Source organism: Thalassobacillus devorans (assembly GCF_011761345.1).
Taxonomy (GTDB): domain Bacteria; phylum Bacillota; class Bacilli; order Bacillales; family Halobacillaceae; genus Thalassobacillus; species Thalassobacillus devorans.
Map to the genome: position 1 here is coordinate 630,428 of NZ_JAASRY010000001.1, position 114,410 is coordinate 744,837.

At 44.9% G+C, this 114,410-nt stretch carries 122 protein-coding genes and 5 riboswitches (2 of these 127 running past the window's edge); of the genes, 88 read left to right on the plus strand and 34 right to left on the minus strand.

What is annotated here, in order from left to right:
- Together FHS45_RS03100 and FHS45_RS03105 are read left to right on the plus strand one after the other, a co-directional pair.
- Positions 1–1,326, plus strand: partial view of a YfhO family protein gene (locus FHS45_RS03100; RefSeq protein WP_229717806.1) — the 3' portion only. Its footprint begins 1,251 nt before the window's first position; the window shows 1,326 of its 2,577 coding nt (coding positions 1,252–2,577); its start codon lies beyond the left edge, outside the window; the stop codon is at positions 1,324–1,326.
- A gap of 68 nt (positions 1,327–1,394) precedes the next feature.
- Positions 1,395–1,498, plus strand: a riboswitch (purine riboswitch).
- 229 nt (positions 1,499–1,727) lie between these two features.
- Positions 1,728–2,564 carry a 5'-methylthioadenosine/S-adenosylhomocysteine nucleosidase gene (locus FHS45_RS03105; protein ID WP_062447839.1) on the plus strand — a complete coding sequence of 279 codons (837 nt, stop codon included), beginning with the start codon at positions 1,728–1,730 and terminating at the stop codon, positions 2,562–2,564.
- Between the two features lie 54 nt (positions 2,565–2,618).
- On the opposite strand, the gene FHS45_RS03110 is transcribed toward FHS45_RS03105, so the two are convergent.
- Positions 2,619–2,867, minus strand: a complete 249-nt coding sequence (locus FHS45_RS03110; RefSeq protein ID WP_062445258.1) for a GlsB/YeaQ/YmgE family stress response membrane protein — start codon at positions 2,865–2,867, stop codon at positions 2,619–2,621.
- Between the two features lie 223 nt (positions 2,868–3,090).
- Here FHS45_RS03110 and FHS45_RS03115 point away from each other — a divergent pair, with 223 nt between their 5' ends.
- The 4 genes from FHS45_RS03115 to FHS45_RS03130 all read left to right on the plus strand — a co-directional run bounded on the left by FHS45_RS03115 (position 3,091) and on the right by FHS45_RS03130 (position 5,409).
- Positions 3,091–3,282 (plus strand): hypothetical protein, encoded by a 192-nt coding sequence (locus FHS45_RS03115; RefSeq protein WP_062445260.1) that lies wholly within the window; start codon positions 3,091–3,093, stop codon positions 3,280–3,282.
- Positions 3,283–3,303: 21 nt separating this feature from the next.
- Positions 3,304–3,630, plus strand: a complete 327-nt coding sequence (locus FHS45_RS03120) for a YnfA family protein (RefSeq protein ID WP_062447843.1) — start codon at positions 3,304–3,306, stop codon at positions 3,628–3,630.
- Between the two features lie 179 nt (positions 3,631–3,809).
- Positions 3,810–4,007 (plus strand): cold-shock protein, encoded by a 198-nt coding sequence (locus FHS45_RS03125; RefSeq protein ID WP_028782438.1) that lies wholly within the window; start codon positions 3,810–3,812, stop codon positions 4,005–4,007.
- A gap of 244 nt (positions 4,008–4,251) precedes the next feature.
- A complete protein-coding gene (locus FHS45_RS03130; protein ID WP_062445263.1) occupies positions 4,252–5,409 on the plus strand; it encodes a LysM peptidoglycan-binding domain-containing protein in 1,158 nt (385 codons plus the stop codon).
- A 294-nt stretch (positions 5,410–5,703) separates the two neighbouring features.
- On the opposite strand, the gene FHS45_RS03135 is transcribed toward FHS45_RS03130, so the two are convergent.
- Together FHS45_RS03135 and FHS45_RS03140 are read right to left on the minus strand one after the other, a co-directional pair.
- Positions 5,704–6,102 carry an ArsI/CadI family heavy metal resistance metalloenzyme gene (locus FHS45_RS03135; RefSeq protein WP_062445265.1) on the minus strand — a complete coding sequence of 133 codons (399 nt, stop codon included), beginning with the start codon at positions 6,100–6,102 and terminating at the stop codon, positions 5,704–5,706.
- Positions 6,103–6,150: 48 nt separating this feature from the next.
- Positions 6,151–6,471 carry an ArsR/SmtB family transcription factor gene (locus tag FHS45_RS03140; RefSeq protein WP_082412029.1) on the minus strand — a complete coding sequence of 107 codons (321 nt, stop codon included), beginning with the start codon at positions 6,469–6,471 and terminating at the stop codon, positions 6,151–6,153.
- Positions 6,472–6,671: 200 nt separating this feature from the next.
- Between FHS45_RS03140 and FHS45_RS03145 the strand changes: the two genes are divergently transcribed.
- Both FHS45_RS03145 and FHS45_RS03150 read left to right on the plus strand, forming a co-directional pair.
- Positions 6,672–7,514 (plus strand): pirin family protein, encoded by an 843-nt coding sequence (locus FHS45_RS03145; RefSeq protein WP_062445268.1) that lies wholly within the window; start codon positions 6,672–6,674, stop codon positions 7,512–7,514.
- 170 nt (positions 7,515–7,684) lie between these two features.
- Positions 7,685–8,899, plus strand: a complete 1,215-nt coding sequence (locus tag FHS45_RS03150) for a cation:proton antiporter (protein ID WP_062445270.1) — start codon at positions 7,685–7,687, stop codon at positions 8,897–8,899.
- A 123-nt stretch (positions 8,900–9,022) separates the two neighbouring features.
- Here the strand turns inward: FHS45_RS03150 and FHS45_RS03155 are convergent, their stop codons facing one another.
- Positions 9,023–9,601: a TetR/AcrR family transcriptional regulator gene (locus FHS45_RS03155; RefSeq protein ID WP_062445273.1), complete on the minus strand. Its 579-nt coding sequence runs from the start codon at positions 9,599–9,601 to the stop codon at positions 9,023–9,025.
- Positions 9,602–9,821: 220 nt separating this feature from the next.
- Between FHS45_RS03155 and FHS45_RS03160 the strand changes: the two genes are divergently transcribed.
- The gene (locus tag FHS45_RS03160) at positions 9,822–10,454 is read left to right on the plus strand and encodes an FMN-dependent NADH-azoreductase (protein WP_062445276.1); all 633 of its coding nucleotides are present in this window, start codon (positions 9,822–9,824) and stop codon (positions 10,452–10,454) included.
- A gap of 33 nt (positions 10,455–10,487) precedes the next feature.
- On the plus strand, positions 10,488–11,210 hold the full coding sequence (locus FHS45_RS03165; RefSeq protein ID WP_062447850.1) for a DsbA family oxidoreductase: 723 nt from the start codon (positions 10,488–10,490) through the stop codon (positions 11,208–11,210).
- A gap of 81 nt (positions 11,211–11,291) precedes the next feature.
- On the opposite strand, the gene FHS45_RS03170 is transcribed toward FHS45_RS03165, so the two are convergent.
- Positions 11,292–12,161: a DMT family transporter gene (locus FHS45_RS03170; RefSeq protein WP_062445278.1), complete on the minus strand. Its 870-nt coding sequence runs from the start codon at positions 12,159–12,161 to the stop codon at positions 11,292–11,294.
- 287 nt (positions 12,162–12,448) lie between these two features.
- Here FHS45_RS03170 and FHS45_RS03175 point away from each other — a divergent pair, with 287 nt between their 5' ends.
- The 5 genes from FHS45_RS03175 (at position 12,449) to FHS45_RS03195 (ending at position 17,760) form a co-directional block, all read left to right on the plus strand.
- Positions 12,449–14,008 carry a spore germination protein gene (locus FHS45_RS03175; RefSeq protein WP_062445279.1) on the plus strand — a complete coding sequence of 520 codons (1,560 nt, stop codon included), beginning with the start codon at positions 12,449–12,451 and terminating at the stop codon, positions 14,006–14,008.
- Between the two features lie 24 nt (positions 14,009–14,032).
- A complete protein-coding gene (locus FHS45_RS03180) occupies positions 14,033–15,241 on the plus strand; it encodes a Ger(x)C family spore germination protein (RefSeq protein ID WP_062445282.1) in 1,209 nt (402 codons plus the stop codon).
- Complete coding sequence (locus FHS45_RS03185; RefSeq protein WP_062445284.1) at positions 15,238–15,459, plus strand: hypothetical protein; 222 nt, start codon at positions 15,238–15,240, stop codon at positions 15,457–15,459. Before FHS45_RS03180 ends, FHS45_RS03185 begins: the two co-directional genes overlap by 4 nt.
- A gap of 18 nt (positions 15,460–15,477) precedes the next feature.
- On the plus strand, positions 15,478–16,566 hold the full coding sequence (locus FHS45_RS03190; protein ID WP_062445286.1) for a GerAB/ArcD/ProY family transporter: 1,089 nt from the start codon (positions 15,478–15,480) through the stop codon (positions 16,564–16,566).
- A gap of 342 nt (positions 16,567–16,908) precedes the next feature.
- A complete protein-coding gene (locus tag FHS45_RS03195; RefSeq protein WP_062445288.1) occupies positions 16,909–17,760 on the plus strand; it encodes a VOC family protein in 852 nt (283 codons plus the stop codon).
- 329 nt (positions 17,761–18,089) lie between these two features.
- On the opposite strand, the gene FHS45_RS03200 is transcribed toward FHS45_RS03195, so the two are convergent.
- The 6 genes from FHS45_RS03200 to FHS45_RS03225 all read right to left on the minus strand — a co-directional run bounded on the left by FHS45_RS03200 (position 18,090) and on the right by FHS45_RS03225 (position 23,418).
- The gene (locus tag FHS45_RS03200; RefSeq protein WP_062445290.1) at positions 18,090–19,379 is read right to left on the minus strand and encodes a nucleobase:cation symporter-2 family protein; all 1,290 of its coding nucleotides are present in this window, start codon (positions 19,377–19,379) and stop codon (positions 18,090–18,092) included.
- Complete coding sequence (locus tag FHS45_RS03205) at positions 19,376–19,960, minus strand: xanthine phosphoribosyltransferase (RefSeq protein ID WP_062447854.1); 585 nt, start codon at positions 19,958–19,960, stop codon at positions 19,376–19,378. The genes FHS45_RS03200 and FHS45_RS03205 overlap by 4 nt, the downstream gene beginning before the upstream one ends.
- 116 nt (positions 19,961–20,076) lie before the next feature.
- Positions 20,077–20,178, minus strand: a riboswitch (purine riboswitch).
- A gap of 303 nt (positions 20,179–20,481) precedes the next feature.
- On the minus strand, positions 20,482–21,075 hold the full coding sequence (locus FHS45_RS03210; protein ID WP_062445293.1) for a TetR/AcrR family transcriptional regulator: 594 nt from the start codon (positions 21,073–21,075) through the stop codon (positions 20,482–20,484).
- Positions 21,076–21,433: 358 nt separating this feature from the next.
- Positions 21,434–21,817 (minus strand): DUF2512 family protein, encoded by a 384-nt coding sequence (locus tag FHS45_RS03215; protein WP_062445295.1) that lies wholly within the window; start codon positions 21,815–21,817, stop codon positions 21,434–21,436.
- A gap of 205 nt (positions 21,818–22,022) precedes the next feature.
- Entirely contained in the window at positions 22,023–22,838 is an 816-nt protein-coding gene (locus FHS45_RS03220) for a ZIP family metal transporter (RefSeq protein WP_062445298.1), read from the minus strand.
- A 253-nt stretch (positions 22,839–23,091) separates the two neighbouring features.
- Positions 23,092–23,418 (minus strand): hypothetical protein, encoded by a 327-nt coding sequence (locus tag FHS45_RS03225; RefSeq protein WP_062445300.1) that lies wholly within the window; start codon positions 23,416–23,418, stop codon positions 23,092–23,094.
- A 107-nt stretch (positions 23,419–23,525) separates the two neighbouring features.
- On the opposite strand from FHS45_RS03225, the gene FHS45_RS03230 reads away from it, so the two are divergent.
- The 10 genes from FHS45_RS03230 (at position 23,526) to serC (ending at position 31,772) form a co-directional block, all read left to right on the plus strand.
- Positions 23,526–23,981 (plus strand): GNAT family N-acetyltransferase, encoded by a 456-nt coding sequence (locus FHS45_RS03230; protein ID WP_062445303.1) that lies wholly within the window; start codon positions 23,526–23,528, stop codon positions 23,979–23,981.
- Between the two features lie 92 nt (positions 23,982–24,073).
- Positions 24,074–25,294 (plus strand): hemolysin family protein, encoded by a 1,221-nt coding sequence (locus tag FHS45_RS03235; protein ID WP_062445305.1) that lies wholly within the window; start codon positions 24,074–24,076, stop codon positions 25,292–25,294.
- A 147-nt stretch (positions 25,295–25,441) separates the two neighbouring features.
- Positions 25,442–26,263 (plus strand): helix-turn-helix transcriptional regulator, encoded by an 822-nt coding sequence (locus FHS45_RS03240; protein ID WP_229717808.1) that lies wholly within the window; start codon positions 25,442–25,444, stop codon positions 26,261–26,263.
- A gap of 86 nt (positions 26,264–26,349) precedes the next feature.
- Positions 26,350–26,850: a VOC family protein gene (locus FHS45_RS03245; protein WP_062445307.1), complete on the plus strand. Its 501-nt coding sequence runs from the start codon at positions 26,350–26,352 to the stop codon at positions 26,848–26,850.
- A gap of 12 nt (positions 26,851–26,862) precedes the next feature.
- Positions 26,863–27,384, plus strand: a complete 522-nt coding sequence (locus tag FHS45_RS03250; protein WP_062445309.1) for an SRPBCC family protein — start codon at positions 26,863–26,865, stop codon at positions 27,382–27,384.
- Between the two features lie 124 nt (positions 27,385–27,508).
- Positions 27,509–28,417, plus strand: coding sequence for an aminoglycoside phosphotransferase family protein (locus FHS45_RS03255; RefSeq protein ID WP_062445312.1), 909 nt, complete (start codon positions 27,509–27,511; stop codon positions 28,415–28,417).
- A gap of 1 nt (position 28,418) precedes the next feature.
- A complete protein-coding gene (locus FHS45_RS03260) occupies positions 28,419–28,592 on the plus strand; it encodes a hypothetical protein (protein WP_157620185.1) in 174 nt (57 codons plus the stop codon).
- 16 nt (positions 28,593–28,608) lie between these two features.
- The gene (locus FHS45_RS03265) at positions 28,609–29,073 is read left to right on the plus strand and encodes a hypothetical protein (protein WP_062445315.1); all 465 of its coding nucleotides are present in this window, start codon (positions 28,609–28,611) and stop codon (positions 29,071–29,073) included.
- A 17-nt stretch (positions 29,074–29,090) separates the two neighbouring features.
- The gene (locus FHS45_RS03270; protein WP_082412030.1) at positions 29,091–30,128 is read left to right on the plus strand and encodes a DUF2332 domain-containing protein; all 1,038 of its coding nucleotides are present in this window, start codon (positions 29,091–29,093) and stop codon (positions 30,126–30,128) included.
- A 354-nt stretch (positions 30,129–30,482) separates the two neighbouring features.
- Positions 30,483–30,563: riboswitch (glycine riboswitch) on the plus strand.
- Positions 30,564–30,689: 126 nt separating this feature from the next.
- Positions 30,690–31,772, plus strand: a complete 1,083-nt coding sequence (serC, locus tag FHS45_RS03275; protein WP_062445321.1) for a 3-phosphoserine/phosphohydroxythreonine transaminase — start codon at positions 30,690–30,692, stop codon at positions 31,770–31,772.
- A gap of 40 nt (positions 31,773–31,812) precedes the next feature.
- On the opposite strand, the gene ymzB is transcribed toward serC, so the two are convergent.
- Both ymzB and FHS45_RS03285 read right to left on the minus strand, forming a co-directional pair.
- Positions 31,813–32,175 carry a protein YmzB gene (gene ymzB, locus FHS45_RS03280; RefSeq protein WP_062445323.1) on the minus strand — a complete coding sequence of 121 codons (363 nt, stop codon included), beginning with the start codon at positions 32,173–32,175 and terminating at the stop codon, positions 31,813–31,815.
- A 217-nt stretch (positions 32,176–32,392) separates the two neighbouring features.
- On the minus strand, positions 32,393–32,611 hold the full coding sequence (locus FHS45_RS03285) for a hypothetical protein (protein WP_062445325.1): 219 nt from the start codon (positions 32,609–32,611) through the stop codon (positions 32,393–32,395).
- 226 nt (positions 32,612–32,837) lie between these two features.
- Between FHS45_RS03285 and FHS45_RS03290 the strand changes: the two genes are divergently transcribed.
- Positions 32,838–33,446, plus strand: a complete 609-nt coding sequence (locus tag FHS45_RS03290; RefSeq protein ID WP_229717809.1) for a metallophosphoesterase family protein — start codon at positions 32,838–32,840, stop codon at positions 33,444–33,446.
- 87 nt (positions 33,447–33,533) lie between these two features.
- Here the strand turns inward: FHS45_RS03290 and guaC are convergent, their stop codons facing one another.
- Positions 33,534–34,517: a GMP reductase gene (guaC, locus tag FHS45_RS03295; RefSeq protein WP_062445330.1), complete on the minus strand. Its 984-nt coding sequence runs from the start codon at positions 34,515–34,517 to the stop codon at positions 33,534–33,536.
- Between the two features lie 161 nt (positions 34,518–34,678).
- On the opposite strand from guaC, the gene FHS45_RS03300 reads away from it, so the two are divergent.
- A complete protein-coding gene (locus FHS45_RS03300; protein WP_062445332.1) occupies positions 34,679–35,332 on the plus strand; it encodes a ribonuclease H family protein in 654 nt (217 codons plus the stop codon).
- A gap of 189 nt (positions 35,333–35,521) precedes the next feature.
- Positions 35,522–35,824, plus strand: coding sequence for a hypothetical protein (locus FHS45_RS03305; protein ID WP_166761353.1), 303 nt, complete (start codon positions 35,522–35,524; stop codon positions 35,822–35,824).
- Between the two features lie 70 nt (positions 35,825–35,894).
- Here the strand turns inward: FHS45_RS03305 and FHS45_RS03310 are convergent, their stop codons facing one another.
- Positions 35,895–36,320 (minus strand): VOC family protein, encoded by a 426-nt coding sequence (locus FHS45_RS03310; protein WP_062445338.1) that lies wholly within the window; start codon positions 36,318–36,320, stop codon positions 35,895–35,897.
- Positions 36,321–36,485: 165 nt separating this feature from the next.
- Between FHS45_RS03310 and FHS45_RS20305 the strand changes: the two genes are divergently transcribed.
- The gene (locus FHS45_RS20305; RefSeq protein ID WP_258953976.1) at positions 36,486–36,617 is read left to right on the plus strand and encodes a hypothetical protein; all 132 of its coding nucleotides are present in this window, start codon (positions 36,486–36,488) and stop codon (positions 36,615–36,617) included.
- 6 nt (positions 36,618–36,623) lie between these two features.
- Here FHS45_RS20305 and FHS45_RS03315 read toward each other — a convergent pair whose 3' ends face one another.
- Positions 36,624–38,513: an LTA synthase family protein gene (locus FHS45_RS03315; RefSeq protein WP_062445341.1), complete on the minus strand. Its 1,890-nt coding sequence runs from the start codon at positions 38,511–38,513 to the stop codon at positions 36,624–36,626.
- 278 nt (positions 38,514–38,791) lie between these two features.
- On the opposite strand from FHS45_RS03315, the gene FHS45_RS03320 reads away from it, so the two are divergent.
- The 9 genes from FHS45_RS03320 (at position 38,792) to yidC (ending at position 46,353) form a co-directional block, all read left to right on the plus strand.
- Positions 38,792–39,406, plus strand: a complete 615-nt coding sequence (locus FHS45_RS03320) for a TetR/AcrR family transcriptional regulator (RefSeq protein WP_062445344.1) — start codon at positions 38,792–38,794, stop codon at positions 39,404–39,406.
- 13 nt (positions 39,407–39,419) lie between these two features.
- A complete protein-coding gene (locus FHS45_RS03325) occupies positions 39,420–40,307 on the plus strand; it encodes an ABC transporter ATP-binding protein (protein ID WP_062445347.1) in 888 nt (295 codons plus the stop codon).
- Entirely contained in the window at positions 40,307–41,914 is a 1,608-nt protein-coding gene (locus FHS45_RS03330) for an ABC transporter permease (protein ID WP_062445349.1), read from the plus strand. Before FHS45_RS03325 ends, FHS45_RS03330 begins: the two co-directional genes overlap by 1 nt.
- A gap of 332 nt (positions 41,915–42,246) precedes the next feature.
- Positions 42,247–43,581: an aspartate aminotransferase family protein gene (locus tag FHS45_RS03335; protein WP_229717810.1), complete on the plus strand. Its 1,335-nt coding sequence runs from the start codon at positions 42,247–42,249 to the stop codon at positions 43,579–43,581.
- Positions 43,582–43,680: 99 nt separating this feature from the next.
- Positions 43,681–44,541, plus strand: coding sequence for a MurR/RpiR family transcriptional regulator (locus FHS45_RS03340; protein ID WP_062445352.1), 861 nt, complete (start codon positions 43,681–43,683; stop codon positions 44,539–44,541).
- Positions 44,542–44,557: 16 nt separating this feature from the next.
- Entirely contained in the window at positions 44,558–45,079 is a 522-nt protein-coding gene (locus FHS45_RS03345; RefSeq protein ID WP_062445354.1) for a GrpB family protein, read from the plus strand.
- Positions 45,080–45,290: 211 nt separating this feature from the next.
- Positions 45,291–45,581: a hypothetical protein gene (locus FHS45_RS03350; RefSeq protein WP_062445356.1), complete on the plus strand. Its 291-nt coding sequence runs from the start codon at positions 45,291–45,293 to the stop codon at positions 45,579–45,581.
- A 26-nt stretch (positions 45,582–45,607) separates the two neighbouring features.
- A complete protein-coding gene (locus tag FHS45_RS20425; RefSeq protein WP_308789071.1) occupies positions 45,608–45,904 on the plus strand; it encodes a YidC/Oxa1 family membrane protein insertase in 297 nt (98 codons plus the stop codon).
- Entirely contained in the window at positions 45,901–46,353 is a 453-nt protein-coding gene (yidC, locus tag FHS45_RS20430) for a membrane protein insertase YidC (RefSeq protein ID WP_308789072.1), read from the plus strand. Before FHS45_RS20425 ends, yidC begins: the two co-directional genes overlap by 4 nt.
- 90 nt (positions 46,354–46,443) lie before the next feature.
- On the opposite strand, the gene FHS45_RS03360 is transcribed toward yidC, so the two are convergent.
- On the minus strand, positions 46,444–47,508 hold the full coding sequence (locus FHS45_RS03360) for a DmpA family aminopeptidase (protein WP_062445359.1): 1,065 nt from the start codon (positions 47,506–47,508) through the stop codon (positions 46,444–46,446).
- A 54-nt stretch (positions 47,509–47,562) separates the two neighbouring features.
- Between FHS45_RS03360 and FHS45_RS03365 the strand changes: the two genes are divergently transcribed.
- Positions 47,563–47,856, plus strand: a complete 294-nt coding sequence (locus FHS45_RS03365) for a hypothetical protein (RefSeq protein ID WP_062445361.1) — start codon at positions 47,563–47,565, stop codon at positions 47,854–47,856.
- Positions 47,857–48,057: 201 nt separating this feature from the next.
- The gene (locus FHS45_RS03370) at positions 48,058–49,128 is read left to right on the plus strand and encodes a branched-chain amino acid aminotransferase (RefSeq protein WP_062445363.1); all 1,071 of its coding nucleotides are present in this window, start codon (positions 48,058–48,060) and stop codon (positions 49,126–49,128) included.
- Between the two features lie 66 nt (positions 49,129–49,194).
- On the opposite strand, the gene FHS45_RS03375 is transcribed toward FHS45_RS03370, so the two are convergent.
- Positions 49,195–49,374: a hypothetical protein gene (locus FHS45_RS03375; protein WP_062445365.1), complete on the minus strand. Its 180-nt coding sequence runs from the start codon at positions 49,372–49,374 to the stop codon at positions 49,195–49,197.
- Between the two features lie 366 nt (positions 49,375–49,740).
- On the opposite strand from FHS45_RS03375, the gene FHS45_RS03380 reads away from it, so the two are divergent.
- On the plus strand, positions 49,741–51,702 hold the full coding sequence (locus tag FHS45_RS03380; protein ID WP_062445366.1) for a phospholipase D-like domain-containing protein: 1,962 nt from the start codon (positions 49,741–49,743) through the stop codon (positions 51,700–51,702).
- A 57-nt stretch (positions 51,703–51,759) separates the two neighbouring features.
- Here FHS45_RS03380 and FHS45_RS03385 read toward each other — a convergent pair whose 3' ends face one another.
- Both FHS45_RS03385 and FHS45_RS03390 read right to left on the minus strand, forming a co-directional pair.
- Complete coding sequence (locus FHS45_RS03385; RefSeq protein ID WP_062445368.1) at positions 51,760–53,277, minus strand: acetyl-CoA hydrolase/transferase family protein; 1,518 nt, start codon at positions 53,275–53,277, stop codon at positions 51,760–51,762.
- 127 nt (positions 53,278–53,404) lie between these two features.
- Positions 53,405–54,055, minus strand: a complete 651-nt coding sequence (locus tag FHS45_RS03390; RefSeq protein WP_062445370.1) for a LytTR family DNA-binding domain-containing protein — start codon at positions 54,053–54,055, stop codon at positions 53,405–53,407.
- 307 nt (positions 54,056–54,362) lie between these two features.
- Between FHS45_RS03390 and FHS45_RS03395 the strand changes: the two genes are divergently transcribed.
- The 4 genes from FHS45_RS03395 to FHS45_RS03410 all read left to right on the plus strand — a co-directional run bounded on the left by FHS45_RS03395 (position 54,363) and on the right by FHS45_RS03410 (position 58,519).
- Positions 54,363–54,878, plus strand: coding sequence for a DUF3189 family protein (locus FHS45_RS03395; protein ID WP_062445372.1), 516 nt, complete (start codon positions 54,363–54,365; stop codon positions 54,876–54,878).
- A 215-nt stretch (positions 54,879–55,093) separates the two neighbouring features.
- Positions 55,094–56,584: a potassium/proton antiporter gene (locus tag FHS45_RS03400; protein WP_062445374.1), complete on the plus strand. Its 1,491-nt coding sequence runs from the start codon at positions 55,094–55,096 to the stop codon at positions 56,582–56,584.
- Between the two features lie 66 nt (positions 56,585–56,650).
- On the plus strand, positions 56,651–57,490 hold the full coding sequence (locus FHS45_RS03405) for a deoxyribonuclease IV (RefSeq protein ID WP_062445376.1): 840 nt from the start codon (positions 56,651–56,653) through the stop codon (positions 57,488–57,490).
- 495 nt (positions 57,491–57,985) lie between these two features.
- Positions 57,986–58,519, plus strand: a complete 534-nt coding sequence (locus tag FHS45_RS03410) for a hemerythrin domain-containing protein (protein WP_062445380.1) — start codon at positions 57,986–57,988, stop codon at positions 58,517–58,519.
- Positions 58,520–58,540: 21 nt separating this feature from the next.
- Here FHS45_RS03410 and FHS45_RS03415 read toward each other — a convergent pair whose 3' ends face one another.
- Positions 58,541–59,485: an alpha/beta hydrolase gene (locus FHS45_RS03415; RefSeq protein ID WP_062445382.1), complete on the minus strand. Its 945-nt coding sequence runs from the start codon at positions 59,483–59,485 to the stop codon at positions 58,541–58,543.
- Between the two features lie 253 nt (positions 59,486–59,738).
- Between FHS45_RS03415 and FHS45_RS20435 the strand changes: the two genes are divergently transcribed.
- Positions 59,739–60,554, plus strand: coding sequence for an STAS domain-containing protein (locus tag FHS45_RS20435; protein ID WP_166761354.1), 816 nt, complete (start codon positions 59,739–59,741; stop codon positions 60,552–60,554).
- A 198-nt stretch (positions 60,555–60,752) separates the two neighbouring features.
- Here the strand turns inward: FHS45_RS20435 and mnmH are convergent, their stop codons facing one another.
- The gene (gene mnmH / locus FHS45_RS03425; RefSeq protein WP_062445386.1) at positions 60,753–61,817 is read right to left on the minus strand and encodes a tRNA 2-selenouridine(34) synthase MnmH; all 1,065 of its coding nucleotides are present in this window, start codon (positions 61,815–61,817) and stop codon (positions 60,753–60,755) included.
- 128 nt (positions 61,818–61,945) lie between these two features.
- Here mnmH and FHS45_RS03430 point away from each other — a divergent pair, with 128 nt between their 5' ends.
- Both FHS45_RS03430 and FHS45_RS03435 read left to right on the plus strand, forming a co-directional pair.
- Positions 61,946–63,109, plus strand: coding sequence for a DEAD/DEAH box helicase (locus FHS45_RS03430; RefSeq protein ID WP_062445388.1), 1,164 nt, complete (start codon positions 61,946–61,948; stop codon positions 63,107–63,109).
- Between the two features lie 12 nt (positions 63,110–63,121).
- Positions 63,122–64,438, plus strand: a complete 1,317-nt coding sequence (locus FHS45_RS03435) for a D-serine ammonia-lyase (protein WP_062445390.1) — start codon at positions 63,122–63,124, stop codon at positions 64,436–64,438.
- Between the two features lie 139 nt (positions 64,439–64,577).
- Here the strand turns inward: FHS45_RS03435 and desB are convergent, their stop codons facing one another.
- Positions 64,578–65,636: a Delta(10) desaturase DesB gene (desB, locus tag FHS45_RS03440; protein WP_062445392.1), complete on the minus strand. Its 1,059-nt coding sequence runs from the start codon at positions 65,634–65,636 to the stop codon at positions 64,578–64,580.
- A gap of 292 nt (positions 65,637–65,928) precedes the next feature.
- On the opposite strand from desB, the gene FHS45_RS03445 reads away from it, so the two are divergent.
- The 3 genes from FHS45_RS03445 to FHS45_RS03455 all read left to right on the plus strand — a co-directional run bounded on the left by FHS45_RS03445 (position 65,929) and on the right by FHS45_RS03455 (position 67,916).
- Complete coding sequence (locus FHS45_RS03445) at positions 65,929–66,111, plus strand: hypothetical protein (protein ID WP_062445394.1); 183 nt, start codon at positions 65,929–65,931, stop codon at positions 66,109–66,111.
- 55 nt (positions 66,112–66,166) lie between these two features.
- On the plus strand, positions 66,167–66,568 hold the full coding sequence (locus FHS45_RS03450; protein WP_062447860.1) for a secondary thiamine-phosphate synthase enzyme YjbQ: 402 nt from the start codon (positions 66,167–66,169) through the stop codon (positions 66,566–66,568).
- A 178-nt stretch (positions 66,569–66,746) separates the two neighbouring features.
- Entirely contained in the window at positions 66,747–67,916 is a 1,170-nt protein-coding gene (locus FHS45_RS03455; protein WP_062445396.1) for an MFS transporter, read from the plus strand.
- A 148-nt stretch (positions 67,917–68,064) separates the two neighbouring features.
- Here FHS45_RS03455 and FHS45_RS03460 read toward each other — a convergent pair whose 3' ends face one another.
- Complete coding sequence (locus tag FHS45_RS03460; RefSeq protein WP_062445398.1) at positions 68,065–69,336, minus strand: YeeE/YedE family protein; 1,272 nt, start codon at positions 69,334–69,336, stop codon at positions 68,065–68,067.
- Positions 69,337–69,526: 190 nt separating this feature from the next.
- Here FHS45_RS03460 and FHS45_RS03465 point away from each other — a divergent pair, with 190 nt between their 5' ends.
- Both FHS45_RS03465 and FHS45_RS03470 read left to right on the plus strand, forming a co-directional pair.
- Positions 69,527–70,921, plus strand: coding sequence for a YjiH family protein (locus FHS45_RS03465; protein ID WP_082412031.1), 1,395 nt, complete (start codon positions 69,527–69,529; stop codon positions 70,919–70,921).
- A 146-nt stretch (positions 70,922–71,067) separates the two neighbouring features.
- Positions 71,068–71,322, plus strand: a complete 255-nt coding sequence (locus tag FHS45_RS03470; RefSeq protein ID WP_062445401.1) for a hypothetical protein — start codon at positions 71,068–71,070, stop codon at positions 71,320–71,322.
- A gap of 69 nt (positions 71,323–71,391) precedes the next feature.
- On the opposite strand, the gene FHS45_RS03475 is transcribed toward FHS45_RS03470, so the two are convergent.
- Positions 71,392–71,883, minus strand: coding sequence for a 3D domain-containing protein (locus tag FHS45_RS03475; protein WP_062445403.1), 492 nt, complete (start codon positions 71,881–71,883; stop codon positions 71,392–71,394).
- Between the two features lie 254 nt (positions 71,884–72,137).
- Here FHS45_RS03475 and FHS45_RS03480 point away from each other — a divergent pair, with 254 nt between their 5' ends.
- The 20 genes from FHS45_RS03480 to FHS45_RS03575 all read left to right on the plus strand — a co-directional run bounded on the left by FHS45_RS03480 (position 72,138) and on the right by FHS45_RS03575 (position 96,577).
- Positions 72,138–73,289 (plus strand): dicarboxylate/amino acid:cation symporter, encoded by a 1,152-nt coding sequence (locus FHS45_RS03480; protein WP_062445404.1) that lies wholly within the window; start codon positions 72,138–72,140, stop codon positions 73,287–73,289.
- A gap of 130 nt (positions 73,290–73,419) precedes the next feature.
- Complete coding sequence (locus FHS45_RS03485; RefSeq protein ID WP_220387479.1) at positions 73,420–74,286, plus strand: 5'-3' exonuclease; 867 nt, start codon at positions 73,420–73,422, stop codon at positions 74,284–74,286.
- Between the two features lie 497 nt (positions 74,287–74,783).
- Complete coding sequence (locus tag FHS45_RS03490) at positions 74,784–75,995, plus strand: zinc-ribbon domain-containing protein (protein WP_082412033.1); 1,212 nt, start codon at positions 74,784–74,786, stop codon at positions 75,993–75,995.
- 12 nt (positions 75,996–76,007) lie between these two features.
- Positions 76,008–77,147, plus strand: coding sequence for a S1C family serine protease (locus FHS45_RS03495; protein WP_062445409.1), 1,140 nt, complete (start codon positions 76,008–76,010; stop codon positions 77,145–77,147).
- A gap of 230 nt (positions 77,148–77,377) precedes the next feature.
- Complete coding sequence (locus FHS45_RS03500) at positions 77,378–80,089, plus strand: UPF0182 family membrane protein (protein WP_062447869.1); 2,712 nt, start codon at positions 77,378–77,380, stop codon at positions 80,087–80,089.
- An 83-nt stretch (positions 80,090–80,172) separates the two neighbouring features.
- Positions 80,173–80,361 carry a hypothetical protein gene (locus FHS45_RS03505; protein ID WP_062445411.1) on the plus strand — a complete coding sequence of 63 codons (189 nt, stop codon included), beginning with the start codon at positions 80,173–80,175 and terminating at the stop codon, positions 80,359–80,361.
- Positions 80,362–81,468: 1,107 nt separating this feature from the next.
- On the plus strand, positions 81,469–82,683 hold the full coding sequence (locus tag FHS45_RS03510; protein ID WP_062445413.1) for an EAL domain-containing protein: 1,215 nt from the start codon (positions 81,469–81,471) through the stop codon (positions 82,681–82,683).
- 171 nt (positions 82,684–82,854) lie between these two features.
- Positions 82,855–83,415, plus strand: a complete 561-nt coding sequence (locus FHS45_RS03515) for a GNAT family N-acetyltransferase (RefSeq protein WP_062445415.1) — start codon at positions 82,855–82,857, stop codon at positions 83,413–83,415.
- A 192-nt stretch (positions 83,416–83,607) separates the two neighbouring features.
- Positions 83,608–84,417 (plus strand): zinc transporter ZupT, encoded by an 810-nt coding sequence (gene zupT, locus FHS45_RS03520; protein WP_148350102.1) that lies wholly within the window; start codon positions 83,608–83,610, stop codon positions 84,415–84,417.
- Positions 84,418–84,683: 266 nt separating this feature from the next.
- Positions 84,684–85,613 carry an LCP family glycopolymer transferase gene (locus FHS45_RS03525; protein ID WP_062445417.1) on the plus strand — a complete coding sequence of 310 codons (930 nt, stop codon included), beginning with the start codon at positions 84,684–84,686 and terminating at the stop codon, positions 85,611–85,613.
- A 108-nt stretch (positions 85,614–85,721) separates the two neighbouring features.
- Positions 85,722–86,597, plus strand: a complete 876-nt coding sequence (locus FHS45_RS03530) for an SDR family oxidoreductase (RefSeq protein ID WP_062445419.1) — start codon at positions 85,722–85,724, stop codon at positions 86,595–86,597.
- Positions 86,581–87,336, plus strand: a complete 756-nt coding sequence (locus tag FHS45_RS03535) for an alpha/beta hydrolase (RefSeq protein WP_062447877.1) — start codon at positions 86,581–86,583, stop codon at positions 87,334–87,336. The genes FHS45_RS03530 and FHS45_RS03535 overlap by 17 nt, the downstream gene beginning before the upstream one ends.
- Before the next feature lie 120 nt (positions 87,337–87,456).
- The gene (gene nagA, locus FHS45_RS03540) at positions 87,457–88,641 is read left to right on the plus strand and encodes an N-acetylglucosamine-6-phosphate deacetylase (protein WP_062445420.1); all 1,185 of its coding nucleotides are present in this window, start codon (positions 87,457–87,459) and stop codon (positions 88,639–88,641) included.
- Complete coding sequence (gene nagB, locus FHS45_RS03545) at positions 88,638–89,375, plus strand: glucosamine-6-phosphate deaminase (protein ID WP_062445422.1); 738 nt, start codon at positions 88,638–88,640, stop codon at positions 89,373–89,375. The genes nagA and nagB overlap by 4 nt, the downstream gene beginning before the upstream one ends.
- A 13-nt stretch (positions 89,376–89,388) precedes the next feature.
- On the plus strand, positions 89,389–90,111 hold the full coding sequence (locus FHS45_RS03550) for a GntR family transcriptional regulator (RefSeq protein ID WP_062445424.1): 723 nt from the start codon (positions 89,389–89,391) through the stop codon (positions 90,109–90,111).
- A gap of 60 nt (positions 90,112–90,171) precedes the next feature.
- The gene (locus FHS45_RS03555; RefSeq protein ID WP_062445426.1) at positions 90,172–90,894 is read left to right on the plus strand and encodes a peptidoglycan recognition protein family protein; all 723 of its coding nucleotides are present in this window, start codon (positions 90,172–90,174) and stop codon (positions 90,892–90,894) included.
- A 65-nt stretch (positions 90,895–90,959) separates the two neighbouring features.
- Positions 90,960–91,385 (plus strand): universal stress protein, encoded by a 426-nt coding sequence (locus FHS45_RS03560; RefSeq protein WP_062445428.1) that lies wholly within the window; start codon positions 90,960–90,962, stop codon positions 91,383–91,385.
- A 604-nt stretch (positions 91,386–91,989) separates the two neighbouring features.
- Positions 91,990–93,999, plus strand: coding sequence for a penicillin-binding transpeptidase domain-containing protein (locus FHS45_RS03565; RefSeq protein WP_062445430.1), 2,010 nt, complete (start codon positions 91,990–91,992; stop codon positions 93,997–93,999).
- 69 nt (positions 94,000–94,068) lie between these two features.
- Positions 94,069–94,169, plus strand: a riboswitch (TPP riboswitch).
- Between the two features lie 5 nt (positions 94,170–94,174).
- Positions 94,175–94,870 carry an energy-coupled thiamine transporter ThiT gene (gene thiT / locus FHS45_RS03570; RefSeq protein WP_208416249.1) on the plus strand — a complete coding sequence of 232 codons (696 nt, stop codon included), beginning with the start codon at positions 94,175–94,177 and terminating at the stop codon, positions 94,868–94,870.
- A gap of 225 nt (positions 94,871–95,095) precedes the next feature.
- Positions 95,096–96,577 carry a phospholipase D family protein gene (locus FHS45_RS03575; RefSeq protein WP_062445432.1) on the plus strand — a complete coding sequence of 494 codons (1,482 nt, stop codon included), beginning with the start codon at positions 95,096–95,098 and terminating at the stop codon, positions 96,575–96,577.
- A gap of 102 nt (positions 96,578–96,679) precedes the next feature.
- Here the strand turns inward: FHS45_RS03575 and FHS45_RS03580 are convergent, their stop codons facing one another.
- Complete coding sequence (locus FHS45_RS03580) at positions 96,680–97,012, minus strand: hypothetical protein (protein WP_062445434.1); 333 nt, start codon at positions 97,010–97,012, stop codon at positions 96,680–96,682.
- A 97-nt stretch (positions 97,013–97,109) separates the two neighbouring features.
- Complete coding sequence (locus FHS45_RS03585; protein ID WP_062445436.1) at positions 97,110–97,463, minus strand: YflT domain-containing protein; 354 nt, start codon at positions 97,461–97,463, stop codon at positions 97,110–97,112.
- Between the two features lie 143 nt (positions 97,464–97,606).
- On the opposite strand from FHS45_RS03585, the gene FHS45_RS03590 reads away from it, so the two are divergent.
- From FHS45_RS03590 to FHS45_RS03600, 3 genes are all read left to right on the plus strand, one after another.
- On the plus strand, positions 97,607–97,744 hold the full coding sequence (locus tag FHS45_RS03590) for a DUF2087 domain-containing protein (RefSeq protein WP_148350104.1): 138 nt from the start codon (positions 97,607–97,609) through the stop codon (positions 97,742–97,744).
- A gap of 104 nt (positions 97,745–97,848) precedes the next feature.
- Positions 97,849–100,803, plus strand: a complete 2,955-nt coding sequence (gene fdhF, locus FHS45_RS03595) for a formate dehydrogenase subunit alpha (protein WP_062445438.1) — start codon at positions 97,849–97,851, stop codon at positions 100,801–100,803.
- The gene (locus tag FHS45_RS03600) at positions 100,796–101,260 is read left to right on the plus strand and encodes a helical membrane plugin domain-containing protein (RefSeq protein ID WP_062445441.1); all 465 of its coding nucleotides are present in this window, start codon (positions 100,796–100,798) and stop codon (positions 101,258–101,260) included. Before fdhF ends, FHS45_RS03600 begins: the two co-directional genes overlap by 8 nt.
- Before the next feature lie 37 nt (positions 101,261–101,297).
- Here FHS45_RS03600 and FHS45_RS03605 read toward each other — a convergent pair whose 3' ends face one another.
- The 4 genes from FHS45_RS03605 to FHS45_RS03620 all read right to left on the minus strand — a co-directional run bounded on the left by FHS45_RS03605 (position 101,298) and on the right by FHS45_RS03620 (position 105,237).
- Positions 101,298–101,774: a DUF456 domain-containing protein gene (locus FHS45_RS03605; protein ID WP_062445443.1), complete on the minus strand. Its 477-nt coding sequence runs from the start codon at positions 101,772–101,774 to the stop codon at positions 101,298–101,300.
- 102 nt (positions 101,775–101,876) lie between these two features.
- A complete protein-coding gene (locus FHS45_RS03610; protein ID WP_062445446.1) occupies positions 101,877–103,010 on the minus strand; it encodes a CapA family protein in 1,134 nt (377 codons plus the stop codon).
- 417 nt (positions 103,011–103,427) lie between these two features.
- Positions 103,428–104,429, minus strand: coding sequence for an aldo/keto reductase (locus tag FHS45_RS03615; RefSeq protein WP_062445448.1), 1,002 nt, complete (start codon positions 104,427–104,429; stop codon positions 103,428–103,430).
- A gap of 70 nt (positions 104,430–104,499) precedes the next feature.
- Entirely contained in the window at positions 104,500–105,237 is a 738-nt protein-coding gene (locus tag FHS45_RS03620) for an NAD-dependent protein deacylase (RefSeq protein WP_062445451.1), read from the minus strand.
- A gap of 161 nt (positions 105,238–105,398) precedes the next feature.
- On the opposite strand from FHS45_RS03620, the gene FHS45_RS03625 reads away from it, so the two are divergent.
- Positions 105,399–105,974: a hypothetical protein gene (locus FHS45_RS03625; RefSeq protein WP_062445453.1), complete on the plus strand. Its 576-nt coding sequence runs from the start codon at positions 105,399–105,401 to the stop codon at positions 105,972–105,974.
- Positions 105,975–106,027: 53 nt separating this feature from the next.
- Here FHS45_RS03625 and nfsA read toward each other — a convergent pair whose 3' ends face one another.
- From nfsA to FHS45_RS03640, 3 genes are all read right to left on the minus strand, one after another.
- On the minus strand, positions 106,028–106,765 hold the full coding sequence (gene nfsA, locus FHS45_RS03630; protein WP_062445455.1) for an oxygen-insensitive NADPH nitroreductase: 738 nt from the start codon (positions 106,763–106,765) through the stop codon (positions 106,028–106,030).
- An 18-nt stretch (positions 106,766–106,783) separates the two neighbouring features.
- Positions 106,784–107,509 carry a hypothetical protein gene (locus tag FHS45_RS03635; protein WP_062445457.1) on the minus strand — a complete coding sequence of 242 codons (726 nt, stop codon included), beginning with the start codon at positions 107,507–107,509 and terminating at the stop codon, positions 106,784–106,786.
- A gap of 270 nt (positions 107,510–107,779) precedes the next feature.
- Entirely contained in the window at positions 107,780–107,968 is a 189-nt protein-coding gene (locus FHS45_RS03640) for a hypothetical protein (protein ID WP_062445460.1), read from the minus strand.
- 506 nt (positions 107,969–108,474) lie between these two features.
- Here FHS45_RS03640 and FHS45_RS03645 point away from each other — a divergent pair.
- From FHS45_RS03645 to FHS45_RS03695, 11 genes are all read left to right on the plus strand, one after another.
- Positions 108,475–108,864, plus strand: a complete 390-nt coding sequence (locus tag FHS45_RS03645; RefSeq protein WP_062445462.1) for a DsrE/DsrF/DrsH-like family protein — start codon at positions 108,475–108,477, stop codon at positions 108,862–108,864.
- 28 nt (positions 108,865–108,892) lie between these two features.
- On the plus strand, positions 108,893–109,123 hold the full coding sequence (locus tag FHS45_RS03650; RefSeq protein ID WP_062445465.1) for a glutaredoxin family protein: 231 nt from the start codon (positions 108,893–108,895) through the stop codon (positions 109,121–109,123).
- Between the two features lie 24 nt (positions 109,124–109,147).
- Positions 109,148–109,348 carry a class I SAM-dependent methyltransferase gene (locus FHS45_RS03655; protein WP_341829885.1) on the plus strand — a complete coding sequence of 67 codons (201 nt, stop codon included), beginning with the start codon at positions 109,148–109,150 and terminating at the stop codon, positions 109,346–109,348.
- Positions 109,349–109,540: 192 nt separating this feature from the next.
- On the plus strand, positions 109,541–109,909 hold the full coding sequence (locus FHS45_RS03660) for a rhodanese-like domain-containing protein (protein ID WP_062445467.1): 369 nt from the start codon (positions 109,541–109,543) through the stop codon (positions 109,907–109,909).
- Between the two features lie 18 nt (positions 109,910–109,927).
- Positions 109,928–110,224 (plus strand): rhodanese-like domain-containing protein, encoded by a 297-nt coding sequence (locus tag FHS45_RS03665; protein ID WP_062445469.1) that lies wholly within the window; start codon positions 109,928–109,930, stop codon positions 110,222–110,224.
- 53 nt (positions 110,225–110,277) lie between these two features.
- Positions 110,278–110,829 carry a sulfurtransferase TusA family protein gene (locus FHS45_RS03670; protein ID WP_062445472.1) on the plus strand — a complete coding sequence of 184 codons (552 nt, stop codon included), beginning with the start codon at positions 110,278–110,280 and terminating at the stop codon, positions 110,827–110,829.
- Positions 110,830–110,849: 20 nt separating this feature from the next.
- Positions 110,850–111,977 carry an MBL fold metallo-hydrolase gene (locus FHS45_RS03675; protein ID WP_371872012.1) on the plus strand — a complete coding sequence of 376 codons (1,128 nt, stop codon included), beginning with the start codon at positions 110,850–110,852 and terminating at the stop codon, positions 111,975–111,977.
- 31 nt (positions 111,978–112,008) lie between these two features.
- Positions 112,009–112,245, plus strand: coding sequence for a sulfurtransferase TusA family protein (locus FHS45_RS03680; protein WP_258953993.1), 237 nt, complete (start codon positions 112,009–112,011; stop codon positions 112,243–112,245).
- 92 nt (positions 112,246–112,337) lie between these two features.
- Positions 112,338–113,117 carry a sulfite exporter TauE/SafE family protein gene (locus tag FHS45_RS03685; RefSeq protein WP_062445476.1) on the plus strand — a complete coding sequence of 260 codons (780 nt, stop codon included), beginning with the start codon at positions 112,338–112,340 and terminating at the stop codon, positions 113,115–113,117.
- Positions 113,118–113,178: 61 nt separating this feature from the next.
- Positions 113,179–113,280: riboswitch (TPP riboswitch) on the plus strand.
- A 98-nt stretch (positions 113,281–113,378) separates the two neighbouring features.
- Positions 113,379–113,981: a YkoF family thiamine/hydroxymethylpyrimidine-binding protein gene (locus FHS45_RS03690; protein WP_181949533.1), complete on the plus strand. Its 603-nt coding sequence runs from the start codon at positions 113,379–113,381 to the stop codon at positions 113,979–113,981.
- A protein-coding gene (locus FHS45_RS03695) for an ECF transporter S component (protein ID WP_062445481.1) crosses the window boundary here: on the plus strand, positions 113,974–114,410 show its 5' portion. It continues 148 nt past the right edge of the window; only the first 437 of its 585 coding nucleotides appear in the window; the start codon lies at positions 113,974–113,976; its stop codon lies beyond the right edge, outside the window. The genes FHS45_RS03690 and FHS45_RS03695 overlap by 8 nt, the downstream gene beginning before the upstream one ends.

A 114,410-nucleotide genomic window follows, 5' to 3' on the forward strand; every position in this document is an offset into this window, starting at 1 on the left:
TGGATAGGTAAACGCAGCTGCTTTTACGTGTTATACGGGGCAAGCCTTATTTTTCTGCTCGTTTTTTCTAATGCCATCCAGTACGTCATCTCGGAAATGACCGGTGTGCGAAGTGTATCGCAGGACTTTTTACATAGTGAAAAGTATAACGGGAAAGAACAGCGGGAATTGCTTGCGGAAATCAAGGAGCAGGATAGCGACCCGTTTTACCGGATTGACTGGCGGGTCGGATATTTGAACAATACGCCGATTGTTCAGGATTTCAACGGATTGAGTGTGTATTCCAGCATACTGGACAAGGAACTGTTGTTTTTTTATTTGTATGATTTGCAGGTGGATATGGGGCGGGAGAGTGTCAGCCGTTACTCGACGCTCGGCTCCCGGGCAAACCTGTACAGCCTGTTGCAGGGCAAATACATGATGCGTAAACAAGATGACACAGCAAAAGTTCCTTATGGTTTCGAAAAGGTGGCCACTACCGAAAATTATGTAATGTATGAAAATACCAACCTGCTGCCATTTGTACGTACGACAGACAATATATTTTCTACAGATGCGCTGGCAGAAGCCAATGTCCTGGAAAAAGAGCACGCGATGCTGGAAGGTGTGATTGTGGAGGACGGAAGCTTTTCAGAAAATCCAACAGACGTGCCTAATATTATGGACGACACGAGTATGGAAACGGCTGGAGCAGAATATGAACATGGGTATTTGAAGGTGAAGGAGAAAGAAGGTGGCATTGATCTGATTGTCGAGGACTTCGATGGGGAGGACGGGGATTATTACGTCAGTTTTCATCTTGAAAGTCTCGCCGAGCGGCAAGGGTTTGCGTTGAAGGTCAATGGTTACCGGACGACTCGTAAGCACAACCAGTCCATTTACAAAACTTACATCGATGACCTCGTCATCCGCATTCCAAAAACGGAAAAGATTTCGATACGTGTTCCTGAGGGAGAGTATTTATTGAAGGATCTTGCATTATATGAAGAAGACTACACCGTTTTAGAAAAAGCAAAACGCGATGCAGAAGATAGAGCACAGGTGAAGTGGGAAGGTAATAACCTGTCACTTCATTATGACAATATCGATGGGGACCGATTGATGATGCTGCCGATTCCGTACGAGCGAGGATGGCAGGTCAAGGTGAATGGGGACGTAAAGAAGGTGGAAAAGGTCAATTATGCATTCATCGGATTTCCGATTGAATCAGGACCCAATAAAATTCAATTATCGTATACTCCTCCTTTTTTCAAAGCTTCCATGGCAGTTACTTTTATAAGTATCCTGTTTGCTCTCTTATTAGTTAGGAGAAATACGAACGATTAATGTTAATAAGTTGATTATGTTCGTATTTATCGTTGAAACCATTTTTGTGATTTGTTATAGTGGGACAGTAACGTTATAAAACAATAACTCGTATATGCTCGGTAATATGGTCGGAGTGTTTCTACCAGGTTCCCATTGAAAGAACTGGACTACGAGGTGAAATTTATGAATGTTCGGCTTCCAGAATATTTGTCGGAAATTACATATTTTTCCTTCGTAGACCTAGAAGGTGCTACACCTTCCAGGCCTTTTTATACTTTGATAAAACTTAAAGTATAAGAAAAGACTTTGGCCATAAGGACTTGGTGATAAGCCAAGTTTTTCTAAGCATGCATACGACACCACAAGGAGGAACCAGCTTGAAAACAGCACAGAGAAAAGTCGTTATTTTACTAGCAGTCATGGCCGTAATGGTATTGACAGTCCTTGGGGCATGCAGTGCTTCATCATCAACAGAAGCGTCAAAAGAAAACAAACAGCAGCGTCCTATTCTAATTGAGGGACCGATGCCGATTGAAGCAGAAAACTTCGCCGAACGGCTCGAAGATGTAGAGGTAGAAAAGTCCGGTACTTTTGAATTCTATATCGGAACCGTCAATGACTACCCTGTCATTGTGGCAAAAACAGGGAAGGGAATGGAAAACACAGCAGCAGCTACAGCAGTAGCAATTGAAAAGTACAACCCGGCTGCGATCATCAACCAGGGTACATCGGGTGGACATGATCCGAATTTGAATGTCTATGATATCGTGTTAGGCGAACGGACGACCAACATCGGGTCCATGAAAACAGGCGATCGCGACGAAGGCGAAGGCATCGCGCCAAAAGAATGGATTCCGATGGATCTGATGGCTTCAGAAGGAAGCGCCGGAGAAGATCCGGATGCGGAAAATATCCGCTATTATGAAGCAGACGAAGATCTTCTGGCAGCCGCCAAAGCAGTGAAAGATGTGCATGAAGAAGGTAAAGTCGTCGAAGGGACAATTGGTTCTGCGGATGTCTGGAACAACGAAGTCGACCGGATCAACTGGTTCCACGAAAATTACGGCACCTCCGTAGAAGAAATGGAGGGCGCAGCGGCCGCCCAAATAGCTAAAGGCTACGACGTGCCTTATCTCGGGATCCGCATCCTTTCTAATAATAAAACAAATGACGGGGAATATGATCCGAATACAGCAGAAGCGAATCAGGAATATGTGTATGAAGTAGTGAAACAGTACATTTCTGATCAGAAGTAATAAAAATGCCTGGCTATCTCAGTTGGATAGCCAGGCATTATTTTTAAAAGTAAATTATCGTCTGCGGCCTTTCATGATAACACTGATGATAAATACGAAAATCAGCGCACCAATTAAGGCTGGTATGATCGCCATTCCAGCGAGGCTAGGCCCCCATGACCCTAATAGTGCTCCACCAATCCAGGCACCGATGATACCTGCAATAATATTACCAACAATTCCGAATGGTACGTCACGGCCGAGAATGACACCTGCTAACCAGCCGATCAGTCCACCAACAATTAAATATAGAATAAATCCCATAATCTTTTACCTCCTCAATGAAAACTTTTATATCGTGTCGTATTTGAAATATTACCGGCCTGGCCACTTTTAAAACATCCCTTTATATTTTTAATGATTGGTAAATGATAACAGACAAACACCAACCTATAACCATGCATTACAAAGAAGGAAGAAGATATGATAAATTGATAAATAAGTATTCAGTAGGTTTTTTGAAAGAAATCCCAGAGGGGGAAGTGAAGTGCATAAGAACTTGAGAGTGAGAATCGGATTGATCGGTAACTTGCTGATTTTTTTCTGGGGGATATCCCGGATATTTGCGGAAAACACGATAGCCTTTATTCCGGTGATCCTTGCAGTGGGCGGTTTTATTGGAGTGCTCGGGTCTATCTACAAGCTGAAAAAGCTTGATATAGATAAACGTCAAAGTTAACATAGTCTGGAAGTGATTTTTCTGTTACATGCATTTATTTTATTTATGTTTGCCGGTCTTGCTGAGATCGGTGGTGGTTATTTGATATGGTTATGGTTAAGAGAGGGTAAGTCATTTTATTTAGGAGTCGGCGGAGGGCTTTCACTTGTGTTATATGGTGTTATCGCTACTTTTCAGACTTTCCCTTCGTTCGGTAGAGTGTATGCCGCCTATGGTGGTGTATTCATTATCCTGTCCGTGTTATGGGGGTGGGGAATCGATAAAAAAACACCCGATATATACGACTGGCTCGGGGCCGGAATTTGTTTGATCGGTGTTTCCGTAATGTTGTTCGGGCCGCGTAATTGAAGTACGCTTCCATTATTTTTAACTTATGCTTGACGGGGAGTAATAATCAGCGTATAGTAGGGATTAATTATTCTTGTTCGTTTAAAGAATGCAAGAAAAAGTTTTACGACTTTCCCTTGAATTTCTAGAGCAATAATAGTAATACATTGTGGATTTACATCCACGCAGGAGGTAACAACATGTTACAAGGTAACGTAAAATGGTTCAACGCAGAAAAAGGTTTCGGATTTATTGAAGTAGAAGGTCAAGACGATGTATTCGTTCATTTCTCTGCTATTCAAGGTGAAGGTTTCAAAACACTAGAAGAAAACGAAACAGTTTCTTTCGAAATCGTCGAAGGCAACCGTGGACCACAAGCAGCTAACGTTCAAAAATAAGCGTTATTAGCTTGAAGAGAGACTTCCAACCCGGAAGTCTCTCTTTTTTTGTGTGAAAAGTTGGCTGTCGTCAGAAGAGGTTTACAGCATGTCACTTTTTCTAAGAACAAGGATAGAGCTTATTCGACAAAAACGTAGTATAATAGAAATAAGATACAAACTATTCTGAATAAGGAAGGGGGGGTTCTTGCTGTCAGGCTGGTAGGTGGAATGCACGTAAAAAATTGAATATGAGGTGGAAAAGATGAGCAAGCTGCTGACATCCATTGTGGCTGCAGTCCTGTTTCTTGCTATGTTTCTGTCTTTTATTGCTCAAGGGGAAGCCGCTGCTTCAACGTTTGTGACCAAAGCTAATACTTCGGTTAAATTAGTTGCTTTGACGTTTGATGACGGTTCAGATGGAACGAACATCGACCGGATTTTGCAGGTGCTTTCCGATGAGCGCATTCCATCGACCTTCTTCCTGACTGGTTCAGGAACCACTAACCACCCGGCTGCCATTAAAAGAATCGCCGCAGGTGGCCATGAAGTCGCCAACCATTCGTATTCCCATCCTGATTTTACAAAGCTGACCGCCACCCAGATCAAAACCGAGTTAGACCGCACCGAGGCCATTGTTAAAAGTACAACAGGTAAAACGACAAAACCGCTGTTTCGCGCACCGTTCGGTTCCGTGAATGGTACAGTGCTGGCGGCCGTAGGTGACGCCGGTTATACGCATACGATTCACTGGAACATCGACACGCTGGATTGGAAAGGTCTATCCAAGACGGAAGTTTACCGCAGGGTAGTCGATAACATCCTCCCAGGTTCCATTGTGCTGATGCACACCGGAGCAGGAGCGACAGGAACACCGGAAGCATTGCCGGATATCATTCAAAACCTGAAAGCGAAGGGATATCAATTTGCCACTGTCTCGCAGATTTTGAACTTGCCGGGGATAGCAGGTAAAACGATCCATGTGGTCCGTGCAGGAGACACGCTCTATCGTATCGCCAGGAGTTATGGTGTCACAGTGGACGAGCTTGCTGCTGCAAACAACCTGAGTAATCCTAATTTGATCCGTATCGGTCAATTCATAAAAATCCCAGCCAAAACGATTGGTGGAGGGGATGTCTATACGGTAAAGGCAGGGGACACGCTGTATAGCATAGCGAAAAAATACAATGTCTCTGTCAGCGATATCGTGGCTGCAAACCAGTTAGCCAATGCCAACCTTATCCAAGTCGGCCAAAAGCTGATTATACCAGTCAGCACCGTTTCTTATACCGTGAAAAGTGGGGATACACTGTACAGTATCGCCAGAAATCATGGTACGACTGTTGCAAAAATCGCATCAGCCAACAATATTACGAATACCAGTCTCATATTTCCGGGGCAGCAATTAGTGATTCCTAGATAAACTTTTGGACGACAGTCCGTTTTACGGGCTCTTTAATTGCAGGAAATCTTGGAGCTGTTAAGGTGAAAAAACGGAAGCCTCCGCTTGGGAACTTCCGTTTTTTATTCGCTTAGCAGCAAGTAGCACAGCATACTGGCGCCGATTGCTTTTTCGAAAAGCTTATAAATGGGAACTTCCATCTTTTTTTATGAAGGGCCGCAGAATTCCATGCATGTCGGTTGATATGGTCTAACTTGCGTTTTTTCTCTTCTACTCGTTGACTCACAGAATATAGGTTATACATTGTTTAACCTCCTATTGGCAGCAAGACTGCTCTTTTTTATTGTTTTCTAAATCTTGTTTGGTATAGAAAAATTCCCATTCATTGCCGTCCGGATCCGTTATCCAAAATTTATCCTGCAGGGCATAGCAGCAGGTAGTATTCGTTTCGTCTCTTGTGAAAAACCCGGATTTCTTCAGTCTGTCTTTATGAAAATCGATGTCTTCCTGCTTCTCTACCTGGATGCCGAAGTGGCCAACCTGATTGCCGGATACTTCGGGTTTTACATTCAAGGTAAAGTTCAATTGCAGATTTTCTGGCATGAATTTGGCATAATCATTTTTGACTTTCACCGGTTCCTCTCCGAAAACTTTTGTATAAAACTCAATTGATTTTGCTAAATTGACTACATTCAAGCCGACATGTACGTTCATTTGAAAACCTCCATATATCAATTTTTTTTGATGAATAGCTGAAAAAAATTACTCTCGACGGAATAAGCAGCACAATTCTTCAGACAGCAGGTGATTCATTTCTGAATGATTCAAGGTGTAGTAGCTCCAGGTTCCTCTGGTTTCTTTGGTGATCAGCTCGGCATCCAGCAGGATTTTCAGATGGTAGGATAATTTAGACTGGGGCAGGTTCAATTTTTCAGACAGATCGCAGACACATACTTCGCCTCGGTCGGTTATTTCATGAAGGATATGCAGTCGTTTGTGATCAGCGACTGCTTTGAACTTCTTTTCGTATTTTTGAAAGGTCTTTTCTAATGATACATCTGTGAGCGGGATTTGTTTAAACACATCAGCTCCTCCTTTACATCAACTTTATTTGATTTAATAAAAGTATATGCAAAGGACAGCAAAATGACAACTATTACATCAAATTTTTTTGATGAAAGGCTATAAACGGGAAAAAACTACTATGGCGGATTCCTTTCGTTTTATTTTACGAAAGTTAAAGTAATATAATGGAAGCAGACCAAGCAGGAGGTGCTTAATCAATGGCGAAACAACGAGGGATCGATCGCGTATGGACAGTAGAATACCAGAAGGGGAGCGGTCCGCACAAGCAAGTTGGACAAGTACTGCCGCCTGGCAACTGGGAACAATTCGATCCATTTTTGTTAATGGCGGAAGACTGGTTCCAGCAAGGGACGTTTCCGGACCACCCTCACCGGGGCATGGAGACAATCACGTATGTAATCGAAGGAAAACTGAAGCATGAGGACAACCATGGGGGCTCCGAGGTGTTGGAGCCTGGTGATGCGCAGCTAATGACTGCAGGCAGCGGCATCGTTCATTCGGAAGATCCGCTTCCGGGTGAAACGGTCCATAGCCTGCAATTGTGGCTGAACCTGCCGAGCAGCAAAAAGTCAGCGAAGCCCCGTTATCAGGATTTGAAAGCTGAGAGCGTGCCGGTACGTAAGGAAGAAGGAGCAGAAATTCGCGTCTATTCCGGGTCCTCCGGTGACGTCCAGGCAAAAACGGAAAACCATGTCCCGCTCACCTATGTCGAATTAAATGTGGATGCAGGCGCGAAGATAACGCAGGATCTTCCAGGAAGCTTCAATGGTTTTATCTATATTTTAGAAGGAAACGGTACGTTTGGGAGCGGTGAAACCGAAGGAAAGCAGAACCAGGTGCTCTGGCTCGGGCGCACCTCAAAGGATACAGCCAGTGAAGTGACCATCCAGGCGAATGATAAACTTCGAGCTATTCTCGTTGCCGGGGAACCGATCGGGGAGCCGGTGGTTGCCAGAGGACCGTTCGTCATGAATACGGAAGAAGAAATTTTCCAGGCTTACCGGGATTACCAGGAGGGCAAGTTCAGACCCTCCAAATAATTGGATTTTATAATGGATAGGGCCACTCATCTAATAAACAGCGGATGAGTGGCTTTTTATTTAGCTATGGAATAATTCCTGCTTGTGATACACAAGTTAATGAAGTGCAACAAGGGATTACGGGTATCTTGGCAGATAATCAAACTTTACATTATTAAGGGGCGGAATCTATGCATTTCCATGAAGCTTTCATTGAAATATTAATGCTGCTCGCTATATCCATTTTCGTTATTGGGATTGCCAAACTTATTAAACAGCCTTACTCGATAGCACTCGTATTTGTTGGGTTGGTCTTAGGGCTGACCAAAATCCCATTTTTCGAGGCGGCTGAAAATTTCATTACCCAGTCGAATGTTTTTCATGCCATCATTGTCTCGTTGTTTTTGCCGATATTACTGGCAGACGCCACACTTAAAATCCCGATTAAGCATTTTTTCGAATATAAAGCGGTGTCCTTTTCCATCGCTTTTCTCGGTACCTTTACTACTTTTATCCTTATCGGTGTTTCTACTTATTATCTAATAGGGCTCCCCCTCGTTCTGGCCTTCACATTTGCAGCGCTGATGAGTGCAACCGACCCGATCAGCGTAATTTCCATTTTTAAAACGTTGGGAGTGAGGGAAGAGCTATCGACAGTGATGGAAACGGAATCGTTATTCAATGATGGAATTGCGGTTGTCCTTTTTAATATTTCTACAGTCTATCTCTTAACCTACATAGATATGGGGGTCGCGGGGCTGGGAAGTGGCGTGTTATTGTTTTTGAAGTTTGTGATCGGAGGATCTGTTGTTGGTGCCGTTTTGGGTTTTGTTATCTCCCAGGTTATCCGCTTATTTGATGATTACCCGCTGGAGATTGCAATATCGCTGCTGATGTACTTTGGAAGTTATTTTATCGCAGAACACTTTCACTTCTCAGGAGTCATTGCTGTAGTAATCAGCGGGTTGATTTATGGCAGCTATGGAGCCAGAGTGGGTATGACAGAATCGACTAAAACAAATATCGACTCTTTCATGGATACGATAACGGAAATCGCTAACAGCTTGATTTTCTTAATGGTTGGACTGGAAATCCAGAATATCGATTTCACCGGGATGTGGATGCTGATCATCTGGGCCGTCGTGATTGTCCTCCTTGCCCGAACGGTGTCCCTCTATATGAGTACATCCTTGTCCAGTAAAATACCAGCCAAATGGAAAGTGATTATGAATTGGGGCGGCTTGAAAGGGAGCTTATCCATCGCTCTGGCTTTAAGTTTACCTTCTTCCTTTGAGGGCAGGGACACTGTGTTAATTCTCACGTTCAGTGTGGTCGTATTTTCTTTAATTGTACAGGGACTTACCATCAAGCCATTGATCAGCAAATTAGGTTTAATGGATAAGTGAACTATTTGCCATAAAAAAAATGCCAGACCTCCTGCGTCGACAGGAAGTCTGGCACTTTTTTTAATAGCTCTACTTGCAGAAAGGAAGAGATACACTGCATGGATTTTTCAGGGCGCTTGGTCTTTAAATCGATTCAGCGATTAAGGAGTCTGTTCCTTTCATGATATAAGGCACCACATAATCCACATAGTCTTCTGCAGGAAGTTCGCAGTTTTTCTTCCAATCCTCTGTCGCACCGTAGATAGCCCAGCTCAGCATCACGGCTGCCACTCGTAACGAATGTTCATGCTTATCGGGAAACTGTTTCGATAGAATGGTGAGGAACAACTGCTGCATATCTTCCTTTATAAGAGTTTCAATTCGATCGGTGAAAGCTGCAAAGCTGTCCGGACATCTGGTGGACATCGAAGCGTTGAATTTCGTCACAGTCAGGAACACACTTTTGATTGTCTCTTCATTGATGACTTCGTGATCACCGATTTCCTGACAAACGTTAATCATAAGGTCTTCTTTCAATACTTTATCCAATAAGTCATACTTATCGGTAAAATGGTAGTAAAAAGTTGCCCGGTTGACGGTCGCTTCCTGGGTAATATCTTTAATGGTGATATCTTTGAACTTCTTTTTTTCAGAAAGCGTCATGAAAGCATCCATAATCAGTTTTCGGGTACGAAGAATGCGGGGATCGGTCTTTTCTGCCATGGTATTGCCCCTTTCTACTTTTTAAACAGATATCAAAAAATGTTGTTTATACGATAAAATGTAAAACTTATTGGTTGAGTACCAAAGGATAAGTCTTTATAATGCGATTATACGACATTTGTTGTATAAACAAAAGATGTTTAAAAGTTGGAGTTTCCATCCAGCTATAAAGGATAGTATTTACACTAGCATCTCAGATTATATAGGAGGAATCATAGTTATGAACGTATTAGTAGTAAAAGGTAACAACCGTCCTGACGGTATCACAACAAAAATGTACGAAACATTCATGGAAGAGGTTAAAGACAACAGCGATTTGAACATCACGACGTATGATGTATTCGCAGAAGACATGCCTTATTTCGGGCAGGACCTTTTCAATGCTTTGACAAAAATGGAAGCTGGCGAGCGTTTGAATGACGTTGAACAGCGTCTGCTTGACGCCAAGCAAAAAGCAAAAGATGCCCTGGAAGCAGCCGATGTCATCGTGTTGGCATTCCCGCTATGGAACTTCACGATTCCAGCGAAATTGCACACATTCATCGACTACGTTTCTGAAGCTGGCTTCACATTCAAATATACCGCAGAAGGCATCAAGCCGCTTATGCCTGGCAAGAAAGTCATCCTGTTGAACGCACGCGGCGGTGTTTATTCTACGGAAGAAATGGCTCCGATGGATATGTCTGTCAACTTCATGCGCAACGTATTCGGCGGATTGTATGGCATGGACATCGTGGATGAAGTGATCATCGAAGGCCACAATGCGATGCCTGATAAAGCAGAAGCTATTATCGACGAAGGTATGACAAAAGTAAAAGAAGCAGCTCGCAACCTAGCCTACCAATACGCGTAAGGCTGAAATTTACGGAAAAGTGTGGTGCCAGAAATGAAAATTGAAGTATGGTCTGACTTTGTCTGCCCGTTTTGCTATATCGGCAAACGCCGGCTCGAGCAGGCGTTAGAAAAATTCGAACACAAGGATGACGTGGAAGTCATTTTCAAAAGTTATGAATTGCAGCCTCACATCCAGAGTGATGAGAATGTTTCTGTTTACGAAGTGCTTGCCAGGAAAATGGGTACCACGGTCGAGCAGGCGAAAGCGATGAACGATCAGCTGGTGGAGACCGCAAAGACCGTTGGTTTGGAGTATAATTTTGACGAGGTGAAACAGACCAATACGTTGGAGGCTCACCGGTTGTTTAAATATGCTGAAAAGCAGGGGAAAGGTCTGGAGTTCACAGAACGTCTGATGCGTGCCTACTTCACCGAATCCCTTTTCCTCGGCCGGCCTGATACATTGATTGAACTGGCTGAGGAAGTCGGTCTTGATGGTGAAGAAGCGGAAGAGGTATTGGTAGGCGATGACTTTTTGGAAGATGTCCGAAATGACCAGCGTGAAGCCCAGCAAATCGGAGTTCAGGGAGTACCTTTCTTCGTATTCAATCGTAAATATGCGATTTCTGGCGCCCAGCCACCAGAATTGTTCCAGGAAACCCTGGAAAAAGTGTGGCAGGAAGAAAACGAAACGCCTTCCTTGCAGCAAATTCAGACATCCGCTGATGCGGCATGTACGGATGACAGCTGTGAAGTAACGGATGATAATAACTAATTAAAAACGCCCGATTACGAGAATCTATTCTCATAATCGGGCGTTTTCGTATATAGAAGCTACTTAATGACCAGTACATGATCAGTCGGACTGCTTGACACTGAGTATAGTGACGGTAACGAGGATGAGCACCATTCCTATAAATTGAATGAGTCCCAGATGATCTCCAAGAAGCAACACGCCAAATATGGAAGCTGTCACCGGCTCAACCATGGCGACCATCGAAGCAGTGGTCGGGGCAGTCCGCCGAATTCCAATCACATAGAGTATAAACGAAATTCCAGCTCCTACAAGTCCTAAGAGAATGAACCATCCCAGGTCGCTAGAGGTCAACACACTAGCTGCTTCCCCAGTGTCCGTAAAAAGTAACAGGAGGAGGCAGAAGGAAAAGAAGGCCAAAGTTAAGGTGGTCTGTGGCTTTCCAATAGCAGAAGCGTTTTTAAACCCGAATATAAACAACGCATAGGAAAGGCCAGCACCAAGCCCAGCTGCCGCCCCTGCAAAACTTACGGAAATGGCCTCCGTGTTGTAGGCACCAGTAAGCAGGACAATCCCCATAAGTACACCGAAAATACACGCCCATTTAAACCAAGTTGAACGTTCCATACGTAATAAAAAGGAGATTAACAGGACAAACACAGGTGCTGTGTACATCAAAGTAGCCGCAACAGCAATGCTTGAGGCCTGGATGCCGAGAAAATAAAAAGTGAAATTTCCCGCAACACCAACCCCAGCTAACAGGGACCAGATGTATAAACGAGGAGAGAAAGTCCAATTCTTTCTAAAACGAATGAGAAACCACGCCAGGAAACATATAAATCCAACAGCACCTCGGTAAAAGGAAATTACCATTGGGTCCCAGCCCTTGGTCATTAAAATATCTGCAATTCCCCCGCTAATGCCCCAGCATATAGCGGCTAGCATCACTAAACCTACACCTGCAAATCTCATTGTGCTCCTCCTAAACATAAGTAATCGTACCAATTGTCTCTATTGATCTGGTCTTTATGTAAAATGCAGGACCAAACAAATTTTTTCGACCCTAAATAACATATTTTAAATGACCGTGTAGACGGTAATTCCTTTAATTTCTCATACTTAAACCTAAACCAGCCCGCATGGAACTTTACATTAGGAGATAGAGGTAAAAACAGTGAGGGTTACTATACTGTATAAATTTATGCTATAAAAGCAAGCTAATTAGAAAGTGTTTTATAGATAAAATGGAGCTGACAGGTATGGTTAAGCGACGGCGCAAACAGGTAAGTTCAAAAAAAGAATCTACTCCTGCCACACGAACAGAAAGGAATAATGATGCTCTTTCTGATGATTTAGATAAAAATGCAGATCATATTCGGTCTGTGTACGCAGAGGCTTCTGATTTAATTTTTCGCCGTTTCTACATAGCGGGTAAACAAAAAGCCGTTCTGTTTTATTTAGATGGATTAGTTGATATACAAGAGTTGGATGATTCGGTACTATCTCCTTTGATGGAGGAGTTCACAGCGGAATACAGCGATGTAAAAGAATTACTGGAGAAAAAAATATCGGTTTCAGGAGTTAAAGAATTTACAAATATACAGGATTGTTTAAAAAAGATATCCTCCGGTTTTCCAGTTATTTTGCTGGAAGGACGGAAGTCAGGAATCGCTTTAAACCTTACCAAGTTTGAGAAAAGAGCTATTGACGAACCACCTGCTGAAGCTGTTATCCGTGGTCCCAGGGAAGGTTTTGTAGAAACGCTGGGCATCAACCGAACCATGCTTAGAAGGAAAATTAAGAGTCCCAAATTAAAAATGAAAGAAATGGAGATTGGAAAGTATTCAGTCACACCAGTGATTTTGGCATACATGGATGGAATTGCTGAGGAGGGTTTGATCAAAGAAGCGGAAAACAGGCTGAAGCGAATTGATATTGATGGTGTACTGGACAGTGGAATCATTGAAGAATTGGTTGAAGACAACCCTTATTCTCCATTTCCCCAGATCCTGACAACAGAACGCCCGGATGTAGCAACGTCCCATTTGCTGGAGGGTCGTTTCGTCGTTTTAGTAGATGGTTCACCTTTCGTATTGATAGCTCCTGTTACCATTTATTCTTTTCTCCAGGCATCAGAGGATTACTATAATCGCTTTATCATCAGCACATTGATACGCTGGCTCCGCTATATTTTCTTACTGATTTCATTATTACTGCCATCTATCTATGTAGCCGTGATTACCTTTCATGCAGAAATGGTGCCAACCTCTTTGATGATAGGGATGGCAGCATCCAGGGAAGCTATTCCTTTTCCTGCCTTGATTGAGGCATTATTGATGGAAATCACATTCGAAGCCTTAAGAGAAGCGGGATTAAGACTTCCGAAGCAAGTAGGTTCTGCTGTAAGTATTGTAGGGGCGCTTGTCATTGGGGAAGCGGCTGTCATGGCGGGGATCGTTTCTGCACCTATGGTTATTGTCGTAGCTCTTACAGGGATTGCTTCTTTTACCATCCCTCGATACTCCGGGGCTGCAGCGATCCGCATGCTCCGGTTTCCGATGATTCTCCTGGCGGGCACCCTTGGACTTCTAGGGATTATGCTCGGATTGATTACTATTATCATTCATTTAGCTACCATACGATCTTTTGGAGTGCCCTACCTTAGTCCAATGGCGCCAATGATGGGTAGTGAAACGAAAGATGTCCTGGTACGAGCCCCGTGGTGGAAACTTAATACACGGCCGCACTTGACAGGGAAATACAATAAATATCGCCAGGCACCTGGCCAAAAACCCGGTCCGAAACATGGAGGAGACTAATCAATAAGAGGAGTAGGAAAAGTTATGGCTTACGGTTATCTTCATTTTTCCAGAAAACTTTTACTGATTGTCTTCACGTGGGGAAGTCTTTTGGTGCTTGCAGGCTGCTGGGATCGAGTGGAAATTAATGATTTAGCCATTGTGCTTGCCGCAGGGATCGACAAAACAGAAGATGATCAAATCGAATTGACGGTTCAGCTTGCTATACCAAGTCAGATGGGTGGCGGGCAGCAACAGGGATCAGGTACCGGGGGGCCGGGGAAGGAGCCTACAATTACCAGACAAGCTACCGGTACAACTATCTCTGAAGCTGCTTCGATTTTACAACAAAAACTTCCACGGCGAATTTTTTGGGGCCATAATGAAGTGATAGTATTTGGAAAGGAGCTTGCAGAAGATGGAATACGGGAATATGTAGAGTTCTTTGCCCATCACCCGGAACCAAGGCTTCGTTCTTATATATTTGTAAGCGAAGAAAAGGCATCTGCGCTGCTGGAAGTCATTCCCTATCTGGAACAAAGTTCTTCCCAATTCGCCAGGGAATTAGCCCGTTTTCAAATTGGACTGCGGGTAACGTTAAAGGATTTGTTAGAAAGAATATCGGGAGGGGCAAGAGCGGTAGCACTTCCGAGGTTAGCATATGAATTTGATAATTTAAAAGATAAAAAAGGCGGGTTGAATATTAACGGTACTGCAATTTTTAAGGAGGGTAAAATAGAAGGTTATCTTGATGATCGGTTAACCAGGGGGTTATTGTGGATACGAAATGAAGTGCACTTAGCGACCGTTTCTTTCACGCCGGAAAATGCAGAGGGGTATATGTCTTTTAAATTGCTTCGTTCCAATACTCAGTTACATCCAGAAATTAAGGATGGAAAATGGAAGATGACCCTTTCGATTACAACAGAAGATGATATAGAGGAAAATCAGACAAACTTAGTACTGACGGATCCTAAAATAATTGCCGAGTTAGAAGAACAATTAGCTGCAAAAATTGACGAGCGGATTGAAATGACACTTGAAAAAATACAAAAAGAAATGCAAGCCGACGTTTTAGGCTTTGCTAAAGCATTTGAACAGAAATATCCGGATGAATGGGATCAGGTGAAAGACAGGTGGGAGGAAAAGTTCGCAGAAGTTGAAATTGAGGTAGTTAGTAAGGCTTATATTCGAAGGTTAGGTATGTCGACACAACCCCAGGGAATACCGGAAGAGGAGATGAAAGGGGAATGAATTGGCTATCACTTATCGGTGTCAGTTTAGTTGTCCTACTCCTCTTCTTATATGAATGGTCTAAAATGGATCATACCCAGGTAAAAGAAAAAAGGACGTTTATATTCCTTCTTGCCGGAGTATGGCTGATAGCTGTCATGCTGATATTTTTTCCCGATGTATCAGGGCCAATTGATTTAATTACTTTTCTGTTCAGGCCGATGGAGAATTTTTTGTAAACTAGGGGGGATAACCGTATGGAAACAGGTAAAATCTCAGCTTCCCAAATGGCATTTATGATGTATCCTGTAGTGATAGCGACAGGTATTGTGATCATACCATCGATCACTGCTAATTATGCCGGGCAAGATATGTGGCTATCTCCAATATTTGCAAGTTTAATGGGAGTTCTCGTTATATTTGTCGCCCTTAAGCTTCATCAATTGTATCCTGGTCATACGATTATCGAATACAGCGTATCCATTATCGGCAAGGTGCCGGGAAAGGTTCTCGGGTTCATCTATTTATATTTCTATCTTCTGATGAATGCCGGGGGCACACGCATTTACGCAGATTTTGTGACAGGGGCTTTTTTTAAAGAAACGCCGCTATTTGTCATTCTTACTACTATCATGCTTGTCAGTTCATTTGCTGTCAGAGGAGGGATAGAGGTTGTCGGTCGTTCAGCGGAAATGATTGTCCCCGTTTATGTCATTGTTTTGACTATTTTATGTATCCTGCTTGTCGCTGATTTGAACCCTAAAAATATATTTCCAATTTTTCCTGATGGTCCCATGCCGTCACTTAAAGGTGCCTACACTCCTCAAAGCTGGTTTGCTGAGTTCTTTTTGATTGCCTTTCTCTTACCTTATGTCAAAGATGTTCAGAAAGCTGGAAAATGGGGTATGATTTCTTTGGGCGCTGTACTGCTGGGGTTTCTGGCCACTAACTTATCCTTGCTTTTTCTGTTTGGCGGAGAATTGACAGCGAGGTTCAATTATCCGTTGCTCGACGCTGTCCGTTATATCAGTATTGCGGAGTTTATCCAGCACATGGAATCCTTAGTGATGGCTATTTGGGTGGCAGGTACGTTCGTTAAGCTGGCAGTTGTCCATTTTGCCTTGGTTATTGGTACCGCTCAATGGCTAAATTTGTCTGACTATAAACCACTAGTATTTCCCCTGGGGTTCCTGACTGTATTAGTCAGTATATGGGGGATCTCAAGCGAAATGGAATCCGCTCATTATAGCGGAACGGTTTTTCCTTCGTTTTCACTTGTCGTCCAAACGATTATTCCTTTATTATTACTGGTAATTGCTATCGTCCGGAAGAAAAATTTGGGTTAGTGGTGTGAAAGGAAAGAATTAATAAGCAACATTTTAATAAGCAATTAAAAATCTTGAATTGAAGATAGTTTGGGTGTTAATATATACTAGAGTTAAATAAATTTCAAGGTTGATAGTAATACTGTGGTCAGTAAAAGATGCAATCTCTCGAAAACTCTCACTTGGCATTAATAGCAGCAAAAATTTTTAAGGTTATATCTCGAATTAGAGATATTTAGTTTTTTATATTCTTTCCTCTCTTTGGGCATAAGAAGAAGTAGAGCTGTACCCGTTTGGCGTTAAGATACCGCGTAAAGCATGGAATTCAATAAAATCAAAAAAGACATACAAGGAGGAATTTCGTTGTCATTTCATCGTAAACCAATTACATTTGTAAACCATGTCAACATTAAAGTGCAAAATTTAGAACGCTCCCTGGAATATTATCAAGAAGTGATAGGGTTTAAAATTCTGGAGCAAACGAAGAACAAAGCAAAGTTAACAGCCGATGGGAATACCTGCATCCTGTCTATAGAGCAGCCGGATAACGTCATACCCAAACAGGGAAGGACTACCGGACTATATCATTTTGCCCTCCTTGTACCACGCCGTTCCGATCTGGCTGACATCGTCCATCACTTTATTGCAAAAGGGATTCGAATTGGCTCTTCGGACCACCTGGTCAGTGAAGCCCTCTATTTAAATGATCCGGATGGGAACGGGATTGAAATTTATGTGGACCGTGATCCTTCGGTGTGGGAATGGAGGAATGGTGAAATTGCCATGACAGTTGATCCGTTGGATTTTGCAGACCTGCTGAAGACAGGGGATTCAGAAAAAGCATGGGAAGGACTTCCTGCCGGCACGGTGATGGGGCATATCCACTTACATGTTTCCCACTTAAATGAAGCAGAGGAATTTTACACAAAAGGACTGGGTTTTGACGTAGTCAACCGATTTGGTGATCAGGCCCTTTTCATCTCAGCAGGCAACTATCATCATCATATTGGCTTAAACACGTGGCAGGGGGTTGGAGCTCCTGAATCCCCAGCAAATAGCGTTGGTCTTGAATCATTTACCATCCTGCTGCCTGATGAAGCATATAGAAAAAATATGGTTGCTAGTCTTGAGAGTATTGGTGCCTCTGTTACAGAGGAGAATGGTGTAGTTACTACGAAAGATCCATCTGGAAACCGTATTCACCTCGCTGTTTAATAGGAAAACTTATCGATATCATGATGAAAAATAAGTTAAGATGTGTCGGAAAGCTTAGTTCTCTATTCCCCAATCACTTTAATGACCAGTACATTTAGAGAATAGAGTTCTAACGGTCTTTAGAGTATAGTTAATGACTGTTAAGGTACACGAACGCCCAACTTATGGTCTCTATAGGCAGGATAAGAACCGTGCGAGATGATAATCCGTTCGGGACGGTCTTAATAAGGCTGATTTAGAGCCAGAAAAAGGAATCCAGCAGTTTATACGGAATGGCTCATTAAAACAAGCTCAGAGTAAAAACTCTGAGCTTGTTTACGTTAATGATATCAGGAGGCTTTCCTGTCTTTTAACATGGTTACCTTTACGTTGCGCGGCGTCATATTAAATACGATATTCAGGACAATTGCTGTCACGCTTCCGGCAACGATGCCGTTGCTTGTCAGGATTTGAACACCAGAGGGCAGCTGGGCGAACAGTTCAGGAACCACGGTAACGCCAAGTCCCATCCCAACGGAGCATGCGACAATCATGGAATTTTCCGGTGAGTCGGCAATCACGGTGCTTAACATTTTAATTCCCTGGGAGATGACCATCCCGAACATCGCAACCATCGCACCTCCAAGGACCGCAGCCGGAATGATCGTCGTCAGGGCAGCAATTTTAGGTATAAACCCTAAGGCGATCAGGAGTAACCCCGTAACCAGAATCACTTTCCGTGATTTGACCCCAGTCATATGAACGAGCCCGACATTCTGAGAGAAAGCGGTGTAAGGAAAAGCATTGAAGATGCCTCCAAGAAAAATGGCCAGTCCTTCAGCACGATAGCCTTTGGACAAGTCCGTTTCCTTAACTTTCTTACCCGTCAGGTCACTAAGCGCAAAATAAACGCCGGTAGATTCCACCATTGATACCATAGCCACTAACATCATCGTCAGGATCGCCGACCATTCGAACGTTGGCATGCCGAAGTAAAACGGCTCTACCATATGAAAATATGAAGCTTCTCCGACAGCAGAAACGTCGACTTTTCCAACGAAAGCAGCGGCAACCGTACCAGCGACGATGCCAAGTAAAATAGCAATCGCCCGGATGAAACCGTGGGTAAAGCGATAGGTTAAGATAATGAATAATAGCGTTCCGAAAGCTAAGGAGATATTTGTGATCGACCCGAAATCACTGGCGCCTTCACCGCCGCCCATATTCGTAATCGCGACAGGGATCAAGGTAATCCCGATAATCGTGACGACCGTTCCGGTGACTACCGGCGGGAAAAAACGTACCAGCTTCCCGAAGAAACCACTGATGACAACGACAAATAACCCGGAAGCGAGAATTGCGCCATAAATAGCGGAAATTCCGTACTGCCCGCCAATCGCAATCATCGGAGCAACCGCTGTGAACGTACAGCCGAGTACAACGGGCAGTCCGATGCCGAAGAAGCGATTGTTAACAATCTGGAGAATGGTCGCCACTCCGCACATCAGGAGATCGATGGCGACGAGATAGGTTAATTGTTCGGAGGTGAGTCCAAGTGCGCCGCCGACAATCAAGGGGATTAACACTGCCCCTGTATACATGGCGAGCAGATGCTGGAGTCCTAAGGTGAAAGTTTTCATGTTAATGCCCCCTCCTTGTCAAAAGTGATTTTGTTATTTTCCATAGACGAAATGATGGCGAGGGACTCTACCCGGATTCCATCCTGGCGCAGAATCTTACCGCCATGCTGGAACCCTTTTTCGATCACGATGCCGACGCCTGCGAGATTTGCTCCCGCCTGTTTGACGATGTCCACCATTCCGGAAACGGCTTGCCCATTGGCCAAAAAGTCATCGATGAGGAGAATGTTATCATCCGGTGAAAGAAAGTCTTTGGAGATGGTGATGTTATTCATTTCTTTTTTGGTAAAGGAATAGACTTCTGTTGAAAAGTGATCAGCCAGTGTAATAGGCTTTCGTTTTTTGGCAAAAACAACCGGGACACCTAACACAAGGCCTGTCATGATTGCTGGTGCAATGCCTGATGACTCCAGCGTTAGTACCTTTGTTATGTTGGTATCTGAAAATCTGTCCGTAAACTCCTGCCCGATCTGTTTCATCAATAAAGGATCAATTTGATGGTTCAAAAAAGAATCGACCTTGATGACGGATTCTGATAGTACGTTTCCTTCGGTTACAATCTTCTGTTCTAATGCATTCATGGAAATCCCCTTTCTGAAATAAAAAAGCTCGCTTTCCACCACTATGAGGAAAGCGAGCTTTGGCTTAGTTTTTGCCAATGACGAATAGAATAGAGGGCGGACATACATCCCCGCTCTATTGTCATGCTGCTTTTCATAGTCGGTTCATTTACGGTAAACCGGTAGAAACTTGCAGGCCATATCCCTGCGATTATATGAAAAGGTATGTAGTTGTGAAAAAGCGAATGATAATAATTTTTTATTATTTATTGTTCGTATAATAGATAATCTACATGAAATGCTAACAGATGTCAAAGTTTTTTATCAATAATATTGAAGAATAGTATGTGGACTATTACATGGAATTATTATGAAAATATATCTTGTGGAACAGGCGAGGAATACGAGCTGGAAGTAGGTATTTTATTAGATAGAGCTGTAATATCAACAAATTTTACTTGCCACTTTTTCGATCGAGTGGAAAATAGCCCACCTCTTTATACCAAACAAAAGAGCCTCCGCATCAAACGGGAGCTCTTTTTTTATGCCATATGAGGGGGGACGTATTTCGTTTTGAACGCTGTCGTCACCGGTTCAGATTTCAAAATTGTCAGGAGCTGTTCTGCCATATAGGATGGTGAATGCTTCAGTCCGCTGTTGACCCACTCGATAATCATTCCGAAAATCGCGTAAAACTGATAACTGGCGTGCAAATCAGGGTCGATATCAGGGGTTGGCTGAAGGGCGATGAGGTCTTCTGATGCCAGCTCTTTCAATGCCCGGATGAATTTTTCCTGGAAGTTTGGCAGTGCGTTTGAACGGATGACAATCTGATAGAACTTAGCGTTTTGTTCCACATGATCGAAAATTTTTATAGCAGAAGAAGAGAGGGTGGTTTTTTTATCATTAGAGGGCTCCCGGTATGACTCCTTTAGCCCTGTCATGACATTTTCGATGATTTCGTCGAGCAAGTCTTCTTTGTATTGATAGTGCTTGTAAAACGTGCCACGATTGTAATCGGCTTTCGTAACAATATCTGTGATTGTAATATCGTGAAAGTCTTTTTCTTCCATTAGGGTAAGGAGGGAGTTTTGCAACGCCTTTTTCGTCCGTCTGACCCGTTTATCTGTATCCATCCTATTGACCTCCTGTCCGATTTATAATCCTTTCTTCAACAATTGCCCGAAGTAATGTCGATTATTACACAAGCTCTCGTCTTATTACTGATTTTTCCTTCTAATTACGTTTATTATACTGAAAAGTGCAGGTTATTGCACACTGTATTAATAGGAAAGAAAGCGGATTCAAGAGGAAAGCGTTTTTATGAAGGGAGGAGGCTTCAGGAAAAAAAGACTGCCTTTCCCGAGAAAAGCAGTCTTATACTTATTGTTTGATTCCCGGCATCTTTTTTTTGTAAAGCTAACGGAAACAACGGTTGCGGATGTGATGTGTCATTTAGGGTGTAAAGGTTTCGAATACGATAACATGGTTGTATTAATGGTTATAGGAAGTACGGAGGCGTTTGTTGTCGCCGAGTGGTTTATTGCCAATATAGTTGTGGAAGAAAAATTCACCAACCGCAAGCACGATTCCGGCCAGCAGCCCTGCTGACATCCATGATGAAACGTCGTTGCTTCCAAACATCGGTCCAATAACGGCGACCACTAAGAATGCGACCCCGACATCGGCTGTTGTTGCAATCATATTGGTGGTTTTCGGATAGAGCTTCAAATCACCTAATGGGTAAGAAACAGCTCCAAGTATGACCGTGATAGCCAGAACTGTCAGCAAGGACACGTTGAAGCCTAAGGTCAATACGACGAATAAACCGACAAACGTCATCAGTCCTTTAATGGCAAGTGCTTTTACATGTTCCACGATATCACTCCTTGTTGAGATGTTTTTGACCAATTTTCCTAACGATGTTTATAAATCCTTTGGCCCAATGTTGGACTTGTAACATATATTCCCAGCGGAAGGGAAAGGGTAAACGTATAATGAAATATTTAATACCATCGAAACATCCGGTTAATGTCAGGGAAATAAAAAAACCATGAAACCGGACGATTTGGTTTCATGGTTTTTAACCGAGGGCGACATCGAGGATCATCATGACCGTAAAGCCGATCATCAGGGTCATCGATGCCAGGTCTTTGTTCCCTTCTTCCTGAGAGCCGGGAATCACTTCTTCAGCAACAACGAAAATCATTGCCCCGGCAGCAAAACTTAGCGCGTACGGTAAGATTGGCTCAATCATCGTGACAGCCAGCACTCCTATAACTGCAGAGATGGGTTCGACCATCCCGGAAAATTGTCCGTAAAAGAAACTTTTCCGTCTGGAGATGCCATCACGGCGAAGTGGGAGGGAAACGGCAACCCCTTCCGGGAAGTTCTGAATGCCGATTCCAAGTCCAAGCGCCACAGCTCCTGCTAAAGACGCTTCCGGAAATCCCGCAGCTGCGGCTCCAAACGCTACCCCAACAGCCAGGCCCTCCGGGATGTTATGCAAGGTGATGGCAAGCACGAGCAAAGTACTGCGCCTTTTTTTGTTCGGCTGGTATCCTTCTGCCTCTGTCATCGAGGAGCCAGGATGCAGGTGAGGGATAACCTTATCGACACTCCATAAAAATATCCCGCCAAGCATAAAGCCGACAGCTGCGGGTATCCAGGCAGCGATATCGTCTTTTTCCGCCATTTCCAGGGCAGGAGCCAGCAAGGACCAGAAGCTGGCAGCGATCATCACTCCTCCGGCAAACCCTAACATACCGTCTAATAACTTTTGGCTCATTGTTTTCGTTGTAAATACAAGAGCTGCCCCGAGCGCTGTCATGCCCCAGGTGAAAAGGGTAGCAATCAACGCTTGCATCATCGGAGGCAGATCAAGAAATAAATCAACCATCGTCAGGTTCCTCCAGTACGTTTAACAATAGGTAATGATAAACAGGTTAAGTTTAAGCACAGCAAAAGTCAATAGGAAAGCAGGCCACAAGGGTAACCCATACCCTTTAAATCCTTACCTTTAACATAGGTTCCAGGTAAAAAATTAAGCGCCTGGTTCCGACATCAACTTGTCGAAAACCAGACACATGTTCAATCGTGTTTAACTTGGTTAAAAGATTAAAGTATAGGAAAATCTGAGGCATTCGCCATAACTACTGGCGATCAGCCAAGTTTTTCTTATAGGTCATGTATTGAAGATTTTCAGTCGGCACTCGTTTACGGATGTGACCATTCTTATCTTCATAAAGTTCATATTCCCGGTACGTTTCGACAATATTACCATCCACTTCTATTCTTTCTTCCAGCACGTATGTTAATTCGGAATAGGGGGTGTGCTGCTCTACCTGGCCGCTTGTTTCTTTAGCACCATCGTCCTGCATGACTGGGCTTCCGCCTATAGAAGGCAGGCCCTGTTTTTCCAGTAATGCGGCGAAAATAATCAATAGGACTGCCACTATCACAGAGACAGATTGTTTCATAGGCCATCTCCTTTTCCTCGCTCGTTTATCATTCATTAAGAAACTATATGCCTTGTCCCCCGTGAATATGAAGTTGTTGTAAAATGTAGAGGTAGAGGGGGAGAGGAATGAATATTAGAGGATATAGAAAAGGCGAGCGTCCACCTATGGAGTTGCTGCTCGAAGCGGATCCTTCCGAACAGATGGTACAGGAATATCTCCAGCGTGGAGAATGCTTTATTGCCGAAGACTATGGTGAAATCGTAGGGGTTTATGTACTATTGCCAACCAGACCAGCAACCGTTGAGCTTGTCAATATAGCTGTGAAAGCTTCCCACCAGGGAAAGGGATTGGGGCGAATACTTATTACAGATGCGATTGAAAAAGCGGCCGGGTACGGGTATCAAACGATAGAAATAGGGACCGGTAATTCAAGTATCGGCCAATTGGCTTTGTATCAAAAGTGTGGCTTCCGGCTCGTCGGAATCGACCGTGATTTTTTCCTGCGGCATTATCAGGAACCGATTATGGAAAATGGGATCCAGTGCCGTGACATGATTCGCCTGGCGCAGGAATTGAAATAAAAAGTGTAATTCTTTCCAATCCGCTGGTTTCTTTGTTACAGTGATAATACTAATCTAGCACGTTTACATAGTCATGAAGGAGGAACGGTTCTGTGATCATTGCGATCATCTTTTTGATATTCGTTTCATTATTCTTTTCTGGTAGTGAAACGGCACTGACTGCCGCTAATAAAATGAAGCTGCAGTCGAGAGCCAACAATAAGGATACAAAAGCGGAAAAGCTGTTGGATTTAATTTCCCGTCCAAGTGAATTTATTACCACCATTTTAATCGGAAACAATATCGCTAATATCTTATTGCCGACCTTGGTTACAACGCTTGCCATACAATATGGATTTAGTATTGGACTTGCCTCTGCGATACTCACCATTATCATCATCATTTTCGCAGAAGTGATCCCGAAATCAGTCGCGGCTGCTTTTCCTGACCGAATTGCGATGGCTGTCTCGCCGGTTATCCGATTTTTTGTACTGATATTCAAGCCGGTGACGATTGTGCTCAATTGGCTTACCGATGCATTGACTCGGGCTCTGTCAAAAGGGGAAACGGAAGAGGCTTCGATTTCAAAGGAAGAATTCCGGACGATGGTCGATATTGCCGGTTCAGAAGGGACGTTCAATGAAGCGGAGTCGCACCGGATTCGCGGGATTCTCGATTTTTATAGTTTAAATGTCAAAGATGTATTAAAAACGCCGCGGGTAGAGATTATCGCGATTCCAAGTGATGCGAGCTATGAAGAAGTCAGGGATCTCGTCATCCAAAATCCCTACACACGCTACCCGGTCTACCGCAAGGATATCGATGACATCGTGGCCGTTTTCCATTCGAAATACTTGCTGACATGGGCCATGAATCCGGAACGGCCATTATCCGACTTTTGCTATAAGGACCCGCTTGTCGTGTATGAATTCCATAATATCGAATGGGTGTTCAAGAAAATGACGAAAGAGAAAAAGCACATGGCAATTGTCATCGATGAATACGGCGGCACCGAAGGAATTTTAACCCATGAAGATGTCATCGAAGCGATGATCGGTATGGAGATCGAAGATGAAATGGACATGGAAAGCGATGTTATCGTGGAGAAGCTGTCTGAAACGGAAATCATCTGCGATGGTAAAATCACGCTCCATCGGCTGAATTCGATTTTTGATACCGAGATTCCTGAGGAGGAAGATGTACTGGCCGGTTATCTGTTGGCGGAGTTCAATCGCTTCCCAGAAGAAGACGATTTACTCGAGCGCAACAACCTGACGTTCAAAGTACTGGAGATAGAAGGACGGAAAATCAAAAAAGTGCAAGTGATCAAGTGAGTTATTGGAGAACTGGACTGGCGCCGGTTCTTTTTTTGTTGTTCGCAGAATAGTGCAAATAAAATGGTAAAGTCGCTAATAAAACACTGGTTCATTTTTTGGCAGGAAAAAGGAGGAATCGTCAGGAAATTGTAGAAGGGTATGGGTATGAAGTTGACGGAGGAAGGAGGAGCAATGAAGAAAAAATATCCGGAAATTGATCAGGTGATCGAGTATATCACCACTCATCTCTATGATTCCATATCACTTACTGATTTAGCTGCTCAGGCCGGCTACAGCCGTTATCATTTCAATCGTATATTCAAACAGAGGGTGGGAGTTCCCCCGCTTTACTACTTATCCGCCTTGCGTTTGCAAAAAGCGAAAGACTTATTGATCGAAACCGATTTTCCGGTCAGGGAGATTGGAATGGAAATCGGCCAGCAGAGCCTTGGAACATTTACGACCCGGTTTAGTGAAAGGGTGGGAATGACTCCGGCGCACTTTCGTAATTCAATACAACAGGCTGACGAACACTTCCGATCCCTGAAAAATTTAAGCGATTGGAGGGACCCGCGCACAAACATCGATTATCCCTACACTGTACATGGGACGCTTAAGACGGAAGTCCCTTTTGAAGGGGTCACCTTAATCGGGCTGTTTCCAAAACCGATTCCTGAAGGCCTGCCGGCTTATGGAACGCTTGTATCTTCCATAGGAGACTTCCGCGTCTCCGGTGTCAAACCTGGTGTCTATTATTTAATGGCGACTTCCGTCTCCTGGAAGATGCCGGTTCATGATTTTCTACTCCCTCACAGAACCTTACGCATCAGGGCAAAAAGCCCGATTATTGTTGAAACATATAAAGAAATTCCACACCAGACTGTTACACTACGTCCACCACTTAAGGACGATCCGCCAATTCTTATTTCCCTTCCACTGCTGATGAATAACTTTTTGGATCGTTTGCACCAGCATAGCAATCTGTAAGAAATATGGGGTGCAGTTCCGTGGTAGTATGAAATGGAAATCAGTAAGAACAAGACTACTTACATTTTGTGAAAAGGAGGCTGAAATTGAGTAAAGTCCAAAAAATCACCCCGCTTTTTTGGTTTGACACAAAAGCGGAGGAAGCTGCGACGTTCTATGTTTCTATTTTCAAAGATTCCAGAATTAACAAAGTCACTCGCTATCTGGATGAAGGTCAGGACATTCACGGTAAAGCAGCAGGGTCGGTGATGACTGTCGATTTTGAGCTGGAAGGGCAGTCATTCATGGCATTGAACGGGGGCCCCCATTTTCAGTTCAGTGAAGCGATTTCCTTTATTGTCCATTGTGAAAACCAGGAAGAAGTAGATCATTTCTGGGAAAAACTCTCCGAGGGAGGCGACGAAACAGCCCAGCAATGTGGATGGCTGAAAGATAAATATGGAGTTTCCTGGCAAATTGTTCCCGATAGACTGCCGGAGTTGCTCCGTCACCCCGAGCAGGAAGTGGCAGAGGAAGTAATGAGGGAAATGCTGCAAATGAAGAAAATCGATGTCAATAGGTTGAGTAGGATTGCAGAGAAAATTTAAGGAGGAACTGATATGGCCGTAAACAAAGAAAGCTTGGAGAAAAAAGTAGAGGGACGGAACCTGGTGATCGAACGAGTCTTTAAAGCTCCGAGGGAAAAGGTATTCCTTGCCTATTCCGATTCCGAACAATTGGCAGCATGGTGGGGTCCCCAGGGCTGGAATACGGAGAACAAAAGGTACGAGTTCCAGCCGGAAGGTGTCTGGCATTATTGTATGCGTTGTCATGATCAGGAGCAGGGAGATTTTTATGGGAAGGAATCATGGGGGAAAACAGTGTTCCAAGAAATCAAAGCTCCTGAGAAAATCGTCTATACCGACGTTTTTTCTGATGAGCAAGGCAATGAAGCAGAGGGAATGCCCAAGGTCGTCGTTACGTTAAATTTCAAGGACCAGGGCGACGAGACGAAATTGGTTACCAGAAGTGAATTCGCATCCGAAAAGGAATTACAATCCCTTCTTAATATGGGTGTTGTTGAAGGGGTGGCCTCCCAATTCGTATGCCTGGATGATCACTTAAAAAAATTAAATGAATGAGATCAATTTTGCAGCGCAATCCATTTATGGGTTGCGCTTTTTTTATAGGAGGATAAATAGGCAGGGAAATTGAATGTAGTATGGAGGAACTTATCTTTAATTACGGTAATTAAGGGGACAAGCTATGAAGTTTCAAAGCCAATTTAAAGAAAACTTATTATTATCTTTTCAAAAAGAAGGGGAAGCCTGGCTGGCACAATTGCCTGAATTGATTGCCTACTGTGAAAACCAATGGGAACTCAAGATTGGAGATCCTTTTCAATTATCATTTAATTACGTTGCACCGGCTACTCGAGCGGATGGAACGGAATTTGTTGTAAAATTATGTATTCCCAGGGAAGGATTTCGTGATGAATTGGAAGCGTTGCGGTTGTTTGCTGGGCAGGGAATAGTTTCTGTCATTGCGGCTGATGAGGAACGTGGAATTCTGCTGTTGGAAAAATTAGCACCGGGGACAATGCTTGTTGAAGTGAATAAAGAAGAAACCAGCTGCCGGCTAGCGGCAAAGGTGTTGGGCGAGTTGCATCGTCCTGCACCGTCATCCAGCCTATTACCGACCACTCAATCACGGGAAGCCAATTTACAGCGGCAGCTGAGGGAGCACCCGGACGGGAAAGGCCCGATTACGCGCAGTCAAATGGAAAAGGCTTGCGATATATTTGAGTATTTACATAAGTCTTCCCAACAACAGTTTCTCCTCCATGGAGATTTTCACCATTACAATGTGCTGGCATCAGGAGAAAATGAATGGAGGGCTATTGATCCGAAAGGCCTGATTGGGGAGCGGGAATATGACGTGATTCAGTTTCTACTAAATAAACTCCCTGAGACGGATATACTTCCGGTCTTACGAGATCGTATCGATATTTTTGTAGATATGCTTCATTTAAACAGAGAAAGGCTGGTTCTCTGGGGTTACTGCCACAGTGTGCTGGCCACCAGCTGGACGGTTGATTCACATGGGAACTATGAAAAACGGTTTTACCAGGCTGTCACCAGCTTTGAGCAGCTGCTCTATAAGTATAGGAATTAAGATGGAGATCATATGCTTCGGAGAAAATGGAAAGCGTGGTTTTATACTACTATATTGGCGATCTTTTTCGGTTGTCGTCTATCTATTTGGATTTGCGATCGCAATGACATACTGGGTAATAGATGAGCTATTGGAAAAGAAAAGCTATAATAGGGTGGAATCCGTAACGATGTAACAGGAGGAAAGTCAACATGAAAAAAATCGCCTTAATTTTAATGATCGTCCTAGTGACTGCAGCTTGTTCGGCAAGGAATGATATGCAGGCTTATGATAAGGATAAAATCACTAATGAACTAGGAGCTGTCGATTTTGATTATGAGCTACCGGCTAAAGTCCCAATGGAAGTAGACAATCTCGAAGTGGAAAGCTTTGCACCGGAACAGCCGATTTTTGTTGCTAACTTCCAGGGCACTGAGGGTCAGTTGATGGAATTGGAAGTGATCAACGCGAAAATGGAATCACCAGGCAGCAACTTGTTTGAGCAAGTCGAGTTCGGTGATGGTCAAAAGGGCTTCTTTTACGAAAATGCGCAAGGCAGCCGCATGTTGCTTTGGGAAAAGAATGGCGTCCATTACCAATTGAAATCAGCTGCGAATGAAGATGCAGAGGCGCTCGAAGATGAAGAGTTGATTGATACAGCAGAAACGTTTGAATAAAAAAGGAGGCCAGTAGTGTGAAGCACTTAGCTGGTAACTTTATTGATTTTTCGGAGTTGGAATGCAAAGGATCCAGTCCATTATATGAGCAGTTGGCATTAAAAGTAGCTGATAATGAGGAACTATTGGAACTAAGCTCCCATGCCAGGGAAGGACAGCCCATTCCTAATCTCCTGTTTGGCGCGGTGCATTATCTCCTGTTATCAGGAGAGCAGCACGAGCTGCGAAAGTATTATCCAAGCCTTACGGAAAAGGCGGAAGCTCCGGACAAAGTGTTTCCCCATTTTTTAAACTTTTGTCGCACCCATAGACGGTTGATTATGGAATTGATAGGGAAAAAGCTCGTACAGACGAATGAAGTCAGGCGTTGTGCTTATCTCTATCCTGTTTTTTGTTATATACATAAGAAAACAAAGAACCCCTTGTCGCTAATTGAAATAGGTACAAGCGCCGGCCTCCAATTACTCTGGGATCAATACGGTTATACTTATGGTGATAATCTTATATATGGAAATAAATCTTCTGTGCTCCAGTTATCTTCCCAAGTTAGGCAGGGGAGCATGCCGGGTCTGCTTTCTGCAGCTCCTCCAGTAGCTTCCCGTACTGGTGTGGACCTCCATGTCAGTGACCTTACAGACGGCGAGGAGACGTTGTGGCTGAAGGCGCTGATATGGCCGGAACATAAGGAGAGGCGGGAGAATTTTGAGAAGGCGGTGAGTCAATTCCGTGAAAATCCTCCTTCACTGGTCGAAGGAGACGGCGTATTGTTGCTGGAGGAACTTGCAGCCAATGCCACGTCAGCCAGCACGCTTTGTATTTTTCACACCCATGTTGCCAATCAAATGTCTAGAGAGGTGAAAGAGGAGCTACTGCAGAAAGTCACCGCCATCGGGCGGGAACGAGATGTGTTCCACATCTATAATAATATCGAGGACAGGAAGCTCCATCTCGATTATTTTATCAACGGGAAAAGCTTTGCTGAAACAGTGGGGGAGACGGATGGTCACGGTCGTTGGTTCGATTGGCATTTGAACAACACTAGCTGCCTGGCGTGACTTGTCTAGTAAATGAAATAATCGTCTGGTTAATTCTTGATTCTGTCTAGTTTATTTTCAAATCTGTCTAGTACTATTCCGAAATTGTCCAGTAAATTTCTGAGTTTGTCTAGTATGCGTCTGAGCTGTCCAGAAAGCCTGAAAACTGTCTGGTATAAGGTCCGGCGCGCCACTAATTTTTTCAATAAAAATGAATCCTTTGATAGCAAGGAAGTAAACGCTATCATTAGCAGGTTCCAGATTTCCCCCTATTGCTAACCGGGAGGCTATGCTATATAATCCAGGCATATCACTGATTTTTCTGAAAAAATAATAATAGAAAAAGCGATGAATGCCATGGGTTTGACTATGGCAGGAGCGGCTTCTGGAGAGAATGCACAAACCGTGCAGCGCCGAAGGGTTCATAATCTCAGGCAAAAGGACAGAAGGGTTACATAAACCTTTGAAAACGATGAGATTGGGTGTACCCCGGTCTCTCTTTTTTATAGTTTAACGTATCAAAGGGTCTCGCCTGATAACAGGCGATCAACCCACTACATAGGAAGTGAGGGGTCAGTCGAAATGAATCGTATTTATAATTTTTCTGCAGGGCCGTCGATGCTGCCGCTGCCTGTTTTGGAAAAGGCACAAAGCGAGTTGACCAACTATAAGGAGTCTGGCATGTCGGTGATGGAGCTCAGTCATCGCTCCGCATTGTTCACAGAAATCATCGAGGAAGCGGAGCAGCACCTGCGTGAGCTGATGGAAATCCCGGATAACTATAAGGTGTTGTTCGTACAGGGAGGCGCTTCCCAGCAGTTTGCTTCCGTGCCGCTTAATCTTTTCGGTGAAAAAGGAAAAGCGGACTACGTCAACACGGGCTCCTGGTCGAAGAAGGCGATCAAAGAAGCGGAAAAGTATGGTGACGTTCGGGTGATCGCTTCCTCTGAGGATGCCAATTTTACTTATATTCCTAAAATCGAGAAAAGCATGATCGATCCGGAAGCGGATTATGTTCATATTACGACCAACAACACGATTGAAGGGACGGCGTTCCATGAGATTCCGGACACGGGCGATGTGCCACTGGTTGCTGATATGTCATCGAATATTTTGTCAGAGCGAATGGATGTGTCGAAGTTAGGCGTGATTTATGCCGGGGCCCAGAAAAATATCGGTCCGGCCGGCCTGACCGTAGTTATCGTACGGGAAGACTTAATCGGCAAAGCGTCCAAATCCTGCCCGGTCATGCTCGATTACAAAACACACAGTGACAAAGGCTCCTTATACAATACGCCTCCGACGTTCGCTATCTACATGGCTAAGCTTGTGTTCGAGTGGCTGAAGGAACTCGGCGGCATCGCTGAAATGGAAAAGATTAACCGCGAGAAAGCGGCGCTGTTATACAACCAAATCGAAGCATCCAGACTGTTCTCGTCACCGGTTGAAAAAGACAGTCGTTCCATCATGAATATTCCGTTTGTCAGTCCGTCGGCTGATTTGGATGTGGATTTTATAAGCCAGGCAAAAGAGCAAGGGCTGGAAACGTTGAAAGGGCACCGTTCGGTTGGCGGGATGCGTGCGAGCATATATAATGCGATGCCAAAAGAAGGTGTCCAATCCCTTGTAGCATTCATGCAGAATTTTGAAGACAGCAATCAATAACACCAAAGAGGTCTCTCCCATTATAGAAGAGACCTCTTTTTTACGTGTTATTCCCCATGATTTCGATGGTATAGGTGCCGCGTTCCGTAACCAATGTGAAGGTCGTTCCGTCATCATAGCGATACAAAGTGGTGTCTTCAAGGGGGATTTCGTAGGAAGCATCCGGCAATGGCTGGGAACCGCCGGCCTCCAGTGTGATCTCTCCCTGTCCATTCAACGATAAGGTATGCATCGGCTGATACTCGTCCATCCTTCTTGTTTTGGTACGATACGAGACCGAATCTAGTTGTAAAAATGTTGTATCGACGTCCTCTAGCTCATGCTTTGATATTTTTATTTGTTCTCCGTTCCAATGTTTCAACAGTTCATTGAATTCTTCAATCGTCAACATTCTTTCTGGCATATTCATCCCTCCGGTTTTTATCATTTCCCGTAAGTCTTTAAAGATACCTTCTTAGTGCCAAACGTAAAAAAAGGTGTTTTAAGGCAGGAAGGTGCTGGGTATGCAAGGAGTATGACGTTAAAGCCGGCTTGGCTTTGGAAAGCTGACTACAGCAACTTTGAAGGCCATAAAAAAAAGAGACGGCGCATCGCCGTCTCTTTCGTTATATATCAGAATATCAATTTGTTATTTCATCGGTTGCTTTGTACTCAATGATTTGGATTTCTTTAGCTGGTATATTGAATTGTTCGGAAAGCTTGTCTTTCGCTGCTTCTTCTATTGTCTTTTTCTCTTTTCGATCATTTTCCAGTTTGATTTCATCCATTCGTTGGAATAGTTCGGGGCGGTCGAGTTCGCTTGCTTTGTGAAAATTAATCCACATTACTTTAATTTGCATGATTGTACCCCTTTCTAATCCAAGTTGATGCGAAACCCCTCTCAACTTGGCCCTAGATTAAAGCTCCCTATCCAAGTATTAAACCAGTATAACATGCATGCAAGCCTATGTATACCCCGGCCATATGACAGGGCGACAGGAGGTTTCAATCACCCGAAATAGGAAATAGTGCTATATGGGAGATTCAGTAAACGGCTGCAAGTTGACAAACAAGGAGGAAACAGCGTTGCGATATCTTGTAGTTTCCGATATACATGGGGAAGCTGATAAGCTCGATCAGGTGCTGGACAAGGCGGAATATGATCCGCAGGTAGATCAGTTGATCCTGCTTGGAGATTATATTGACCGCGGGCCTTCATCGAAGCGAGTGATAGAAAAAGTGAAACGACTGGTGGAAGATGACAGAGCGGTGGCGATCAAAGGCAACCATGATGATATGTTCATTCGGTCCAAAGAGGATCAGGAAGCAATGGAGCTTTGGAAAATGAACGGCGCAGCTACTACTATCCAATCGTATAAAGGAAGGATGGAGGAGGTCAAAGAAGATCAACAGTGGCTGGAAGAGAATCTTCACCTTTATTACGAGACGGACGATTATATATTTGTCCATGCCGGACTTGAACCGGAGACTCCGCTGGAACAACAGGACGAGGATACATTGTTATGGACGCGGCACGAGGAAAAAGTCGGTCTTGGCAAAACAGTCATCCACGGGCATACGCCAGTCCGGGAGATTGCTTATTACGAAGACCAGATTGATATTGACACAGGAGCTGCCTATGGAGGCAAGCTGACGGTGCTCGAGCTGCCAAGTCACGAAGTATATACGGTATAAAAAGAGCGGGGAAATCCCCGCTCTTTTTATAGATCAAGAAAGTTTTTAAAAAACTAAGGTTTTCGACACAAGTACTAGGCGATTTTTCTAATAAACTTTGTCTCCGTTAAAAATCGAATTTTTTACGACAACATAGTCGACATGTTTGATGGCGTCAAGGCTGGTTCCCCCTGCATAGGAAATGGCGGACTGAAGGTCCTGCTCCATTTCGAGCAAGGTATCTCTCAAGGAGCCTTTATGCTCAACGTACATTTTTTTGCCTTCGACGTTTTTCTTTTCACCTTTTTGGAATTCAGACGCAGAGCCGAAGTATTCTTTATAAAGCTTGCCATCTTGTTCGTATGTTTCTCCCGGAGACTCTTCATGCCCTGCAAAAAGGGAGCCGATCATGACCATCGACGCACCGAAGCGGATGGATTTTGCTACATCACCATGAGTGCGGATACCGCCGTCTGCGATGATTGGCTTGCTTGCGGCCTTTGCGCACCATCTTAATGCTGCCAATTGCCAGCCGCCTGTTCCGAAGCCGGTTTTTATTTTGGTAATACATACTTTACCTGGGCCGATGCCTACCTTGGTAGCGTCCGCCCCGGCATGTTCCAGTTCCCTGACTGCTTCCGGTGTTCCTACATTTCCGGCGATGACAAAGCTTTGTGGCAAATGCTCTTTAATATGCTGGATCATTTCGATGACTGCATTGGAGTGACCGTGGGCGATATCAATTGTGATGAATTCCGGAGTAATGCCTTCTTCGGATAGCTGGCGGACGAAATCGTATTCTTCGGGTTTGACACCGACACTGATGGAAGCGACCAATCCTTTTTCCTGCATCTCCCGGACAAAAGTCAGACGTTTTTCTGGCTGAAAGCGGTGCATGATATAAAAGTAGCCATTTTCAGCAAGTGTGGCAGCGATATTTTCATCGATGATGGTCTGCATATTGGCTGGCACGACCGGGAGCTTGAATGTATATCCCCCGAGCTGGACAGTCGTATCGCATTCTGAGCGACTTTTAACGACACATTTTGCGGGAATTAATTGTATATCTTCGTAATCAAATACATTTTCCATGGTTAACACTCCTAAAAGCGAATGATTTTATTTTTGAAATATTAATTGTTCGTACATTGGGTAATTTACACCATTATTTAGAAATTGTCAAAACTTATTATGGTTTAATGACTTATCAATAGGGTCATAAATAAACTAACAGGGAAAAGGTGGGTTGGCAGATGAAAGTCCGGATTGAATTTACTTATAAAACACCGAAGGGGACAACAAGTTCGTTTACGTCTGAAGAAATGCCGGCAGGCCAGGCGATTTTGATTGCCGAAGATTTAGAAAAGACCGGCCGGGCCAGAAGCTTTACATTCATCGATCCCAAGGATCACACGTGGAGCTTGAAAGAATTAAAGGCATTCATGAAAGGAATTGAAACAGAACCGCATAACATTACCGTCTATTTTGATGGTGGCTTTGATTTGAAAACAAAAAAATCGGGGCTCGGGTGCGCAATTTATTATGAGCAGGATGGCAAGTCCTATCGCCTCAGAAAAAATGCCCTTGTCGAAGAACTGCAAACGAACAACGAAGCGGAGTATGCGGCACTCCATCTGGCGTTGCAGGAACTGGATTTTCTCGGCGTCCATCATATCGATGTGAAAATCGTCGGTGATTCCCAGGTCGTCATCAATCAGTTGAATGGGGAATGGCCGTGTCTGGAAGATGAATTGTCCAAATGGGCGGATCGAATTGAAGATAAATTCAAGCAGCTAGGCATTACTCCGGAGTACCAGGTCATATCCCGAAAACGGAACAGAGAAGCGGACCGCCTGGCCACGCAGGCATTGGAGGAAATCGAGATCACCAGCACCATCGAATTATAATGAGGCTGCTAAAACAGGCAGCCTTTTTGCTGTTGTTTTGTAAAGTTTTTAACCTGAAAATGGAAAATTATCTTGAGAATAGTGCCATTATTTGAAATAATTGTAATTAAATGAATTTCAAATAACGGGGTGATAGATGTGGGGGCCATCGAGACGTTGATGCTTTTTTATCCTACGATCTTTTTGTTATTGGGAATAATCTTTGGAATTGGATATAAACTTTCTAAACGTCGACTATTTCTGATCGGTCTGTTCGGATATCTGCTTGCTAACGCTGCGTTTTTTTTCTTCCGCGAAGGCGGGTTTGCTGGTTTGGAACAAGGTGCAACCGGAGCAGGATTAGGAGTTTTTGCTGACTTGACCTTCGTGGAATTGGTGTCTCTGTTGATTGTACCGAGCGGATATTCCTTTATTTATACCGGTTTATTGCTATTAGGCTATTTGTTTACGTCAATTACAGTGGCGCTGTCTCGAAAAAATGCTGAAGCGTGATTTCCTGGAGAAATGAAACGAGGGGAAAGGAGTAACCCCGGGACCTGAATGAGGCCCGGGGGTTTTTTGGTTATTCGGCAGCGTTGGTGGAAATTTGCCACGAAATGCCGAACTTGTCTGTGACCTGTCCGTAAGCAGGGCTCCAGAAGGTTTCCTGCAGGTTCATGTCCACTTTTCCACCTTCCTGCAGCTTTTCAAAAATAGTATGGGCATGATGTGTATCCGAAACGGAAACGACAACTGTAACCTGATTGCCAAGCTCGTGAGGCTGGCCAGGGAAGGTGTCAGACAGCATGATGTCATTGGACCCGACTTTCAGATGGGCATGTAACACGCGATCTTTCGCTTCCGGTGGCAATGGATAATCCGGATTATCCGGCATATCATCAAATGTCTGTATGCCGAGAAGTTCCGCCTCCAGTGCTTCCTGATAAAATTTCACAGCTTCCTGTCCATTTCCATTGGTGACGATGTAAGGGTTGACACCTGTAATCATATAAAGCCCTCCTTATGCCATAAGTGAATGGCGAATGTTTGTTCTCATCATACCATAACTATGACTAATAAACTATTAGAATTTGAGGATATGAGAGAAAAAAATGCCGGATACGAGCCTATAGATGATAGAAGAGAGACAACTTTTTGATTAAGAGAGACAAATTTGAAAAAAAGAGAGACAATATCAAAAAAATATGAGAAGTATATAGACGTAAGAGAGACAATCCCCAACCTAAAAGAGACAAAAGAAGCACCACCTGAACATGCAGGCGGTGCTTCTTCTTATTGGATTTAAATGCAATTATTTTTCTTCAATGTCCTGGTTCTGATCCAGGAAACGAAGCAGGTCGCCGTGGACGACTTTATCGGAATACTCCAGCTCTTTTTCTGCTTGTTCTTTTAGCGGAGCACAGGCTTCGCCATCGATTTCCTCTTCGGTTTCTTTGTCATAGCAGGTACCATCCTTGGCAGCATAGACATATTTGTCAGTAACGACTGTGCCGTCACGGAAGATCGCTATATCCTCGCGATCTTTCGCGAACAAATCGACACCGAACTGAACGTCGTTGCCTGATTCAATACCGAGCAGGTTGAGGATCGTCGGTTTCAAGTCGACCTGACTTCCAACGGTCTTCATTTCTTTACCTTCCTCACCTGGAATGTGAATAATTAATGGGACCTCCTGGAACTGCGCTTCTTCAAATGTGCGGATTTCTTTGTCCATCAGGTCGCCCATGGCACGGTTATGGTTATCAGAAATACCGTAGTGGTCGCCATACATAATGAAAATGGTATCTTCATATTCGCCTTGTTCCTTCATCATTTCCATGAACTTTTTCACCGCTTCATCCTGATAACGCATGGTTTGGAAGTAGCGGTCTACCGTGCCATCACCGGTTTCGGCAGGATCAATCATCACATCTTCATCTTTATTCAAAATGAATGGATAATGGTGCGTCAGCGTGATGAACTTCGCATAATATGGCTTGTCCAGATCTTTGATCATTGGCATCGACTGTTCAAAGAAAGGAATGTCCTTTAAGCCATAGTTAACGGAGTTTTCTTCGTTTACATCATATTCGCTCTTAGAGAAAAAGTGGTCGTATCCGAGCGATTTATACATGATATCCCGATTCCAGAATGAATCATTGTTCCCATGGAACGACACCGGCGTATAGCCTTCCTCTTTGATAATTTCCGGGGTAGCGTTGTATTCATTGTTGGCATTCGTTGTAAAAACGGCTCCCCGTGACATGCCATACATGGAATTATCTAACAGGAACTCCGAGTCGGAGGTTTTCCCCTGACCTGTATTGTGATAGAAGTTAGAGAAATAGTAACTATCCTCTTTCAGGTCGTTAAGGAACGGTGTGACTTCCTGGCCATTCACTTTATAGTCAATCACAAAATTCTGCGTGGACTCCAGGGAAATCAGCACAACGTTTTTACCTTTAGCCTTACCGAAATATTCCCCTTGTACTCCCATTTTCCCTTGCTGGCCATTGACGTAGTTTAGTACTTCTGTCAATTCATCACTGTCCGCAAACACTCTCTTGGATGATGCGTTGGCGGTAACGACACTATCATAGATGTGATAGTTATAGATTCCCAGCAATTTTACTAGTTTCATTCGGTCGAATGTCCGGGTTAAGAGCTCCGGGCGTTCCTGATTTGCCAGGTTCAGATTCACAGCTGCAATACCAATGACTGCGGCATACAGCATCGCAACGGTACGCTTTTTGAACCGTATCGACGGTTTAACTTTCCTCGAGACGAGCCAGGTAATCAGAATGGCCACATCGATCCAGTAAACGATATCCATCGGATGAATCAATGCCTGGGCACTGCCTCCTAGTTCAGCGAAGTTTTTATACTGCATAAGCACCGGCAGTGTAATGAAGTCGCTGAAAAAACGGAAATAGACAACATTGGCGAAAAGCACGAATGTCATCAGTACATAAATCGTCATGAACGCTTTATTCCGGAATCTTCTTGGGATCAATAGGGACAATCCCAGGAAAAATAAAATCGAACTGATTGGTGCAATTCCGAGAATGAATTGCTGTGTACTATTTTCAATATCTAAGTTAAAAGCTGTTTTCAAAGCATAATAGGTTTTACCCCATAGGAACAGGACAGCTACTAGGAAGAATAGCCAGCCCTTTTTCAATAGACTCTTGTAATCTTTCATCGTGGTGAACCTCCTGTTTATGTTTCATCACTCACATAATAGTTCAATTTAACAAATTTTCACCCATAAGTAAACACAATCGTGGTTATTTTAAATCTCTGCAAGTGGTATACCCTCCTTTACATAGAATTAATCTTATTAATTTTTCCTTTACACTTTTAATGGAAAAATTAAGTTGACCAGTATGGTCGAAAAGAAGTACAATTAAGTCGACCGGGGTGGTCTAAAATTAACGCGAGATTTATATATTGGTGATAAGGAGGGGCAAAAAAATCGCAATGAAATTCATCAATTTAGACGATAATAAGCGAAGAAACATTTTGAATGCGGCATTCCGCGAGTTTGCTGAGAAAGGTTTTGAGCAGGCGTCGACCAATGTCATAGTCAAAGAAGCCGGAATCGGCAAAGGAATGCTTTTCTATTATTTTAAAAACAAGCAGGGTCTCTATGAATATCTCATCGAATACACACTCGATGTCATTATGGAAGATTATTTACAGCGGATCGATCCTGGCGAGCGGGATTTTATCGAGCGTTTCAAACATGCCGCGCGAGTAAAAATGAAGGCGTTCCTGGATCATCCGGACTTGTTCCGGTTCAGCGGGACATTCATGCTCGATCAGGAGTCGATTCCTGACAGGTTGAAGCCTCGGATGGAACAGCTTCAGGAAATGGGGAACAAAATCATGTATGAGAATATCGACTATTCCCTGTTCCGGGACGATGTCGATGTGGAAAAAGCGTTCCGCCTGATTCGCTGGGCCATAGAAGGCTATCAGAATGAAATGAAGCAGCGGCTCTATGGGGCGAATTTTGCCACATTAGACTTTGATCCGTATTGGAAGGAATTTGATGAGTACTTAGACGTTTTACGGAAAAGTTTTTATTCGTAAGGGAGGGGTCAGGATGAGTGTATTGGAAACGAAAAACCTGAAAAAGCATTTCGGCAAGGTAAAGGCGCTGGACGGAGTCGATATCGAAGTAAAGGAAGGGGAAGTGTTCGGTTTTATCGGACCGAATGGTGCCGGTAAATCGACGACACTCCGAGTCCTGCTTGGCATGTTGAAGGCGACTGCTGGCGAGGCGACTATTTTTGGGAAAGACGCCTGGAGTGACGCTGTGGAATTGCACAAACGAATTGCTTATGTGCCTGGGGATGTGAACTTGTGGCCGAACCTTACCGGCGGAGAAGTCATTGATCTGTTTGTGAAGCTGCGGGGCGGCAAGCGGTCTGCACGCCGGGAGGAATTGATTCGCCGGTTTCAATTGGATCCTGCGAAAAAATGCCGTACCTATTCCAAAGGGAACCGGCAAAAAGTGGCGTTGGTAGCTGCCTTTTCCTCGGAGGCTGATTTGTATATTCTGGATGAACCAACATCCGGCCTCGACCCATTGATGGAACGTGTCTTCCAGGAATGTGTGATGGAAGCTAAAGAGGAAGGGAAAAGTGTATTGCTCTCAAGTCATATTTTATCCGAGGTCGAACGTCTTTGTGACCGGGTGGCGATCATTCGGGATGGGCGGATCATCGAATCGGGATCTCTTGCTGACCTGCGCCATTTGACACGGACACAGCTGTTGTTACAAACGAAACAGCCTGTTCCCGATCTGGGAGAGCAGTCTGGTGTCCATCATCTCGAGGAAAAAGACGGGGCGCTCGTTTTTCAAGTGGATACGGAAAAGCTCGATGATGTAATGCGATACGTCAGCGGGTTCGGAATCGTGAAAATTGAAAGTACACCACCGACACTGGAGGACTTGTTCATGCGCCATTATGAAGGAGTGGAAGGCTGATGCACAAGCGGTTATATGCCAACACAGGCGTTCTTGCCCGGCACATCGCGAGACAGGACCGGGTACGACTTGTCATTTGGATGGCTGCTTTTCTTGTGTCCACTTTGCTTGTCGTGAGTGCTTTTTCGACCTTGTATTCCTCCGAAACAGAACGGCAGGCGATGGCAGAAACGATGGAAAATCCGGCAATGATTGCCATGGTCGGTCCTGGCTATGGTCTCGACAATTATACGGTCGGCGCGATGCTTGCCCACCAGATGCTGCTCTTGACAGCGGTCGTCGTGGGGGTCATGAACATCCTGCTCGTTGCCCGGCATACGCGGGGAGAAGAGGAGGACGGCCGATTGGAACTCGTCCGGGCGCTCCCGGCCGGAAGGCTATCCAGTCTTGCTTCGACACTCGTGGTATATACAGGGGCGAACCTCGTGCTGGCCCTGCTCATTGCCGGAGGGCTTGTAGCTTTTAACGTAGAAAGCATTGACATAGAGGGCTCACTTTTATATGGAGCGGCCCTCGGAGTAACGGGAATCTTTTTCGCTGCCCTGACCGCCGTGTTTGCCCAGCTGTCGGAAAGTGGAAGAGGAACAATCGGGCTGGGAATGGCTGTCCTGTTGATCGCCTATATGATTCGCGCAATTGGAGATGTGTCCAGCGAAGCATTGGCGCTCGCTTCCCCATTCGGCTGGATCGTCCGCACAGAAACTTATGTCAATAATCTCTGGTGGCCGGTTGCCGTAACCTTGGCAGCGGCGGTAATACTTGCTGTTTTGGCGTTTTATTTAAATGCCATCCGCGACATGGAGGCAGGATTTTTACCGTCAAAAGCAGGGAAAAAGCAAGCATCCCGTCTGCTGGTTCACCCGATTGGATTAGCAATCCGCCTCCAGCGAACCGGAATCATTTCCTGGGCAATCGCAATGTTCGTGCTTGGCGCGTCGTACGGCTCGGTTCTTGGCGATTTGGAGTCGTTTTTTGCCGACAATGAAATGATGCAGCAGCTGCTTACTCCGGTTTCCGGTGTTTCTTTGACCGAACAGTTCCTGTCGATGCTGATGGCTGTACTCGCCATGATCAGCACGATTCCGGCCCTGTTGTTCATTTTGAAGCTGAAAGGGGAAGAGGGCAAAGGGAGGGCCGCTCACTTATTGGAGCGGGCAATTTCCCGACCGCGATTAATGGGAAGCTATCTGGCGCTTGCGCTGGTTGGCGGCTGGATTATGCTGTCGCTTGCCGCGCTTGGTCTCGGAGTAGCCGGGAATGCTGTCATGGAAGATGGTATTTCGCTTGGAAGATTTTATGAATCAGCGATGGCCTATCTTCCCGCCATGTGGGTGATGCTTGCACTGGCAGTTTTACTGATTGGCTGGGCGCCACGTTTTTCTGTCATAGCCTGGCTGTACCTCGTCTACTCATTCATTGTCGTCTATATGGGAGGATTATTCCAATTTGACGAGTGGGTCACCAAACTGAGCCCGTTCGGCCATATTCCGGAACTTCCGGTCGAAGAAGTGAGCTGGCTTGGAATGAGTGTGCTGACTGGTATTGCGGCGGTAGTGCTTGTAGCTGGGTTTGCAGGATATCGGAAGCGCGATATCCAGGGCGGATAAGAGAAAATCTTACTGTATGAGAGACAAAGTACTAACGATGAGCGCCGTTCCTGTTGATAAGATAGACAAATTCGAGATTTTGAGAGACAATTTTTTCGATAAGAGAGACAAATTTTAAAAAAAGAGAGAACTGACAAGCGTATAAGAGACAATACGACTGCCTCTGGCCTTCCCAAAGCCAGAGGTTTTTTCTGTAATAAAAATGTAATAGCATTTCCGTTGACTTTGGTACATACATTTCATAATATATCAACAAATGAAAAATATATTTCAAAAAGGAGATGTTTACAATTACTACAGACAGTAAAGGGCTGATCTCGGAAAACACAAAGATGTCTGCAGAGCTTTTCGAAAAAGCGGGGAAAGTGATTCCTGGCGGCGTCACTGCCCATATCAAGCATATTGCGCCCCATCCTTTGGTGATGGAAAAAGCGAAAGGGAGTAAAATCTACGACGTGGATGGCAATGAATATATTGATTACCTGCTTTCGTATGGAGCATTAATCCATGGGCATGGGCACGAACACGTGCAGCAGGCAGTCATGAACCAGATGGAGACAGACGGCACGACGATATTCGGTACGCCCCATAAGCTGGAAATTACCATGGCGGAAAAACTGATCGACTTGTACCCGGGCATCGATATGGTGCGTTACACGAACTCCGGCTTGGAGGCGACGCTGCTCGCGATTAGCACGGCAATGGCTTATACTGGAAAAACGAAGCTGGCCAAGTTTGAAGGCCATTATCATGGCGGCTACGACCAGGTGCTTCTTAGTGTGAACCCTGACCTTGAGCAGGCAGGTGGAGAAGAAGCTCCGCAAGCTGTGCCGGAATCCAGTGGCATCCCTGAGTATTATGTAGAGAATACCATTATGCTTCCCTTCAATGATTTGGAAAGCGTGGAACGGCTTTTGCGAAAACATGCGAATGAAATTTCCGGTCTGATTATGGAGCCGGTCCAGGGCGGGTTCATCCCGGCGGAAAAGGAATTCATGGACGGTATCCGTAAACTCACCGAAGAACTCGGCATTGTCCTGATTTTCGATGAAGTGAAAACCGGATTCAGAGTCGGCCTTGGAGGTGCCCAGGAAATGTACGGCATTGAACCGGATTTGACGGCACTTGGAAAAGTATTAGGCGGCGGTTTTCCTGTGGGTGCAATCGGCGGGAAGCGGGAGTTTATGATGACGACCGCTGTTGATGACAGCCGAGACATCCTGACGGCCGGTGCTGATAATACCAATAAGAAGCAGTCCGTCTTTCATAGTGGCACGTACAACGGACATCCGACCGTACTTGCTGCCGGCCTTGCAACCATTAATGTGCTGGAGCAGACAGGTACGATGGATGATCTGTTCACTAAAACAAGAAAGCTCCGTGAAAAGCTGGAAGCTGTTTATCAAAAACACGGGCTGACGATGCAGACTGTCGGTGCGAGTAGTATTTTCAATATCATTTTGACGGATGAAAGAATTCTTAATTACCGCGATATGGAGCATCATGATGCCAACCTCCGAAAAGAAATCGATTATGAACTATTGAAGCTCGGCATTTATACAAAGCCGATGAACCGGTATTCGATGTCGACGGTGCACAGTGATGAAGACATTGAGCAAACTGTCACCGCTCACGGCGAGGCGATTCGTCGCGTCTTAAATAAATAAGAGAACCAGGGCGGACCAGTCATGCTATTGGTCCGCCTTTTTGACCTTGCAGAAGCCGGATGAAGCGTTTAATCTTAAGGAAGAAAGGTGGGTGTGACGATGGAGAATGTTTACCAGCGCATCGCAGCTGAAATTGGGGATATGAGCAAATCCCACGTAAGGATTGCGACCTACATATTAGAGAACCAGACGACGGCCCCATTTTTAACCGTCGGTAAATTAGCTAAAATGGCAGGTGTCGGGGATGCCACGGTTGTCCGGTTTGCAACAGCACTCGGGTACAGCGGGTATGCAGAGATGCAGCAATATATGCAAAGCTCCGTCCAGCAGCAGTTGACGACAACCGAGCGGTTGAGAATTTCAGAAGAAGTGTATGACCGGGAATCATCGGGTGTCTATGAGGTGTTTCAGGATGATATCTCGAACATCCAGGCGACGATGGAAAAACTGGATGAACAGGCGTTCCATCAGGCGGTCGAATCTTTGTTAAAGGCAAGAAAAATTTATATCATCGCCAACCGCAGTGCTGCCTCGCTTGGCGTATTTCTGAATTATTATCTCGGTATCATTCTGGAAAACACGGCACTGATCCGCTCGGTTGAGGATTCGTCGGAAAAATTGTATGACCTTGGGGAGCAGGATGTCGTTCTGGGTATCAGTTTTTCTCGTTATACAAAAAGTACGATCCAGATGTTTACTTACGCCAAAGAAAAGAACGCCCGGACGATTGCGATTACCGACAACCTGTTGTCGCCACTCGTGCCCCATGCGGATATTCCGTTGGCGGCATCGAGCCAGATGCCGAGCTTCATCGATTCGTTCGTTGCTCCGCTCAGCCTGATCAATGCCCTGATTACATTTGTCGGAAAAGAGAAGCAGACCGATATCCACGAACGGCTCGACGTATTAGAAGGAATATGGGATCATTTTGATGTGTTTGAAAAAAGGAAGAACCAGTGAGGGAGGTAGCTGATCGTTGAGAAAAGTAGAGGTGGTAGCATATGATGCCCGCTGGGTGGACTGCTTTAGGGAAGAAGCCGACCAGATAAAAGCTGTATTGGGAGATAACCTGGTGGCTATCCATCACATCGGCAGCACGTCGGTCCCCGGGCTTCCGGCAAAACCGATCATCGACATCATGCCGGTAGTGAAAGAAATGGAAGCAGTCGATCCATGTAAGGAAGCAATGGAAACGCTTGGATATGAAGCAAAAGGGGAATTTGGTATTCCGGGACGCCGCTATTTCAGAAAAGGTGGAGATGAGCGTACCCATCATGTCCATATTTTCGAGGAAGGGAGTCCGGCCGCTATCCGTCACTTGGCGTTTCGTGACTATTTACGGGAGCATTCCGATGCGGCAAAAGCATATGGTACGCTGAAACAGAACCTGGCCCGTCAATTCCCGCACGATATGCAAGCTTATATCGAAGGAAAGCATCATTTCGTCACGGAGCTGGAACAAAAAGCAGTCACCTGGTATACCAATTTGCGTCAATAGACGATGGTAATCGCCTTAGGTCAGAAGGTGGCGGCGTTAAGTCAGAAGTTTACAGAGTTAGGGCAGAACCTTAGCTCGTTAAGTCAGAACATTCCATCGTTAGGACAGAAGTCTTCCGAGTTAGGGAAGAACCCCCAGACAAAAAAGTTGAAACTTTTTTTAAACTGTCTCGTACATAGTAGTATCGACCAAATGGGAAGGAGGGAGCAGCATGTTCGAGTTTTTATTTGATTTGCCATTAAACTTTAATATCTATCTGTTATTTTTAGCGGTGCTGGTCCCGTCTTCCATTTTGTTAGCCGTCCAGTTTTTGGAAAGTCCGGCCTTCACAAGCGAGCTTTTACATTCAGAAGCGGCAGTGGAGCGGACCTTTAGCAAAGGGCAGCTAGCCGCAGCTGTACTGCCCAAGCAGACGCAAGTCTTTTTCATAACAAGGTTTATGAAGCGAAAAGACGCTCCAGATGACGATAACGATGACCATTGCCCTCCTCACACTCCATAGATTTTAAATTTGTGAGGAGGAAAAGAGTGAAACGTTTATTTTTCTTAGGAAGTATCGTGCTAGTGTTATTGAGTGGTTGTGCCGGGAACGGCCAGGCAGGGGATGGGTTCTTAACCCATGTGTTTGTCGACCCATTCACTTTTTTGATTGAAACAACTGCCTCGATTTTTGCTGGGAGTTATGGTATGGCCATCATCTTAATTACGTTATTAATTCGTCTTTTGCTGCTGCCTTTCATGGTGAAACAATATAAAAACCAGCGGGATATGAAAGAAAAAATGTCCGTGATGCAGCCGGAAATGGAAAAATTAAGGCAAAGATGAAGAAAACGGATGAACGGGAGAAACAGATGGAATTACAGCAGGATATGATGGCGCTATATAAAAAGCACGGGGTAAACCCGCTGGCCACTGGCTGTCTGCCATTGTTCATCCAGATGCCGATCCTGATGGGATTCTATTATGCTATTAAAAGTTCTCATGAGATTGCGACCCACTCGTTTCTCTGGTTCAATTTAGGAGCGGCGGATATTCCACTCGCCTTGATCGCCGGTGCTATTTACTTTGTACAGTTCCGCGTGCAGCAAAAGTTAATGCCGGTTGATCCGACAAATAATAACCCGATGGTACGCTGGATGGGGCTGATATCCCCGCTTATGATTCTGATCATTTCCTTCAGTATGCCTGCTGCTATCCCGTTATATTGGACAATCGGAGGACTTTTCCTGACAGGACAGTCCTTGCTGATAAGTAAATTATTATCGAAAAGTTGATTGCAAAAAAGGCACGTTGCTACGGTAACGTGCCTTTCTATCACAAGCATGAATACGGCTGACAAAAGTTTGTAAGTTTCCGTAAAATAATTATGTCAACTCAATCCCGAATTCGGTAAGTAAATCTTTGAAGGCTGGCCGCTCATTCCCATCTCGGCCAACGACATGTTCTGCGGTCACCAGCGAGTTCAAAACCGCTTCTTCCGTCGCTTCCCCAATCGCCCGGAAGGCTGTATCGATGTCTTCTTCATGAATCGTCGGGATGGTTAGCGGCTGAGCTGGCTTGTCGTGCGGGATTTTTACAGCAGTTGAAAAGCCAAGGACGATATCACCACTGCCATGACCAATCGTCGCCCCTGTCCGGGAGAGCCCGGTAACCGAACGTTTGAGAATCCGGTTTAGCTGCCGCTCCGATACCGGCAAGTCGGTTGCGACAATCACCATTACCGAACCTTTGTCCTTTTCCTCCCAGGAATCAAGAAGCGCCTGCTTCAACTCGTGGCCGGCAGGCTTTCCATTCACCCTCAGATCACTTAACATGCCAAAATTTGATAACACGAGTACCCCCATCGTATATACCCCATGATTGAACTCCATTTGTCGCGACGCTGAACCAATCCCGCCTTTGAGCGAATAACAAAGCATGCCCCGCCCGGCACCGACAGCGCCTTCTTGAAAATCTGAAGCGGTATTCGCGAGTGCTTCTAAAACCTGTGCTTTTTGAACGGCCTGGGCACGGACGTCATTCAAAAACATATCGTTGCATTCGCCGATGACGGGATTTACTGTACCGGTCGTCCGTCCGATTTCCGGGTTCTGTTCCATCGTAGCTGCAATTAATGCATCGGCCGCTGTACCGACACTTGCGGTATTGGTCAGTACAATCGGTGTCTCGAGGGTCCCGAGCTCATTCACCTGGATGGTTCCAATCGTTTTGCCGAACCCGTTAATCACGTGGCTGGATGCGATCAATTTTTCTTTAAAAATATTTCCCTGATGGGGGAGGATAGCGGTTACGCCGGTTTGGATGTCACGATCACTCAACGTGACGTGGCCGACTGTCACCCCTTCGACATCGGTAATCGTATTGCGTTTCCCTGGTTTCATTTTTCCGATTTTTACACCATAATCTGCAATCCGTTTCAAATCTATCACCAAGCTTTCGAAGTTAAAATGTGAGTTTCATTGTACCATGAAAGGAGAGGGCTGATGGTTATGAAGAAAACAGCCACTATTATCAATGCCGTGATCAGCGGTATAGTTGTGTTTATGATTTCCACCTTTCTCGCTGGTGGAGCTATTGGGGAAAATTATACCGACAAGACCTTTGTGGCGCCGGAGTTTTTCCTTATTGCTGTGATATGGGGTTTCGGTGCTCTGTTAGGAGCCATGCATTTGTGGAAAAATTCGATTTATCTTTTTGTAGTGGCTGTCATCCTTATGTGGTTATCCATTCCACTTGGCATAAGGTTTGCTCGGTATTTTGCACCTATTTTCACTTGATTCAGAATTTTTTCATCTTTTATCCCAGTAAAGCTTTAAATTGTCAGCTATTAGGCGTACAATGGATAATAATCTAAAAACCTCCACTTGCAGCTGGAGGTACTTTTTTATCGGGTGCTTTCGTCATAAGTAATTGGCGACAAGCCAAGTTTTTCAAATCCAAACTAACTGAAGAATCTAATCAAATAAGGAGTCATGAAGATGAAAACAGAGGAACTTGTAATCGTAGAAAGTAAGCATAAGCAGCCTAAGCCGAACACCGATCAGATCCCATTCGGCCGAACCTTCACCGACCACATGTTTGTGATGGATTATCATGAAGAGAAAGGCTGGTATGAACCACGTATCGTACCGTACGAGCCGTTGACGCTTGATCCGGCAGCGATGATTTTTCATTATGGTCAGACCGTATTCGAAGGATTGAAAGCTTATCGTTCTGGTGACCGCGTACTATTATTCCGTCCCGAAAAGAACCTGGAGCGTCTGAACCGATCCAGTGATCGTTTGAGCATTCCTGCAATTGATGAAGAAAAAGTGATGAAGTATTTGGAAGAGTTGATCAGCCTGGAAAAAGACTGGGTACCGGACACACCTGGTACTTCTTTATATATTCGTCCGTTCATTATCGGAACGGAGCCGAATCTATCGGTTGCACCTTCGAAAACGTATAAGCTGATGGTTATCCTGTCTCCTGTCGGCTCTTACTTTTCAGGCGGGCTGACACCCGTGAAAATCCGCGTCGAAGACAAGTTCACACGTGCGGTCAAAGGTGGTACGGGAATGGCGAAAACAGCCGGGAACTATTCTGCTGCCTACCAGGCCCAGAAGCAGGCGTATAAAGAAGGAAAAGCGGATGTGCTTTGGCTTGATGGCGTCGAGAAGCGTTATATTGAGGAAGTCGGCAGTATGAATATCTTTTTCAAGATTGATGGCGAGGTCGTAACGCCGGCATTAAGCGGGAGCATCTTGCAGGGGATTACCCGGATGTCTGTCATCGAACTGCTGGAAAAATGGGGCATAACGGTTACGGAACGCCGAATCTCCATAGAAGAACTTTACCAGTATTACGAAGAAGGAAAACTGGAAGAAGCGTTTGGGACAGGGACAGCTGCCGTCATTTCACCGGTCGGCGAGTTGAACTGGCTCGGAAAAGAAATGGTGATCAACAACCATGAAATCGGTGAACTATCCCAGAAATTGTATGACACGATTACCGGCGTACAGACAGGGAAGCTCGAAGATACCCAAGGCTGGACAGTCGAAGTCAAATAACCGAAAAAAATCCTCCTACCCATTTTGGGCAGGAGGATTTTTCTTATTTCCAGCTCCAGTCTTTAGCTATTTAAGCGAACCGAGCATTCGAAACATATTTTCCAGTTCACTTAAAGGGAGGGAAGCCGGGTCCGAATCATGCTCATAGAATATCCCCGCCTCCAGGAGGCTGTCGATATAATACTTCTTAACTTTCTCCACACCATCACGAAGCTCATTTCTTCCCATGATATCAGTTCTTTTCATGTTTTTCATACCTCCTTGTTTGTAATCATCAGGCCTCTGCTTAATCTAAGATTAAAGCAGTTCTTACAAGGCTTCCTCATTCCTGTGAGATAATCTCCCCCACTTTTCAGGAAACCTATTAAAAATTTGACAGAAGACTATGCAATAATAATTAACTTTGTTAAAGGATTAAAGTATTAGAAAATACTAAGGCTTTCGCCATTAGTGCCTGGAGACAAGCCTGGTTTTTCTAATGAAAAATGAGGTAACTTACTAGTCTCATCGTCGGGTTTTTATATTTTCTTAACATACAGACAGGAACGTATTTTACACTGAAAAGGTAGAATTGTAACTTGCAAGAAATAAAATTGAAAAGGAGCGATGCAAATGAACAGAGTATTCTCGTTTACCGTAATAATGCCAATGATTTTATCTTTTTTTAGCCCGGTGCTGGAAGAAGAGAGATCCGCCTATGCGGCAGGATCAGGCGAGGTGGTTATGAATGAAATTGCCTGGATGGGAACGACCTCAAGCTATAATGATGAATGGATGGAGTTATACAACCCAACAGGAAATGAAATCGACGTTACGGGGTGGACCTTGGAAGCCCAGGATGGTACACCCGCAATAGAATTAACAGGAACCATCGCTGCAAACAGCTTTTACATAATGGAGCGAACGGATGATTCGACTGTTCCTGATACGGAAGCTGATCTGATTTATGCCGGAAGCCTGTCCAATGCCGGGGAAGCAATGGAACTTCGTGATGCTGCCGGTAACCTAGTCGATGAAGTTGATGCGTGGCACGCAGGAGATAACGATGCCAAGGCATCGATGGAACGACTTAATGCAGAAGGAGAGGGTACCGATCCAGCGAATTGGGCAGATGCCACAGCTGAATATTCCGTTGGTTTTGGAACACCGAATGGTGCCAATGGCAGTGAAAACGCCGGCGGCTGTAAGGATAGTCAGGAGAATATATCCAATGTTTCTGAATCAGAAGGTGCTATTAATGTTTATTTCAACAAATGTGCCGATCATACAACGGCCTTCGCTGGAAACGAAGCCAATGACAATGTCAATTTAGAAGACCGTTTGATTGAAAGGTTGAACAGCGCCACGGAAAGTATCGATTTTGCTACCTATGAAATCAACCTTCCGGGAATCGTCGATACATTGGTTGCTAAGGCTGCTGAGGGGGTCGATGTGCGTATGATCGCCGATGCGAAAGACGCATCTGACCCGCATTATACCGAGCGTTACAAGACCATGAGGTTATACGTAGAGAAAATGGTCCGCGGTGCTGATGGCGAAATTGGCACGGCTGATGATATCCACGTTTTCTCGGACTCACCGATGATGGCAGTGGAAGATAGTACCGCCCGCTCGGAATATGGATTACCGGCTGAGGCCAATGACATTGCGGAAGTGACGGTTGAAATCGGCAACAGCACAGAAACCGGGCGTTTGTTTGTTGAAGCGGAAGAAAAAAGCGAAAATGCCTATTATTCACCAGGGAATCAGATGCATAATAAATTTGCCGTAGTCGATGACCGATGGGTATTTACCGGCAGTTGGAATTTCACAGTGACCGGATTATATGGCTCAGAAGAAAATAGGCAAGCAGGCATTCTGGATGGAAACCAGCAGCATGTAGTGGAAATCAACTGGCCGGAGCTTGCTGGAATCTATGAAACTGAGTTCAATGAAATGTGGGGAAGTAATGGAATGTACCCGGATAAAGTCACCTCGAATTTCAGTACAAGAAAAGTAGATAATACCAAACATCAGGTGAATATTAACGGGGTGCCTGTGGAAATCTATTTTTCCGCCGGAGATGATGCCGTTGGCCGGATGACGGAATTTGTGAAAAATGACGCGGACCTGAATACGTACTTTTCCATTTTTGCCTGGAGCGATCAGGAGCTGGTCGATGAATTAAAGTATAAATGGGAAGGCTCGTATAACGATAGGGAAGGTTCTTTGACCGGTTTTAATATAAAAGGGGTATTTGACACCAGTTTCTGGAATCAGTGGTGGTCGGCAAGTGTAGACATGACAGGAAGAACTGCTTCCCAGGAAAGCGACAACAACCCGAACACCCGCTGGGCCAACCCGGCTCCGGTGTATGAAGACGCTGAGTCCCGCAAACTTCATAGCAAAACGATGCTGGTCGATGCGGATACGGAGAGTGATCCGACGGTTATTGTCGGCTCGACCAACTGGAGCAACAATGGTAATAATATCAATGACGAAAACATGCTGTTCATCCATGATGAAGCAATAACCAATCAATTCTTACAAGAATTCCACGCCCGCTACGAACAGGCAGGCGGCACCATGAAGTAAACCCAAAAGCAGCACCCCGGGACATCCAGAAACTGGAGGACCCGGGGTGCTGATAGTTTAAGAGTGCTGGAGGGCGGCTGCTTTCATGGTGCCGGTTTCTTTGAAGCGGGTATGCCATTCAAAGGCTTTTTCCAGTACATGGGGAGTCTGGCCGCCTTTTTCCCATGCATCTTCATAATAAGCATAGAGCTGGTCGCGGTACGTCGGGTGCGCACAGTTCTCGATAATTAATGGTACGCGTTCTTTTGGTGCCAGGCCGCGCAGGTCAGCGTAACCCTGTTCCGTCACAATCACGTCGACATCGTGTTCGGTATGATCAACATGAGAAACAAATGGTACGACGCTTGAGATATCGCCATTTTTGGCAATCGACTTCGTAACAAAAATAGCAAGACGCGAGTTACGTGTAAAGTCACCGGAGCCGCCGATACCATTCATCATCTTAGTGCCAAGCACATGCGTGGAGTTGACATTGCCATAAATATCTACTTCCAGTGGTGTATTAATTGAAATCAGTCCTAACCGGCGGATGATCTCCGGATGGTTGGAAATTTCCTGTGGACGTAACAGCAATTGGTCACGGTAGCGGTCGATGTTCCAATAGACTTCTTCGAGTTTGTCTTCTGAAAGTGTAATCGAACATCCGGATGCGAACTTGATTTTCCCGGCATCCAGTAAGTCGAACACCGCATCTTGTAACACCTCGGAATAGACTTCCAGATCCGTGAACTCGGAATCGAGCAAGCCATGGAACACGGCATTCGCTACGGAGCCGATACCGGATTGCAACGGTGCCAGATTTTCAGGGAGCCTTCCGATTTCTACTTCTTTTCTTAAAAAATCTATCAAATGATTCGCCATCGTTGCTGTTTCTTCATCTGGCGGCACGATTGTCGACGGAGAGTCCGGTTGATTGGTGATGACGATCCCTTTAATTTTTTCAATGTCGACCTGGATGCCGATCGTGCCGATGCGGTCATCGACTTGCGTCAACGGGATGGGCTGACGCTTGCCCTGTGCCCCTAATTCATAGATGTCATGCAAGCTTTCAAATGCATCGGACTGGGCGAGGTTCAATTCAACAATTACATTTTCTGCTTTTTCTGCGAAGATGGAGGAGTTGCCGACAGAGGTGGATGGAATGATCATGCCGTCCTCTGTAATTGACACCGCTTCCACAATAGCGTAATCAATCGGGTTCAATACATCCTGACGAATCGCCTCTGCGGTATGAGACAAGTGCTGGTCGACAAACAGCATGTCTCCCTGGTTGATTTCATTGCGCATCGTTTTATCAGCCTGGAACGGCAAGCGTTTATTTACAACTCCAGCTTCTGCCATCAGGCGGTCGATATCAGAACCGAGGGAAGCTCCGGTATAAACGTTTACTTTCAGGTGTTCTTCTTTTGCTTTTTCAACTAAAGCTGATGGGACCGCCTTAGCATCACCGGCACGGGTGAAACCGCTCAAGCCAAGCGTCATTCCGTCCTTAATCCAGGAAGCGGCTGTTTCCTCTGAAATGATGCGGTCCTCTAATCGTTTATCTCGTAATCGTTGTTTATAAGTCTGTTCCATACCAAAAACCTCCATGATGTAATTTTCTTATAATTCTATCGTCTTATCGCGCTGGACTCTTGGGTTTTGGTATGAAAAGGCTTAAATCGGTACTGAAATAGAAAATTCATGACATAACTAAGAAAAATCAGAACGACAGGATCCTGCGGAACTGGCTCGCGTATGTCTGGCTCACAGGAATCTTGGTGCCATCTTTCATGATCAATAGAAAAGTAGAATGGGAATCCGGCTGTATCTCGGCAATATAATTAACGTTTATGATGTACGAACGGTGGCAGCGAAGGAAAATATCTTCCGGCAGATGGAACTCTACTTCGCTTAACGTGAATTTATGGGTACCTGTGCCGCGTTCTGATTGGACCCACGTCTTCCGGTTGTGCGCTTCTAAAAACATGACTTCCTCGTATGGGACCGGCATCCAGCGGTCTTCGATATGAAGGGTCAGGAACTTGGACAAAAACTTCAATTGCTTTGATGGTAAAATCGCAGTGACGCAGCCTTTGGGGTTTCCGGAATCGATAATTGGCACTGAGGTACCAAAGTAGGGGGTACCGAACACCTTGCCGTTGATATGATCCGACGTTTTTTTCCGGACGGTCAGTGCCTTGAACGTCACCGTATTTTCAGTGATTTTATCACCGGGCTTGATCTTCAGGTCGATGTGTTTGCTCGGTTTATAATAGATGAATTGCTGAGCGTCGGATACAGCAATGGAGGCTTCTTTCGGAAATAATTCTTTGAATGATTCTACCATGGAAGAAACGGAAAAGTAGTCCATCTTTCAACACTCTTTACTTTATCTCTCTTACCACCTATTATAGGGGGATTCATAAAAGAAGAAAACGGTTTCGCTTTTGGTTCTCTTCCGGTTATCACCCCGGGACATCCAATATCTGGAGGACCTGGGGTGGCCATCAGTTTATGCGTTTTTGGTCGCCACGGTACGGCGTCTATTTTTATAGGTTAAAACACTCCAGTTTTAGTATGTAAACGCCAAGCCAGTAATATGTGTAAGGCTGAATCCACATATTCAAAAAGAAGGGAGAGCATACTACTGGTAAGGAATAAAAGGTGAGGATGATCCGATGATATATATTTATAACGACTATGGTGGAACCCATACAACCTCATTGGCGGCGGCTTTTCACTTGAACATTCTTAAACCTTCTCAACAACCGCTATCGAAAAAGGAGATTCTGGCTGTTCCTTATTTTAATAAACTGACGAGAAAAGACTTCGGGAAACTTATCTTTCACGGGAAGGATGAGGAAGGTCATCCAGTCTATACGCTGGGTAGAAAGAAATCCAAGCTGGTTGTTCCGGCGTTGAAAGAATGGAGTCAGATGTTTATGGCTTTGCATCAGGTAGAAGAAAAAATCATTTTTTCCAACACTTCGCCAACAGTACCTTTTGTGATGACGATTGGTGGAGGGCTTTCCAGAGGGCTGGGAATCGATAGTCTCGGGGTTCCTTTACTGATAAAAGGGGCACAGAAATGCAGCGGGAATATTCATCAACTGGTGGAGTACACAAAGAATATAGCAACAGAACAGACAAGTGAGAATGTTATTATTTTAGAAAATAAACAATTTAAAGCCTGACCTAAAACGTACGTCATTGCCGTACGTTTTTTTAGTAATCGAATAGCCTCGTATCACAGGACCGACTCTGACTGCGGCAGGCATTTGAGGGGTAAAACATAGGCAAATACTTTGATTTGAAGCTTATTTTCCGGTATTCTTTTATTGTGAAACACTTTACATAATTCTCCGTTCACCTCTCATCCTATATTCATTAAAGGAGAATCTTACCTTATATGTTTTTTGACGCATTCGGCACGGATACTTTTTTACTTCTTACCGCATTACTTTTATTTAGTGGTGTACTCGTAGCTAAATTTTCGAGCCGCTGGGGCATTCCATCATTGATTTTGTTTATCCTGGTCGGCATGCTTTTTGGGAGTGATGGCTTAGGCATCATCTATTTTGATGATGCCAGCACCGCGCAGATCATCGGGGTATTCGCTCTGGTCATCATTTTGTTTGAAGGTGGTCTGCATACAAAGTGGACGACGGTTCGCTCTGTGGCGTTTCCATCTCTTTCGCTTGCCACTCTCGGTGTGCTGTTAACTTCATTTATCATTGGTTTTTCTGCGTACTTGATTTTCAATTTGACCATCCTCGAAGGTATGCTGTTGGGCGCGATTGTTGGTTCTACTGATGCCGCAGCTGTATTTGCTGCTTTAAAAGAACGGAATATAAAAGCGAAAATGGGAGCGACCCTGGAAGCAGAGTCGGGAACCAACGATCCGATGGCCGTTTTCCTTACGCTGTCCTTGATCGAACTGCTCACGGCCCAGGATCAGTCGATTTGGATGATGGTCCCGATGTTTTTCGTGCAAATGGGCATGGGGCTGTTGTTCGGAATTGTCCTGGGGAAGCTGGCTTCCTTTTCCATCAACCGGATCAAACTTGATTCGAGCGCCCTGTATCCGATTTTTTCAGTTGCTTTTGCACTTGTCACCTACAGTGTGACAGCATTCCTTGGGGGGAGCGGGTTCTTGGCAGTTTATGTCGCCGCTCTTGTTGTTGGTAACAGCGAGCTCACCTATCGTTATTCGATTTTTCAATTCAATGAAGGGTTTGCCTGGATGGCGCAGATTCTCATGTTCATCATCCTTGGCCTGCTCGTTTTCCCGGGTCAGGTATTCACCTCTGCGATCATGGTTAACGGCTTATTGTTATCTGCCATCCTGATTCTGGTGGCGCGGCCTGTCGCCGTGTTTTTGTCGCTGATAAAAATGGGCTATTCCGTAAAAGAAAAACTGTTCATATCCTGGGCGGGGCTTCGGGGGGCCGTACCGATCGTCCTGGCGACTTTCCCGATTGTCAATGGGATAGAAAACAGCCAGGTCATGTTCAATATCGTCTTTTTCATCGTATTGACATCAGCCCTCGTCCAAGGTTCGACCATTTCTTATATGGCAAAAAAGCTGCACCTCGTTGGCCCGAAAAAAGATGTACCGCACCATTCCATCGAGCTGATTTCCATGGGAAAGGCTTCAGCAGAAATGATTCAATATCAGGTAAGTCCCGAGTCGGCGGTCGTTGGGCAAAAGCTGCGAGATGTCGAGTTCCCGAACCGGGCGAATATCAGTGCGATCATTCGGAACAACCAGGTCATCACCCCATACGGAGAGACCGAAATCAAAGCCGGCGATTTCCTGTATATCCTTGTAGAAGCGAAATATAAGGACCAATTGAAAAAAGTACTGGAACAACGAGTAGAACGTAGTGCCTCCGAATAAAATGTAAACATTCCGCTCGGCTGGGAACACTAAGAGAAATTGTGTTTCTGCGAAAGGGGATTTCTCATGAAATTCGGCAGCCATGTTTCCATCCGGGAAGGTTATTTAGGAGCAGCCAAACAGGCAGCTGCCATGAATGCGGCTGCTTTTCAATATTTCCCTAAGAATCCGCGCAGCCTGTCGGTCAAAAAATTTAACCGAGACGATGCCAGGCTTTGCAAGGAGTTTAGTGAGCAGCATGGTCTTGTGTCTATCGCTCACACGCCTTACCCTACCAGCCTGACTCCAGCAGACAATCATAAGCGGGAAGAGGTGGTGGCGTCCTTAGTGAATGACCTTGTAATCACCGACGCCTGCGGTTCGATTGGCGTGGTCGTCCATTTTGGCAAACAGGTGGACGATGGCGATCCCCTTGTCAGTTACCAGCTGATGATCGGCGTGATCAATGAAGTGCTTTCCGAGTGGGAGGGAAGCTGTAAAATTCTTTTGGAAAACAATGCGGGAAAGCCAGGTTCGATGGGGACGACGTTAGAAGAGTTGAGCCGGGTGCGCGAGTTATGCGAGGAGCCGGAAAAGATCGGTTTTTGCCTTGATACCTGTCATGCCTTCGCGAGCGGGTTATGGGATGGGAACAACTGGGATGCTGTTTTGGCAAAAGGGAACGAGCTCGGTTATTTTAATCATCTGGAAGCCATCCACTTCAATAACTCCAAATATGAGACCGGCTCCGGGAAAGACCGCCATGCCAATATATTCGGGAACGGCTACATAACGGAAGAGCAGTTCGATCAGTTAATCGCCACCCCGCAGCTTGCTGATATCCCGTTCATTTTAGAGACTCCAAAAGATACTCCGACACATGAGAAAGAAATCCGTCAGCTGCAGCAAAAATGGGGATCAAGTTGATAGAAGAAAAGGAGCGCTAGGCTGAAGCCTGACGCTTTTTTTATCCTTTAAGAAAGTTTAACTTTGTTAAAGGACAAGAACCATAATCCAAGTTTTTCTAATGAGAAAAATCAATGATATAAGAGACAATACCCATCTGATGAGTGCCAGGAACAGGCATAAGAGAGCCAATTTCGAGAATAACAGAGACAAATTCGCGAAAAAGAGAGACACATTTGAAAAAAAGAGAGACACTCTCTACTTGAAGAGAGACATAACATTTCAAACGTGCACCCAACTGCCATCCTCCCGGCAGAAGACGTCCAGTTGAAAGAACAATCGACAATGCTTCTGGAATATTAAAAGATGGCATTGAAAATAGACTGATCTCCTCGTCCCGGAACACTCCGGGGCGTTTTTTTGTATTAGATGAGAAGCGTGTGATGTGCCTCACATACAGTAGAGGAAAATTCCGCTAGGATAGAGGTACATGGATAGAAAAAGGAGTGGCAGATGATGAGTCATGAATGTGCCGGAATGAAAATAGACAGCGGAGCAACACAACTTTGTGCAGCCTTACAGCACTTAAAGGATGAGCACCCAAAGCTTGAAGAAATGATGAAAAAATTGCAGCTGGCAGCAGCTGAAACAAAAGAAACCCCAGCAGAAGAGATCACCAATTTGCTTGCGCTCCGGGAAGAGGTCATATCCTTTATGGAATATCTCATTCCCCATTCGGAAAAAGAGGAAGGCGTCTTATTTCCGATGATGGGCAAGTATATTGGCACCAGTACCGGCCCGCTTGTTGTCATGGAATATGAGCATGACCTGGCAAAAGAGAGCTTTGAATCTTTTCTGAAAGGGACAAAAAATGTAACTGAAATCAAGGATCCTTCGCGTTTGCATCTTCATGTCCTCGAAGGGTGCACGACACTATTTTCTCATTTCAACAAAGAAGAAAACGTACTGTTCCCGATGGGGGAAAATGTGCTAACAGATGAAGATAAGGAAAAACTGGCGGATGCTTTTCAAATCCCACCACTAACATGACACGGCAAATCACCAGCCGTGTCATTTTTCCTGCTGCAAAAACTTACGAATAAAGGAGAAAACCAGTGACCTGACTTCTTCGGATTCATTGAAAAGCGCATGCTGGGCGTGATCGATCTGGACCATGGTCAGCCGACGAAACTTCTTCTGCAAAAACTTCATATTATACCGCCAGGCTACGGTCCTGTCATGATTGCCTTGAAGCACGAACGTCTGCGTGTTCGTCACAGGGTAACTTTTCAACTTCCTGTTCCAATCAAGCATGGCACCGACCCAGTCCAGCGGAATAGCCTGGCTCTGCAGGGGATCGATTTTCCGTAATTTCAAATAGTGCTCGTCAGAAGAATTGACCCGGAATTTCCGTTTCACTTCCTGTAGGAAGGGGACGATTTTTGCCATATAATAGCCAATTACCGTCCCGTACCAATGCTCGGAATGGACGAGCGGAGCGGCCAATATCACTTTGTCAAAGACATGGTCATGGTTGTTCAGCACGTAATCGATCGCGATTGCGCCCCCGGTGCTATGACCAATCACGTAGAATGGACCGCTCATTTCATTTTTTGCCCGGGAAAGCAGTTGTTCGAGGGATTTGACATAATCGGAAAATCGTTCCACGGAGGCTGATTCCCCCTCGGAAAGCCCGTGACCTTCCAGGTCATAGCTGATTACGGTGTAATGTAATTCATTTAAAAATTTGATAATTTGCTTGAGATGGCCGACGTGATCCAAATAGCCATGCAGCAGGAATATCGTTCCTTTCGATTGTTTTGGCGCGAACATCTGGACGAGCTTCTTCGTACCGTTTGTTTTCACCTTTCCAAAATGAAAGTCGACTCCGGTTGTATTCAAGCCATAATAATTTAAATATACAGATACATCCTGGTTTATTTCTACTGGTTTACTGAAATCGAACGTGTTATTCCAGTCTGATAAACGTTCCAGTACAGCATTGATATTTTTCATTAATATTTTCCCCTTGTTCCTTCGTTTTTTACTAGTATCACCACGAACGTTTTTCTAGAAACATGAGTTACCATCAGTCCTGACTCTTTCGGTGATTAACAATATATGGACATATTTACTGGTTTGCTTCCATGGTTGACCCTGACAACTCATATACCGCTAGTTTATCGAACTTTGCTATGTTATAGTAACACTAATTGTGCCATTTATCATATAAGAAAGGGACGAGATAGTGATAGATAGACAAAATGGAGTGAGAGAATTAATCAGCGAAAAAGTTATAAGCCAAAAGAGTCAATTGCGGGAAAATCTCCGCTTACACAAAGAAGATTACCAGGGCAACATAGCGAATAACGCAGAAGACCTGGTGCAATGGCGGGGAGACCTGATTGAGTTGTATGCTGAAACCATTGTACTGGACCTGGAAGAGAGCGATAAGAAGGTGACGGAATGGGGAGATAAAGCATCCGATTTTCTCGTCAACATTCAAATGCCACTGGATTTAGCGATAGAAGAAATACGTTATTATCGGAATATGATCGGGGAAATCATTCGGGACACTGGAGAAAAAGAATCGTTACCTATCCGTGACTTCTATGATTTGGTGTCTTCCTTTGACCTGGTTGTCGATCAAGTCGTCGAAATCATCAGTGTTTCCTATATGAAAAAATACAATCAAAAAATGTATGCATCGCAGACAGAAATCAACGAACTATCGGTACCAATCATCGAGATTACGGAAAGTGTCGCTGTCTTGCCTTTGGTGGGAGCGATTGACACCGCACGTGCCCAGCTGTTGATGGATCATGCGTTATCAGAAAGCTCCAACAATGATTACGATTATTTCATCATTGACGTATCCGGTGTTCCTGTCATCGATACGATGGTGGCCGATCAGATTTTTAAGGTGATCCGTGGGTTAAAACTGATCGGCGTTGAAGTGAAAATGAGCGGTGTCCGTCCGGAAATTGCCCAGACGATGGTGCAGCTTGGTGTGGACTTTGAAGACACCCTGTCTTTTTCCAGCCTTCATCGTGCATTGGACTATATCGGATTCGGACTCAAATAAAACTAGACACGCCCGGTGCTGGCGTGTCTAGTTTTCTCTTATCTGGGGGATTTGTCTCATAACCCACGAAAAATTCTCTTTTATTTTCTGTTTTGTCTCTTATATTATCGGAATTGTCTCTCTTATTCTTAAAATTGTCTCTATTACCGACCAAATTTCTCTAATAAGCTGAAATTGTCTCAATTACGCACCGAAAAGTCATTTATTTTGCACAGCTGGCTTACTTCCAGCAGTAGTTTTAGCGAGCTCATCGACATGTGCCTTCACGAGTTGTTCCCCTTCATCCAGGGTTTCAAAAAAAACGTGGCGGATTGAGCCGTCATTGTTTTTCTCTGCATGCTTATATTTCGGATCGTAATAATGAATAAGCAGCTGTTCGACGACGGTTCGGTAATCATGCGCCTTCAGTGCTTCTGCAATGATTTCCTGGACGTCATTAGGGGTTCTTTTTTCAATCACTTCCCAGGCAGCCTCAATCGCTTCATGGTGTTTGTCCGGCTGGTACGTGGATAGAATCGTGTCGACCCGGACAGGAATAGACGTATGCACCTGGATACGCGGACCGGTCTGTTTTCCTTTTATAATAAAAGCGGGAACCTCAATGTTACCGAGGCGTTTGCTTTCTGATTCAATGATGTAATAGTCGGTTTCCCCTATCTCCCCGATTCGTTCCCACAACCGGACATCAAAATCCTTTTGACTGCGGTCCGGCAAATCGACGCGTCCAAACACGGAACCGCGATGGGCAGCGAGACCTTCCAGGTCAATGACCGGGTACCCCTTGCCAGCCAGGCGCTCCAGAATTTCCGTTTTCTTCGTACCTGTTAATCCTTCCAAAACTATAAAGGTTCGATTCAGACGGGATGCAGCTTCCAGGTCTGCGACGACCTTTTTACGGAACGAACGGATGCCGCCTTCCAGCTGATGGCATTTCAACCCCATCAGTTCAAATATTGTCGCCAGTGTCCGGCTCCGCATGCCGCCACGCCAGCAGTAAATGATCAGCGGCTTGCCGCCAGAAATCTTTTTTGCCTGCTGGTAAAAATCCGGGAGCTTCGGTGACACGAGTGATATACCGAGGTCTTTGGCTGCTTCTTTCCCGAGCTGCTTGTATGTAGTTCCAACCGTGACACGCTCTTCATTAGAAAAAATCGGCATGTTGATGGCGCCGGGGATATGGAATTCTTCATACTCTTTCGGTGTCCGGACATCAAGGACGGGACAGTCCATCTCCAAAGCTTCCGCTATCGTCACTTTCTTCATCGATTTCACCTGCTTTATACCTGAGTGTGTATTGTCATTATAACATGCCCGGCTTACATTTTTCCTTTCGCGGCAACTTAGGTTAGAATATAGGAAGAAAGTATCTGTTCAAGAAAGGATATCAATCTATGGAAAATCATGAGAATTCGGCCAGTACCTGGCCTCTATTAGACACACTAGCCCCATTCCTGCAGCAGGCATGGGAAAACTCCAAGTTCCAGAAACCGACCGAAATCCAAAAACAGGCGATACCGCAGGTTTTAGAGGGGAAAGACGTGCTCGCAGAGGCACCGACAGGAAGCGGGAAGACGCTTGCGTATCTTTTCCCGGTCCTGCAGAAAATCGATCCCGATAAGAAAGATACGCAGGCCGTAATTCTGGCCTCTTCCCGTGAGCTTGTCATGCAGATTCATGAAGAATTGCAGACATGGAGTGCCGGGAGCGGTATTTCCAGTGCCACGCTTATTGGAGGCGCCAACATTAAACGTCAGCTGGACAAGCTGAAAAAGCATCCGCGTGTCATAATCGGAACACCGGGCCGCGTCCATGAGCTGATCAAAAAGAAAAAACTGAAAATGCATGAAGTAAAGACGCTCGTGCTTGATGAGGGGGACCAGCTTTTGGCTCCCGAGCATAAAGGGACGCTCGAAGATATTATTAAAAGTACGCTGGCAGAACGGCAGCTGCTGTTATTTTCGGCAACATTGCCAAAGGTGAGCGAACTGGAAGCCCAGCGCCTGATGAATGACCCCGAGATTGTCCGCGTCGGCACGGAAGCGGAGAAACCGGACGTCGACCACGGCTACCTAATTACCGACGCTCGTAAAAAAGTAGATACACTGAAGCGTTTGACGGTGATCGAGGCGTTCAAGGGTCTCGTTTTTGTGAGAGATATCGGTAACCTGGACGTACTGGCTGAAAAACTACGCTTCAAAGGGCTGTCCGTTGGTGTCATCCACGGGGATTCAAAAAAAGAAGACCGGGTAAAGACACTGAAAGCGTTCCGGGAAGAGAAATTGGCGTTACTATTGGCGACCGATGTGGCTGCACGCGGCCTTGACATTCCGTCGCTGAAGTATGTCATCAATTACGATCTTCCCGATGAAACCAGCCAGTATGTCCATCGTGCCGGTCGAACGGGACGCGTTGGGTCTCCGGTAGATGGCAGCGTTATTTCACTCGTTACTGGGGATGATATTAAAAAGATCGTCAAAATCAGTAAAGAGCTCAACATCGATATTACGGAAAAGCAGATGTATCGCGGTGAATTAATTGATGCCCGCCAGCAATAAGGAGGGTCGAATATGACAGAGAAAATCGCTGGTAAAACGATCGCTGAGTGGCAGGAAGAGTATCCGCTGCTGAAAGCGATTGTGGCAACAGAAGAAGTCTATTGGGAAAATAATGATTATCAGCCTGAAGCTCTGGGGGATGTGGTGTCCAGGGAAGAGCTGGATGAAGCGGCTGCCTTGTTCGATCGCTTTTTACCTTTTTTTAAAAAAGCCTTTCCGGAAGTAGACCTGCCTTCCGAAGGGATTGTATCCCCGCTCCGGGAGATAGCGGGGATGAAAAAGGAACTGGAGGCTGCTGAGGGCGTTTCCATCAGAGGCGAATTGTGGCTGAAATGCGATCATGAACTGCCGATAGCAGGTTCGATCAAAGCCCGCGGAGGATTTTACGAAATCCTCCAGTATGCCGAACAGCTGGCGATCGATCATGGTATGCTCGCAAAGTCCGATGACTACAGCAAGCTGTATGGAGAGCCGTTTAAAAGCTTTTACTCCAACTATTCCATCGCGGTGGGCTCGACAGGGAATCTTGGTCTCAGCATTGGAATCATCAGCGCAAAAATTGGTTTCCAGGTAACGGTTCATATGTCGCAGGACGCGAAACAATGGAAAAAGGATTTACTTCGAAGTTATGGAGTGACTGTTGTCGAGCACCCTGCCGATTTTAGTATTGCGGTAGAAAAGGGCAGGGAGATGTGCCGTGACGATGAAAATTGTCATTTCGTGGATGATGAAGATTCCAAAAACCTTTTCCTCGGCTATACGGTCGCTGCCAAAGAAGTCGCTCGTCAACTGGAAGAAGAGGGTGTGACTGTTGATGCCGCCCATCCGCTTATCGTTTACCTTCCGTGTGGAGTTGGCGGAGGACCGGGCGGTGTCGCGTATGGCTTGAAGCAGGTTTACGGGGAGCATGTTCACTGCCTGTTTGCCGAGCCCACCCATGCGCCATCAATGTTACTTGGCCTGCTGACCGGTCTTCATCATAATGTTTCCGTCCAGGATTTTGGCATTGATAATATCACGGAAGCAGATGGTCTCGCTGTCGGTCGCCCATCCGGGTTTGTCGCACCGATTCTGGAACAGCTGATCGCTGGTATTTATACGGTGGAAGACCGGGAGCTGTTTAAAATGCTTTACCAGCTTTATCGCAGCGAAGGACTGTTTCTGGAACCCTCGGCACTTGCCGGGATGTATGGCCCAGCGCAGGTTACCGACAAACGGCTTTTTGAAAACCTCGATCAGGCGACCCATCTTGTCTGGTCGACAGGCGGAAACCTGGTACCAGAAAAAGATAGAGAAGCGATGATCAAAAAAGGAAAAGCCACTCTTTAGCGAGAGTGGCGTTTCCCAGTTTTTGGATGGCTCTGGGGTAGTGGATGAAACACCCCGGGTCCTCCAAAAACTGGAAATTCGTGCAATTATTAAGGCTGTCCCATTAGTCTATCAACGACTTTGTTGGGACAGCCTTTTGTTATTTTCTTATTTTCAGACGTCGGAATTTAATATTTTTCGGGTCAAGCCCACTGCCGAGTGACCGGTACAGCTTACCGTATTTGGGATCGGCGAGCTTATTGTCCTTATAGTAGACACGCGGTGTCTTCCATAATGCGAGCAATGCTTCTCCAAGCGGCATCTCATGGTAACGTTCCGGCCAGAACTTTTTAATCTGTTCTTTGACGAGCGGATAATACTTCGGGTTCATCCCCGGGAACAAATGGTGCTCTGTATGATAAGAAAAGTTAAAGTGAAGCACATCAACCCACTTTGGAACCGTTACCGTCAAACTGTTTGCCAGTGGATCATTGATCGGGGTAATCGGGTTAAGCCTGTGATTCGTTGAAATATACCCCATTACAATCAGGTTGGCAATCAATAATGGGATGAAAAAGGCAAACAGCCAGTTGGTCAAGCCCATGACAAATAACAGACTGATCCAGAAAGCCCATGGCAAGAGAACCTGAAGCCATACCACCGGCTGCTTCTTCGGCTTGAAATCTTTGACATAGGTAAAGAACATTTTCAACGAATGCATCGAAAATTGTACGGCCAGGGATGCGAACGCAAATGTCGAGCGGACAAATAGCGGCAGCCGGTAGACCCAGTGGAATATTTTCATTTTTGATATTTTTTCTAATGTCGGCCAGGCGTCGGGATCTTTTTCCTCATGCTGGGTATGGACATGATGAATCATGTTGTGCCATTTTCTCCATAGCTTCGGTCCGGTGCTTAATGGAAAAAAAGCGATCGCACCCAGTAAATCACGAAGCCACGGTTTGCGGATAACCGTGCCATGGAGAATTTCATGTCCGAGAAATCCAAGTCCGGCGAAGCTGAAGCCGATAATGACGGAAAGCGTAAGATTTAAAATCGGATGCAAATCCAATAGACCAATTGCCAAAAAAGCCGCGATCGTCACAATCACATACGCCAACCCTCCAAATAAACGGGAGGGAACTGGCTTGAACACTCCTTTAGGCAAGTGTGGTTTGATTTGTTTTGCATACCAGCTGAACGAATGAAGGTCGTGCATATTCAGACTCCTTTCATAGAAGGAAAAATTATATTTCATTGCTTTTTATCGTACCAAGGCATATTCCCCTAGTCAATGAGTAATTATTAGCTGGTATTAATATGTAGTATAAATTGAAATATTATTCCATAAAAAGGGTATCAACCTTGTCATAGCGAATAGATAATGGTAGATGGTGTGACGTTTGAAAAATTAGTCATAGATTCCTGTCAGGATATCGAACATATCCTGTTCGTCCTTTCATAAAATCATTAATAACAACCATTTTACGTGGAGCAGAGGAGTGATAAGTGTGGGAGAGCTCGTTCACTTCCCCCATAAAAGCATCCGGCTGACCAATGAGGAACTGGCGATTTATTGGAGTATCAGAGCCCGGCTGGAAAATGCAGTGACCCTGGAGGAGATCCGCAAGCTTCGGCATGATGTCAAAGCTTTTCGCCACCGTCTTGCCATGAAATATGGTATCCCTTTATAGGGAAGGTTTGAAGCCACCGCTCTCCTTGGTATAGGATGGGAGAGAGGTGATAGAATTGTTGAAACAGTTTGATGTGAAAACCGATCGACGTGACCAAATGCTGGATATTACCAGCGAAATCGAATCTTTCCTAGAGGAAAAAGGGGCGGAGGAAGGCATCGTCGTCGTTTCTTCCCTGCACACGACGGCCGGGATTACTGTCAATGAAAATGCCGATCCCGACGTGAAGACAGATATGCTGATGCGCCTGGATGAGGTGTATCCATGGAATCATCCCAAAGATCGTCATGCGGAAGGAAACACGGCATCACATTTAAAAACGAGTACAGTCGGTCATGCCCAGACATTGATCATCCATGGTGGTAAACTGCAGTTAGGAACGTGGCAAGGGGTTTATTTCTGTGAGTTCGACGGCCCTCGTAACCGGAAGTTTCTCGTAAAAATTATTCCAGATTAAAACCAGGACCAGTAAATGGTGCTGGTTCTTTTTTTGCTCTAAATCAGGGATGTAAGGGCATACATAAAAAAGGAGGAAGTAAACGTCTGAAAGGCGGAATTATCTGAAACGTTTTAAAGAAATAATGGCGTGGTATCCATGGACTAGCAGAAAAAGACAAATGCATGGAGGTTAAAACATGGGTAAAGGAAAAAGCATACACGCCTTAATGATATTGTTATTCACTCAATTTATTTCTGGTGGTGTCACCAACACGAAAGGGATCGTTCTCGATCAGGTCGAACAGGACATCGGCCTGGATATGGGAGAATTCGGTTTCGTTGTATTCATATTTCAGCTGGGATTCACCTTGGCCAGTTTGATTTTTGGTTACCTGACCGATAAAAACGGTCTGCGAATCATGATGACTATTGCAGCCGTATTGATGGGATCAGGTTTTCTCGGTACCGGACTTGCACCGAATATTACCTTCTTCTTAGGTTTCTATATGCTGGTCGGTTTCGGCCTGGGAGCGCTTGGGGTTGCAGGTAATGCCATCGTTCCTGCCGCTTATCCGAAAAAACAGAACCAGATGTTCAACCTGGCGATGGGGATTTACGGGCTCGGGATGGTATTATTCCCGCAAATTCTGAACTTCCTGTTCCAGTTCGCTGACTGGAGAGTATTCTACATTGCTATCGCAGCTCTTCATATCGGGGTTATTATCTATATAACATCAGTGAATTTCCCGGAAGGTAAAGTAGAGAAGATCAATTTGAAAGCATTCATCCCGATGTTGAAGGATGCTCAGATGGTGTTCTTAATGGTCTTCCTTATGCTGGAAGTATCAGCGGAGGTATCATTTATGAACTTCTTCCCATCTTATTTGAAGAGTCTCGATCTTGGCGGCATGTCCGAGGCTGAAAAAGAAGGAATGACAGCCACAATTCTTTCGGTATTCTCGATATTTTTCATGGCAGGCCGTCTGGCAGTTGCTTATTTATCCAATCATATTAATGAGCGAAAGATTCTGATTATGTTCTCGCTTGGCTCTGTTGTAATGGTAGGTATCAGCTTCCTATTTGCTGAGCAATTGCCATACTTGTTTGCAGGTGCAGGGTTATTCTTCTCGACGTTGTTCCCGACGGCGACCGCATTCGGAACATCTATTTCGAGAAATCCTGGTACCGCACTTGGTCTCATCTATGTAGCTTCAGGAATCGGCGGCGGACTTGCCGGCTTATTGGTCGGGGCTGTTTCAGAAGCATTCGGCAATGCCGGCGGATTCAGCCTGATCATTGGATTCTTGCTCGTCATGTTTGTTACTTCCTTGTTTATGAATAAGGAAAAATCAAAGCAAACGATTTAATTAGAAAAAGCGTTGCAATTCCGGGTGGAATTGCAACGCTTTTTTCGTTCGCGCCTTCCCTCAAGGCTTTCGCGCTATATTTTCGAATTTCGCGCGGTGAAGACATTATTTCGCGCAATTATTCATATTTTAGCGCGATCACCGAAAGCTAGCACATGGAGTCTTTCGGGTTTGGATTATTCAAGCCAAATATCGGACGAATGAAGAGGGCAAGGTAGCTTCCTGCTAATGCCATGATCATCCATACCCAGCCGTGGAGGCTGAAGGATGCTATACCACCGAAATAAGCACCGATGTTACAGCCAAATGCAAGTCGAGCGCCATAGCCCATCATCAAGCCGCCGAGAATGGAAGCGGTCGCGATGCCAGGCTTGATTTTTCCTGGCTTAAAGTTGCCTTGTGCGGCAGCTGCCATAAATGCCCCAAGGATGATACCAAAGTTCATAACACTTGTAGAATCTGCGAGAACAGTGGTTTGCAGTGCTTCGGCATTGCCTTGCCAATAGCCCCAGCTTGATACATCCACACCAAAGATCATCAGGAATTTAGACCCCCATAAAGCAAAGGCCGATGTGATTCCCCAGGGATTTCCACGAATAGTCAATGTCAGTGCGTTCAAAATAGCCAGTACTACAGCAGCTACTAATAGCGGCCATGCACCACGCCATAATTTTTTCCAGCCGGTTGTGGTAGCCAGCGGCTTCATATGCGGCGGGTTTTTCTTTCGGGCGAATTTTATGGTCAAGCCGTAAATTCCAAGGAAAATGAGCATCTGCAGTACCCAGCCGCCAAAATAGCCAAGGCCGGTTGATTCGGCTAAGGATATAGGCGGTAGGGAAGGTGTCTGTTCTGTCCAGAACATAAAATGGTAGGCACCTATGACAGAGCCAGCGATAAATCCGAGCAATGTCAGCAGCATAGAAGATTTTCCACCACCGACACTATACAAGGTTCCCGATGCACACCCTGAACCCATCTGCATGCCAATTCCAAATAAGAAAGAACCAAAGATGACACTTATCCCGACTGGTGATACATAACCAGCTGGGTCAGTTCCTGTAAAACTGAAATTGGTAGCGAAAATGATAGCGAATAAGGTAGTTGCAACGGCCAACATTACCATATGAGCCTGTAAGCCTTGCACGTTACCGACAGACAAGAGACGTCTGAACGCTGATGTGAAACCGAATCTGGCATGAAGCAATGCCAGCCCCAGCCCGATCCCGATTATGAATAGGATACCCTGAGTCCAGCCTGCTACTGCCACGGTTACACTCAGAAGGATGATAGATATCAATAAACCCGTAAATAAATACGGTTTTTGAACAGGGTTCAATGGCGAAACGATAGTTGTGGCTTGTTTACGCCAAGATGGAATGGCTGTTTGTTTTGGTTGCTGTTCTGCTGTTGTTTGAGCCATTTATAAAACCTCCTAATTCCGATAGAAATAATGTGTTTTAGCAATTATATATCTTATGATGAAATGGATATTTTGTAAAGCCATTGACTTAGCAAGGGTAGATTAATAGGTGAATTTCCCTCAAGGTATTGCATAAATATATTGTTTTATGTATATTTATAACTAACTTATTTTTCAGGGGGACCACTTAATGGAAGCTAACAAGCAGACAACCTATCAAACAATCAATTCAGAAACAAAAGAGGAAGCATTTTCATGGAAAAGTTTTAATAAATTTTTTATCCCTTCTTTAATTGGTATTCTTTTATTTCTCGCTCCGATTCCTTTTCAAGGCAAAGTAACGATCGGTGTGGGAATACTGGCAGAATCCGTCCAGGGATTCTTTGCTGATCAGATTCCCCTATTCATGACAATTCTGGTTACGTTATCGGCACTTGGGGCACTGGCGGTTAAAATGCTGCAGCCAGTGTGGGTAGAGAGGAGTCCATTACTAAAAAATCTGTTCGACGTTTCGATTTTCTGGACAGGGGTAAGAATGATAGGGGCTGCTTTTGCGATCATGACAATGATGCAGCTGGGACCGGAATTCATCTGGTCCGACATCACAGGAGGAACTGTCCTTTATTCGTTAGTTCCCGTACTTACGACCTGGTTTTTATTTGCGGCGTTATTGATGCCGTTTTTGATGTCTTTCGGCTTGATGGATTTCATCGGTACCTTGCTGAGAAAAGTAATGCAGCCGGTGTTCAAGCTGCCGGGCCGCTCAGCGATTGATGCGACGGCATCGTGGATGGGTGCAGGACCGGTTGGTGTATTGATCACTACCCAGCAGTTTGAGCAGGGGTATTATACGAAGCGGGAAGCATCGGTGATTGCGACGAACTTCTCGATCGCATCGATTGCATTCAGCCTTGTTGTCATCACCTTCATCGGCTTAGAACAATATTTTGTTCCATTTTACTTAGTGGTGACAGTGGCCGTATTCATGGCTGCCATTATCGTACCAAGAATTCCACCGTTGTCACGAAAAAAAGATGAGTATGACGAAATAGCTGGAAAGCAGATTGAGGAATATGTACCGACTGGTAAATCCAGCTTCCGTTCTGGCCTGGATAAGGCGATGGAGCAGGTGGAAAAAGTTCCTTCCTATAAAAATGTGCTTTACAAAGGTTTTGCGAATGTCCTTGATATCTGGCTTGGTCTGATTCCGGTCGTTATGGGACTTGGAACGCTTGCCTTAGTATTAGCGGAATTCACACCAGTGTTCGTTTGGCTGTCCTATCCGCTCGTGCCTGTATTAGAGTGGATGCAGCTGCCGGAAGCGAGCGAAGCGGCTCCGGCTTTAATTGTAGGCTTTGCGGATATGTTCTTGCCGGCTGTTATCGGCAGTGGGATTGAAAGTGAACTGACCCGATTCGTGATCGCCGGAATTTCGATTACCCAGTTGATTTATATGTCTGAAATCGGGGTATTGATATTGAAGTCGAAAATTCCGCTTAGCATCGGTGAAATGTTCGTTATCTTTTTACAGCGTACCATCGTTACACTTCCGATTATCGTCCTATTCGCTCATTTGTTATTTTAAATAGGACAGGGCATTTTAACAGGGAGGAAGACCCAGGGGATTGTGTGAATCGTGCTAATTTTTACACAAACTGCCCCTTATCGTTTGCGACTCAGAATCGACTGTACTAAAATAAGCGACACATGAAAAAAGAAAGGATGAATAACTTGGCTGAACAAGAAAGTAAACGAGACTGGCAATTTAATTTTCTAATGAATAGTGGAAGAACGGTGACACAAGAAGTGGAACTGAGTGAAGAGCATACGGCAAAGGAAGCCTGTGAGTTCATTATGAAGCAATTGGAAAGAGGCATGTGGTGGTCACTGGATGATGACCTTGTCATCCGCACCGATCGTGTCGAAACATTCTTTGTCGGTGATTTGGAACGGGAAGAAGAGTTTTTGAATAAAGATGATGACTAAATAACACAAACAGCGCCCGGCTTGTCTGATCAAGCCGGGCGCTGTTTTTTTATGGTTAATAGCTGCTAACTAATTTAATATGGTAACTTCTATTGTTTCGCGGCCAAACGCTTTGGCGTCCTGCAAATCAGCCATGAACAAGTCGATTCGGTTACCTTTGATGTCACCGCCGATATCTCCGGCTGTTGCTGTACCGTAGCCAGGAACATGTACAGTAGAGCCGATCGGGATGACATCAGGATCGACAGCGATCACTTTCTTATTCGGGTTTGCGTTCAAATCGATACCGGTAGACGTGATGCCTGTACACCCTTCACAAGAAGCAGTATAGGCAGTGGCTTCAACGGTGACTTTTTCCCCCGTGTCTTCATTTCGATTGTTAGAAGCTTGTACAGGTTTTTCCTGTTCAAAACGCTTCAACTGATCAGATTTATTCGTTAAAGCGATTTTCTTTTCGCTTGTTGCGTCCACATTTATCTCTGCTTGGGAATGAGTTGCGCTGACTATAATTATGCTGGCAATAAGGACAAGGACGACGCCAAATTTTCTCAGAAGATTCAACCAAATTGCCCCCTCTAAATGAACTACTTCGCTCATTGTAGCAGGTATGGTGGTACTTTAACACTACAAGGACACTACAGTTTGATTGCAAATAGATGACAAATTAAATTGTAAGCGATTACTTTGAAAATGCAAAAATTAACACGTTGAAAATGCTTTTCTAATTCTCTCGTTTGTTATAGAGTATAGGATATGATTCTTTCTAGGAAATACATTATTACATCGCAGACGTACAATTAGAGGAGAGAAGAAATATGAAAAAAGTACCTTTACTCGCACGAATCATCATTGCAATTATCCTGGGGATTTTGATTGGTTCCTTCTCGCCGGAAGGTCTGATCGAGTTGTTTGCTACCTTTACCGGATTATTCGGTAACTTTTTAAGCTTTATCATCCCATTGATTATTCTCGGATTCATCGCTCCCGGCATCGGATCCATTGGGAGAGGTGCAGGGAAGATGCTCGGTCTCACTACCGGTCTCGCTTATTCCTCCACCGTGGCCGCAGGTTTACTGGCATTTGTAGTGGCTGGCACACTTTATCCTGTGATGCTGCAAGGACAGACAGCCTCCCAGCTGGAAAACCCGGAGGAATCACTGGTGGAGGCCGCCTTTTCGGTGGATATGCCGCCCGTAATTGATGTAATGGGAGCATTAATTCTAGCTTTTGTTATCGGTCTCGGGATTTCCAGACTGAAAAGTGATGCCCTGCTGAATGTGATGGACGAGTTTCGAAGCATCATTCAATTGGTAATCGAAAAAGTGATCATCCCGCTTTTGCCATTTCATATCTTTGGCATATTCGCCAATATGACTCATGCCGGACAAGTGCAGACGATACTAAATGTCTTTTGGAAAGTGTTCATCATGATCATCCTGCTTCATTTCGTCTATCTCGCCGCTGTTTATACACTGGCTGGATCCTTGCATAAAATGAACCCTGCCCGGATGCTCCGTACGATGCTGCCGGCCTATTTCACTGCCCTTGGGACGCAATCGTCAGCAGCGACAATTCCGGTTACACTGGAACGCGTCAAACGAGTAGGTGTCCGGGAACGGGTGGCGGATTTCGGCATCCCGCTCCTTGCTAATGTTCACCTGGCAGGAAGTACGATAACCATCACCAGCTGTGCGATGGCTGTCATGTACTTGCAGGGTCAGACAGCTGGTTTCGGATCGGTGGCACCGTTCATTCTGATGCTCGGGGTGACAATGATTGCTGCTCCTGGGGTCCCAGGAGGGGCTGTGATGGCAGCGCTCGGCCTGCTGGAGTCGATGCTCGGGTTTGGTCCTGCCATGACGTCATTAATGATCGCCCTTTATCTTGCCCAGGATAGCTTTGGCACAGCAACGAATGTTACCGGTGACGGTGCCCTGACAACCATTGCCAACCGATTTTCAAAATAATATCCTGTCATTCACGTCGGCCTCACGAGGCTGGCGTGTTTTCTATGTAGCTGCCTTTCTTTCTATTAGCACACCTAGTATACTAGTAAAAAGTACACGCGTTTTTGAATGAAGTTAAGGGGGAGTACCAGTGAAAGAAAATAAAATTTTGCTCGTCGATGGAATGGCGCTATTATTCCGCGCTTTCTATGCAACTGCGATGAGCAACTACTATATGATAAACAGCAAAGGAATGCCTACCAATGCCGTCTATGGCTTTGTCAAACACCTGTTCACCGCTACAAAAAATTATGAACCGAGCCATGTCGTATGCTGCTGGGATATGGGCAGCACCACATTCCGAACGGAAATGTTTCCGGAATACAAGGCGAACCGCGGAGAGCCGCCAGTGGAACTGGTGCCGCAATTTGACCTGGTCAAAGAGGTCGTGGATTCCCTGGACATTCCGAATGTGGGGCTTGCCGGCTATGAAGCGGATGATTGTATCGGCACTCTCGCATCCAAATACAGCGAACATTCCGAAGTGATTATCCTTACCGGAGACCAGGATATCCTTCAGCTCCTCAAGGATAACGTCACGGTCTCTTTATTGAAAAAAGGCTATGGCAATTATGCCGAATACCAGCATGAAACTTTTGTGAAGGAAAAAGGGATCACTCCAGCTCAAATGATTGATTTGAAAGCATTGATGGGGGATTCCAGCGACAACTATCCAGGTGTAAAAGGAATCGGGGAAAAAACAGCATTAAAGCTGCTTACCGAGTATGAGACGATCGAAGGCATTCTTGATAACCTGCCGAAGCTGACCAAAGGCCAGCGGGCGAAAATCGAGAATGAATTGGAAATGCTCCACCTTTCCCGCAAGCTCGCGGCCATTTATTGCGGAGTGGATGTCGACTGTTCCCTGGATGATGCGATTCTCGAAATCAACCGGGAACGAATGATGGAAAAGTTCAACGAGCTGGAATTCAAACGCCTCGAATCATTACTATCTTAATAGATACCATTAGAGAGCACAGCCATCCGTGCTCTTTTTTTGTTTTTGCCTAGGAAATTATAGAATTTTCTTTTAGTTGGTAACTATACGTGGTGGGTCGAATCCAGCTCCGACGCACAGGACGTGCTAGTGCCGATGTCGCCACAGGACGTGGCGTTTACATCGGCCAGCGCCTACCCCCTCGAGGTCTTAAGTCAATCCTCTCTGTGATTAGAAAAACAAAGGCTTATCGCCAATGGGTTATGGCGAAAGCCTTTGTTTTTCTTATACTTTGAACCTTTATAAACTTAATTGGTCTAAAAGTACAAAGACCGTCACGGCGAGGCTTGTCTTAAGCTTGTCGGGGGTAAGCAAGGCGCTTGCGCTTTTGTTTTTAAAAATCTACCATCTATTCCCGAAATTATGTCGAAACATGCTATAATTGATAAAGTATGTTTGAGTTCCATATATTTACCAGTTTTCACACCTAGTATCTTTTAAAGAAGGGGAGTGAGCCCATGATAGAATGCCCGAATTGCCAAAACGAAGTAAGTGAGGGCTCTCGTTTTTGTCCCAATTGTGGTACAAAGCTAGATGACGCTACACGTCTACATAATGACGAACTTTCAGCCACGGTAGCAAAAGAGACATCTTCTCGTACGGTACAGAGAGAGCCAAAAAAGAAGAAGTGGATCATGATATTGCTTCCCATGGTTGTTCTTCTGTTAGCTGGAGGTGGTGTCGGTTATACGTATGCGCACGAAAAGAATATCAATGAAGAAGTACTTAAGCTGAAGCGGGATGCAGAAGCATCTGCTCTGGAAGGCGAATACGATAAAGCCGAATCGCTCCTTGTGCAGGCTGTCGAAAAACGGGAAGATTTTTCCGTACTGAAAAAAGATTTGGCGTTCATCAAGGAAGCAAAGACCTTTGATGCCGAACTGGCAGACATCGAGGAGCAAATCCAAAAAGATGAACTGGAGAATGCGAGTGACCGCATCGATAACCTGCGCAGTGATGTCGATGCAAGTAACAGCAAGCTTGTTCCCGGTTTCCTGCCAAAACTGGATACCATGGAGTCACAGATAAAGATAAAACGGATCAATAGCGAGCTTGCTGAACTGTCGACCGTTGATCAGCTGGCAGCAAAATTATCTACGCTCTCCCGTTATAACTTAGAAGAAGCGACAAAGGTAAAAGCGAAGATTTTAGAAAAAATCGTTACCATTGCATCAAATAATGCGGAAAATCATATAGCGTCCAAAGAGTTCAGTAAAGCGATTGCCGCAGTAGACCATGCTCTCCAGTTTGCCGTCAATAATGAAAAACTGCTTCAGCTGAAAAAACGTATCCAGCAGGAGCAGGAAGCATTCGTCCAGGCACAGCGCGAACGGATTGAACGTGCGGCAGAAAAGGCAGCCCAGGAAGATCTGAAAAACCAGACAGCTGCTGTCGAAGTGAAAAATATCAAGGCGGAGCTCGATGACCTTGGTGACTTGACTGTTACCGGTGAAGTTGAAAGTGTCGCAACAAAAATCGTCAGTTCGGTCACACTGGAATTAGAAGTGCTGGATAGTGACGGCAACCCAATAGATGTAGAGGAAAACACGGTTACCGTTTACCCGATGTATTTGAACCCGGGAGATACCGGTAAATTTGAAAAACAGTTTTTCGAAATTAATGAAGAAGTCGAAGTCAATGTCGACAATATTGAATGGTATGTTGAGTAGGAGGGACGCAGCATGAAGCGCAAATGGATGATCAGTATCATTTTATCAGTGATTATTGCAGGTGCAGGCGTCTCGGGAGTGCTATATCTCCAAGATATGATGCCGGCCAAATTGGAAGAAGCATCCGCGCTGGTTCAGACAAGCAATAATGACCAGGCAGATGAAGAACCAGTTACGAGGGAAGAGGAGGAAATCATTGAAGAATCGCAGGATAGGGTTTTTCAAATCACAGCTCCGAACGGGGAACAGGGTTCCGGATTCCTCTATAACGAAAAAGGGGATCTATTAACGAATGCCCATGTGGTGGCCAATACTCGTGAGGTTACAATTACGACGTCCGATTCAAAAGAATTATCCGGCGAAGTCATTGGCATCAGCACCAATACCGATGTCGCAGTCGTCCGTGTTCCCGCTCTGAATGAAAATGCCCCTTTACCGCTTGAGCGGGAAAACAAGGCAGAAATGCTGGATAACGTGCTGGCACTGGGAAGCCCACTCGGGTTGCAGAATACTGTTACTACTGGTGAAATCACCGGGTTAGACCGGGAATTTGATATTGCCCCGTTTGAATATCGCGGGCTGTATCAGATTTCTGCCCCCATCCAGCCGGGTAACAGCGGCGGGCCGCTGATTGATGCAGAAACAGGTCACGTGATTGGGATCAATTCTGCGAAACTGGACAAAGAAGGAATCGGCTTCAGCATTCCGCTTCCCGATATTCTTGATCTTGTGGAAAGGTGGTCAGAATCTCCGATGGAAAGCCTGCCTGAAATCCAGGACACTGTCGGCGGTCCTGGGGAAGGTTATAATACTACCCCTGTCGATCAGGCGACTTATATCGTGGAATATTTTTATGAGAGCATCAACCAGGGGGATTTCGTTACGGCCTACTCCCTGATTGGCAGCAGCTGGCAGGGAGATAATTCCTATGAAAACTTTCGCCAGGGGTACTCGAATACATTATCGGTAAAAGTAGACGACTTGATCCCAAAGCAATCAGGAAAAAACGTACAGGTCACCGCCTTTATTACAGTGGAAGAAAACATAAGCGGCGAAGTGGAAATAAAGAAATATAAACTCAACTACATCGTTGGCGTAGAAAATGATCAGATCAAGATTCTATCAGGTAAAGGCGAAGAGGTCTCTTCCTGATCAAAACCCGGCAGGATTGCTCCCTGTCGGGTTTTGACGCTTTTGTGAATAATGACTTGTGAAAAGAGGAAGCCGGATGCCTTTGTCGAATACATACATGAATAATATTTTCTCTGAAAAAATGAAACGAATGACACGATTCGTTCGTATTACAGAAAGTGCAAGGTATATCCATACAATCACGTATAAGGCAATTAAGGGGGAGTAAATTGGATAATCGAACAATCAACATGCCGACAAGACAGAAACAGAAACTGAAGAAATTCGGGTCCATATTAGGTACGATATTCGGGGTATTTATCGTCCTGGCTATCGTATTAATGCTAACACTGAACTGGATCACCGATTACATATGGATGGATTCTCTTGGTTTTAAATCCGTATTTACGACGATTTTTACAAGTAAACTATTACTTGGTGTCGGTGGGTTCCTGATCTTTTTCCTATTGACGTATGTAACGCTTTCCTGGGTCAGGAAAACGTATATCGGGTTTTTCGATCGGGAGCGGCTTCCATCTATCCTGTTTTCGAAAAAATGGTCACAACTGATCATTATTGCACTGGCGGCATTTGTAGGGCTGCTGGGCAGCAGTATCGTTCAGGGAATCGGCTGGGAGTTATGGCTGAAATTCCTGAACCACACTTCATTTGGAATTAAAGACCCTCATTTTGATATGGACATTTCTTTTTATATGTTTGTGCTGCCATTTATCGATTTTGCGATTAACACACTGCTTGGTTTAGGAGTTTTGCTGCTATTAGTTCAGGTTGGTTTTTATTCGGTATTTGGTATGTACCGGGAAAGCCGGATGGCTCAGCTTCACATGGGGATTACGCTTGGTGTCATCGGCATTCTGCTGGCAGGTGTCCATGTGCTCGAGCCATATGGAACTTTGTTGACCAACCAGGTAAATATTTTTCAAACCAGTGTGGTACACGGGTTAAGTTACACTGATAAAGTGATTAACAACCCTGCTTCTTATGTATTGGCAGCAGCGGCTGTCATCGGAGCAATCTGGATGATTGTGATGCTTGTACGCGGGAAAGTTCAGGCGATGCTAACTCCGGTGGCTATCTATGTGGCTTTGGTTATTATCGCTCAGGGGGCGTCCGTTATCGTTCAGAATTACGTAGTATCTCCCAATGAATTTAGCAGGGAAAGTCCATATTTAGAGCAGAACCTGGAATTTACCAGGGCTGCCTATGACTTACACGGTATCGAAGAGCGGGAACATCCAGGCAACCAGTCCCTGGATCAGGAAATGGTAGATAATAATGAATTGACTATCAATAATGTACGAATCAATGATGCCCGTCCGATACTAGATATTTATAACCAGCTTCAGACATTCCGGACATACTATGAATTCAATGACATCGATGTCGACCGTTATGAGATTGATGGAGAATATACCCAGGTGTTCCTGGGGGCGAGAGAGCTGAATACGGTTGACCTGCCTTCTCAGGCAAAAACGTGGGTGAACGAAAATTTACGTTATACGCACGGTTATGGTATTGCGATGAGCGATGTCAATGAAATCACCTCCCAGGGACAGCCGGAGTATCTGTTGCGAAACCTTCCGCCAGATGGTGCACTTGATATTAGCCGTCCGCAAATTTACTTTGGTGAAGAAAATTATAAAAATGTCATCGTAAACAGTGAGGTGGATGAGTTTGACTACCCGGCCGGGGACGAGAACATGTCGACACGCTTTGAGGCAGACAGTGGCATTTCCTTATCTGGTCTGAACCGTCTCATTTTCAGTCTGGATGCCGGTTCATTCCGAATGTTTGTCTCTGATCAAATCAATGGAGACAGCCAGATGCTGATGACGCGTAATATTATGGACCGCGTTGAACGAATTGCTCCTTTCTTTGAATATGATGAGGATCCGTACATTTTTGTCCGCGAAGACGGCAGTCTGGCATGGATGATCGACGCTTACCTTACAGCGGAACGTTATCCGTATTCTGAACCGCACAGTGGCGATGAGAATTACATCAGGAACTCAGTTAAAGTAATGGCGGACGCCTATAGCGGGGAAGTGGACTATTACGCAGTCGACACCGAAGATCCATTGCTGCAGACTTATCAAAAGATGTTCCCTGACCTGTTTACAGATGACATACCGGCTGATGTAGAATCGCATTTCCGCTATCCGGTTGACTTATTTAAAATTCAAGCCTCCATGTATGGGACTTATCATATGACCAATTTGGAAGTTTTCTATAACCGGGAAGACAGATGGGAGTTCCCTACAGAGAAATATTTCAATGAAGACATCGAAATGGAACCCTATTACATTACAATGAAGCTTCCAGAATATGAGGAAGAAGAATTTGTGCTGATGCTGCCATTCACACCAAGAAACAGGCAGAACATGATTGCCTGGATGGGGGTCCGAAACGATGGGGAAAATTATGGGGAAACTTTTGTATACCAATTCCCGAAACAGCGTAATATTTACGGACCGCAGCAAATTGAAAATAGAATCAACCAGGACAGCAATATCTCTCAACAGTTGAACCTGTGGTCGCAGGGAGGCTCGGAAGTCATCCGTGGAAATCTGCTCGCTATACCATTTGAAGATACTGTGTTGTACGCAGAACCGATTTATATCGAATCTTCTAATGAAACATCCTTGCCGGAAGTGAAGCAGATTATCCTGGCGTACGGAGATCATATCGTGATGGAACCTACTTTCCAGGAGGCACTGGACCGCATGCTTGTACTCATCGACCCGGAAGCAGCCCCTGATGAAGGGGAAGAGGAAGAGTCTCCGGAAGATGGCAATGTGGAGGATATTCTCGAATCGGAAGAAATTCTTAGAGATCTTTCTACTTTATTCGAAGATTATCAATCCGCACTTTCCAATGGCAACTGGGAAGAAGCAGGAGCCATCATGGAAGAGATTGAACAGCGCCTGCGAGATGCTGAATAAATAAGAAAAGAAAACAGCCCGAATGAATCATGTTCGGGCTGTTGGTTTATGGATTATTATTAAGTTTATCGGAGGGATATCCAATGTATTTACTAGCAGAAGGCGGGCTGATGGTAGGGGATATGCTTGTCCAGGGGCTGTTTTTTCTTATCCTGCTGCTAATTATTAATGGACTGTTTCGGTTTATGAAAAAATCTACAGGCAAGGATAAACGGTTGGATCGGATTGAAGAAAAGCTGGACCGCCTGCTGAAAGAGAAAGATGGAAGTTAAATAGGTCAAAACAATACCTGACACATTGCGTGTCAGGTATTGTTATAAACAACTTAGGTGACCCAACCATGTCAGAATCATCCAGGATTCTGCAGTTTGAGAGTTTTACAGAAGGATAATTCTTTGGTGAATTCGTTTCCTTCTACCTCTGGGTTAAGTCCGATTTTAAAACTGTTTTCTTGGAGTTCAGTTAAGCCTCTTGCTCTGTCTGCCGCCAATGTTCCAGCAGACCTGACTGTCCGGGACAAATTTCAGGGCTTGTATCATACCATGCACAGGAAGTGCGATCCCTATTTTGAACCGGCGTCTCTGTTCGTTTGGAAACGAACTCGCAATGGTTGAGCCGCCTAAGTTGTTTATCTATCTTCTTTACACTTTTATTATACCACCATTTTCACACAAGGAAACCACAAGTTGTGAACTTTTTGTTAACGCTTACATATGTTGTTTCTGTTACGGTAGTAACGGCTTGGAGGGCCGGGAAATTACTCGCTTTCCATGGGCGTACGGTGAGCTTCCTCGGGCTAAAGCCCTGCGGGATCTCACCATGTACTATCCTCCCATAGGACTTTGAATAAGCTTCTTGAATAGACACCCACGAAGGAAATGCGTATCATTTTCGAGGAGTCTCGCAATTTCCCGGCCCTCCTTGCGCTTATAAGAGAAACGGAAACACCAATATATCCCTTCAAACTTAGAAAGGTCCTATGGTCTACTACCTTAATTCTTAGTCTTTAAATAGAAAATGTGGAAGACATCTTCATCTTTGTGAATGGTCCGTTATCCAAAAACGGATAAGGAGGCAGGGAAAAGATGAGACTCCCGTGGGAGAAGGGACAAGGCGAGACCCCACAGGGAGTGAAACGAACGAGGAGGCTCGCCAGTCCCCCACAGGAAAGCGAATCGTTTCCCAGCCGCCTTTACTCTTGACTCGGTAACGGACCAAAAAACATCTTTAAGTCAAGTCTTCGACTTTTCGGATCGTTTATTGAATAAGATTCTTATGAAAAATCTAATACACTGTTAAATAACAGAGAGAAATAGTAAGCAGTTTGAAAGTAATCTATTATAATTAATATGGTAGGATAATAGAAAGGAGGAAGTGCCATGGATCCGTTAGATATTCTCGGTGATTTAAGTAAAACAAAACCTGCCTATCAGCCGGTGATCAGTGCAATCAGGCACAGTGTCATCGGTTATGAGCTGTTAGGCCGATGCTACGATGGGGAGAAATGGATCAGTCTTGGCAATTTCTTTCGCGATCCAGATGTCCCGGATGAGTTTAAAATAGAAGTAGACCAACATTTGCTGGAACAGGCAATCACGGACTTTTTGGAATCCAATCGAAAAGGGCTGTTGTTCATCAATCGTAACGCCCGGCAATTAATGTTGCATGACGGCGAAGATCTGCTGACGACGCTGCAGTTGTTTGAGGAAAAAGGATTTTCGATGAGTCGGGTTGTCATTGAAGTGACCGAGCATGATTTTGAAGAGGATTTCAAAGCGTTGAGTCATTTGCTCCGCTATTATAAAACCTATGGTATTCAGATAGCAGTCGATCATATCGGCGCTAAAAGTTCCAATATTGACCGTATCCGCCAGCTTGAACCCCACTTATTGAAAATTGATACCAATATCATACGAAGACCGAACGCTGACAGTTTTCAGGATATCGTTTACTCATTATCCATGTTGGCGCGTCGTATAGGTGCTGCGTTACTGTTTGAAAATATTGAGGATGATTTTCAGCTTCATTTTGCCTGGAAGCATGGAGGAAGGTTTTATCAGGGGAATTTTCTGGCAGAACCAGGGTTTGATTTTTTAGCCCCGAATGCGGTTAGTGTCGACATCGGCGAGAAAGTGGCCAAGTATATTACAAGGGAAAAAGCTTTGATTGAACAGAGGCTTTCTTTGATACTGGCATGGGAGCAAAAAGTGAAACGGCTGCTTCCGAAGTGGGAAGGGACAAAAAAAGTGGATGCTTTTATCGAAAAGGTGACCAAGCAATTTGATCATGAAAGCTTTCGTATGTTTGTATGCAACAACGACGGCCAGCAGGTGTCTGCAAACTTTAGGAAAAGAAATGCTCATTGGATGGTGGAACCGGAGAAAAAAGGTTCCAATTGGGCGTTTCGTCCGTATTTTTTAGAAAATGTCATGTTGATGAAAACTTGGAACAAAGGTATTTTGTCCGAGCTTTATTCTGATATTGAAACAAAAGAAACCATCCGTACTTTCAGTTTTCCGCTGACCGACCAGCATTTTCTATTCATTGACATGAAGTATTCCTATATATATGAACACGAATGTCTGCTAATCTAATACCACTGCGCAAGAGAATAGGCTAGGGGTAGCAGGGCTTATTCTGAACAGCCTCAGCTGAATTTATCATTTTTTTCAAAAAACAGTGAAAATATTCCATTCTTATGATATGATATTTCTCAACTTTCATATCAGACAGAGAAATAATTATATCAGGGATGGTGGTCAGAGATGCAGCCGATTTTAATTGATTTTCCGTCAGCGTTCGAAACAGAGCGGCTTCAAATCCGCATGCCGCTCCCGGGTGATGGTGATGCTGTGCATAAAGCGCTGGAAGCTTCCCATGAAGAGTTGAAACGATGGATGCCATTCGCTCAGAGGCGACAATCGTTGGAAGAAACTGAGTCAAACGTAAGAGAAGCACATGCCAAGTTTTTGACAAGAGAAGATTTACGGTTACATATTTTTGAAAAAGGATCCGGGAAATTCATCGGTTCTTCCGGCCTTCATCGAATGAATTGGGAGATTCCTAAATTTGAAATCGGCTATTGGTTGGACAGCCGCTACTCTCGAAAAGGCTATATGTCCGAGGCAGTAGAAGGGATTACCACGTTTGCATTTGAAGAATTGAAGGCAAGACGGGTGGAAATCCGTTGTGATGCCGCTAACAAGGCAAGCAGGAAGATCCCTGAGAGACTTGGCTTTGAGCTGGAAGGTATTTTACGCCATGATGACCTCTCCGTTGCTGGTGATGAACTGCGTGATACATGCATCTATGCGAAAGTCCGGTAATAGGGGAAATTTTTATCCTATAACCCGCTAAAGTTTTTCAGTTTAATAGGCACATGCCGCCCCTTTGCTACATAAAATTGTGGCAAGGGGGTTTTTCGTTTAGGAATTTTTTATTACTTTAGTTAAAAATGTTTCCCTAGGTGAAAATTCCAGTTAGAATGACCTTAGGATGTTTGAAAGGAGCGAGAAGATTTGGGTTCAGATTTATTGTTAGCATTCGGTTTAACGTTAATGGCCGGTCTGGCCACAGGCATCGGTAGTATGCTGGCATTCTTCACGAGATCCACCAATACCCAGTTCCTGTCTTTTGCACTTGGTTTTTCGGCTGGTGTCATGATTTATGTGTCCATGGTGGAAATATTTTTCAAAGCAAAAGATTCTTTGGTGGGAGCCATGGGGATAGAGGCCGGTAACTGGGTGACGGTTGCTTCTTTCTTCGGCGGGATGCTGTTCATTGCCTTGATCGATCGGTTCATCCCTAAAAAGGCTAACCCCCATGAAGTGAAAAAGGTAGAGGATATGAAGAAGCCACAGCTAGGTAACGGCGATCCGGCGCTTTTGAAAATGGGAACTTTCGCCGCTTTGGCGATTGCCATTCACAATTTTCCGGAAGGGATCGCTACCTTTACCTCAGCCTTGCAGGATCCGAGCCTGGGGATAGCGATTGCTGTTGCGATTGCGATCCATAATATTCCCGAGGGCATCGCTGTTTCTGTTCCGATTTATTTTGCAACCGGCGATAAGAAAAAAGCATTCAAACTGTCATTCTTATCTGGCTTATCGGAGCCAGTCGGCGCGATTGCCGCATACCTGATTTTGATGCCATTCTTGAATGAAGTCATGTTCGGTGTCATTTTCGCTGGTGTAGCTGGGATTATGGTATTCATCTCCCTCGATGAACTCCTTCCGGCAGCGAAAAGATATGATGAAGCCCACCTTTCCATTTATGGTGTAATTAGCGGAATGATGATCATGGCACTAAGCCTGCTGTTGTTCATTTAATAGAAAAGGCACATCTTAAAAAGGTGTGTCCTTTTTATGTTGAAAAGGGGAAATTCCGAAATGCATCGTTAAGTTAGAAGGTTATCGTGTTAAGTCGGAACATAGACGCGTTATGGAAGAAGGTGAGTACGTTAAGAACATAACCGCGTTAGGGAAGAAGGTTCGTGCGTTAAGGCAGAACCACTGTCTTGGAAGGGGAGCTCTTTTAAGTAAAATGGACATACCTGCCTGATCCGCTTCATATAATGCGGTAGGGGTGGGATGCGATGATGGAACACCAATGGAAAGAATGGAGCCGGAAACGGAAGTGGCTGATGGCGATAGGTTTGGCGATACTGCTTGTGGTTGGCGGATCAAGTTCCTATTTACTGTTTCTTTATCAAAAAGTCCACCAGACCGTCGTCGATGACTTGTTCGAACCTGTAACGGCTATCGACAGTGAGACAAGTAAACGGAAAACCGAAGCGAATGAGGCATTAAATTTTTTATTGCTGGGAATTGATGAGCGGGAGGAAGATATTGGGCGTCCGGATACCCTCATCGTCATGCATGTCGATCCTGACGGGGAAAAGGTCCGATTAATCAGCATCCCGCGTGACACGATGGCTTGGATTCCCGGGCAGGGAAAATATGATAAAATCAATCATTCCTATACGTTCGGCGGTTTGGATATGACGATAAAAACTGTAGAAGACTTGCTGGATATAAAAATGGATTATTACGCAACAGTCAATATGAAAGGGTTGAGTGGAATTGTCGATGCTGTTGGCGGCGTACCGGTCACAAATGATTTTCCGTTTGTACAAGGAGGGTTTGAGTATCCGGAAGGTCCTCAAATGCTTACCGGAGACCAGGCGCTGGCTTACGTCCGGATGAGGGATCAGGACCCAAAAGGCGATATCGGCCGGAACCACCGGCAGCGGGAAGTTGTGGAAGGAATCATGCAACAGGGAATGAGCCTTCAGGCTGTCGCAAATCTGGATGGTATCTTTGAAGTTTTATCAGCCCATATGCACACAAATATGACATTAGATGAAATCAGGACATTGGCAATCGAGTACCGTCACGCTTTAAAAAATATTGATATGTACCAGATAAAAGGGAAAGACAGTTATATCAATGATATTTATTATTTGCAAGTATCTCCAGAGGAAATAGCCAAGGTCAATCAAATGATTTCCAGTGAAGCACTTTAAAAAAAGCGGGCATAGAGCCTGCTTTTTTAATTCCCCCGACAGCCGCTGGTTTACGCGGGAATAAAGAGTGGTAGTATGGTACAAAACAGGCAAAGAAAGGAGCCGTCCATGACGAAAACAGTAATGATTACAGGGGCATCGAATGGGTTCGGATATTTGACAGCTATCAAGTGTGCAGAAAAAGGTTTCCGTGTGATTGCGACGATGCGGAACATGAGTTATGCCGACCGCTTTGAACAGGAGGTCAAGAATCCAAATGTACTGGCAAGAATTATTCCAAGACAGCTGGATGTGACGGATCATGACTCGATCCGGTCGTTTGAAATCAGTCTGGCAACCATTGACAGGATCGATGTACTGATTAATAATGCCGGCATGGCTGTCGGTGGGTTTGTGGAGGAAGTACCAGTCGAGGATTACCGCAAGCAATTTGAAACGAATTTTTTCGGAATGGTTGCCGTAACCCAGCTGGTGCTGCCGATTATGCGAAGGCAGGGTTTTGGAAAAATCCTGAATGTCAGCAGTATCAGTGGTCTCATCGGTTTTCCGGGACTGTCCCCTTATGTTGCATCCAAGCATGCTGTAGAAGGATTCACGGAAAGCCTCCGGCTGGAACTGAAGCCATTCGGTATCGAGGCGGCAATGATTGAGCCAGGTTCCTTTCGGACGAACATCTGGACTAGAGGCACGTACATACCGGAAACGGCATCACAGACCGGTTCCCCTTATGCCGATTATATGAATCGAATCAAGCAGTATATGGAAGCGAGCAGGGAAACGATGGCTGAACCATCACAAGTTGCAGCATTCACAAGCAAACTCGTTGAGCGATCAGCGTGGTCGAAAGTGAGACACCCGGTCGGCAAAGGGGTCAGGCCGATGATATGGACGAAACGGTTATTACCTTGGCGCGTATGGGAAAAGCTTGTCATTCGTAAGGTATTGAACAAAAGGGAGGAGATGCATGATGAAAAAGACATATGAAGTGCTTCCTGGTGCGGAAGCATTTTTTCAAGAAGGCAATGAGGTAGGTATTCTTGTATTACACGGCTTTACCGGCACTCCGCAAAGCATGCGCCCCTTGGGAGAGGCGTTTGCAGCTTCCGGTTTTTCCATTGCCATGCCAAGACTGGCTGGACATGGCACCCACTATGAAGATATGGAAAAGACGACCTATAAAGATTGGATTGCCTCTGCGGAAGAAGCAATAGCATGGCTAAGGGAACGTACAAGCATATTGTTTGTAGCTGGTCTATCCATGGGTGGTACACTGGCACTCTCTCTGGCAGAAAAATATGATGATATTCAAGGGGTCATGCTAATCAATCCAGCTATTGAGATGCAGCAGATGGAGGCGCTTAGAGAATCTGAAAACCAGCCGAGGTACCTGGAGTCGATTCACTCCGATGTTCAGAAAGAAGGCGTCCAGGAGCTGGCCTATGATAAAGTGCCTTATGCTTCCGTAATAGAACTGTTAAATATGCTTCAGGAGGTACGTGCTGATTTGGCAAATGTCCATTGTCCAGCACTTCAGTTCGTATCTGATGAAGATCATGTCGTACCGCCGGATAATGCTTCCTATATATTTGATGCGATTTTTTCTGAGCACACCGAACTTGTCCATTTGGAAAATAGTTATCATGTAGCGACACTTGATCATGATCTTGATTTAATCATTGAACGGAGCCTGGAGTTTATCCAGCAATATAGCATGACCAAATAACTTATCGATTGTCTGGTGATACTACAAACATGTAGTTTTTCTGAATGTGTATGCTGGTATAGACAACTATATGCCTAAACTTTATAATAGAGCTAGCAGCTACATCAGGGAGGAAAAGTTATGACCCAGACATTGTTAATAAAAAATGTAACCATTATCGTCGAAAATGAAAAAGAAATTACAGGCTCTCTTTGGATAGAGGAAGGGAAAATTGCCGATATTTCCAAGGAAGGATTTTCGGACCGGACAGCCAATAGAGTCATAGACGGTAAAGGAAAAAACTGGTCGGTAATTCCCGGGTTCATTGATGTTCATATCCATGGAGCTGCCGGCCATGACACCATGGATGCAACCCAGGAAGCGCTGGAAGGGATTGCGACAGTGCTCCCCGAAGAAGGCACCACCAGTTTCCTTGCGACCACGATGACACAATCAGAAGCAGCGATCTCCAAAGCATTAGCAAATGCGGCCGACTATATTGACCATCAGGTCGATGGCTACAGAGCGGAAATCATCGGCATCCATTTGGAGGGGCCGTTTATTTCCAAGGATAAAGCAGGGGCCCAGCCGCTGGAGCATATCATCGCCCCCGATCTCGAGCAATTCAATGCATGGAATGAAACTGCCAGACAGCTGATCCGGCTTGTTACCATCGCTCCCGAAGAGCCGGGAGCATTACAGCTGATTGAGCATTTAAGTAAATCGGACATCGTCGCGTCCATTGGCCATACGAATGCCTCGTTTGCAGAAGTAGCACAGGCAGTAGAAAAGGGTGCCACCCATGTCACCCATTTATATAACCAGATGCGCGGTCTTCATCATCGGGAACCTGGTGCTTTGGGAGCGGCTTTGCTGCATAAGGAATTGTCAGTGGAAATCATCGTTGATTTTGTCCATGCCCATCAGGAGGCAGTCCGGCTTGCCTATGAAGCGAAGGGGCCGGAGAAAATGATGCTGATTACGGATGCAATGCGAGCCAAATGCCTCGCACCAGGGGAATATGATCTTGCCGGTCAACAGGTTACTGTAGAAGATAATGAAGCCCGTCTTGCAGATGGAACCATAGCAGGCAGCGTACTGACGTTGAAGCAGGCAGTAGCTAATTTGAAGGAAACGGTCCATCCATCCGTTTACGACTTGATCCAGCTTACCTCAGCAAATGCAGCCAAGGAGCTGAATGTTTTTGACCGAAAAGGAAGTATCAGCACCGGGAAAGACGCAGACCTTGTCATTCTGGATGAGGACTGGGATGTGGCCGTGACGATTTGTAAAGGAACGATTGCATATGAACAGGAGGGTCGATGACAGTGAAAGTGATTGTGAAAGAAGACTACCAGGAAATGAGCTGTGCCGCTGCTCATGTCGTTGAAAAGAAAATCACCGAAAATCCTCAGGCAGTACTGGGGCTTGCAACGGGAAGCACGCCGCTTGCGACGTATAAAGAAATGGTGAAGGGATATAAAGAAGGCGAATTCAGTTATCGGAATATCCAGACCTTGAATTTGGATGAATACGTCGGACTCGACAAAAAACACCCTCAAAGCTACCACCGGTTTATGTGTGAGCACCTTTTCGATCACATTGACATTGATCTTGATAACACGCATATCCCTCGAGGGGATGCGCCTGATATTGAGCAGGAATGCCAGCGTTATGAGGGGCTGATCGACCAAATCGGCCCTCCCGACCTTCAAATTCTCGGCATTGGGAGGAATGGACATATTGGCTTCAATGAGCCGGGGACACCGTTTGATTCGACTACCCATGTTGTAACTTTGACGGAGTCGACCCGGAAAGCCAATGCCCGGTTCTTTTCGTCATTAGAAGCAGTACCGACCCACTCAATTACGATGGGGATCTGTTCGATTTTAAAAAGTAAACAGATCCTTCTGCTGGCATCCGGGGAAGAAAAGGCACCTGCAATAGACAGGCTGTTGAATGGGGAAGTAGAAGAAGATTTCCCGGCTTCCGCGCTGAAAAACCACCCGGACGTCACATTGATTGTTGATGAAAAAGCATACCAGAAGGCAGTGAAGTGAAGGAGGAGAAACCATGTTGAACAAACAGTCCCCGCTCCCGATGTACTATCAGATTGAGGAAGATATAAAAAAACGGATCGCGAAGCAGGAATTCCTTCCCGGTGAATCAATACCGTCGGAGCGGGCATTAACCGAGATGTATGATGTCAGCCGCATGACCGTTCGCCAGGCTGTCAATAATCTGGTCCAGGAAGGCCTGCTATATCGCGAAAAAGGGAAAGGTACATTCATCGCCGAAGCAAAAATGGAGCAGTCATTAAGTGGACTGACAAGTTTCACCGAAGACATGAAACGGCGTGGTCTGAAACCTGGTAACAAGCTGTTGAGCTTCGAGGTGAAGGAAGCAGGATCTCCATTGGCGAAAAAACTAGGCATGGAAGCAGATGAGCGCGTCTATGAAGTGAGACGTGTCCGCCTGGCCGACGACGTGCCGATGGCATTGGAAACTACCTATATCCCATACGGTCTGATGCCGGAATTGACCGAGGAGCATATTCAGCAGTCGTTCTATGCTTATGTCGAAGCACTCGGGTTCACGATTGGCAGGGCGGAGCAGGCGATTGAAGCGGCATTGGCTGACGAATACCAGGCGGAAGCCCTGGAGATTCCGCTTCACGCCGCATTATTAGGAATCGAGCGTCTGACCTTTACAACCGATGGCCGTCCATTTGAACTCGTGCAATCCGCCTACCGTGCTGATCGCTATAAATTCTTAGCAGAAATTCATCGGAATTAAAAAAGGGCCACACCTTTCCTCACTTTCCTTTCGATAATAAAGTGAAAGGGGGAAGGAAACATGCAACTGGAAATCCAATCAATGCTTTTACCAAAACACCATCCATGCCGACCTGGGCATCACATGAAACCTCTATACATAACGGTGCATACGACAGGAAACCGTTCACGGGGAGCCAATGCCATGATGCATGGCAATTATTTACGCAATTTAGATGGAAGCAGACTGGTCAGCTGGCATTATACAGTCGATGAAAAAGTGGTCATTAAGCATCTTCCTGATAATGAAAGCGGCTGGCACGCCGGCGACGGTAACGGTCCAGGCAATAGAAGCTCTATTGGTATTGAAATCTGTGAACATGAGGATGGGGATTTTGAGCAGGCAGTCGGTATGGCAGCACAATTAATTCGACTACTGCAAGACAAGCACAACCTTCCTGTATCCCATGTCGTTCCCCACCAGAAATGGAGTGGAAAAATTTGTCCACGGCCGCTTTTGCCGGAATGGAATGCCTTTTTGATGAAGCTGCAAGACACCCCAGCCGGCCCTTTTTATATGGGGAAGAAACTGGTCTCTATCTATGATGGCATGCTGCGGTTTTACATACGGCCGTCCTGGAAAGATTCGGATGTATACGGGCACGTTAATTCAGGCTATGGGTTTCCGGTTATCACGAACAAATTGAAAGTCGGAAAAGGCTTTCAGTATGAGGTGAGAAATAGTAACGGGAAGGTATTTTATATTACCGCGAGCGAACAATACGTCCGGCTGGTGAACGTATAAAAAGCGCTTTCATGGTATAATAGTAGTAACTAGTATAGTATCCCATTGGAAAGGAGCTGGGTGCAGTGAGTAAAACCTATCTTGTACCTGTTGATGGCTCAGATCACTCCTTACGCGCACTGGAATATGCACTGGAAGTGGCAAATGACGAAGGAGATAAGCTATTGCTGGTACACGTCCAGCCTTCGTATAATACCCATAATGTCCGGCGCTTCCTTTCGAAAGAGCAGATCAAATCTTATCAGGAAGAGATGGCGGAAGAAGCGTTCCAAACCACTGAACCTCTCCTTGCCAGGCATGATGTGATCGTTGAAAAAATGATGCTTATTGGTGTTGCAAGTGAAGAAATCTGCAAGCTGGCGCGAAAAGAGAAAGTGAACGGGATTATCATGGGCTCCCGTGGCCTTGGCCGGGTGAAAGGATCGATTCTGGGCAGCATCAGCTACAGCGTCATCCACACCGCAGACGTCCCCGTCACCATCGTCCCGTAGCTCTTGAAACCTTTTTGGTTCCTTTTATACAGACTCAGAGTTCTTTCCAGACTCTGAGTTTTTTCTTTTATATGAAACTAAGTAAATTAGTTTCGTTTTCCAAAATGAGTGGAATGAGGGCTTGGCGAACCACTCGCTTTCCGCGGATGTCCTCGTGAGCCTCCTCAGGCTGACGCCTTGCGGGGTCTCCCATCAAACATTCTTCCGCAGGAGTCTCGCATTTCGCCCAGCCCTCATTTTTATATTCAGAAAACGAAACTACCCTTTAATTAGAAAGTTCTAACTCCATAGTTCAGTTGTACTTTTACTGTACCGAGTTGGATAATATTAAAATAAATGGGTCCGTCACTCTTAATGTAGTTGGGGTGGCGGGGAGACGGTGAGACTCCCGTGGGAGAAGGAGCTAGGCGAGATCCCGCAGGGAGTGAAACGACCGAGGAAGCTTGCCAGTTCCCCCACAGGAAAGCGAACCGTTCCCCGCCATCCCTAACATGCATGGCAACGGACCGTTGTTATTTTGGAATCAAGTGAGCCGGATGATTCATGTGGCAGATTAACCTGTGGTAAGATAAAAGAACTAATGCTTTTCCAAAAGGAGGATATTATGAGAAAGCTTACAGTCCTGTTGTTGCTAGCGCTGCTTACGGTCGTCGCTGCAGCATGCAATAACGAGGAAAAACCAACAGCAGAAGAACGATTTACGGAATACATAGCATTATGGGAAGACGGCAAGTTTGAAGAAATGTATGAAATGATGAGCGCTTCCTCCAAAGAGGAATTCAGTAAAGAGGAAGCGGTAGAGCGATTTGAAAAAATCTATCAGGATGTTGGAATTGAAGAGTTGAAAGTAGACTTCGAACAAAAAGAGGAAGAAGATGCTGAAGATGAAACAGAGAAAACAATCCCTTTTCAGGTATCCATGACTTCTGTTGCTGGCGATATCGAATTTGATTATGAGGCGACCTGGAGTAAAGAAGAACGGGAAGCAGATGGCGAAACAGAGGAAAATTGGTATGTCAACTGGAACCCGGGCTTCATTTTTCCAGAAATAGCGGATGGCCAGGGAGTAGGCATCACTTCCGTCCCCGCTGAACGTGGGGAAATCTTTGATCGAAATGGCGATGGATTAGCCATCAATGATGACTTTATCGAATTTGGTGTCGTTCCAGGACAATTAGGTGAAGAGGAAGAAGAAACGAAAGAAAAACTTGCCGAATTGCTTGATATGTCGATCGAAGCAATTGATCAAAAACTTGATGCCGGCTGGGTAAAGGAAGATTCGTTTGTTCCCTTGAAAAAAATACCAGCCGAGGAGAAGGAAAGAGTCGAAGCGATTGCTGACATCGAGGCTTCAACCTCCCGTGAAGCGACAGGAAGGTATTACCCATACGGGGAAGCGGCTGCGCATCTGACCGGCTATATCCGTCAGGTCACTGCTGAGGACCTGGAAAAATTAGATGATGAAAAATATAACAGCAATAGCGTAATCGGCCATGGAGGCATAGAAGCAGAGTTTGAAGAAACATTAAGCGGAAAGCCTGGGGTAGAAGTATACGCCGTAGACGAGGAAACAGATGAACGAACAACGATTGCAGAGACAGAGGTAGAGCATGGGGAGGATGTCGAGCTTACCGTTGACGCCGAAGTGCAAGAGAAGATCTATCAGTCTTATGAAGGCGAAGCCGGAGCGACAGCGGCTATCAACCCAACAACCGGGGAAACGTTGGCACTCGTAAGCTCACCTGCTATCGATCCGAACTTGCGAGTTTATGGTACCAACCAGAAAATCGACGATGAGCTGGAGCCAAGTCTGAACCGATCAATGCATACGTTTGCTCCTGGGTCCGTGGTCAAACCGATTACTGCTGCTATCGCTATGACCAATGGGGCGATCGGTCCGGAAGAAACGATGGATATTAACGGAAAAACATGGGCAAAAGACGATGGTTCGTGGGGGGGTTATGAAATCAGCCGGGTCACGGAATTTAATGGTCCGGTCGATGTTACAAACGCACTGATTCGTTCCGATAATATTTTCTTTGCTCGGACAGCTTTGAAAATGGAACCGGAAACGTTCCGGAGCGGCCTGGAGGATTTCGGGTTCAACGAGGAAATCCCATATGATTACCCACTTTATAACTCTCAGATTTCCAATGAAGATACCTTCCGGGATGATTTATTGATGGCAAACACAGCTTATGGCCAGGGACAAATGGAAATGTCTGTACTGCACCTGGCAACAGCCTACACGCCATTTTTCAACGAAGGTAACTTATTAAAGCCGACCATTGTTCAATCCGATAATACGCTGGATGTTTGGAAAGAAAATGTCACCGATCCGCAATATAACGATGTTATCAAAAATGCCCTGCGCCAGGTGGTTGCTCACGAAGCAGGAACCGCACGTGCAGCTAATATCGAAGGAAAAGCACTCGCTGGTAAGACGGGAACTGCCGAACTGAAGCGGACAAAAGAGGAAGATGGGAAGGAGAACGGCTGGTTTGTCGTTTATCCGAGCGAAAATACGGATATATTACTTGCAATGATGAAAGAAAATGCCAAAAGCGGGGATGTCGTCGAGCAGGCAGCGGATTTATTCCGAAATATGGAATAACCGCCCGCTTGTTGCTAAAGTTACAATAGTTTTTTATAATGGAACCAGTACAAAAAAAGCATAGATTCGAAGCCTTCCAAGGGGAGCCAAACATGGCTGAGAGTGGACAGTGTCCTTACCCTTCGAACCTGTTAGTTAATACTAGCGTAGGAATGGTGGCTTTTATGATGGTGCAATGCAAACGGAATCCGTCCATCTGGAAGCTTCCCCCTTGGCATTGCTTTTTTTGTTGCCAAAAATCAAGGGGAGTGATTCAAAAGTGAGAAACAAACGAACATTATTTATGGTAGAGGTCGCGATATTTGCAGCCCTTGCGACGTTATTGGACTTTATCCCGATTTTCAAAATGCCGCAGGGCGGATCGGTGTCGCTTGCCATGATACCTGTTTTCCTGATCGCATTTCGCTGGGGATTAAAGGGCGGACTGCTGACCGGGTTCCTTTATGGTGTATTCCAGATTATCGTCGGTCAGGCGTATATTCTGACTCCATTGCAGGCTTTCATTGAATATGGGCTGGCATTCACGGCACTGGGATTAGCAGGCATCTTTGCAAGTACGGTCAAACAATCATTGATTAATCATAATACGAAGAAATTCTTCACGTATGTTTCGCTGGCGATTCTATTAGGAAGCGCTTTGCGGTTCTTCGCCCATGTGGTTGCCGGCGTCGTATTCTTTGCCGAGTATACCGATGCAGAAAATATTTGGCTGTACTCACTGGGTTACAATGCATCCTATATGGTACCAGCTGCCATTATCAGTGCTCTCGGACTCGGTTATTTATTTAAGAAGCAGCCGCGGATAATCCTGAATGATCAAGAGCAGGCATCTTACCGGGCGGCAGCAAGACCAAGTGAACAAATAAACTAAAACCAATGACCTTGCCAAAATTTAGTGGCAAGGTTTTTTATTTTTTAAAAGGGGAATATAGTATGATGGTGAAAAGAGGGGGATTCTATTAATGGAGGAACTAGTAGGTCAATGTACTAAATGTGATAAAAAAATATATTGTGAAAACGGCTTTTTGAATGGCATGTATGAGAACGGCAAACTATATTGCGAACGTTGTTATGAAAATCTAAAGGAAAAGGATAAATGAAAAACAAACTTAATCAAATAAAAATAACATTTAAACAACTACTTAAGAAAAAGCGTAGCTGGGTCTTTCTGGCCGTGGTACTGTGGGTGGCCGTTGTGATTTTTTACAATACTTCTTATAAAGCACTCCCGGTTGGTCTGTCTTATCAAGGCAATGTACATGATATGGAGAACATCGAATTTTACCGGGATCTGACTTATCAGAACAAGACAGGAAAAACGGTTCATGAGTTAGAAATATTCGAAGAAATCAATGCGATGATCGCAGAAGCAGAAGAGTTTATTGTGATAGACATGTTTTTATTCAACGGCTACACCGATGGTAACCATGATTTCCCGGAAATATCCAAAGAACTGGCTGATGCTATTATCAAGCAAAAAGAAAAGCACCCACATTTAAAGGCGGTATTTATAACGGATCAAGTCAATACGGTGTATAACTCCTATCAGCCCGAAGCTATCAAACGGCTGCGAAAAAATGATGTGGATGTTGTCATGACAAGCTTAAGTGAGCTTAGGGATTCGAATCCATTATATTCATCCGTTTACCGGACCTTTTTTCAATGGTTCGGCGAAGAGGGAAATGGCTGGATAGGCAACCCTATGGCTAAAGAGGCTCCGGATATTACTTTCCGTTCTTACGTCAAGATGATGAATATTAAAGCAAATCACCGAAAAGTGGTAGTGACAGAGGATGCGGCTATGGTTTCCACAGCCAACCCCCACGACGCAAGCGGCTATCATGAAAATGTTGCTTTTAAAATGAAAGGTCCTATTCAAAAAGATATTTTAAAAGCGGAAAAAGCTGTTGTCGATTATTCATCGGAGGGCGAAGTAGATTACCCGGATATTGACAGTTATTCTTTTGAAGAGCAGACAGGAAGCATTAATGCACAGTTTCTTACAGAACGGAAAATATATAATGCTATCTTAGCTGACCTGGAAAAAGTCCGGAAAAATGACACTGTCTGGCTTGGCATGTATTATCTTGCTGATAGAAAGGTGCTGGAGAGGTTAAAGAATGCCGCTGAAAATGGGGCAACCATCAATATTATTCTTGATCCTAATAAAACGGCATTCGGTAACACGAAAACGGGACTTCCGAACCTTCCGGTAGCTGCAGAACTGATGAATCTGGAAAATAACAATCTCAATATCCGTTGGTATAATGTCGATAAAGAACAATTCCATACCAAAATGCTTTACATCGATAAAGTTGAAGGAGACGATACTATCATTGCAGGTTCTGCTAACTATACGCGCCGTAATTTATCAAATCTGAACCTGGAAGCAGACGTCAGGATACAGGCCCCTGAGGAGGAGCAGGTGATTCAGGAGGTAAGCGATTATTTTAACCGGATCTGGAACAATCAGGACGGGGAGTATACGGTTGCTTATGAAGAGAATGAAAGTGAATTGACTTTCCTGCTCAGCTTAACTTATCGCCTGCAGAAATTAATCTGGTTTACTACCTACTAATGGAAGAATTTAAAAAGCGTGTGACACCACAAACGGAGTCACACGCTTTTTTATGTTTTTTTAGAAAAAGACAATGTCAAAAACAAAGAAAATACCTGTGCATTAAAAAATCTCTCTTATTAACCAGCCTATTTCCACTGCGCCACCTATGTATGCAAGAAATGCCCCAAGGACAATACCTATCACTCGAAAACCGAAAAAGACCGGCTTTTTTAACAGAGATGGCATGACCTTTGAATAGGCATAAGGAATGCCATAAGGATAGATGCATTCGCTGATGAGCAATAACCCCAAAATGATGATAAATAATGTTGGTTTGAATATGTCCTCATGAAAATACATACCGACACCGAACACGATGGCTGCCAGATAAAGGGGAATTCGCAGCTTTGGATCCCCGCTGATTTCCTCCAATTTCGTCCATAGCTTTTTCATTATTACAGCCTTCCCTTAATAAAAATAATGCCATCATCGTAACATATTTGAGGCAATTAAAAAATCGAGTGGGTGTGCCACTCGATTTTTTTCTGTATTAAGAAGCCAGGATGGTATCCACATTATCTGTTTCTGTAACTATCAGGAGTACTTTCCCTTCATCCATTTCCTCTTCATAGCTGTCTGCTTCACTATCGCTGAAGCCCATTTCAGATAGCTTCGTGCGAAGTTCATCGCCTTTTTTACTGAACATGTTCGTTACGTAATTTTTTAAATCCTGTTCGGAGAAACCGATTTTGTTGGCATTTGCATTGCTTGCTAAACGGTCCGTGCGGTCATCGTCATGTGTGAGAATATAGACATTATCGCTATCGATTCCTTTATCTTTTAACTTTTTAACATCTTCGACTACTTTTTCATCATTTTGGTATTCACGAATAAATGGTTTCATTGAAATCAGCTCCTTCTAAAGATTGTTCACTATCTTAATTACCGTTAGCTCTTCACTTTAAACAAAAGAATACTAGAGATTATGGTGGCTGGGAAAACGGTTCGCTTTCCGTGGGCATGTGGTGAGCTTCCTCTGCCTTCGCTTTGCGAACTATCAAAACTTTTCATGACGCCTGCACGACAATTCGAAGGGAATGGGTGATGCAGCAGTTCATGTACCGTGAAAATAATCGTTATCAGCTGAACCCTGTAGAAATGTGGCCGGTTATTTTTGAAAAATAGGTTTTATTGCTCCCCGAAAAGGTTAGTAGTTTATATAATGGGAAATTTATACTTCACCTAGTATTCAAATTACTTCCATCAATCTAGTAGGGGAGGAAGATAGTATGTTAGAGCGTGATCATACTGTTGTCACCATCAACGGTCAAGAATACTTAGCAGATCCAGGACAAAATCTATTGGATCTTATCAATACCACCGGTGAAAATATCCCGCAGATCTGTTATAACGAATCGTTGGGACCAATTGAAACGTGCGATACATGTATCGTCCAGGTAAACGGTGAACTGACACGTGCCTGCGGAACTAAAGTCGAAGCAGGTATGCGTGTTCAAACCAACCTCGAGGAAGTTCATGATGCCCAGAAAGAGGCATTGGATACGATCTTGGAGAAGCACGAACTCTATTGTACGGTGTGTGATTACAACAACGGCGACTGTGAAATACATAATGCCGTTTCTGAATTTGGGCTGGAACATCAATCAAGGGAATTCAAACCGACTTCCTATGAAACAGATCGGTCCGGCTCCTTTTACCGCTATGACCCGAACCAATGTATCTTGTGCGGGCGCTGTGTAGAGGCTTGTCAGGACATTGTCGTCAACGAAACACTTACCATCGATTGGGACCGGAAAGAACCGCGTGTCCTTTGGGATAATGATGTTTCCATTGACCAGTCTTCCTGTGTGAATTGCGGGTTGTGTGTAACCGCTTGCCCTTGTAACGCATTATTAGAAAAAGATATGGAAGGGGAAGCAGGCTACCTGACGGATCAGGAGCCAGGTCTTCTTCGTTCCATGATTGATTTGACCAAGAAAGTCGAATCCGGATATGGGCCGTTATTAGCTGTATCGGATACGGAAGCCAAAATGCGCGAAGACCGTATCAAGAAGACAAAGACCGTTTGTACGTATTGCGGAGTAGGCTGCAGCTTTGACGTATGGACAAAAGATCGTGAAGTGCTGAAAGTTGAGCCTCACGCTCAGTCTCCGGCAAACGGAATTGCTACTTGCGTTAAAGGACGTTTCGGGTGGGACTACGTCAACAGTGAAAAACGTCTGAGAAAACCTTTGATTCGCCGTGGCGACCATTTTGAAGAAGTGGAATGGGACGAAGCAATTCAATATGTCGCTAAACGTTTCACAGAAATTAAAGCAGAATACGGTCCGGATGCCCTAGGATTCATCGCATCTTCCAAAGCGACAAATGAAGAATCCTATCTGATGCAGAAGCTCTCCCGCCAGGTGATCGGGACAAACAACGTGGACAACTGCTCCCGCTACTGTCAGTCCCCGGCTACAAAAGGGCTGTTTAGAACAGTAGGTCACGGTGGTGATTCCGGTTCGATCGACGACATTGCAAAAGCTGACCTTGTCATGACAATTGGATCAAATACGGCCGAATCACATCCGGTACTGGCTTCACGAATCAAGCGTTCCCATAAATTGTTCGGTCAAAAGTTGTTTGTATTCGATCTCCGAAAGCATGAAATGGCGCGCCGTGCTGACCGCTTTTATCAACCGAAATCAGGTACCGATCTTGTCTGGTTATCCGCAGTGACCAAATATATCCTCGATCAGGGATGGGAAGACAAAAACTTCCTTGATGAATGGGTCGATGGCTTTGACGAATACAGACAAAGCCTTGAAAAATATACAATGGAATATGCCGAAGAGCTGACTGGCATTCCGCAGGAGGAATTGAAGGACCTCGCAAAAGAAATTGCGGAGCAGGATAAAGTCGCGATTTGCTGGGCAATGGGTGTCACGCAGCATATGCTTGGAAGTGATACAAGTACAGCGATTTCCAACCTGCTCTTGATCACTGGTAACTACCGCCGTCCAGGAACAGGTGCTTATCCATTGCGTGGACATAATAACGTCCAGGGCTGCAGTGACTTCGGCAGCATGCCTAATTACTTCCCGGGCTATGAATTCGTAACTGATGATGATGTACGAAAACGGTATGAAAAAGCATGGGGCGTCGATTTGCCGAAAGAAGTGGGTATGGACAACCATGAACAGATTAAAGCGATGCATGAAGGGAAACTGAAGTCCTTCTACGTGAAAGGGGAAGACACCGGTATCGTTGATGCTAACATCAACTATGTTACGGGCGGCTTTGAAAAACTGGACTTCATGGTCGTACAGGATCTTTTCCTCACGAAAACAGCAGAATATGCTGATGTCGTTCTGCCAGCATGCGCGAGCCTGGAAAAAGACGGAACATTCACCAACACGGAGCGCCGCATCCAGCGCCTGTATAAGGCATTGGAACCAATGTACGATGCGAAACCGGATTGGGAAATCATCCAGCTGGTTGCTAAAGAGCTTGGCACCGACTGGGGATACACGCACCCGGAGGAGATCATGGAGGAAGCTGCGAGTCTTGCACCGTTATTTGCAGGCGTTAGCTATGAAAAGCTGGAAGGCTTCGAATCCCTGCAATGGCCGGTACATGAAGATGGAACCGATGAGCCGCTGTTATTCCAGGAAGGTTTCAATTTTGATAATGGGAAAGCAAAATTATATCCATTAGACTTCCAGATCCAATATGATGTTACAGAAGAGTATGACCTTCATATCAACAATGGCCGGCTGCTTGAGCATTTCCATGAAGGAAACATGACCTACGAATCGGAAGGTATTGTCCGCAGAACTCCTAGTGCGTGGGTGGAAATTTCACCAGAGCTTGCAGAAGAAAGAGGCTTGAAAGAAGGCGGAGAGATCAAGCTGATTTCGGAAGCAGGAGAAGCGACAGGAATCGTCGCAATCACCGATCGCGTCAAAGGTAAAGAATTATATATTCCGATGAGTGCCAATGGTAAATCAGCTGTCAACTTCCTGACGGACAACCGCGTCGATAAGGACACCGATACACCGGCATATAAAGAAATTGCCGCCAAATTAGAAGTTGTCCAGAAAAAAGGGGAGAAGTCTCCGATTCCGCCGAATAACCATCGTCGCGGAAACCGCCAGCCGCAAATCAGTGTTCAAGTGGAACGGAAGTGGCAGCGGGATGACTACGAATTCCCAGGAAGCAAGGTGAAGAAAAATGGCTAAATCGATGACGAATATTAAGCGGATGGAAGTGCCTAAGGAAGTACAGGTCGATAGGGATATGGAGGAAATTAAAGAAGCGGTATCCGAAAATAAACATGCCATTCTTGAGGGAATCAAGCTTTTGAAAGCATTGGATGATGCCGATACTTTGCAAGCCCTGTACGCATTGACGAATCATCGTAAGGATGCGATGAGGCTGATGGCGAAGGAACTGAACAAGGATCAATATTCCGGTGTGCTGGAAAATCTCACTGGATTCATGTTCCTGCTGGGGGAGCTGGATGTGGATGCGATCCGTAACCTTTCCGACCGCGTCAATCGCGGATTGGAGGAGACGGAAAAAGAACCGGAATCAAAAACCGGCTTCATGGATCTTGCCAAAGCTTTGAAGGATCCGGAAATCAACCGCAGTGTTACGATGCTGATGCAATTTTTAAAAGGAATGGGAAGAGACTAATAAAGAAGATCCAGCACCTTTACCGGTGCTGGATTTTTTAGATAGCGATGAAAAACCATATAATCATGATTAGTTGAACCACAATTTTGGCGACTGATCCACTAAGGAACCCGAACAGGGAACCGATACTGGCACGGAAAGCATCCTGAGGCGAGCGCTGCTGAAGCATTTCCACGATCAGCACAGCCACAAACGGCACGATAAGAATCCCTAATGGAGGAATAATAAACGAGCCGACGATGACCCCGACGGCTGCGGAACGCTCTCCCCACTTGGTACCGCCATATTTTTTGACGAAAAAGCTGTTGGCGATGATGTCTGATACAAGCAGAAGAATCGTTAGCACTACCATCGCTGTCCAGAAAAAGCCGGACAGCTCGCTATTATCCAATAAGAAATGAAATAACAAAAAGCCCGCCCAAATTGCCAGTGTCCCTGGGATGATCGGGAAAACCAGACTGAGGAAACTTAATAAGAATAAAAGGATGATAATAATCCATAGAATGACATCCATTCGCCCACCTCCGTTTTTCGTTCAAAGCCTGCTATTTCTATATACTATCGTACACTAAATAGAAAAAGACGCATAGCTTAACTGCTCATGCGTCTCTTTGTATTATTCCCCGGTTATTTCAAACGAGTCATTAATAGTAATCCCTGGAGCGGAACGCTGTTCCAAGGCCCTGGCAAGGCTGTTTCTGTCCGGATGGGGCTTGATGAGATCATCCTCAATGAAATGGGGATGAAAGCTGTAGGTGGCTGCTTCATTTTCATCGATTTCCACCTGCAATATACCCGTCTGTGCTGTTTCTCCCGCTACATAATCCGGAAAGAGGAAATTGCCTAACGAATAGGCGATCAATTTCCCTTTATACATTTCAAATCCCTGGAGTACATGGGGATGGCTTCCGATAATGCCATCAGCACCGGCATCAATCATGGCGTGTGCATATAATTGTTCGGACTCATTAAATTGAATTTCTTTTTCGTTCCCCCAATGGATTTGGACAAAAACATAGTCATTCTTTTCTTTTGTCGCCTGGATGATGTTGATTACCCTTTCCATCTGATAGCCGCTCGCTGCCCCAGGCCGTTCACCAACCGCATACCATTCGATAAATGGGAGGACTTTAGAAAAATTCAAGAACGCGACACGCTTCCCTTGTATCTCTGTTTCGAATGCCTGGTAAGCCTCATTTTCCGTCCTGCCAGCCCCGATTGTTTCTAAGCCTGCTTCCTCTGCGAAATGCAGCGTATCGACCAGTCCGTCGATCCCATAATCCAGTGTGTGGTTGTTAGCAAGCGCGACCCCATCCACACCGATTTGTTTCATGGTGGACATAGCCTCGGGCCTGGTCCGGAAATTGTACAGCTTATCCTCTTTCGTACCTCGTTCCGTGACAGCGGTCTCCAAATTGATGAATGTGAAATCATCGCTCAAAAAATAGTCACTCACATGCTGGAAAGGGTAGGCGTGCCCCTTTTCAGCTACGGTTTGTTCCAGCGACATGGCAAACAGTACGTCACCAGTAAATGTAAGCGTCATCGAGGATGGCTCGGGTTCTGGATCTGGAAGTTCCTCCGCTTCGGTTCCTTTCGCTTCCTTACCTTCAGGAGATGGTGCTCCTTTTTCCTCAGCAAGGGGACCGCCTTCTGCACTTACATGACGGCTTGTCTCTTTTTCTTCAGCAGAACTGCAACCGACGATAAAAATAAGTGAAAAAACCAGGATAGTAACTATGTATTTCAATGATGATGACTCCTTATGTAATAAAATAGAAACGATTTCAAGTAATTATTTGACAAAATAAAAACATAACAACTTCATACTAATATACAAAACTATCCAATACAACATAATATTAGAAGATAGTAGATTATTATTACATAAATGGGTGATATCTCATAGTTAGTATTTGGGAGGATATTAAAATAGGAAGCGGGGTTTTAATCTGTTTTAAGAGAAAACTAGCCTATATAGGAGACACGACCCCTGGTATATGAGACAAATCAGAAAATTAGAGAGACAAAACGAAAAATATAGGAGACAATTTTGAAAATTTAAGAGACAAAAATGGTGGAAGTGAGACAGTGAAGCCTTATCGGGGACAATCTATGGGGATCCCCAGCAAAAAAAAGACCGGCTGCTTACGCCGGTCAGCTATCCTTATTTTATTCCTAATTGCTGTCTGTCAGGGGGTGCCATGAATTCCGGACCTACTGGGTCTTTTACATGGCGCATCAGAATTTCATCGATGTCGCGCAAGCTGTCTTCATCGATTTCAAAATCGAGTTCGTCGATCGGGTCCATTTGGTCGGGACGGCGTCCGCCCATTAAAGCGATGTCAGCGCCTGGTTGTTGGATGACCCATTTCAATGCCAGATGGAGGACTCGTTTTCCGAACCTGTCCTGAGCCAGCTTGTCCAGTTGGTCCACGGCGCTCAAGTACTGCTCAAACCGCGGCTGTTGGAACTTCGGATCTTCTTTGCGTAAATCATCTCCCTCAAAGCTGCGGTCATTGGTCATTTTCCCTGACAATAACCCGCGGCATAAGGAGCCATAAAGTAGGGAAGACATATTGTTTTCCTGTACATAATGAAGCACATCATTCTCCGCCTCACGCTCAAATAGGTTATACGGTGGCTGCAGTGTATGCAATGGAGCAGATTCCCGGAAATAATCCATTTGCTCCGGTGTAAAATTACTGACGCCGATTGCACGTATCTTTCCCTGTTTATAGAGGTAGTTCAACGCTTCAGCTGTTTCATCAATCGGAGCAACCGGGTCTGGCCAGTGGACCTGATAAATATCAATGTAATCCGTTTGAAGTCGTCTTAGGGAATCATCGACTTCCTGGTGAATCCGTTCTTTACTGCCATTCCGGAATGGCTGCTCGTCTTTCCAGTCCAAACCGACTTTAGTTGCCAGGACGATGTCATCACGGCTGCCATATTCCTTAACAGCTTTCCCGATAATTTCTTCTGACCGGCCAAACCCGTATACCGGTGCTGTGTCGATCAGGTTGACGCCTTTATCCAGTGCGGTATGGATGGTGCGAATCGAGTCTTTCTCATCTGTACCACCCCACATCCAGCCGCCGATCGCCCAGGTGCCAAGACCGATCGGGCTAACCTTCAAGTCCGTGTTGCTGATTTGTAATCTATCCATGAATATCACTCCCATACTGCAAGTCTCTCTAACGCTCTTCCCGTTATGGCACGAATTTAATCGTTCCACTTCAATCGATCAATGGACTAAGTTCACGGACAACTTTGCTCAAATCGTCATGAATTACGTGGTTGAATAAATAATCCTTGCCCGTCGGCTCCCCGTTGATCATGATGGCAGGAATTCCGCGATAGGCAGCATATTCCGGCAGCAGGTTGAACGGGGTGACAAAAAGGGAGGTACCCATGACGAGCAGCACATCGACATGATCCAGAATCGCTTCCGCTTCATCATGTGCAGTAATCATATCTCCGAATAAAACGACATCAGGCTTCAAAATATCGCCACAGCCCGGTTCCTGGCAATACGGTATTTCGTTTTCCATGACATAATCAAGGCTGTAAGAAGCCTGGCAGGAGGGGCAGGATGCCTGATTTAATGTGCCATGATATTCGACAACCCGGCTGTTTCCTGCCAGCTGGTGAAGACCATCGACATTTTGAGTAATTATAGCGACATCTTTTCCAGCGTCTTCGAGCCGTTTGAAAAATTGATGCACCTTGTTTGGCTGATAGTTTTTTAACAACTTTAAACGGAATATTCGTTTATATTTATTCCAAAAGTCCACCGGGTCTTTGAAGAAGTACTGGCTGGACATATAATATTCCCGTGCGTGATCTTCCGTCCACAATCCTTCACTGGATCGAAAATCAGGAATGCCGCTTGCCGTGGATACACCTGCTCCTGTGAGGATGGCAACTGAATTGGCCTGTTGTATGATTTTTGCTATTTGATCTAAGTGGTTCATCAATATCCCTCCCAGGTAAAAAATAGAAAGTATCCTAATTATAGTACACAGGAGTATAACAATTAAATCGGGAAGCTGATAAATAGTGGTTCCCACTTTCTTCATGTATGTTAGGCTGAAAGTATCATGAATTTCCAATTCGAGAGGAAGAGATAGTACATATGGGGAAAATGGTTAAAAACAAAGCAGTAGTTACTTTAATAACTGTGGTGTGCGTGCTGGGGGCAGTTTCCTGGCTATATCCTTACTCGCCTGTAAGCGCCAAAAAAACAATAACCTATCAACCGGACGAAGTAGTAGTGGAGCAATATGAAAATGATCTGTCAGCTTTTAAGGATCGGTATCAAAGAGTCAGTGAAGGGGAAGAGGAGTACAGCAGAACCACCGATCAGGTACAGTACCTTTTACAAATGTTCGAACAGCGTTGGCTGGTGAGTAAAGAACCGACAAAGGTTACAAAGGGAAAGCTGGATAAAATCCATTTTGAAGTGAAACAAGCGAGAGAGGTATTGATTGGCCTTGTCTTTGAGGAGGAATATACTGATAATGCAAGCTCATTCCTGAGGTTATTATTGGAAAGGACGTTGCATTTAGAAGAGCAAGTGAATGAATTAAAGCATGCTTCCGACCATTCACGCGCAACACTTGATAGAGAGTTTAGAAACCTGCATACAAGTTTCATCAATAATTTTGGAATGCTCGACACATTTTTCGACCGATACCTGAATGAAGTATAAAATAGTAAAACAGCTCAGTTCGCTTGAGCTGTTTTATTATTGAAGGTAAAGTTTTATTTTTTATTGAAGCCTTTATTCTGTACATGATCTGTGACCTCCATCCGAATCGTGTTCTGGAACCGGCGTTTCATCTGGTCTGTCCAGGTGTCCGTCCGGTTATTCTCTGATCTCTTTTCATAATATTTGGCGATTCTATCGTCGAAACGATCCAATGCTTCTTCATGATGTTTGTAGCTGTTTTCAAAATAGACAGCATCGATCGGAAGGCGTGGCTTTGGTTCCGGGTGATGAGCAGGGTAGCCGATTGCCATGCCGAAAAGGGGGATGACGTGTTTGGGTAGATCCAATAGTTCATCGACTTTGGCAATGTTATTACGGACACTGCCGATGTAGCAGATACCGAGCCCTATAGACTCAGCTGCAACAGCCGCATTTTGTGCTGCGAGAGCGGCATCGATAGCAGAAACAAGAAAATGTTCGCTGTTTTCCAGGTTGTCGAGCATCGCTTCATATTCTTCCTCATTCGCTTTGACTGTCACCCGGTTCAAATCGGCACAAAAGATAAGAAAATGGCCATTATCCTTCACATAGCTTTGTCCGGTAATTTCCGCAAGCTCCGCTTTTTTATTTTCATCCGTAACCCCGATAATGGAGTAAGCCATCATATAGCTTGAAGTGGAAGCGTGCTGGGCGCTGGATATAATCATTTCGATTTGCTGCTCGTTCAATTTTTTTGATTTGAACTTTCTGATGGAGCGGTGACTTAATAAATTTTCAATCATTTCATTCATGGTGATTCCCCTTTATATCTAGTTAATAGTTAACGTGATAGTGGTGGCAGGTGCCCCTTTAGCTTTCCAGTTTTCCAGATTGTAAGAAGCGTAGTCCTCGACTCTTGGGATATCGATCGTCAATTCACTAGTGGATGTCCATCCCATATTTTCAATCGGGAACTGGTAAGCTTGATAGGTAGCTTCCGGGAAGTTTTCATCATCGATAGTTAAAGTTTTTTCTTCAAGATTACTTAAATCGACCACTTCCACATGATGTGTGGTGACACCATCCTGATTGGTTCTGCCGAATTTGATAGCCATTTGATTGTCATGAGAAACCTGAACCTGTTCCAGTTTAGCCAGATCCGCCAGCAAAATGGATGTTTCCTTTGAAAAGTCAATAAGTATGTAGGAACAACGGTTTTCATAACATGCGAATTCAATTAAAGCTTTATCTGCGTGTTCGTTCATTGTAACTGGTATAAATTTCATTGTCTCGAGTTTTGCTTGAGGATCTTTCGACGTACTGACAAAATTGTTCAAAATTGAATGTTTCTTTAAATCAATCGTAAATGTATTCTCTCCCAGCTGGACTTGGTACTTATGAGGAGGTTTTGTTTTCTCTTGTTCATCCCCCTTTGCTTTCGTTGTAACATTCTCTTTTACTACTTCCATGTCTTCTGTTGCCTTACTGCTCTCAGAAGAACATCCGCCAATTACCAGGATGATACTCACCAGAAGAAATATTAACATGTGTTTCATTTTTTTAGCTCCTCTATTAATTTTCTTCTCTATTATTATTCCTCTCTATTAAAAATTACCACTATCAGAAAGGGATTACAATATTTCACATTTGCTAGGTTAGATACCACTGCAGAAATACAATATGCTATAAGTGAGTTTCATATATCATTGTGCTCATGAAGCGCTGCATCTACTTACGACTATCTGACGAGTACATGGAAAAAGGAACGAAACCGGGGGATTTCGTTCCTTTGGGTACTGTATCTGCTGTTTTCTATAAAAGGGGTGTTAAAGTTTCATGTTTTTTGGATTATGAACCTCGGTCTGTGCTCCGTGGTCGAGATATTCTTCATTAAGGATTTCTTTTTCTTTATCCGAAAGAGATGCATCTTCCATCGAGCGGTTGCCTCTTTTTTCAATATAGATCGCAACGGCGATGAGTAGGGCAAGGGGTACTAAAAACATTAACCAAATCATGTTCAACCCTCCTTGCTTTATTATGTTAATAAAATTCCCGAAATATGCAGGCGTTAATCCTTTATGACAATAAAGAGGGAAAACGATGTGCTTTTTGAGATGCTTGTTATCTATTTGTAAAAATAAATAGACCAAAAGCACTACTGGTGTTGGTGACTTACTTTCGTAAATAAGGAAACCTCGATATACAGTTCTTCAACAATAGGGAGAGCTACTCATAAAAGCGTGTTTGCCTTCAACCTCTTGCATATTTCTGTTATCCTTTTTATACGCATCCGGGTACCTGTTATGTTATTTTTTTATAGGATGAAAAGGTGTGGAACCGCGTTATATCAAGGGTTGTATCTATTATAATGAATTCCAAAAAAAGTTCAGGCATACCCCCTTGACTATTATGGTGAGATGCTTTAATATACATCACAGGGTATTTAACCCGCCGGGGTATTAGGGGTTGGCAACTTCTAGACGGTAAGAATATTAATAACATTCTCAAGGAGGAATTTTTAATGAAAACAGCTATTATCGCAGCAAACGGTGGAGCGTTCGACGCTTACAAAGTATTGAACATTGCAAACGCATCTGCAACTTACGATGGTGAAACTGCAGTATTCTTCACATTCGAGGGTTTGAACCTGATCCACAAGGAAGCTCATAAGCAACTTCCAATGCCTGAAGGAGCAGAACACTTCCAGGAAGGTTTTGAAAAAGCAAACGTACCATCTATCCCTGAATTGGTTGAAATGGCTCAGGAAATGGGTGTACGTTTCATCGCCTGCCAAATGACAATGGACGTTATGGGTCTTACAAAAGAGGACTTCGTTGACGGAATCGAAGTTGGCGGCGCAGCAACTTTCCTGAACTTTGCCAAAGACGCGGATGTATCGCTTACATTCTAATATACTAAGGTTTAAAGGAGTGGAGTAAATGGTAACAGTATATACGACCAGCACCTGTCCTTATTGCACCATGGTCAAGCAATTTCTAGATCAAATGATTGTCAGCTATAAGGAAGTCAATTTGGAAAATGATCCAGAAGAAGGGAGAAAGTTAGTGGAAACAACTGGAGAAATGGGAGTTCCACAAACGAATATCGACGGTCAATGGGTCATCGGATTCGATCCAGAAACATTCTTGAAGTATTTGCCGAAACAGTAAAAGATATATGGCGATGAAAAAGTCATCGATCTTGGAGCAGGAAACGGGTATTTGACATTACCGATTGCAAAAGCGACGAAGGGCCGTGTGACAGCGGTCGATATCCAGCCGGAAATGTTCGAGATGGTGGCTGAGCGTGCGGAAAAAGAAGGACTTTATACTTTAGGAAAGTTTAATTTTGTTAAAGGGTTAAAGTATAAGAAAATACTAAGGCTTTCGCCATAAGGACTTGGCGACAAGCAAAGTTTTTCTAATTGTTACAACAAAATAAAGGGATGGAGGGAGCGCTGTTGCTTCCTCTGCCCGCTCCACTTATTTTTTTAAAAGTCCGCCAATAATGAAGGGTTGACTTTTAAAAAAATAAGTTCAAACTATACCCATAGGGGTTAAGGTAATTATGAAGAGAGGTATTGAAAAATGGAAACAATCATTACAATCGCAGCAGTAGCATTCCTGGTTTGGTTTTTAGCCAAACGGCTGATGCCGGCAAAAGGCGTCGGCCAGATTACAATTTCACAATTGAAGGACGAAATGAAACAGAAAAAAGGAAAACAGTTCATAGACGTCCGTACACCTGGCGAGTATCAGGCGAATCATATTAAAGGCTTTAACAACCTGCCGCTCCAGCAATTAGGAAAGCAGGCGGACCAGCTGGATAAGGAAAAGCCTGTCTATGTCATCTGCCAGAGTGGCGGCCGTTCCTCAGCAGCTTCCGGCATGCTGAAGAAGAAAGGTTTTGAAAAAGTGATCAATGTCCAGGGCGGCATGAATGCCTGGAGAGGTTAAAAGGAGGACCATCGAACAATGAAAAGTTTAACAGCAGAACAAGTTAAAGAAATAATGGAACAAGGGGAACAATTGAATATCGTTGATGTCCGTGAAGTCGGCGAAGTCAGCCAGGGCAAAGTTCCTGGTGCGGTAAATATCCCGCTTCACTTGCTTGAGTTCCGAAAAGATGAATTGGATAAAAATAAAAACTATATCATGGTGTGCCGCTCTGGCGGCCGCAGCGGTCAGGCGACACAATTCCTTGATCAGTATGGTTATGACGTTACCAACATGGAAGGCGGCATGATGTCCTGGACCGGTAAAGTCGAGTAATCGACCTGACGCAGACACACATCAACTTTCATCTATAATAGGAGGTATTTTCAATGAAGGTAAATGAAGTATTAGATGCAAAAGGGCTGGCTTGCCCGATGCCAATCGTTCGAACGAAAAAAGCGATGACAGAACTGGAGCCTGGCCACGTACTAGAAATTCAGGCGACAGACCGCGGTTCGATCGCTGATCTGGAAGCATGGTCTGAAAACATGGGTCATCAATACCTTGGTTATAAAGAAGATGGCGACGTCTTGTACCATTATGTACGCAAGAGTACAGACTCCGAAGATAAACCGGAGGAGAAGCATGACCAGGTTGTTTCCAATGAAGACCTTAAAGGTAAATTGAATGACGAGATCACTGTTCTTGATGTTCGTGAACCAGCAGAATATGAATTCGGCCACATTCCTGGGGCTGTATCCGTGCCGCTCGGAGAAATTGATGAAAAAGCAGATGAAATCGAAAAAAATAAAGATGTCTATGTTATTTGCCGCACCGGAAGCCGCAGTGACATGGCAGCACAGAAACTTGCAGAAAAAGGCTACAACGCATTCAACGTAACGCCAGGTATGAAAGACTGGAACGGCGACGTAGAAAAATAAATCATTAACTTGGAGGGGTTATAATGCCAAAAGCAATGAGCGCACAAGAAATTGCACGTAAAGTAATTGATAAAAAAGAATTGTTTATTCTGGATGTTCGTAACCAAAAAGAATTCGCAGACTGGAAAATCGAAGGCGACAGTGTAGAAGTTTTCAACGTACCTTACTTCGATCTTCTTGATGGTGTCGAAAGCATCATGGATAAACTTCCAAACAAAAACGTATTGGTTGTTTGTGCAAAAGAAGGTTCTTCTATGATGGTTGCCGACATGCTTGAAGAAACCGGCATGACCGGCGTATCTTACTTGAAAGGCGGTATGAAAGCCTGGAGTGAGTACCTGGAGCCGGTCAAAGTAGGCGACATTTCTGACGGCGGTGAACTATACCAGTTCGTACGTCTAGGAAAAGGCTGTCTATCTTATATGGTCATTTCTGATGGGGAAGCAATGGTCATCGACTCTAACCGTATGATTCAGCCATACCTTGACTTTGTAAAAGAAAAGAACGCAAAAATCGTTCAAATTGCAGACACTCATCTGCACGCGGACCACATTTCCGGCGGTCGTGCACTTCGTGAAGAAACAGGTGCCCAATATTGGCTGCCACCGAAAGATGCAACCGAAGTTCAATTCGATTACAACGCACTTGAAGATGGCAGTGAAATCACCGTCGGTACCACTAGAGTTGGCGCACAAGCCGTATATTCTCCAGGTCACACGATCGGATCTACTTCTTTCATCATCGACAGCAAATACTTGTTGACTGGTGACATCCTGTTCGTAGAATCTATCGGCCGTCCTGACCTTGCAGGTCTTACGGAAGACTGGGTCGGCGACTTGCGCGACACACTGTACGGCCGTTACAAAGAGCTGCCTGATGACTTGGAAGTACTTCCTGCCCACTTCGCTAACATGAGTGAAGTACAGGATGATGGGAAAGTATCCGCAACACTAGGTGAGCTTTATAAAGTGAACACTGGCCTGAACGTGGAAGATGAAGGCGAATTCCGTAAGATGGTTACGGAAAACCTTCCACCACAGCCAAACGCATATCAGGAAATTCGTCAGGTAAACATGGGTAAATTAACTCCAGAAGAAGAAGAAAAGCGTGAAATGGAAATCGGACCAAACCGCTGCGCGGTATCCTGATTGGCTGTCCCATTCCAGGGGCTCCCGGTTAATTTTAAAAAAGGAAGCAAATAAAGTACTAGATGCAAAAGGCCTGGCATGCCCAATGCCAATCGTAAAGACAAAAAAAGCGATGGATGAATTGAACAGTGGAGATATCCTGGAAATCCACGCAACAGATAAAGGTGCAAAAGCAGACTTAGCAGCATGGACAGATTCCAGTGGACACGAACTCGTCGATCAGAAAGAAGAAGACGAAGTCCTCAAATTCTGGATCAAGAAAGGCTGAGGAATAAAGGGGGACAGACATACCAGCACAGCTGGGGGGCTGTCCCTTTCCAATAGGTAAGGCTTTCATAGAGATAAAGGGAGGAAGAAAAAATGGAATTGGGTTTTTACATCACGATATTCCTGATTGGTTTTGCAGGATCATATGTGTCAGGAATGGTAGGGATCGGCGGATCGATCATTAAGTATCCGATGCTCTTATATATACCACCTATGCTTGGGTTCGCCGCTTTTACCGCACACGAAGTATCCGGCATCAGCGCCGTCCAGGTGTTCTTTGCAACCATTGCCGGTGCCTGGGCTTACCGTAAAGGCGGTTATCTGAATAAAGATTTGATTATTTATATAGGTGCAAGCATTTTGATTGGTAGTTTCATAGGCAGCTATGGGTCCCGAGCCATGGGTGAAACAGGGATACAGATTGTCTATGGTGTGCTTGCCCTGCTGGCAGCTATCATGATGTTTATTCCACGAAAAAATGTGGATGATATACCACCTGAAGAGGTGACCTTTAATAAAACAATCGCCGCAACGGCAAGTTTCTCCGTCGGTGTCGCAGCCGGTATCGTTGGTGCAGCAGGTGCATTCCTGCTCGTTCCGATCATGTTAACCGTGCTTAAGATCCCAACACGCGTCACGATTGCGACTTCTCTTGCTGTAACGTTCATTTCATCGATTGGTTCTACCGTCGGTAAAGTCATGACCGGGCAAGTTGTCCTAGTGCCTGCGCTCATTATGATTATTGCCAGTCTGATCGCCTCTCCGCTTGGTGCAAAAGCAGGTCAGAAAGTAAACACCAAATTGCTTCAGGGGATCCTGGCAGCATTGATTGTCGGCACTGCCATCAAAATCTGGTGGGACGTTCTTCTTTAATTGTTTACAAAGGATTGGAAATCTATTAAGCTATAATTAAATGAAAAATTGCATAGCGAATTTCGAGCACTAGGGGTGCGTGTAAGCTGAGAGGAGTCCTGGACTCTGACCCTTAGAACCCGAACTGGATAATACCAGCGTGGGGAAGTGCATAGTCTAAGGTGACACGTATAATTAATTTAACGAAACCCTTCGAACTGCATTCCCCCCGCGGGATGCAGTTTTTTATATGTGAAAAATTATTAAAATGGAGGGTTTATTATGGACAACCAAGTATGCAATGGAACAAGCAGGATTGTCGGGTGCCGTTTTTCGGTACATCCTATGACCGAAGACTTCGTATCTGTCATTCTGGGAGCTCTAGAGGAAGTGGATACGTCAAAAGTATGGATGCAGACCGATGATGTCAGTACCTGTATCAGAGGCAGGCTTCCTCATGTTTTCGATGTTACTCAGGCGATTTTCGCTCAAGCTGCCAAAACCGGTCATCATGTCGCTTTTTCAGGAACGTATTCCGTCGGCTGCCCCGGGGACACCGAAGGGGACGTTTATATGTCGGAAGATGATACAAAAGTGAACAACTCAGACATTGATCAGTACGCCGCCTGTGATTTTGCCCTGTACCCGCTTGGTTCTGACAGTTACATGGATATGATCATGGAACAGGTGGAAGCGGCAAAACAGCGCGGGCTGGCCGTGGAAAGTATCCATTATGCCACCAAGCTTAGGGGAGAGGCTAAAGAAATTTTTGCCACACTGGAGCAGGCTTTTACTGTCACACAAGAGCACAATAGTCATGTTGTCATGACTGCTTCCATTTCAGCAAACAGCCCGTCCCATAAAAAGGAGACTGACAATGAATAAATGGAAAATGAGAGAAATAGTTGTCATGTCGGTGCTGTCTGTCGTTTTTGCTGTGGTATATCTGGCGTTTCTTCCAGTCGGAAAGCTGCTTGTCGGCTTTTTCGGACCGATCGGTTATGATTTGATTTTCGGTATCTGGTTTATCGTATCGATTATCGCAGCTTATATTATCCGGAAGCCGGGGGCTGCGTTTTTGTCCGAGACGATTGCAGCCATCATCGAAGTCATGCTCGGGAACGCTGTCGGACCGATGCTCATTGTATCCGGTATGATCCAGGGACTTGGCGCAGAAGCAGTCTTTGCCGCCACCCGCTATCGTTTGTACAATGTCTGGGTACTGATGGGGGCAGGTATGGGTTCCGCCTTATTCAGCTTTGTCTGGGGTTACTTTATCTCCGGCTATGCCGCTCTTGCCACTTCATATGTAGC

Bases quoted from the DNA above. Each gene is read 5' to 3' on its own strand.
- FHS45_RS03220 (WP_062445298.1), bottom strand. From the start codon at position 22,838: ATGGTTGATTTATTTCTTGATCTGCCTCCGATGATGCAAGCGTTGATT.
- FHS45_RS03320 (WP_062445344.1), top strand. From the start codon at position 38,792: ATGAAATTCATCAATTTAGACGATAATAAGCGAAGAAACATTTTGAAT.
- FHS45_RS03645 (WP_062445462.1), top strand. From the start codon at position 108,475: ATGAAAACAGCTATTATCGCAGCAAACGGTGGAGCGTTCGACGCTTAC.
- FHS45_RS03605 (WP_062445443.1), bottom strand. From the start codon at position 101,774: ATGGATGTCATTCTATGGATTATTATCATCCTTTTATTCTTATTAAGT.
- FHS45_RS03490 (WP_082412033.1), top strand. From the start codon at position 74,784: ATGATAGAATGCCCGAATTGCCAAAACGAAGTAAGTGAGGGCTCTCGT.
- FHS45_RS03650 (WP_062445465.1), top strand. From the start codon at position 108,893: ATGGTAACAGTATATACGACCAGCACCTGTCCTTATTGCACCATGGTC.
- FHS45_RS03175 (WP_062445279.1), top strand. From the start codon at position 12,449: ATGGTTAAGCGACGGCGCAAACAGGTAAGTTCAAAAAAAGAATCTACT.
- FHS45_RS03525 (WP_062445417.1), top strand. From the start codon at position 84,684: ATGATGGAACACCAATGGAAAGAATGGAGCCGGAAACGGAAGTGGCTG.
- FHS45_RS03415 (WP_062445382.1), bottom strand. From the start codon at position 59,485: ATGAAAAATATCAATGCTGTACTGGAACGTTTATCAGACTGGAATAAC.
- FHS45_RS03110 (WP_062445258.1), bottom strand. From the start codon at position 2,867: ATGGGATTTATTCTATATTTAATTGTTGGTGGACTGATCGGCTGGTTA.
- FHS45_RS03505 (WP_062445411.1), top strand. From the start codon at position 80,173: ATGTATTTACTAGCAGAAGGCGGGCTGATGGTAGGGGATATGCTTGTC.
- nagA (WP_062445420.1), top strand. From the start codon at position 87,457: ATGACCCAGACATTGTTAATAAAAAATGTAACCATTATCGTCGAAAAT.
- FHS45_RS03260 (WP_157620185.1), top strand. From the start codon at position 28,419: ATGGAGATCATATGCTTCGGAGAAAATGGAAAGCGTGGTTTTATACTA.
- nfsA (WP_062445455.1), bottom strand. From the start codon at position 106,765: ATGAATGAAATGATTGAAAATTTATTAAGTCACCGCTCCATCAGAAAG.
- FHS45_RS03160 (WP_062445276.1), top strand. From the start codon at position 9,822: ATGAACGTATTAGTAGTAAAAGGTAACAACCGTCCTGACGGTATCACA.
- FHS45_RS03325 (WP_062445347.1), top strand. From the start codon at position 39,420: ATGAGTGTATTGGAAACGAAAAACCTGAAAAAGCATTTCGGCAAGGTA.
- ymzB (WP_062445323.1), bottom strand. From the start codon at position 32,175: ATGCCAGAAAGAATGTTGACGATTGAAGAATTCAATGAACTGTTGAAA.
- FHS45_RS03155 (WP_062445273.1), bottom strand. From the start codon at position 9,601: ATGGCAGAAAAGACCGATCCCCGCATTCTTCGTACCCGAAAACTGATT.
- FHS45_RS03240 (WP_229717808.1), top strand. From the start codon at position 25,442: ATGAAGTTGACGGAGGAAGGAGGAGCAATGAAGAAAAAATATCCGGAA.
- FHS45_RS03230 (WP_062445303.1), top strand. From the start codon at position 23,526: ATGAATATTAGAGGATATAGAAAAGGCGAGCGTCCACCTATGGAGTTG.
- FHS45_RS03435 (WP_062445390.1), top strand. From the start codon at position 63,122: ATGACAGAGAAAATCGCTGGTAAAACGATCGCTGAGTGGCAGGAAGAG.
- yidC (WP_308789072.1), top strand. From the start codon at position 45,901: ATGAAGAAAACGGATGAACGGGAGAAACAGATGGAATTACAGCAGGAT.
- FHS45_RS03265 (WP_062445315.1), top strand. From the start codon at position 28,609: ATGAAAAAAATCGCCTTAATTTTAATGATCGTCCTAGTGACTGCAGCT.
- FHS45_RS03130 (WP_062445263.1), top strand. From the start codon at position 4,252: ATGAGCAAGCTGCTGACATCCATTGTGGCTGCAGTCCTGTTTCTTGCT.
- FHS45_RS03640 (WP_062445460.1), bottom strand. From the start codon at position 107,968: ATGATTTGGTTAATGTTTTTAGTACCCCTTGCCCTACTCATCGCCGTT.
- FHS45_RS03430 (WP_062445388.1), top strand. From the start codon at position 61,946: ATGGAAAATCATGAGAATTCGGCCAGTACCTGGCCTCTATTAGACACA.
- FHS45_RS03530 (WP_062445419.1), top strand. From the start codon at position 85,722: ATGACGAAAACAGTAATGATTACAGGGGCATCGAATGGGTTCGGATAT.
- FHS45_RS03625 (WP_062445453.1), top strand. From the start codon at position 105,399: ATGGGGAAAATGGTTAAAAACAAAGCAGTAGTTACTTTAATAACTGTG.
- mnmH (WP_062445386.1), bottom strand. From the start codon at position 61,817: ATGAAGAAAGTGACGATAGCGGAAGCTTTGGAGATGGACTGTCCCGTC.
- FHS45_RS03575 (WP_062445432.1), top strand. From the start codon at position 95,096: ATGAAAAACAAACTTAATCAAATAAAAATAACATTTAAACAACTACTT.
- FHS45_RS03315 (WP_062445341.1), bottom strand. From the start codon at position 38,513: ATGAAAGATTACAAGAGTCTATTGAAAAAGGGCTGGCTATTCTTCCTA.
- FHS45_RS03690 (WP_181949533.1), top strand. From the start codon at position 113,379: ATGGACAACCAAGTATGCAATGGAACAAGCAGGATTGTCGGGTGCCGT.
- FHS45_RS03170 (WP_062445278.1), bottom strand. From the start codon at position 12,161: ATGAGATTTGCAGGTGTAGGTTTAGTGATGCTAGCCGCTATATGCTGG.
- FHS45_RS03205 (WP_062447854.1), bottom strand. From the start codon at position 19,960: ATGAATGCATTAGAACAGAAGATTGTAACCGAAGGAAACGTACTATCA.
- FHS45_RS03565 (WP_062445430.1), top strand. From the start codon at position 91,990: ATGAGAAAGCTTACAGTCCTGTTGTTGCTAGCGCTGCTTACGGTCGTC.
- FHS45_RS03480 (WP_062445404.1), top strand. From the start codon at position 72,138: ATGAAAAAAGTACCTTTACTCGCACGAATCATCATTGCAATTATCCTG.
- FHS45_RS03335 (WP_229717810.1), top strand. From the start codon at position 42,247: ATGTCTGCAGAGCTTTTCGAAAAAGCGGGGAAAGTGATTCCTGGCGGC.
- FHS45_RS03620 (WP_062445451.1), bottom strand. From the start codon at position 105,237: ATGAACCACTTAGATCAAATAGCAAAAATCATACAACAGGCCAATTCA.
- FHS45_RS03460 (WP_062445398.1), bottom strand. From the start codon at position 69,336: ATGGCTCAAACAACAGCAGAACAGCAACCAAAACAAACAGCCATTCCA.
- FHS45_RS03255 (WP_062445312.1), top strand. From the start codon at position 27,509: ATGAAGTTTCAAAGCCAATTTAAAGAAAACTTATTATTATCTTTTCAA.
- FHS45_RS03400 (WP_062445374.1), top strand. From the start codon at position 55,094: ATGTTTTTTGACGCATTCGGCACGGATACTTTTTTACTTCTTACCGCA.
- FHS45_RS03660 (WP_062445467.1), top strand. From the start codon at position 109,541: ATGGAAACAATCATTACAATCGCAGCAGTAGCATTCCTGGTTTGGTTT.
- guaC (WP_062445330.1), bottom strand. From the start codon at position 34,517: ATGGAAAATGTATTTGATTACGAAGATATACAATTAATTCCCGCAAAA.
- FHS45_RS03365 (WP_062445361.1), top strand. From the start codon at position 47,563: ATGGTTATGAAGAAAACAGCCACTATTATCAATGCCGTGATCAGCGGT.
- FHS45_RS03200 (WP_062445290.1), bottom strand. From the start codon at position 19,379: ATGAAAACTTTCACCTTAGGACTCCAGCATCTGCTCGCCATGTATACA.
- FHS45_RS03535 (WP_062447877.1), top strand. From the start codon at position 86,581: ATGAAAAAGACATATGAAGTGCTTCCTGGTGCGGAAGCATTTTTTCAA.
- FHS45_RS03405 (WP_062445376.1), top strand. From the start codon at position 56,651: ATGAAATTCGGCAGCCATGTTTCCATCCGGGAAGGTTATTTAGGAGCA.
- FHS45_RS03105 (WP_062447839.1), top strand. From the start codon at position 1,728: ATGGCCGTAATGGTATTGACAGTCCTTGGGGCATGCAGTGCTTCATCA.
- FHS45_RS03285 (WP_062445325.1), bottom strand. From the start codon at position 32,611: ATGCAAATTAAAGTAATGTGGATTAATTTTCACAAAGCAAGCGAACTC.
- FHS45_RS03370 (WP_062445363.1), top strand. From the start codon at position 48,058: ATGAAAACAGAGGAACTTGTAATCGTAGAAAGTAAGCATAAGCAGCCT.
- nagB (WP_062445422.1), top strand. From the start codon at position 88,638: ATGACAGTGAAAGTGATTGTGAAAGAAGACTACCAGGAAATGAGCTGT.
- fdhF (WP_062445438.1), top strand. From the start codon at position 97,849: ATGTTAGAGCGTGATCATACTGTTGTCACCATCAACGGTCAAGAATAC.
- FHS45_RS03150 (WP_062445270.1), top strand. From the start codon at position 7,685: ATGCATTTCCATGAAGCTTTCATTGAAATATTAATGCTGCTCGCTATA.
- FHS45_RS03600 (WP_062445441.1), top strand. From the start codon at position 100,796: ATGGCTAAATCGATGACGAATATTAAGCGGATGGAAGTGCCTAAGGAA.
- FHS45_RS03555 (WP_062445426.1), top strand. From the start codon at position 90,172: ATGCAACTGGAAATCCAATCAATGCTTTTACCAAAACACCATCCATGC.
- thiT (WP_208416249.1), top strand. From the start codon at position 94,175: ATGCAAACGGAATCCGTCCATCTGGAAGCTTCCCCCTTGGCATTGCTT.
- FHS45_RS03250 (WP_062445309.1), top strand. From the start codon at position 26,863: ATGGCCGTAAACAAAGAAAGCTTGGAGAAAAAAGTAGAGGGACGGAAC.
- FHS45_RS03165 (WP_062447850.1), top strand. From the start codon at position 10,488: ATGAAAATTGAAGTATGGTCTGACTTTGTCTGCCCGTTTTGCTATATC.
- FHS45_RS03615 (WP_062445448.1), bottom strand. From the start codon at position 104,429: ATGGATAGATTACAAATCAGCAACACGGACTTGAAGGTTAGCCCGATC.
- FHS45_RS03580 (WP_062445434.1), bottom strand. From the start codon at position 97,012: ATGAAAAAGCTATGGACGAAATTGGAGGAAATCAGCGGGGATCCAAAG.
- FHS45_RS03665 (WP_062445469.1), top strand. From the start codon at position 109,928: ATGAAAAGTTTAACAGCAGAACAAGTTAAAGAAATAATGGAACAAGGG.
- FHS45_RS03585 (WP_062445436.1), bottom strand. From the start codon at position 97,463: ATGAAACCATTTATTCGTGAATACCAAAATGATGAAAAAGTAGTCGAA.
- FHS45_RS03550 (WP_062445424.1), top strand. From the start codon at position 89,389: ATGTTGAACAAACAGTCCCCGCTCCCGATGTACTATCAGATTGAGGAA.
- serC (WP_062445321.1), top strand. From the start codon at position 30,690: ATGAATCGTATTTATAATTTTTCTGCAGGGCCGTCGATGCTGCCGCTG.
- FHS45_RS03190 (WP_062445286.1), top strand. From the start codon at position 15,478: ATGGAAACAGGTAAAATCTCAGCTTCCCAAATGGCATTTATGATGTAT.
- FHS45_RS03310 (WP_062445338.1), bottom strand. From the start codon at position 36,320: ATGATTACAGGTGTCAACCCTTACATCGTCACCAATGGAAATGGACAG.
- FHS45_RS03350 (WP_062445356.1), top strand. From the start codon at position 45,291: ATGTTCGAGTTTTTATTTGATTTGCCATTAAACTTTAATATCTATCTG.
- FHS45_RS03330 (WP_062445349.1), top strand. From the start codon at position 40,307: ATGCACAAGCGGTTATATGCCAACACAGGCGTTCTTGCCCGGCACATC.
- FHS45_RS03515 (WP_062445415.1), top strand. From the start codon at position 82,855: ATGCAGCCGATTTTAATTGATTTTCCGTCAGCGTTCGAAACAGAGCGG.
- FHS45_RS03500 (WP_062447869.1), top strand. From the start codon at position 77,378: ATGCCGACAAGACAGAAACAGAAACTGAAGAAATTCGGGTCCATATTA.
- FHS45_RS03210 (WP_062445293.1), bottom strand. From the start codon at position 21,075: ATGGATACAGATAAACGGGTCAGACGGACGAAAAAGGCGTTGCAAAAC.
- FHS45_RS03495 (WP_062445409.1), top strand. From the start codon at position 76,008: ATGAAGCGCAAATGGATGATCAGTATCATTTTATCAGTGATTATTGCA.
- FHS45_RS03510 (WP_062445413.1), top strand. From the start codon at position 81,469: ATGGATCCGTTAGATATTCTCGGTGATTTAAGTAAAACAAAACCTGCC.
- FHS45_RS03380 (WP_062445366.1), top strand. From the start codon at position 49,741: ATGAACAGAGTATTCTCGTTTACCGTAATAATGCCAATGATTTTATCT.
- FHS45_RS03685 (WP_062445476.1), top strand. From the start codon at position 112,338: ATGGAATTGGGTTTTTACATCACGATATTCCTGATTGGTTTTGCAGGA.
- desB (WP_062445392.1), bottom strand. From the start codon at position 65,636: ATGCACGACCTTCATTCGTTCAGCTGGTATGCAAAACAAATCAAACCA.
- FHS45_RS03300 (WP_062445332.1), top strand. From the start codon at position 34,679: ATGAAAGTCCGGATTGAATTTACTTATAAAACACCGAAGGGGACAACA.
- FHS45_RS03410 (WP_062445380.1), top strand. From the start codon at position 57,986: ATGAGTCATGAATGTGCCGGAATGAAAATAGACAGCGGAGCAACACAA.
- FHS45_RS03225 (WP_062445300.1), bottom strand. From the start codon at position 23,418: ATGAAACAATCTGTCTCTGTGATAGTGGCAGTCCTATTGATTATTTTC.
- FHS45_RS03670 (WP_062445472.1), top strand. From the start codon at position 110,278: ATGAAGGTAAATGAAGTATTAGATGCAAAAGGGCTGGCTTGCCCGATG.
- FHS45_RS03635 (WP_062445457.1), bottom strand. From the start codon at position 107,509: ATGAAACACATGTTAATATTTCTTCTGGTGAGTATCATCCTGGTAATT.
- FHS45_RS03185 (WP_062445284.1), top strand. From the start codon at position 15,238: ATGAATTGGCTATCACTTATCGGTGTCAGTTTAGTTGTCCTACTCCTC.
- FHS45_RS03125 (WP_028782438.1), top strand. From the start codon at position 3,810: ATGTTACAAGGTAACGTAAAATGGTTCAACGCAGAAAAAGGTTTCGGA.
- FHS45_RS03180 (WP_062445282.1), top strand. From the start codon at position 14,033: ATGGCTTACGGTTATCTTCATTTTTCCAGAAAACTTTTACTGATTGTC.
- FHS45_RS03145 (WP_062445268.1), top strand. From the start codon at position 6,672: ATGGCGAAACAACGAGGGATCGATCGCGTATGGACAGTAGAATACCAG.
- FHS45_RS03455 (WP_062445396.1), top strand. From the start codon at position 66,747: ATGGGTAAAGGAAAAAGCATACACGCCTTAATGATATTGTTATTCACT.
- FHS45_RS03385 (WP_062445368.1), bottom strand. From the start codon at position 53,277: ATGGAACAGACTTATAAACAACGATTACGAGATAAACGATTAGAGGAC.
- FHS45_RS03390 (WP_062445370.1), bottom strand. From the start codon at position 54,055: ATGGACTACTTTTCCGTTTCTTCCATGGTAGAATCATTCAAAGAATTA.
- FHS45_RS03465 (WP_082412031.1), top strand. From the start codon at position 69,527: ATGGAAGCTAACAAGCAGACAACCTATCAAACAATCAATTCAGAAACA.
- FHS45_RS03375 (WP_062445365.1), bottom strand. From the start codon at position 49,374: ATGAAAAGAACTGATATCATGGGAAGAAATGAGCTTCGTGATGGTGTG.
- FHS45_RS03135 (WP_062445265.1), bottom strand. From the start codon at position 6,102: ATGAACGTACATGTCGGCTTGAATGTAGTCAATTTAGCAAAATCAATT.
- FHS45_RS03395 (WP_062445372.1), top strand. From the start codon at position 54,363: ATGATATATATTTATAACGACTATGGTGGAACCCATACAACCTCATTG.
- FHS45_RS03340 (WP_062445352.1), top strand. From the start codon at position 43,681: ATGGAGAATGTTTACCAGCGCATCGCAGCTGAAATTGGGGATATGAGC.